The organism is Saccharopolyspora sp. NPDC049357, assembly GCF_040677225.1.
Classification (GTDB): Bacteria; Actinomycetota; Actinomycetes; order Mycobacteriales; family Pseudonocardiaceae; genus Saccharopolyspora.
Genome location: NZ_JBFAQJ010000002.1, coordinates 113678 through 229020 on the forward strand (window position 1 = coordinate 113678; position 115343 = coordinate 229020).

Below are 115343 nucleotides of genomic sequence, written 5' to 3' on the forward strand. Positions count from 1 at the left end.
CTGGAGTCGGCGGGAACGGGCGGCATCAGCGACCTCGTCGCGCAGGGCCTGAGCTGGCCCGGGGCACCGCGGGACTTCGGTGACGCGGCGCAGTCGGTGGAGCAGCGCGGAAGCCAGGTCCGGGTCGTGCAGGCCGTGTGGTCGCAACGGGCCTCCATCCCCGATGACCTGGAACTGCGCGCGATGGCCGAACGCGGCCTGCGGCTCGACGTCTAGGCAGCTGAGGAATTGCTTCGCTTGGCGGTGCGAGCTGAGTCCCGCACCTGAAACAACGGCCGCCTCATTCCTGAACGGGCTCAGGAGCGCTCCGGGTCCTGGACGCGCGATTCCTCGCGCCGCTGCGCGGGTACCGGACGCGGTCCCTTGGTGAGATACGGGTTTCCGAGCCTGGCCAGGAACAACGTCGGCGCGAACAGCGGCACCACCGCCGACAGGGCGGCGGCCGTGACACCTGCTCGCACCACGTCGTTCGGGAACAACGTGGTGCGGTCGAGGAAGCGGCGGGAGATCTGCGCGGTGATCCACAGCAGCACCACGAACCCGACCATGCTCGCCACCGCGACCAGCATCGCGGGCCGGTAACCGAGCCGCTCGGCGCCCAGCATCACCGCGACCCAGCCGAGCAGAGCCGGGAGCTGACCTCGCTCGGTGGTGGCCGCCCACAGCAGTCCGCCGAAGATCGCGAGTCCGCCGCCGCTGTGCTGCCAGGTCTCGGCGACCCGCTCCGCCCAGCCGCCACCGGTCATCCCGACGCGCGCGGCGAGCTCTCCGAGCACGCCCAGCGCGCTCGGTCCGTGCGCGGGAGAGATGAACTGACCGACGATCCACGCCAGCGCCCACAGCGACACGCAGCAGGCCACGAACTGCTGCCACCGAGGCCGGTCCAGAGCCACGAGCACCAACCGCCGCAATCCCCGCACAACCACCCCAACCGTCGGCCGATCTTCCGAGGATGAGCCACCCCCTCCTCGCCGACCAGCACATCGCCCATGTCTCGCCCGCTCGGGTGAAGCGCGGGGATGCGCGTCGGTCAGAACGTCGCGGGCAGAGCGGTGCAGGGCCCGGATGCCGCGCAGGGCAACGGGATCTGCAGGACTTCGGTGCCGTCGACCAGCCACTGGGCCCGGCCCGGGACGGAGACGAGGACCCGGCCCTGGGGGTCGGCGGAGAGGCCGAGGTGCGCCGGGTCGAGCGGCGGGGTCGCGAACGGCACTCCCGCGGCCAGCTTCTGGCCGGTGTCGGCGGCGTAGGTCGCGACCCGGGCGCGGCCCGGGGCGGTGCAGTCGGCGGGTTCGAGGGCCGCGATGTCCGGGCCGGTTCCGGCGATGGCCAGCGGCCCGCACGGGCCCGTCGAGACCGCGCGACCTGCGTCGACGGTGGTCGGATCCGGGCCGGTGATCAGGAGTTCGACCGCTCCGCCGCGTGCGGCGAGCAGCGCCAGCCGCCCGTCACCGGACAGCGCGAGGTCGATCACGCGCAGCCCGGGGATCGGAAGTTCCCGGCGGTCGCCACCGATCCACAGCACGATCCGGTCGCCGTCGGCGTAGGCGACCCGGCCGCCCGCCGCGGTCAGCGCACGGGCGTCGCCGGCCTCGTCGAGGTCCCGCTGCCCGCCGCCGGCGGTCACCTCGACGACCCGATGACCATCCGATGTGGACACCAGCGCGAACATCCGCCCCTGGTCCTCCGCCAGATCGGTCACCTCGCCACCGGACACCTGGGCGACGTCGTCCTGCCTGCGCCCGGACGCCACGTCGAACGACGCGATCGCCCCGGCTCCCACGGCGGCGACGTAGTTGCCCGGCCGCACGCTCACCGGCTGCGGGTCCGGCGTCTGGAATCCCAGTGCCACGCCGATGAAGACGGCCACCACCGCGGCTGCGGCGACGACCAGGAAAGTCGGCCGGCGGAAAGGCGCCCGACGGCGCCGGGCCGCGGCCAGCAGCCGCGGCAACGAGTCCGGCGCCGGTTCGACATCGGCGACGGCCCGGTGCATCCGGGCGCGCACCAGCTCGGTGTCGCGATCGAGTTCGTTCACACCCGCTCCCCCAGCAACTCCGACAGCCTGGCCACCCCGCGCGAGCAGTAGGACTTCACCGACCCCTGGCTGCATCCCATCACCTCGGCGGTGCGGAGTTCGCTCAGGTCGGCGTAGTAGCGCAGCACGATGGCCTCCCGCTGCCGCCGCGGCAACCGCGCGAGGGCTTGGGCGAGCACGGCGCGATCGAGTCCGCGCCCGGTGTCGTCGGGAAGGCTGTCGGCCACGGCCAGCTTCGGCAGGTACTTGCGGGCGACCAGCCGTCTGCGCAACGTCGATCTCGCCCGGTTGAGCACCGCCTGCCGCAGGAAGGCCAGCGCCTTGTCGGGATCGCGCAGCCTGGTCCGCGAATCGAAGACCCGCAGGTAGGCGTCCTGCACGATGTCCTCGGCGGAGGCTCGGTCGTCCACCAGCAGCACCGCGATCCGCAGCAGTTGCGCGTAGTGCTCCTGGTAGAGGTCGGTCAGCTTGCTCGTCAGCTCGTCCATTGCCGCCAGCCCGTCACCCGGCCGGACGGTCACAGGCATTGCGATCGACACCGTCACATCTGTGCACGACGCCCGAGACCCCCTTCTGGGTTGTGGCCGGAATCCGGTCGTTACCGAATCGGCTGTGATCAACGGCGGCGACTCTACCGACGCGGCGCGCCGTTGATCAGGCCATCCGGCGACTTCACGCCAGTGGACCAAGATCGGCCGCGGCGCCGGCTCCGGAGCGGAAGCCGCCATGCCGCTTTCCGCCGGAGGTCTCACCCGAGCAGGCTGCCCGCCGCTTCACATCCTGATTACTCTCGCGCAACAGGCTGGACATTCCAGACGCGCGAGCCGATGCTCTAGAACTGCTGTGCAACCGCATCTCGCGCAGCAGGATTGGAGTCCGAGACGGTGGCTACGACAACGGCCCCGAGCGGTGGATCGGCTCGGAAACGCAGAATGAGTCCCAAGGAAATCACCATCTGGGTGCTGGTCGCGTTGGTCGGCGCGGTCAGCTGGGGTGTGATCGCGCTGGTGCGCGGTGAGGAGATCTCGGCCGCCTGGCTGGTCTTCGCAGCCCTGGCGTCCTATGCCATCGCGTACCGGTTCTACGCCCGGTTCATCACCAACCGGGTCCTCAAGACCGACGACGAGCGGGCGACCCCGGCCGAGCGGCTCAACAACGGAGCCGACTTCCACCCGACCGACCGGCGGGTGCTGTTCGGCCACCACTTCGCCGCGATCGCGGGCGCCGGTCCGCTGGTGGGTCCGGTGCTGGCCGCGCAGATGGGTTATCTGCCCGGCACGATCTGGATCATCATCGGCGTCATCTTCGCCGGTGCCGTGCAGGACATGGTGGTCCTGTTCTTCTCCACCCGTCGCAACGGCCGCAGCCTCGGCCAGATGGCCCGCGAGGAGATCGGCCCGGTCGGCGGCGTGGCGGCGCTGATCGCCGTGCTCGCGATCATGATCATCCTGCTGGCGGTGCTGGCGCTGGTCGTGGTGGGTGCGCTCAAGGGCTCGCCGTGGGGCGCGTTCTCCATCGGCATGACGATCCCGATCGCCCTGTTCATGGGCTTCTACCTGCGATACCTGCGGCCCGGCAAGATCGTCGAGGTGTCGGTGATCGGCATCGCGCTGCTGCTGCTGAGCATCGCGGGCGGCAGCTGGGTCGCCGAGTCCGGCATGGCGGAGTTCTTCACCCTCTCCGGCAACGAGGTCACCTTCGCGCTGATCATCTACGGCTTCGTCGCCTCGGTGCTGCCGGTGTGGATGCTGCTGGCTCCGCGCGACTACCTGAGCACCTTCATGAAGGTCGGCGTGATCGTGCTGCTGGCAGTGTCGATCCTGGTCGCGATGCCGGGGATGAAGACCGCTGCGGTCACCGACTTCGCGCTCAACGGTGAGGGCCCGGTGTTCTCCGGTGCGCTGTTCCCGTTCGTGTTCATCACGATCGCCTGCGGTGCGCTGTCCGGGTTCCACGCGCTGATCTCCTCGGGCACCACGCCGAAGATGATCGAGAAGGAATCGCAGATCCGGGTCATCGGCTACGGCGGCATGCTCACCGAGTCGTTCGTGGCGATCATGGCGCTGGCCGCGGCCTGCATCATCGATCCGGGCATCTACTTCGCGATGAACATGCCCGACAGCGCGCTCGGCGACACCGTGCAGTCGGCGTCGCAGGCGGTGGCGGGCATCGGCTTCCAGGTCACCCCGGAGCAGCTAACGGCTGCCGCGGCGGCGGTCGAGGAGGAGACGCTGGTGGGCCGCAGCGGCGGCGCACCGACCCTGGCGCTGGGCCTGTCCGAGGTGTTCTCGCAGGTCATGGGCGGGGATGCGATGAAGGCGTTCTGGTACCACTTCGCGGTGATGTTCGAGGCGCTGTTCATCCTGACCACTGTGGACGCCGGTACCCGAGTGGGCCGGTTCATGCTGCAGGACACGGTCGGCAACGTCTGGAAGCGCTTCGGCGACGTCAGCTGGAAGCCGGGCAACTGGCTGGCCAGCGCGGTCATCGTCGGCGCGTGGGGCTACTTCCTGTGGGCCGGCGTGAACGACCCGCTGGGCGGCATCAACCAGCTGTTCCCGCTGTTCGGCATCGCCAACCAGCTGCTGGCTGCGGTGGCGCTCGCGGTGGCCACGACGCTGCTGATCAAGGCGGGCAAGGCCAAGTACGCCTGGGTGACGCTGATCCCGCTGGCCTGGGACGCGGCGGTGACGCTGACGGCGAGCTGGCAGAAGATCTTCTCGTCCGACGCCAAGATCGGGTTCTTCGCCCAGCGAGCGTCCTACCAGGCCGCGCTCGACGCCGGGCAGACCAGCAAGGGCACGGCCGACACCGTCGAGGAGATGCAGAAGGTGGTGGTCAACTCCACTGTGGACGGCGTGCTGAGCGTGCTGTTCGCGGTGCTGATCATCATCGTGCTGGTGGACGCGGTCCGGGTTTGGATCAAGGCCCTGCGCTCCACCGAGCCGCTGCCCAGCACCGAGGCCGAGTACGTGAAGTCGGAGCTGTGGGCGCCTTCCGGCCTCATCCCCACGGCCGAGGAACGCCAGAAGCAGAAGGAGCTCGCCTCCTCCGGGAGTGGCGGGAGTTGAGCGGCACGACGCTGACCAGGCTGCGCGGATCCGTCCGCGCGGCCTGGCAGATCGTGCGCGGTGTCGTGGGCGAGACGGCCTACGAGACCTACCTGGAGCACCACCGCGCTCACCACGGCACCGAGCAGCCGATGTCCGAGCGCGAGTTCTGGCGGGCCCACATCGACCGCAAGGAGATCGATCCCGGATCGCGCTGCTGCTGATCCGAGAGCGAGAGGGCGGGAGTTCCACCGGGAACTCCCGCCCTCCGTCGTTCGCGAGGACGTTCCCCGTCAGCGGGTTTCCGCTGAGCGGTAGCGAGGCATCCTCAGGGGCGGTCGCGGATCGGACAGTGATGCTTGTCCGTGGTCCCCGAAGAAGTGAGGCCCCACCTTGCGCACCCAGGTCGCGATCGTCGGCGGTGGTCCCGCCGGTCTGCTGCTGTCCCACCTGCTGCACCTGCAGGGCATCGACTCGGTCGTGCTGGAGCGGCGAAGCCAGGAGTACGTCCAGCAGCGGGTCCGCGCGGGCGTGCTGGAGCAGGGCACGGTCGACCTGCTGCGGGAGGTCGGCGTGGGCGAGCGGATGCTGCGTGAGGGCGACCGGCACGAGGGCGTGCACATGCAGTTCGACGACGAGCGGCTGCACATCCCGTTCACCGAGCTCACCGGTCGCGCGATCACCGTCTACGGCCAGCAGGAGGTCGTCAAGGACCTCAACGAGCGGCGGCGGGCCGACGGCGGTCAGGTGCTGTTCCAGGTCGACGACGTCGCGGTGCACGACGTGACCACCGAGAGCCCGAGCGTGACCTTCACCCACGACGGCCGCGCGCAGGTGCTGCACGCGGACTTCGTCGCCGGCTGCGACGGCTTCCACGGGGTGTGCCGGGACGTCATCCCGCCGGACGTGCGCCGCGTCTACGAGCGGGTCTACCCGTTCGGCTGGCTGGGCATCCTCGCCCAGGTCGCACCCTCCACCGATGAGCTGATCTACGCCAACCACGCGAGCGGGTTCGCGCTGCACAGCATGCGTTCGGCCGACATCAGCCGCTTCTACCTGCAGTGCGAGCCGGACGAGACGCTGGCGAACTGGCCCGACGCGCGCATCTGGGACGAGCTGCACGCGCGCCTGGCCGCTCCGGGCTGGGAGCTGCGGGAGGGCCCGATCATCGACCGGTCGGTCACCGCGATGCGCAGCTTCGTGGCCGAGCCGCTGCGCCACGGGAAGCTCTTCCTCGCGGGCGATTCGGCGCACATCGTGCCGCCGACCGGTGCGAAGGGCCTCAACCTGGCGGTGGCCGACGTGGACCGCCTCGCGGAGGCGCTCGTCGACCACTACCGCACGGGCAGCGACGCCGGGCTGGACGAGTACTCGGCGAAGTGCCTGGAACGGGTGTGGCGGGTGCAGCACTTCTCGTGGTGGATGACGTCGATGACGCACCGCTTCGAGGGCCCGGACCAGGACTTCGAGCGCCGCCTGCAGCGCTCCCAGTTCGACTACCTGCGCTCCTCGACGGCAGCGGCGACGACGCTGGCGGAGAACTACGTCGGCATGCCGCTGCGCTGAAAATCGGTTTCGCACCGTTCACCCGGGCGGAACAATTCGGCGAGTGGATTTCGAGAGCTTTGACGCGCGGGGATACCGGACGGTCGACGTCCGGACCGGGTACGGCGAGTGGGTCGCCGACTACGAGAACACCGTCGAGGACGTGATGGACCTGGCGCTGCTGGAGCGCCTGGTCGAGCCGAGGTGGTCGGCGGTGAGCAAGGCCGCCGACCTCGGCTGCGGCACCGGCCGCACCGGGCAGTGGCTTCGGGAGCACGGCGTCGAGCACATCGACGGCGTGGACGTCACCCCGGAGATGCTGGACCTGGCACGCCGCCGCGGCGCGCACGAGCGGCTGGAGGAGGCCGACGCCACGGCCACCGGACTTCCCGGCGGCGCCTACGACCTGGTGATCTGCTCGCTGATCGACGAGCACCTGGACGACCTGCGTCCGCTCTACTCGGAGGCGCACCGGCTGGCCGCGCCCGGGGCGGCGTTCGTGCTGGTCACGTTCCACCCGCACTTCATCATGACCTCGGGCATGCCCACCCACTACACCAACGCCGAAGGCGAACCGGTCGCGATCGCCACCAACGTGCACCTGATCAGCGACCACATCGCAGCAGGCCTCGGCGCGGGCTGGCGGCTGGCCGAGCTGCACGAGAACGTCATCGACGACGCCTGGCTGAAGATCAAGCCCAAGTGGGAGCGCTTCCGCAACCACCCCTTCTCGGCCGCCTACACCTGGCGCGAGGACGCCTAGCGGGCCAGGAGTGCGGCGGTGGTCGCGGTTCTCAGCCCTTCCAGTACCTGGCCGACTGTCCTGGGCGTGCCCGCAACGCCCGCCACCGCCGACCGCGCGGGCGCGGTGGTGGTGCGGGTGGTTCGGGCAGGGGCTCGTCGGGATCGGCGGGCGCCCAGGTGGCGAGGTCACCGGGGGTTCCGCGCCAGAAGACGGGCTCGCCGATGTCGAGGTCGTCGGTCAACCAGCAGGTCTGGTCGGGGTCCCATCCCGCGAGCATGGTGCGCGCGCCGCCGACGGGGAGGGCCCGCCCCGCCGTGGTGAGGTAGCCGGCGCAGGTGAGGTGCACGGCGTCGTGGTCGGCGGCCACGGCTTCCCAGTCGGGGATCAACCAGCGGCCGGCCCAGCCGGTGACCCGCCACCAGTCGTGCCTGCGGGACCAGGTGACCTCGAGCGGGTAGCGCTCCACGAGCTCGCACCACGCCTCCGGCCCGGTGATCTCGTGGACGCGGGGCCGCCGTGTCGAGCGGACTTCCCGGCACCACGCCCACTCCGAGCCGAGCCCGTCCTCCTGGAGGCGCAGACCGAGCGGGGCGGGCCGAGCACGGGTGCTGGTGATGAAGTCACCTGCCGGCGACGACCACCAGCAGCCGCTCAGGGGCGCGGTCACGTCCGACGGCCGCTCGCGACGTTCGTCCTCGACCACACCGGCCCGCCACTCGGCCAGCACCTCGGCCACCGGCCGGTCCGCGGGCGTCCCGCCCGGCCGCATCCGCACGTGAACCTGGGCGTCGAGATCGACCGCCGAGGACCACCACCGCGCCGCCGGAGCCGCAGCGATCGCACGCGCCGCGGGCAGCAGCAGCGGGGCGACGCGCGGCGACGCCAACGCCCGATCGACCTCGTACGGCTCCTGCCAGTACATCGCCCTGTCGGCCGAATCCGCGAGCCGCGCAAGCAGTTCCAGCTCGTTCAGGTCAGTCAGCGCCTCGATCTCACGCGGGTCCACCCGCTCGACGATCTCCTCCACGTCGACGTCGAGCGTCGGCAACCGCCCGCCCGAGGCCGCGCTGAAGCACAGCCACCGGCCCCGCGGTGCCGCCACCAACTCCTCGGCGAAGCCCATACCCGGGACGGTAGCGACCGCCGCGCCTCCACGACGCGGAATTTTCGCAGCCGCTCCAGCGCGCGGGAGAATTTCTTCAGTCTGCGCTGAAGCGGAAAAGCCTGTTCACGGCCTCCCGCGTTCCCCCAAAAGAGTGGACAGCCTGATGTCCGGTGAGGCCGCCGCGGGTGGTGTGTAAGCTTGGCGCTGGTCGTTGTTTTTCTGGGTTCGTGTTTGCGCACGCTCGCAGGATTTGATGCGAGCGAGCAGCTTGTCCGTGGTTGTAGCTGGAAAGCCGCCGTTCGAGATCCCCGGCCCGGGCTCCCACGAAGTGTGGGCTCCCGTCAAACGCTCCAGCTCCCAGGAGGAGACAGACATGGCACAGGGAACTGTGAAGTGGTTCAACGCTGAAAAGGGCTTCGGCTTCATCGCCCCCAACGACGGTGGCCCGGACGTCTTCGTCCACTACTCGGCCATCGACGCCAGCGGGTTCCGCAGCCTCGAAGAGGACCAGCAGGTCACCTACGAGGTCACCCAGGGCCCGAAGGGCCCGCAGGCCAGCTCGGTTCGCGTCTGAGCCTCGCACGCATGAACGCCGCCGGCTGCTCACCTTCGGGCGAGCAGCCGGCGCGCTGCTATCAGGAAGGTTTCTCATAACCACCGCAACACCCGTGTCCTCCGGGACACCGGCACCCAGGCAGCCCGCTCCGGACGAGATCGCCCCGGTCCAGTTCGTCGAGCCAGAACACGCCGCCGAAGCAGAACAACCTCAACCGGTCGCCGACCACAGCGAAGCCGGAATGCTCGATCTCCGCAGCCCTTTCACCGCGTAGAACGCACCGAAGCACCCTCGAGGTGCTCGATCGGGTGGTAGACGTGGTCCCGTGATCAACGGCAGCCCGGGGCGAGTGAACCGAGCCGAGCGCGCGGTGCTCCGAGCCGCCCGCTCCGAAGAACCGATCGACATCGTCCTCGACCGGCGGGACCCGCAGATCCGCGCGCACGTGGTCGCGGATCTGCTCACCAGGCGACGCGGGAACCACGCACTTCGCCTGACCGGCGCGACCATCACCGGCCCCTTCGACCTCAGCGGCTCCCGCCTCGACTTCCCCGTCGAACTGCGCGAGTGCCACTTCGACGAGCCCCTCCGCCTCGCGGAGGCCCAACTCGACTCACTGCGCCTCCCCGGTTGCCGTCTTCGACACCTCGACGCCAGGCAGTTGCGCACGAGCGGCAACGTCGAGCTGGACGAAGACTTCACCGCTCGGGTCGACTTGACGGGCGCTCGGATCGACGGACACCTGTCCCTCGACTCCGCCCACCTGACCGGCGACGCCGACCGCCCTGGCATCGATGCGGAGCGAGCACGGGTCGAGCAAGGGATCTTCAGTCGCGAGACCACGGTGGACGGAGAGTTGCGCCTGTCCCACGCGCGGATTTCCGGCCCGGTGATGTTGAACGGGTCGCGCCTGCGCAACCCGGGCCGACGCGCGCTGAACACCGAGTACAGCACGATCGATTCCCGGTTCTCGCTGAGAGACCTCGTCGCCGACGGCGAGGTCCACCTCGTGGGCTCGCGCATCAGCGGCGACCTGGGGTTGTCCCGCGCACGGCTGAACAACCCGAACGCTCTCGCCCTGTCCGCGGACAGCCTCACCGTCGATCGCAGCCTGCTGTGCTCCGGTCTCGTCGCCAACGGCGCGGTCAACCTCATCGGGGCTCAGATCGGCGGCGGGCTGGCCTTCGTGAACACGACGGTTCGTCAACCTCAAGGCTGGGCCCTGCTGCTGATCGAGACAGACGCGCTCCTGCTCACGCTGCGCTTGGCACAGGAGTCGGAGGGCGCGATCAGCCTGCGGGACGGCCGCTTCGGCAGGCTGACCGATGATCCGCTGCACTGGCCCGAGAACTGCACGATCGAACTCACCGGCACGCACTACCAACGAGTCACCCAGCGCAGCACCGACGTCGAGCCGTGCCCCATCGACACCCGCTTGCAGTGGATGCACCAGCACTCCATCACCACACCGACGGCGGTGACGGACCCCGCAGCCCCCACGACGTTCTCCCCCGCGCCGTACGCGCAGCTCGCCGCAGCCCTGCAGCGCGACGGCTTCGACCAGGACGCGCGGCGGGTGCAGCGGTTTAAGGAACGCCGCCGCCACCGGGCGATGGGCCCGCTCGGCGCGGCTTGGGGAACGCTGCAGGACATCACGGTCGGGTTCGGGCACCGCCCCGCCCTCGCGTTGGCCTGGCTCACCGGTCTCCTCGCGTCGGGAACCACCTACTTCTCGGTCGCCGGTCCGCTGACCGCGGTGAAGAAGGGCGAAAGCCCGACCTGGGATCCGTTCCTCTACAGCCTCGACCTGCTCATACCCCTGGTCGACCTCGGCCACGACAAGGCGTGGGATCCGACGGGGTGGAGCAAGGCGGTCGCGCTCGCGCTGATCATCAGCGGGTGGGTCCTCGCCACGACCGTCGTCGCGGGTGCCGGGCGCGTGCTCAACCGGAGCTGACTCGAAGGCGGCTAAAATGCGGTGCGGTGGCGAGGGCGGCGCCCGTAGCATTTGGCGATGTTCTCCTGGCTCGTCCGTCGAGGTGGAGGGCTCGTGACGGCTTCTCCGTCTCGACCGGTGCTGGCGACGTCGGTCGGAGCTCTCGGCGTGGCCACCTCCGGACTGTTCGTGGCGCTCTCCGCCACTTCCCCGGGGACGGCGTCGTTCTTCCGATGCGTCCTCGCGCTCCCGCTGCTGACGCCGCTCGCACTGGCCGAGCGCACCTCTGGCGGACGCATATCACCTGTTCAGACCGCGTGGGCTGCGACGGCCGGGGCCCTGTTCGCAGCCGACGCTCTGCTGTGGACGCAGGCGATCTACGAGGTCGGCGTGGGGCTGTCCGCCGTGCTGGTCAACACGCAGGTCGTGATGGTGCCCCTGCTGGCGGTCGTCATCGACCGCGAAACGCTCAGCCGCCGGTTCCTCGTGATCCTGCCGGTGATCATCGCGGGCACGCTCCTGACCGGCGGCGTCTTCGAGACCGGAGCGACCGGCTCGTCCCCGGTGGCAGGCACGGTGCACGCCGTTCTGGCCGCGCTGTGCTACTCGGGTTTCTTGTTCTTGCTGCGTCGCGGTGGACCCGACCGGCCGCTGGTTCAGTCCTACTCGATCATCATGGCCTCGGCCGCGGTGTTCTCGGCAGTGGTCGGCTCGATGTGGGGCGGCTTCGACGCGGCACCGGGCTGGGGACCGCTCGGCTGGCTCGCCCTGACCGCGGTCTGCGGCCAGGTGCTCGGATGGCTGCTCGTCGCCGTGGGAAGCCCCCGGTTGCGCGTCGAGGTGGGATCCGCCCTCCTGCTGCTCACTCCTGTCGGAGCGCTCCTGCTGGGCGCCGTTGCGCTCGGAGAAGTCCCCTCGGCCCTGCAGATCCTCGGATGTGCCCTCGTGCTCGGCAGCGCCTACCTGGTGGCCGCCAGCAGCAGGCGAGAACCCGGCCCCGACAGCGGCTGAAGGCGTCCGAGGACTGCGGCGCACCCGGAGCGATTTCCTGATTGAGCCCGGAGACCCGCGGACGATCTCCGCGACTGGTGGTTTTCCACCCGAGACATCGCGGATCAGCTTGGGCGCAGGAAGGTCTCGACCACGCAGGCCGCCGGATCAGAGATCAGGCGGTGAGGGAATTGAAGTGCGGGGAAAGTGTGGAGATGATCTCTCTGCCCTTTCCCCGCCACATGTTTCACCTGCGAATACGTGGGGCAGGTGGGACTTGAACCCACGACCTGACGGATTATGAGTCCGCTGCTCTGACCAGCTGAGCTACTGCCCCCGTGGGGTGCTCGGTATCGGCGATCGTATCGAGGGCGTCACTGAGCGAGGTCGCCGGGTGTTCCGGCCGGACGGCCCATCGTGATAATGGGCGGAACGGCGGAAAAGGCAGCGCATCGGGGTTGCGTCGGTTGGTCTACCGATCTTCGCGAGGCGGAGTCGGAATCAGCACTCCGCGGGATCGATCGAACCGCGTTCGCACAGGTGAGCGCGTTGTTGTTCGCCGCTGGTCGGTTCTTGGCCGCAGGCCGTGCCGCATTGCAGATATCCCGGCAGCTCGTCATATTCCTCGAAGGAGTGCGGGTATCCGGAATCTTGCTGGAATTGCTGGAATTCTTCGCCGGCGGTCCCTCGCTCCACGCGCGACTCGGTGGGCGCGGGTGGCGGGGTCATCTCGGTCGGGGCGCCCTCGCAGGCGAGCAGCGCCACCGCGAGAGCAGTGGTCGCGATCGGTCTGCTCATCACCGCTCCTCCGCCTCGGACGCTCCAGGGACGCACGAGTATCAGGGCAGCTGCGGCGGTCCGCGACCGCAGTGATCGGACCTGGCACGACGAAGGCCCGGCGCCTGTGGGGTGCGCCGGGCCTTCGAACGAGGTGCCGATCTCGTCAGCCGAGCAGGCGGAAGAGGTCGAACGCCCCGGAAAGTTGACCGATGACGGCGATCGTGGCCATGAGCGCCCCGAGCGCGGCCACCGTCAGCACGGACATGATGATCAAGTACACGACCGCCTTGATCGGCTTCGGCAGCTTGCTCACCGAATCCAGATCGGGCAGCGTGAAGTGCGGTTCCTTGCCGATCCCTGGTGCGGACATCTGACTCCCCCGTCCCTTGTCAGTTCCCTCGGACGACGACCTGCATTCGAGGGACGAAGCGCGAACGGAAAACCGTTGCGCCGAATCGCATCACGAATTCGTCTCGGTCAGAAATCGATCGAATCATCCACCGCGGTCGGCCCCTGCGGCTCCGCGCGCCGCGAGGGCTTGACACGAATCATCCGCACCAGAACCGTCGGCCGCGAGCCGAATCAGGACGACATCGCGCATTTCGACCCTGGATCGTTATCCGGCCGGCGGCCCGCGGCGTGCGGACCGGCGATGCTGGTGGATCGGGGTGCCGCCACGCTGGAACACCGCCGACCACACCATGATTCTCGCATCCGCCACCTTTGATCTTCGTCCGGGTGGCACTGCGCCGAAACCGCCGATCGGGCATCGAACAACGTTCGGGATCGCACCGCCCGATTCTCGTTCGGAATCGATCGACCTGGTTCGAATGCGAATTCGAGGCGAGAACTCCCGAGTCCGGGAACGGGCGACATCGACGCGATTCCGCGATTTCTCCGCGCCCGACGAGCGACCCCGCCGGATCGCCGGAGCAGGTCGACGGCCCTCCCGGGCATCCGCTAACCGGAAGGGAATCAACCTGATGGGTGCATGACCGGGCACCCGTTCGGTGGCAGACTACGCCCGCAAGTGAGCGTGACGTGATCGATACCATGCGTTACGACAGTACGCGTACCGCGAAGGGGTTGAACCGTGAGTCAGTCGAAGGCGGAGATGTTCGCGCCGGAAGGCGTGGACCTGGAACACCCCAACGTCGCGCGGGTCTACGACTACTACCTCGGTGGACGGGCCAACTACGCGGTGGACCGCGTCTTCGGCGAGAAGGCGCTGGAGCGCTACCCGTTCGTCGCGCCCGCCGCCAAGGCCAACCGCCTGTTCCTGCACCGCGTGGTGCGCTACCTCTGCAAGCAGGGGATCCGCCAGTTCATCGACATCGGCTCCGGTGTTCCGACGATGGGCAGCACCCACCAGGTCGCCGACGAGCTCGTGGACGACGCCAACTGCGTCTACGTCGACAACGAGCCGGTGGCCGTCGCGCACTCCCGCATCCTGCTCGAAGAGGAAGACGTCACCGACAGGCACCACGTGCTGCACGCCGACCTGCGCGAACCCGACCAGCTGTGGAAGGAGGTCGAGGAGAGCGGCGTCATCGACGTCGAGCAGCCGGTCGCGTTGCTCCTGATCGCCGTCCTGCACGTGACCCAGCCCGGCCCGAACGGCGAGGACATCGGTCCGGAGGCCGTCGCGCGCTTCCGCGAGCTGATGCCCGAGGGCTCCTACCTGGTGATCACCCACGGCACCGCCGACGACGTGCCGGACAAGCGCAAGCGGGAGATGGCCGAGTTCGGCAAGATGTACGACCAGTCGGCGACACCGGTGATCTGGCGTCCGCACGACGAGATCGAGTCCTTCTTCGGAGACTACGAGCTCGTGGAGCCTGGCTGCACCTGGACTCCGCTGTGGCACCCGGAGGAGACCGGTGAGAACGCGCCGGTGATCGAGTTCGACAGCCCGAACGATTCGGTCGTGTGGGCGGGAGTCGCCCGCAAACCCTGATCAGCACCGCTCGCAGCCGCCGCGACCCGCTGGTCGCGGCGGCTGCGACGTCTGCCCGGAACCAGCACGCACCTGGCGCCGCTGGGTACGCTCGAAGCGATCACCTCGCCCGACGACCTCGGGAGGCACCCGTGCCCGAATGGCGCCCCCGCCCGCTGCGCAGGCGCGGCAGGCACCCCGAGCCGGTGGTGCCCCATCGGGAATCCGCGCCCGAGCACTCGATGGAACCCCGATCCGCCGACGAGCGGCCGCTGGCCGACCGGCCGCTGATCGACACCGCCATCTACCGCCACGGCGTCCGCATCTCCACCCCGGAGAGCCTCGGCGAGACCTACCGGCAGCTGCCCGGCGCGGACGGGACCATGGCCTGGATCGGCCTGTACCGGCCTGCCGAAGAGGAGCTGCTGGCCGCCGCCGACGAGTTCGACCTGCACAAGCTCGCGGTCGAGGACGCGATCGTCGCTCACCAGCGGCCGAAGATCGAGCGGTACGGGGACACGTTGTTCGTCGTGCTGCGCGCCGCCACCTACCTCGACGAGGTCGAGGAGGTCAGCTTCGGCGAGCTGCACCTGTTCGTCGGCCAGAACTTCGTGCTCACCGTCCGCCACGGCCAGGCCCCCGACCTGTCGGTCGTGCGGCGGCGGATGGAAACCGACCAGGACCTGCTGCGGCGCGGCCCCGAAGCCGTGCTCTACGCGGTGCTCGACCACGTCGTGGACGGGTACGCGCCGGTCATCGCCGGGTTGCAGAACGACATCGACGAGATCGAGACCGAGGTCTTCGACTCCGAGCCGCACGTGTCGCGGCGCATCTACGAGCTGTCCCGCGAGGTCATCGAGTTCCAGCGCGCGACCCGGCCGCTGCTGGCGATCCTGCGCAGCCTGGAGGCCGGGTTCGAGAAGTACCAGATCGACGAGGAGCTGCAGCGCTACCTGCGCGACGTCGCCGACCACGCCACGACCGTCGCCGAGCGCGTCGACGGGTTCCGGCAGATGCTAGACAACATCCTCACCGTGAACGCCACGCTGGTCACCCAGGCGCAGAACGAGGAGATGAAGCGCATGACCGAGGCCAGCTACGCGCAGAACGAGGAGATCAAGCGGATCTCCTCGTGGGCGGCGATCCTGTTCGCCCCGACGCTGATCGGCACGGTCTACGGGATGAACTTCGACGTGATCCCGGAGCTGCACTGGACGCTGGGCTACCCGTTCGCGATCCTGCTGATGCTCATGGTCTGCATCAGCCTCTACACCATCTTCAAGCGCCGGAACTGGCTCTAGCTCAGACCTGGCGCTCGAAGGTCACCAGCAGTCCCTCGACGCCTCCCGGCCCCATGCGGCCCCTCACGTCGGCGCCGGTGATCGCCTTGAGCTGCCAGCCCTCGCCCGCGTGGTCGTTGAGCACCTTCTCCAACTTGTCACCGGACATCTTGCCGCCGAGCCACTTCTCGCGAAGCTCCACGACCTTGTACTCGTACGCCACGACGGCTCCCCCGTTCCCGAACGTCTTCCCCACCGGTCAACGCTGCGCGCTCCCGCGGAGTTCCGCGCGCCGGCGGCCTCCGGTCACTCGAACGTGCCGACCTTGCGCAGATAGCAAGTGCCGCACATGGATTCGTAGCCGACGTCGCCCTCGATGGCGACCTGGCTGCCGTCCTGGGTGAACTCGCCGTTGACGGTGCGCGCGTTGAGAGTCGCCTTGCGACCGCAGCGGCAGATCGTCTTGAGCTCCTCGATGGAGTGCGCCAGCTCCATCAGCCGCAGGCTCCCCGGGAAGCCGCGGGTGCGGAAGTCGTTGCGCAGCCCGTAGGCGATCACCGGGATCCCGTCGAGCACCGCCAACCGGAACAGGTCTTCGACCTGCTCGCCGGTGAGGAACTGCGCCTCGTCGACGAGCACGCAGTCCGGCACCCCCGCCGCCAGCACGACGTCCCGGACGGCGGTGCCGACGTCGCAGACGAGATCGACCTCCCGCGCCACGTTGATGCGCGACAGCACCACGGGACTCTTGGTGTCGATCTCGGGCTTGACCACGAAGACGCGCTGCCCGCGTTCGGCGTAGTTGTGCGCGACCTGGATCAACGCGGTCGACTTGCCGGAGTTCATCGCCCCGTATCGGAAGTAGAGCTTCGCCACGACCGAACACGGTAGCCACACCCGATCACCCGGCGTACCCAGGCCCGTGTCCTGGCGGGGAGGTGAAACGAAAAAGCCCAGACCGTTGGCCTGGGCTTTGCGCTCCTCCGACTGGACTCGAACCAGTAACCCTTCGGTTAACAGCCGAATGCTCTGCCGATTGAGCTACGGAGGAATGTTCTCTTGTCGTCGGCGCTCTCTCGCGCCGACGGGAACTACTTTAGCGGATACCCTAAAGGCGTTTCACGGCACCCCCCGATTTTCTTCAGCACGAACATCTGTGCAGGTCACGCGCAGTGAGCGACGACGAAGACCCTGCGGAACGGGAACCAGGTCACGCCATCGGGCCGTTTCGGATAAGCGACCGAGAGGCGATGGGACAACTCGGTTCGGAACTCCGCCCACTCATCGTCGTCCAATGCCGCTCGCACCGGACGCAGAGCGGTTCCGCTCACCCACTCCAGCACCGGGTCGTCCCCGCGCAGCGCGTGCACGTAGGTCGTCTCCCAGGCGTCGACCTCGACGTCCGGATCGGCGAGCTCGTCGGCGTACTCCAGCGGGCCGCGCACGACGTCGTCGTGGCGCAGGACCCCGTCGAGCTTGCCGCGCCAGCGCTGCTCCGCGGCCAGCTCGCGGATGGTGGCGTGCGACGGCGCGTCGAAGTTGCCGGGGACCTGGAAGGTGAACCAGGCACCGCTGGGCAGCTCGGACAGCCAGCGGTGCAGCAGTTCGACGTGATCCGGGATCCACTGCAGGACCGCGTTGCACAGCACGACGTCGGTGTCCGCCTGCGGCTTCCAGTCCCGGACGTCCTCGACCCGCGCGGGAACACCCCGCGAGCGGGCCTCGTCCACCATCTCCTCCGAGGAGTCCAGCGCCTCCACCTCGGCGCCCGGCCAGCGGCCGGTGAGCAGCGAGGTCAGGTTCCCCGCACCGCAACCGAGATCGACGACCCGCCTGGGGCTCTCGGCGCGCACTCTGGCGATCAGGTCGAAGGCCGGGCGGTCGCGCTGATCGCTGAAGGTCAGGTACTTGCCGGGATCCCACATTCCGCCACCTCCGCTAGCAGTACGCCCGTACCGTATACCGGGTGTCCGATCGCGTCGAGGACGTTTCGAGGTGGAACGAACTCAGGAAGGCAGGTCGCGGGACTGCCGCAGGCTCTCCACCAGCGCGCCGACCAGGCGGTCGAGCGCCGGTTCGTCCGTGCCCGGGTCGGGCCGGATCTGCAGCTCGATGCCGTTGCGGCCGGGGACCTTGCGCTGGATGAACCAGGCGCCGCCACCCGGCAGGTCCCGGTGATGGCGGGACCGGATCGAGCGGTTGACGCGCTCGTGGACCACGTCCGGCAGCCTGCTCTCCCCGGTCAGCGCCAGGCGCTGAGGCCGCAGGTCGCGCAGGTAGACCGCGCCGTCGACGTGCCGGGTCTCCTCGGCCTCGGTCACGGTGAGCACGTCACCGCCCCAGGCCGCCTTGCTGATCAGGTGCCAGCCGACCCTGCGCCCCTCCGGGAGCCAGAGGCCCAAGTGGGTGGCCACCACCGAGCCGTCCTCGCAGGGCGCGACGGACAGGACGTGCTCATCGGGGTCGAGGCTGCCTGGGAAGTCCACCGGGACCTCGGCGGTTCCGCTCAACTTCGCCAGCAGCCTCTTGATCACAGAGTCGTTCCCATCGCCTGGTCCAGCAGTGCCTTGCGGTAGCCCTCCAAGGCGACCATGTCGCCGAACAGGGCGTTGTACTCCTCGGCGTCCTCCAGCGGCGACATCCGCTGGACCTTCGACTTGATGTCCGCGATCTGCCTGCTGACCAGGCGTTCTTGCAGCCGGGCGATGATCGCGCTCACGTAGCGCGGGTCGTCCTCGGTCGTCCACTCCAGGGCCTCGACCGCCAGCTGCGTGCACAGCCGGGCGCCGATCTGGCTCTCGCACCGGTGCGAGACCGCGTCGACCAGGCCCGCCCCGCTCAGCCCCGAGGCCGTGCCGCCTGCGGCCAGCAACGCCTTCTGCACCTCGGCGTAGACCGGCTCGGTGAAGGCCTCGGCGGGAAGCGAGTCGTAGAGCGGACCGGCCAGGGCCGGGACCTGCAGGGCCGCCTTGATGGCCTCCCGCTGCAACCAGCGGGGATCGTGCCTCGGCGGGCGCTGCGGCAGCTCGACGTCCATGCCCAGCGACTGCTGGTTCTCCTCGCGGCGGGGGCGGCGCTGCTTGCGGACCGGAGCGCCCGAGCTCTCCCGAACCCGCCTGACCACCTGGTTCTCGTCGTTCCAGCCCGCCCACCAGGCGAGCCGGGCCGCGTATCCGTCGCGGCTGGCCGGGTCCTTGATCTGGGCGATCAGCGGAACCGTGCGCTTGAGCGCGGCGACGCGGCCGTCCACCGAGTCCAGGTCGTAGTCGGTGAGCAGGCTTCGGATGGCGAACTCGAACAGCGGCCTGCGCCGGGCCACCAGGTCGCGCACGGCGGCGTCGCCCTGGGCCTCGCGCAGCTCGCACGGGTCCATGTTGTCCGGGGTGATGGCCACGTAGGTCTGGCCGGCGAACTGCTGCTCGCCGTCGAACGCCTTCATCGCCGCCTTCTGCCCGGCCTCGTCGCCGTCGAAGGTGAAGATGACCTCGCCGCGGAAGGCGTCGTCGTCCATCATCAGCCGCCGCAGCACCGAGATGTGCTCGTCGCCGAACGCGGTTCCGCAGGAGGCGACCGCCGTGGGCACGCCCGCCAGGTGCATGGCCATCACGTCGGTGTAGCCCTCGACGACCACGGCCTGCCTGCGCTTGGCGATCTCCCGCTTGGCGAGGTCGATGCCGAACAGCACCTGCGACTTGTTGAAGATCGGGGTCGCCGAGGTGTTGACGTACTTGGCCTCGATCGGGTCGTCGTCGAAGATCCGGCGCGCGCCGAACCCCACGACGTCACCGCCGAGGTCCTTCAGCGGCCACAGCAGCCGCCGGTGGAAGCGGTCCATCGGACCGCGCCTGCCCTCGCGGGACAGGCCGCACTTGATCAGCTCGTCGACCTCGAAGCCCTTGGTCAGCAGCAGTTTCGTGAGCTTGTCCCAGCCGCTGGGCGCGAAGCCGCAGCCGAAGCGCTGGGCGGCGGCCTCGTCGAAACCGCGCGTGGTCAGGTACTCGCGGGCCGGTTGGGCCTCGGGCGAGCGCAGCTGCTCGGCGTAGAACTCGGCGGCGAGGCGGTGCGCCTCGACCATGCGCGAGCGGCTGCCGCGGTCGCGCTTCGGGCCCGGCGTGCCGCCCTCGTACTGCAGCTGGAGGCCGACCCGGTCGGCCAGCCGCTCCACGGACTCCACGAAGCCGAGGTGCTCGATCTTCATCATGAAGGCGATCACGTCGCCGCCCTCACCGCAGCCGAAGCAGTGGAAGGTTCCGTGGCTGGGGCGGACGTTGAACGACGGCGTCTTCTCGTCGTGGAACGGGCACAGGCCCTTCTGCGCGCCACCACCGGCGTTGCGCAGCGCGACGTACTCACCGACGACGTCGTCGATCCGGTTGCGATCGCGCACCTCGGCGATGTCGCTCTCCCGGATCCTGCCTGTCACGTCACCCAGTCTAGGGCCAAAGAGATCGGCCACGACCGGGTGTCCGCCCGGTGCGGCAGAATCGATCGCGTGAGGCCCGACACCAGCACGCTCGCCGCGGAGTTCGACCGGCACCGAAGCCGCCTGATCGGCCTCGGCTACCGGCTGACCGGACGGCTCGCCGACGCCGAGGACGCGGTGCAGGACGCCTGGCTGCGGCTGACCGACACCGACCACGACGAGATCCGCGATCTGGGCGGCTGGCTGACCACCGTGGTGAGCAGGCTGTGCCTGGACCGGATGCGCTCGGCCGCCGTGCGGCGCGAGAGCTACGTCGGCCCGTGGCTGCCGGAACCGCTGGTGAGCGCCGTGGATTCCGATCCGGGCGACATCGTGGCGGGTCAGGACGACCTGCGGATGGCGGCGATGCGGGTGCTCCACGAGCTGCCACCGGACCAACGGCTCGCGCTGGTGCTGCACGACGGCTTCGAAGTGCCCTTCGCCGAGATCGCCGAGGTGCTGGGGTGCAGCGTTCCCACCGCGCGCCAGCACGCGTCGCGGGCGCGTCGGACGATGGTCGACGCCGCCCCGCCGGAACGGGTCCCGCTGCCCGAGCAGCAGCGGGCGCTGGAGGACTTCCTGACCGCGGTGGCCGCCAAGGACCTCGCCGCGCTCACCCGGCTGCTGCACCCCTCGGCCACCGTCTACGGCGACAGCGGCGGCAAGGCCCGCACTGCGCGGCGCCCGGTCATCGGCGCCGACAAGGTGGCGCGCTTCGCCATCGGGCTCATCGACAGGTACGGCGCGGAGCTGCTCGGCGAGGCACGTCCGGTGCTGGTCAACGGCGACTTAGGCGTGATGCTGCCGGGCGACGGCGCCGGTGTGGCGCCTCGGGTGTTCGCGCTGGCCGTCCGCGACGGACGGCCAGCGGAGGTGTTCGACATCGTCAACCCGGACAAGCTGACCCGCGTGGAGTTCCACTAGGGACCGTTCGTGGTCGCTGTGCTCCAGGTGCGGGTGGCGGAACAGCTGAGTCCCGCACCCGGATCTAGGGCATCGGCACCCGGCAGGCCTCTCCGCTGGTGAAGCCCTGCGCGGTCAGGCCCAGCGCGTGGTTGACGCGGGTGCGCTGGTTCTCCACGGCGATCATGTAGGTCAGCTCGACCATCCCCTTGTGGCCGAGGCGCCGGTCGAGTTCGGTGACCTGCTCGTCGGTGACCTGCATGGGCTGCTCGGTCATCGCGTCGGCGTAGGCGATCACCAGCCGCTCCATCTCGGAGTACTTGTCCGAGGTGCGGTAGTCGTCGATCTCCTTGAGCCGGTCGATGTCCAGGCCCTCGTTGCGCTGCAGCATCGTGCCGAAGTCGACGCACCACGAGCAGCCGATCTTGGTGGCCACCCGGTAGACCGCCAGCTCGCGCAGGTTCGCCGGCAGCGCCTTGGCCGCCTTCTCCAGCGCCATCTCCGACACGCCGGCCGCCATCATCAGGCCCTGGTGGTGCGCGACCACGGTCAGCGGGTCCAGCACCGCGCCGTAGCGGCGCCGGGAGAACCGGTAGGTGAGCCTGGTCAGCAGGTTCGCTTCGCTGGTGGGCACGCCCGGAATGCGCGGCATGTGCTCGCTCCCTCCTCGCCACCCCGGTTTTCGGGGTTCGTCACCGGAGTGACGAGACAGGTCCCCGGAGCGTGACAGCTCAGCTCGGATCGGTGATGCGGGCCAGGAAGTAGAGCGCGCCGCTGTCGCGGTGGCGCACCAGGAACAGGAACGGGCGATCCACCTCGACGCGCACCGGTTCGGGTTCCCGGACGATGGCGGTCAGCCGCATCATCATCGCCGTCGCGGCCGCGCCTTCCAGGCCGGCCTCGTCGACGTCGAGCACCGACTCGTGCAGCACCTCCGAGACGCGCAGCGACCGGTCGGTCAGCGGGGTGAAGTCGGCGGCGGGGGTGAACAGGTCCCGCACGCCCAGCTCGCCGAGCGGTTCGGTGAGCTCCGCGCCGCCGGAGACCTTGAAGCGCGGCAGGAACAGCTCGACCTTGCGCTGCTCCAGGGCGCCGAGCAGGCCGGTCAGGCGCTCGGTGGTGAGCTCGGGTTCGGCGGTGGCCAGGTCGCCGTCGGGGAGCAGGACGACCGCTTCCACTCCCCCGGCCGCCGGGATCCCGACCGCCTGCCAGCCGTCGGTGGCGGCGTGGCCGAGGGTTCGCGCGGCCGTCATGGTGGGCGCGTCGCGGTCGCCGTCGGGGGCGTGGAACGAGCGCTGGGTGGTCTTGGTCTTCTCGAACGCCTCGCGCCAGGAGACCTTCAAGTAGAGGGCGTTGACCAGGGCCGCGACGGTCTGCGGGTGGACCGCGCCGGTCGGCAGCAGCTCCGGGATGAGGTCCCGGGTGGTCTCGGCGACGTCGGCGTTGATCAGTTCGCGGGCCGCTTCCGGATCGTCCTGGAACGGCGCGTTGCGCACCGCGCTGCCGGGCCAGTCCTTGAGCGCCAGCCGGTAGGACTCCTCGATCGGCAGGTCCGCGTGCGCCCAGAGGGTGTTGGCGACCGCCAGCACCGGCTGCTCACCCGAAGCCGCGGCGAGCTCCGCGGCCGAGCCCAGCAGCTCCAGCAGGTTCGCCGGCTCGTCGCGCAGCGCGGCGACGAGTTCTTCCCTGGTGTTGCCACCGGTCGCGGTGGCCGCCAGCCCGAGCGCGCTGCTCACCGAGTACGGCGACCAGCAGAAGGTCTTGGTCGGCGGCGGAGCCAGCTTCCCGTGCAGTGCCAGGGCGAAGTCGAGGTGGTGGTTCACGTCCGCAGGGCTCCGTTCCGCGTCGAGGAGACTCGGGCTTGATCCGAGTCTGCCAGAGCGCGGCGCAGGGACCCGTCCGCGAGCACTCCAGGCTTCTAGCCGGATTTCCCGTTCCCGCGCGCCGGCGGCGCAGCCACGAGCTGTGAAGACCACTCGCAGCTCGCACCGCCGCGGGTTCTGAAACGTCTTCTGGCGAGGACGCCGTGCACCTGAGTTGGCGACCGGAGCCAGAAGACGTGTCCGCTACCCGCCCCGCCCGGCAGGACGACCACCGAGAGGGGTCGTCAGCGGAGGGATTCCTCGATGTCGCTCAGACCCATGAGCCGGAGCTCCTGGGCGATGTACTCGGCGGCTCGCTGGCCCGCGGGGTCCTGCCAGCGAAGATCTTTGATCCAGTCGGCGAGGTTGTCCGCGTTGACGTACGGCTCGCCTCCGACGACGAGCTTCTGGATGTAGTGCCGGTTGCGCATTCGGGGTCTCCTCGCGGCCCGGCGTCGGGGGAACGACGGGCCGCCGCCGCTCGGCTCGGGATGCCGCGCGGTACGGGGATCAGGGCACATGCCGCCAACAGAACTGCCGGTCGACACTCTGGGTGAGGATTCTCCCCGACGACCCGAGATCCATTCACCCCCATTCGGATTAACGTCACATTGGTTTGGACACGCTATGTACATGGCGCTCATGCCAGATCACAGCCTGCGCATCCGTCAACGACGCGACCTGGTCCAGAACCACCCGATATCGGGACGAATCGTCCGAAGCTCGCATCCAGGCATCGTGCATCACTGGATCGAGTGAAGCCGGTGCGCTCTCGCTCAGCGCCTCGACGAGCTCGGCCAGCCGCTCCCGCTGCCTGGCCTGCATGCGCCGCCGGTCGCCGTCGTGCAGCACGTAGCGCACCGCCATCGCCTTGAGCACCGTCACCTCGGCGACGGCCTTCTCCGGCAGCACCAGGTCCGCGCGGTAGCGGGTCAATCCGGCCCCGAAGCGCGCCACAGTGCCACCGACCGCCGCGGCCACGAACCAGCCGACGAGCTCGCTGGTCAGCCGCTTCAACGCGACCTGCGCCGACAGCGTCCCGTCGTAGTCGAGGACCGCGGCCACCACCGGCCAGCGCACCAGCTCCTCGGCCGCCTGCTCCAGCAGCGCGGTCTCGCCGCTGCGCAGGAACCGGTCGTCCGCCAGCTTCGCGATCTGCGCGCGCTCCTGCGGATCGGTCAGCGCCCGCAACGAGATCCGCCCGGAGATCACCGCGTCCTCGACGTCGTGCACCGAGTAGGCCACGTCGTCGGCCCAGTCCATGATCTGCGCCTCCAGGCAGCGCCGGTGATCCGGCGAGCCGTCGCGCAGCCACTCGAAGACCTCCAGGTCGTCGTCGTAGACGCCGAACTTGATCTCACCCGGCCGCTTGCGCCACGGGTACTTCGTCGCCGCGTCCAGGCAGGCGCGGGTCAGGTTCAGGCCACGCCCGACCTCGCCGGAATCGGTGACCTTCGGCTCCAACCTGGTGAGGATCCGCAGCGTCTGCGCGTTGCCCTCGAACCCGCCGTGCCCGGCCGCCAGCTCGTTGAGCGCGCGCTCGCCGTTGTGCCCGAACGGCGGGTGCCCGATGTCGTGGGCGAGACCGGCGGTGTCCACCAGATCGGGGTCGGCGCCCAGCGCGGAGGCGATGCCCCGCCCGATCTGCGCGACCTCCAGCGAGTGCGTCAACCGGGTTCGCGGCACGTCGGCGCCCTCGTTCGGCCCCATCACCTGCGTCTTGCCCGCCAGCCTGCGCAGCGCGGCGGAGTGCAGCACGCGAGCGCGGTCGCGCGCGAACGGGGTGCGGTCGTCGGGGTGCGACGACGCGGCCTCCTTCGGCGCCTCGGGGTGCAGCCGCTGGAGGTCGTGCTCGCCGTACCCGGCCAGTTTCGAGCTCATCGCAGTGAGGCTAAGCCCCTAACACGACATCCCCACGCCACGACCCCGAAAACGGAGTCAACTGGAACCTCGTGCACGAGCGTGAGCCGCTGCTTCAAGTGCGGGACTCAGCCGGCACCGCCGCGGGTTCTGAGGCGGTTCTCCTGTGAGGACGTGTCGACGTGGTGTATTGGCATACATGAGTCGGCGCGCCCGGAGCAGGAGGACCGCCTCAGGTTCCGCCACCCGCGCCGCCACGCAAACCAAGCCCGAAACAGGCCTATCCGAGGCCGTCGCCGTTTAGTTCTGCTGGGGCGTGGGTCAGCCGGTAGAACAGCAGAGCGCCCGTCTCCCGGACGATGTACTTCATCTGGATCTCGCGGGTCTGGACCACCGGGCCCGAGCGGGCCGGGGAGGCCCACGCTTCGAGGCCCATGTCGTTGGCCATGGTCCGAGCCCGCAGCGAGTGCCACGGGTCGCTGACGATCAGCGCGCTGTCCCAGCGGCGCTGATCTGCCAGGTCCGACACCGCCTGCATGCTGCCGAGGGTGTCGCTGCCGACGTCGACCTCGACGATCTTGTCGCGCGGAACGCCGTTGTCCACCAGCCAGTTCTTGCCTGCCTGGGCCTCGGTGTAGGCGTCACCGGTCTTGCGGCCGCCGACGGTGACGATGTAGTCGGTGAGCCCGTCCTCGTAGAGGCCGAGGGCCTGCTTGAGCCTCGCTTCGAGGATGTCCGAGGGTTTGCCGTGGTACTGCGCGGCACCCAGCACCACCACGATGTCCACCGGCTGCCGGTCGTCCGCGCGGGCCACCTGCCACACGCGGACCGCCGTGCCGCCGACCACCAGGATCGTCACCAGCAGCGCGCCGACCAAGGCGCGCGAGACGATGCGACCGGTCCGCGACCGGTGGGCGGGATGATGTGCGCTCACCGGGGCATCTTCGCAGATCCACCACCGGCCGCGAGCGGGCCGGGCCCGCAGCGAAATCGACCTGGTGCTCCGGACTTCCGCATCGGGCTCAGCAACCGATCAGCCGGGCGCCCAGGTACTCCTCGAGCTTGTCGATGGCCACGCGCTCCTGGCTCATCGTGTCCCGTTCGCGCACCGTCACGGCGTGATCGGACAGGGTGTCGAAGTCGACCGTCACGCAGAACGGCGTGCCGATCTCGTCCTGCCGCCGGTAGCGGCGGCCGATCGCACCGGCGTCGTCGAAGTCGACGTTCCAGTTGCGGCGCAACGTCGCGGCCACGTCGCGGGCCTTCGGCGAGAGCTCGGCGTTGCGCGACAGCGGCAGCACCGCGGCCTTGACCGGGGCCAGGCGGCGGTCCAGCTTGAGCACGACGCGCTTGTCCACACCGCCCTTGGCGTTGGGCGCCTCGTCCTCGGTGTAGGCGTCGATCAGGAACGCCATCATCGGACGTCCCACGCCCGCCGCCGGCTCGATCACGTACGGCCGGTAGCGGGAGTTGCTGGCCTGGTCGAAGTAGGTCAGGTCGACGCCCGAGTGGTTGGAGTGCGTGGTGAGGTCGAAGTCTGTGCGGTTGGCGATGCCCTCCAGCTCGCCCCACTCCTGACCGCCGAAGCGGAACCGGTACTCGATGTCCACGGTCCGCTTGGCGTAGTGCGACAGCTTCTCCTTCGGGTGTTCGAACTCCCGGAGGTTGTTCGCGTCGATGCCCAGCTCCGTGTACCAGCGCATCCGCTGGTCGATCCAGTACTGGTGCCACTGCTCGTCCTCGCCGGGCTCGACGAAGAACTCCATCTCCATCTGCTCGAACTCGCGGGTCCGGAAGATGAAGTTGCCGGGCGTGATCTCGTTGCGGAAGCTCTTGCCGATCTGGCCGATGCCGAACGGCGGCTTCTTGCGCGCGGTGGTCATCACGTTGGCGAAGTTGACGAAGATGCCCTGGGCGGTCTCGGGCCGCAGGTAGTGCATGCCCTCCTCGGACTCCACCGGCCCCAGGAAGGTCTTGAGCATCATGTTGAACTCGCGCGGCTCGGTGTACTGGCCTCGGTTGCCGCAGTTCGGGCACGGGACGTCCGTGAGGTCGTCCTCGGTGACCTCCTTGCCGGTGCGCTCGGAGTACTCCTCGGCGAGCTGGTCGGCGCGGAAGCGGCGGTGGCAGGAGGTGCACTCCACCAGCGGGTCGTGGAAGGCGCCGACGTGGCCGGACGCCTCCCACACCTGGCGGGGCAGGACCACCGAGGAGTCCAGGCCGACGACGTCGTCGCGGCCCTGCACCATGTGCTTCCACCACTGGCGCTTGATGTTGTCCTTGAGCTCGACGCCGAGCGGTCCGTAGTCCCAGGCCGACCGGGTACCGCCGTAGATCTCGCCGGACGGGAAGACGAATCCGCGGCGTTTGCAGAGACTGACGATCGTGTCGATCTGGTCGGCGGGCACGTTCACTCCGGAATTTCACTGGAAAACACATCGGACCAGCCGGTCGAGCTGGAGTTTCCCAGCGTACCGATGGCGCGGGCTCCGCATCCCGGCCGGGCCGTGAGCGCTGAGGGACCGCCCGCTCGCGGCGGGTGACCGCACCCTGTATCGACCGATCGGGGCGCTCACCTGCTACCCGTAGGATGGTGCGCGTGGAACGTCATGGCGTGGCCCCCGGCCAGAGCAGCGCTCCGCGTCCGGACCGGCCGGAGGACCACGTCCACTCGCCGGACCGCGACGTGCGGCCGGTTCCGGTGCGCGACCAGCGGGTCCTGCACGACGCGGGTGAGCTGCTGCGCGCGCTGGCCGCGCCGGTGCGCATCGCGATCGTGCTGCAGCTGCGCACGTCGGAGCGCTGCGTGCACGAGCTGGTCGACGCGCTGGGCGTGGCGCAGCCGCTGATCAGCCAGCACCTGCGGGTGTTGAAGTCGGCGGGCGTGGTCTTCGGTGAGCGGCACGGCCGCGAGGTCATGTACCGGCTGGTCGACGAGCACTTGGCGCATATCGTGGTGGATGCGGCGACGCACGCCGAGGAGACCGCCCGCGCACGGACGGGCGACGACGCAGACGACGGCGGACAGGAGACGGAGACAGCGTGACCACCGGCCAGGAGCCCACCGTAGGCGTACCGGGACTGCGCGCCACCAAGCAGCGGGCTGCGGTGTCGCAGTTGCTCGACCACGTCAACGACTTCCGCTCGGCCCAGGAGCTGCACGAGGAGCTGCGGCGACAGGGCGAGGGGATCGGTCTGACGACCGTGTACCGAACGCTGCAGACGCTCGCCGACGCCGGCGAGGTCGACGTGCTGCGCACCGCCTCCGGCGAGGCCGTCTACCGGCGCTGTTCGAGCCACCACCACCATCACCTGCTGTGCCGGTACTGCGGTCGCACCGTCGAGGTCGCCGACCCACCGGTGGAGAACTGGGCCGAGCGCATCGGCCAGGAACACGGCTTCTCCGACGTCAGCCACACGGTGGAGATCGTCGGCACCTGCCCGGACTGCACCGCCAAGGGCCACTGAAGGACTGGTTGAAAGGCATGCGGCGGAGCCGCATCCTCTTTCACCACGCTGGCAACTGGCACCGCCGCGGGTTCTGAGCGGCTTCGTGGCGAGCACGCCGCGACGCCGATGTCCACCCCTGGGCAAGCGGAACACATCAGGAGTGGCGCACGGAGTCCACGAAGCCGCTGCGCTTTCCCCTTCGGGGGTTTCCGCCACCCGCACCGCCACGCAAAGCGAGCGCTCACCATCTCCTAGTACTCGTAGGTGTCCGGTGGGGCTGGGATCTGTTCGATCGTGAGCGGGTCGACCGTGGGGACGTAGTCGTTGGCTTCGGTGGCCGTGCCCGGGCGCAGGCGGCCGGTGATCTCGATCCAGGTGTCGGCGGGGAGCCCTTCGGCCCGCGGGCTGGCGAGGTCGATCTTGACCGCGGTGGCGTCGGCAGCGCAGCAGCTGATCCGCATCCTGGCCAGCTGGGTGGTCTCCGGCGTCGGGTGCACGACGAACCCCTGCAGGCGGACGGTTCGGTGGTTGAGCTCGCCGGTGTCGTCCCAGACCACGCGGGTCAGGAACTCCGACATGCTCAGCGTCGGCGCCTCGCCGGGTGGCAGCGGGGGGAACCGGGCCTGGCTGGGGGCCGCCGGGGCGCCTGCGGCGCGGTCGCGGGTGACCGAGTCCGAGCCCAGCGCGGGCGGGGCGATCAGGAAGATCGCGAACACCGGCAGCAGCAGCATCCAGGGGCTGCGGGTGCCGTGCTCGTGCTGGTCCACAGCCTGCCCGGCGCGGACGTCGCGGACGATGGCGAATCCGGCGAGCCCGATCATCACCAGCCCGGCGGCGATCAGCCACGGCTGCAGCGAGGGTTTGACGTAGCGCAGGAAGTCGCCGGTCAGCGAGATCTTCAGCAGCGCACCGCCGAGCAGCACCAGCAGGATGTTCTGGCTCTCCCGCCGCATCACGCACCTCCCAGCAGCACGGCGCCCACGGCGCACGCGCATCCGATCGCGACCAGGAACGTCGCCGGTGCGAAGCGGGCGGCGAAGCGGCGGCCGAAGGCGCCGGACTGCAACGCGATCAGCTTCAGGTCCACCGCCGGACCGACCACCAGGAACACCAGCTTCGGCAGCAGCGGCAGGCCGGGCATGGAGGCGACCACGAACGCGTCGGCCTCGCTGCACAGTGCCAGCACCACGGCCAGCACCGCCATGACCAGCACGCCGAGCACGATCTGACCGCCCAGCGTCTCCAACCACGCCGCGGGCACCAGGACGTTGAACACCGCCGAGGTCAGCCCGCCCAGGACCAGGAAGCCGCCGGCCTCCACCAGGTCGTGCCGCGCGGACTCGGCGAACACCGCCCACCGACCTCCTTGGGCCTGATGCGACTCGACGCGCCGCAGCGCGCGCTCGGCCAGCCACTCGGCGCGGCCGAGCTTGGCCCACAGCCAGCCCATCGCGCAGGCGGTCAGCAGCGAGCCGAGGAAGCGGGCGGGCACCATCCACGGGTCGGCGGGGAACGCCACCGCCGTGGAGACCAGGACGACCGGGTTCACCGCCGGTGCGGCCAGCAGGAACGCGAGCGCAGCGGCCGGGGCCACTCCCTGCTGCATCAGCCGCCGCGCCACCGGCACCGAGGCGCACTCGCAGCCGGGCAGCGCCACGCCGGCGAGCCCGGCGACCGGTACCGCCGCGCCCGTGCGCACCGGCAGGGCCCGGTGCAGCACGCGCGGTGGCACGAACGCCGCGATCAGGCCGCTGACCAGCACGCCGAACACCAGGAACGGCATCGCCTGCACGCACACGGCGACGAACACGGTCGATCCGGTGCGCAGCGCGGGCACGTCCAGGACCGCCGTCAGCTGCGGCTGGAAGATCACGGCGAGCACCAGCAGCCCGCACATCACCTCCAGCGAGGTGATCACGGGACGGCGCGTCCGCTGCGGCTCGACGATCTCGGTCACGGCAGCAATCGTGCCAGTGCTGCGAGGGCATCGTTGCGGGCTCGGCCCCCGGTGTGACGAAACCCCGGTTCACCCGGGGTTCCGACACACCACGGCATCACCCGCGCGGGTGCTCTCGGTTCGCGCGGAGAAGCGATCTCCGCTGGGTCAGACCGGGCCCTCGGACTCCGCGAGGAGCTCCGAGCGCAGCTGCGACGCCGTCGCGACGACCAGCATCAGCAGGGTGCCCAGCGGCGAGGGCTCCATGCCCTCCGCCGGGAACGCGTACCGCAGCGTCACGTCCACGCCCCGCTCGGTGCGCACCACGCCCAGCGTGCCGAACAGTCCCTGGCCCGCGCGTTCGGCGACGGACTGCGCCAGCTCGTCACCCGCCGGCAGGTCCCACGCGACGACGCAGGTCAGGCTCAGCACGGTCAGGCCCTCGGCCAGCTGCATCGCCTGAACCGCGCACGGCACCTCGGAGTGCCTGAACGTCAGCGCACCGTCGTCGTCGACGTGCACGTCGTGGTAGTTCTCGAGCGCTTCCTTGGCCGCGGTCATCAACCGCGCGGTGGTAGCGGCCTCTTGGGTCATCAATTAGCCCTCCTGGGCCGACGTGGCTGTCGCCGACCGATCGATTGCACCGCCGAAGCGGCGGTCCCGGCGCGCGTACTGCTCGCACGCCTGCCAGAAGTGCGTGCGATCGACGTCGGGGAACAGCGTGTCCTGGAAGACCATCTCGGCGTAGGCGGACTGCCAGAGCAGGAAGTTCGACGTCCGCTGCTCGCCCGACGGTCGGATGAACAGGTCCACGTCCGGCATCTCCGGCTGGTAGGTGTACTTGGCGATGGTGCGCTCGTCCACCTTCTCCGGGTTGATCTTCCCGGCGGCCGCCAGTCGCGCGATCTCCCGCGCGGCGTCGCCGACCTCCGCCCGACCACCGTAGTTCACGCACATCGTCAGGTTGAGGACTTCGTTCCCAGCGGTTCGAACCTCGGCCGCTTGCAGGGTGTTGACCACGCTGCGCCACAGCTTCGGCTTGCGCCCCGCCCAGCGCACCCGCACACCCATCTCGTCGAGCTCGTCGACGCGGCGAGCGATGACGTCCCGGTTGAAGCCCATCAGGAAGCGCACCTCTTCCGGGCTGCGCTTCCAGTTCTCCGTGGAGAACGCGTACAGCGAAAGCCACTTCACGCCGAGCTCGATGGCGCCCCTGGCCAGCTCCAGCACCACCGCCTCGCCGCGCTTGTGGCCCTCGACGCGCGGCAACCCGCGCTCGTTGGCCCAGCGACCGTTGCCGTCCATCACCACCGCGACGTGGTTGGGCACGAACTCCGGCGGCAACGCCGGCGGCTTGGCCCCCGAGGAGTGCGGCTCAGGTGCCCGAACGGTCGGGTCGTCCTTGCCTCGCCCACGGCGTCGCAACATATCCAGGTTCTCCTTCGGCGTGCTCGACGTGCGCGGCCATTGTCCCCGCCGAGCTCGATCATCAGTTCAGCGGCCGCCCGCTCTCCCCGTCCGCGGCTCCGACCAGCGCCGCTTCCGAAGCGCGTTCGCGGATCAGCTCGGGCACGGTCCGCTCCACCAACGGCAACGACCGCAACTGCCGCTCCATGTACCACTGCAGGTGCGCGGCGACCAGACCGCTGGCCTCCCGGCGAACCGGTCCGGTGGCGGCCTCGGCGGTGTCCCAGTCACCGTGCAGCAGCGCCTCCATCAGCGGCAAGGTCAGCGCCGAAGGCCTGACCGAACCGGCGGGCCTGCACGTCGCGCACACCGCGCCACCGGCCTGCACGTTGAACGCGGCGTGCGGACCGCCCTGCCCGCAGCGGGCGCACTCGGTCAGCGCGGGTGACCAGCCGGCGAAGGACATCGCGCGCAGCAGGAACGCGTCGAGCACCTGCGAGGAATCGCGGTCCCGCCCGGACAGGGCGCGCAGCGCCCCGACGGCCAGCAGGTACAGACGCAGCACCGGCTCGCCCTCCTCGGCGGCCAGCCGGTCGACGGTCTCCAGCACCGCGCAGGCGGCGGTGTAGCGCTGGTAGTCCTCGACGATCTGCACGCCGAAGGCGTCGACGGTCTGCACCTGGGTGATGACGTCGAGCGTGCGACCGGTGTAGAGCTGCACGTCGACGTGGCAGAACGGCTCGACCCTGGCGCCGAAGCGGGAGGTCGTCCGGCGCACGCCCTTGGCGACCGCGCGCACCTTGCCGTAGCGCCGGGTCAGCAGCGTGATGATCCGATCCGCCTCACCCAGCTTCTGCACCCGCAGCACGACCGCGGTATCCCGGTAGAGGCTCACCGGTCCATTTTCGCACTTCGGGGTGACGAGCAGGCGAGTTGTCCCTAGGTGCGCAGCGCGGGGACGGCGTTGCGGATTAGGACCCAGGCCACTACCACCGCCAGCAGGGCCTGCGGTGACCAGCGCCAACGAGTCCACGTCGGCAGGCGGCGGCCGAGACGACCGGCGACCCACGCCGTCCAGGACCAGGCGAGCAGCGGCAGGAGCAGCACGGCGAGGGCGTTGTAGTGCAGGGCCGCGGGGAAGTCGCCGTGCAGGAGGCTGAACAGCATCCGGGTGCCGCCGCAGCCCGGGCAGTCGAAGCCGGTCAGGAGCTTGATCGGGCACGGCGGCAGCGGGAAACCGGCGTCCGAGGTGGGATCGACGGCCAGCACGAGCGCGGCGCCCGCGCAGCCCGCGAGCAGCGCCGCGCCGGGCAAGCGCATCCGGTGGAGAAACAACGATGCCGGCGCGGGTCGTCCCGCACCGGCATCGACGTCAGTCAAGGGTCACCACTGCTGCGGCTGGCCGTAGCCCGGCTGCGGGGGCTGGCCGTAGCCGGGGGCCTGCAAGGCCTGCTGTCCCTCCGGGACCACGACCACGACGGTCTTGACGATCTTGTCCGCCCAGGTCTGCTTCTTCTCGTCCCACAGCGGGGAGAGCCAGCCGATGGGCAGACCGCAGATCGCCGAGTCCACGACGTGGCAGATCTGGCGCAGGAAGGCGTTGCCGAAGCCGATCGGCTGACCGGTGGCCTCACCGACCGTCTTGATCTTGGCGACCTTCTGGCCGAGCGTCTGCCCGGTCTTCCCGCGCCGGTAGCAGGTGTTCCAGATGGTGAACCCCAGCAGACCCAGGTAGAGCAGGCCCATGATGATCCCGACGACGATCAACGCCGTCATCGCCGCGTCCTCGTCACCACCGCTGGCGACGGCACCCATGATGAAACCGGAGATGATGTACAGCAGGAAGAACACGGCTCCGGGGATCGCGCCGTCGATCAGGTAACCCAGCACTCGGGTTCCCCACTCGGCGAGCTGACCGGCCGGGTGGGCGCCCGGCGCGCCGTAGGGCTGCGGCGGGTACTGCTGCGGGTAGCCCTGCTGCGGCGGGTAAGGCTGCTGCGGCTGGGGGCCCGACGGCGGACCGAAGGGCTGCTGCGGCTGCGGGCCCGAGGGCGGGCCGCCGTAGGGCTGCTGCGGACCGGACGGCGGGCCGCCGTAGGGGTAGTTCACGACAGAAGTCCTTTTTCCAGGTTTTTTCGGGACGTCTCCGGCCCGCTGCGAGGCCGATCGGAAACGTAGCTCAGACGCGCGTGCGTCGTGGGCGGTTCCGGAAAAGCCAGCTGGAAAAATGATCAGAACCCCAGTTTGCGGAGCTGCTTGGGATCGCGCTGCCAGTCCTTGGCGATCTTGACGTGCAGATCGAGGTAGATCTTGCTGCCCAGCAGCGCTTGGATCTGCCTGCGCGCCTGGGAGCCGACCGTGCGCAACCGCTCTCCGCCGCGGCCGATGACGATGGCCTTCTGGCTGGAGCGCTCGACGTAGATCAGCGCGTGCACGTCGATCAGGTCGTCGCGGCCCTCGCGCGGGTTCATCTCCTCGACGGTGACCGCCAACGAATGCGGCAGCTCGTCGCGCACGCCCTCCAGCGCGGCTTCGCGGATCAGCTCGGCGATCAGCGTCGTCTCCGGCTCATCGGTCAGCTCGCCGTCCGGGTACAGCTGCGGGCCTTCCGGCAGCTGCGAGACCAGCACGTTGGAGAGCTCGTCGACCTGGAAGGAGTCCTTCGCCGACACCGGGATGAGCTCGGCGAAGTCCATCACCTCCTGCAGCGCCAGGAGCTGCTCGGCGACCTGCTGCTTGGGCACCAGGTCGGTCTTGGTGACGACCCCGACGACGGGGGTGCGGCGGGAGACCTTCTTGAGCTGCTCGGCGATGAAGCGGTCGCCGGGACCGACCTTCTCGTCGGCGGGCACGCAGAAACCGACGACGTCCACTTCGGACCAGGTCTCGTAGACCAGGTCGTTGAGCCTGCGGCCGAGCAGGGTGCGCGGGCGGTGCAGGCCGGGGGTGTCGACGATGATCAGTTGGGCGTCGGGGCGGTGCACGATGCCGCGGATCGCGTGCCGGGTCGTCTGGGGCTTGCTGGAGGTGATCGCCACCTTCGTTCCGACCAGGCGATTCGTCAGCGTCGACTTGCCGGCGTTGGGTCGGCCGACGAAGCAGGCGAATCCGGAACGGTGGGCATCTTCGGAGGTCACCGCCCCATTGTGACGGTCCCCCGTCCCCACCTGCTCACCACCCACCGCACGACCCGGTCCCCACCCTCCCGCACCACGGGTGACCGGATTTCAGTGGAAATCGGTAACCGGACTTCAGTGGAACTCCGAGACCGGACTTCAGTGGAACTCCGGAACCGGACTTCAGTGGAACTCCGGAACCGGACTTCAGTGGAACTCCGGGACCGGACTTCAGTGGAACTCCGGGACCGGACTTCAGTGGATCCCCGGGACCGGACTTCAGTGGAAATCGGGACCCTGAGTTCCACTGAAATCGGGGTCCCGAGTTCCACTGAAATCTGGTCAGTCCGCGATGAGGGCTTGGGCCTCGCCCTTGGCGTTGGCTCGGAGGATGGGGGTGTTCTTGGTGAGGTCGTGGGCGGCCGCGACCGAGGCGTGGTCGAGGGTTTCCGCGTCGGTGACGACCGCGGCGGCCTCCAGGCCCTCGGCGCCGCTGGAGACGGCCGCGGCCACGGCGGCCTGCAAGGCCGTGAGCTTCAGGGACGACAGGTCCACCGTGGTGGCCGCGTAGGTGCGGCCGTCGGTGTCGCGGACCGCCGCGCCTTCGGCGGCGCCGTTGCGGGCGCGGGAGGAACGCGCGAGCGTGACGATCTTGGCGTCCTCCGGGTCGAGCTCCTGCGGTGCCGCCTTCTCGACGTGCTCAGCCACGGCTGTTGCTTCCCTCCTGGTCGGCACCGCGCAGCGGTGCTTGATCGGTGTTCACCCGGTGGACCAGCAACGCGTTGATGCGGATCCGGCCCCGGTGGTCCTTGCCGCCCTCGGCGCGCAGCCGAAGGCCGGCGATCTCGGTCTCGGCGCCCGGCAGCGGCACCCGGCCGAGCCGTTGCGCCAGCAGACCGCCGACGGTCTCCACGTCGGAGTCGTCGAGCTCGACGTCGAACAGCTCGCCCAGGTCCTCGACCGGGAGCCGGGAGCTCACCCGGACGGTGCCGTCCTCCATGCGCTCGACCGGGCGGTGCTCCTCCCGGTCGGACTCGTCGGTGATCTCGCCGACGATCTCCTCCACGATGTCCTCGATGGTCAGCAGACCGGCGGTGCCGCCGTACTCGTCGACGGCGATGGCGAGGTGACCGCGCGAGATCTGCATCTCGCGCAGCAGCTCGTCGAGCCGCTTGGTGTCGGGCACGAAGGTCGCGGGCCTCATCAGCTCCACCACCGCGGGCCCTGCGGCGTCGGTGGTCTCCAGCACGATGCGGGTGAGGTCCTTGAGCGTGACCAGGCCGACGATGTCGTCGACGCTGTCACCGATCACCGGGATCCGGGAGAAGCCCGAGCGCAGGCACAGCGCGAGCGCCTGCCGAGCCGATTTGGTCTGCTCGATCCAGATGATCTCGGTGCGCGGCACCATCACCTCGCGCGCGAGGGTGTCGCCGAGCTCGAAGACCGAGTGGATCATCTCCCGCTCGCCCGCGGCCACCACGCCGCGCTCACCGGCCAGGTCGACCAGCTCGCGCAGCTCCACCTCGGTGGAGAACGGTCCCTCGCGGAAGCCCTTGCCCGGCGTGATCATGTTGCCGATCAGGATCAGCAGCCGGGTCAGCGGGTTGAGCAATCGGGCCAGCACGCGGACCGGCACCGCGATCTTCAGGCCGATGCCGTACGGGTGCTGCCTGCCGAGCGTGCGCGGTCCGACGCCGACCAGCACGTACGAGGCGACCAGCATGATCAGCACCGCGACGACCAGCGCCCAGGCCTCCGACTCCGCGACGCGCAGCGCCACCACCGTGACCAGCACGGTCGCGCCCATCTCGCAGGCGAGGCGGAGCAGGAGCAGCAGGTTGACGTGCCTGGGCCGGTCGCCGAGCAGCAGGACGAGCTGCTTCGCGCCGGTGCGGCCCTGGCGGGCCAGGTCTTCGGCGCGCGCGTGGGAGGCCACGGTGATGGCCGCCTCGGAGGCGGCGAACACCCCGGCCGCGAGCACCAGCAGCACCGCGAGCACCAAGAACGCGGTGGAACCGGCCAACTCCACTCCTCTAGTTCACCGGAGCCGGGCCCGCGCCCGGCTCGTCGTCCAGACCGACCGCGCCCAGGACCTTGTCGTCCGCGCTGCGCTGGGCCTGCGCCCGCTCGGCCTCGTCACGCGCCTCGCGGTACTCGGCCAGGATGCGGTTCTGCAGCCCGAACATCTCGCGCTCCTCCTCCGGCTCGGCGTGGTCGTAGCCGAGCAGGTGCAGGACGCCGTGCACGGTCAGCAGGTGCAGCTCGTCGAGCGTGCTGTGACCGGCCTTCTTCGCCTGGTCCTTGGCGAAGGCGGGGCACAGCACGATGTCGCCGAGCAGCGCCGGACCGGAACCGGCCGAGTCCGGGCGGCGGGCCGAGTCGTACTCGTCCATCGGGAAGGACATCACGTCGGTGGGGCCGGGCAGGTCCATCCACCGCTCGTGCAGGTCGGCCATCACGTCGAGGTCCACCAGCACTATGGACAGCTCGGCGAGCTGGCTGACGCTCATCTTGTCGAGCGCGAAGCGGGCCACCGAGACGATCGTCTCCTCGGGCACCGCGACGCCGGATTCGTTGGCGATCTCGATGGTCATGCTCGTCCTCGTCGCTGGCCGTTGCGCCGTTCGTCGTGCTGGTCGGCGTCGTTGATCGCGTGCCAGCGGTCGTAGGCGTTGACGATGTCGGTGACCAGCCGGTGCCGCACCACGTCGTGGCTGTCCAGCTGGGAGAAGTGCACGTCGTCGACGTCGTCCAGGATGTTCTGCACCATCTTCAGGCCGCTGCGCTGGCCCCCGGGCAGGTCGATCTGGGTGACGTCACCGGTGACCACGATCTTGGAGCCGAAGCCCAAGCGGGTCAGGAACATCTTCATCTGCTCGGGCGTGGTGTTCTGCGCCTCGTCCAGGATGATGAAGGAATCGTTGAGCGTGCGCCCGCGCATGAAGGCCAGCGGGGCGATCTCGATCGTCCCCGCCTGGGTCAGGCGCGGCACGGATTCCGGATCGACCATGTCGTGCAGCGCGTCGTACAGCGGCCGCAGGTAGGGGTCGATCTTCTCGTAGAGGGTGCCGGGCAGGAACCCCAGCCGCTCGCCGGCCTCGACGGCCGGGCGGGTGAGGATGATCCGGTTGACCTGCTTGGCCTGCAACGCCTGCACGGCCTTGGCCATGGCCAGGTACGTCTTGCCGGTACCGGCGGGGCCGATGCCGAACACCACGGTGTGGTGGTCGATGGCGTCGACGTAGCGCTTCTGGTTGAGCGTCTTGGGGCGGATGGTCCGACCGCGCCGCGACACGATGTCCAGGCTGAGCACGTCGGCCGGCGACTCGTTGTGGTCGGCCGAGAGCATCCCCACGCTGCGGCGGACGATGTCGGGATTGAGCTGGCTGCCCTTGCCGATGAGGGCGATGAGCTCGGCGAACACCCGTTCCGCGAACGCGACCTCCGCAGGCTCCCCGGAGAGAGTCACCTCGTTGCCCCGGACATGGACGTCGGCGGTGAGCAGGTCCTCGACGACCCGCAGGTTCTCGTCCCGGCTACCCACCAGCGTCAGCACGACGTCGTCGGGGATGTTCACCTTGGACTGAGCCGTTGCGGTCTGCGGCTGCTCTCCGGACTGGGCGGCGGCGCCACCCGCTGCGATACCGGCCACGTAGTTCGGGCCTACCTTCTGCGCGTTGCGCGCGGGTCGTTCGGTCAGTTCTCCCTGCACCGATGGTAGTCCACAGGAGCAACCGAGTTGCCGACATGCTCCCCCGGAACGCGCCGGTCAGCCCTTGAGCGGACCGCCGGTCATGCCACCGAGCCATTCCCCGCCGAGCAGGTGCAGGTGCACGTGGAAGATGGTCTGGCCCGCGTCGGCGTTGGTGTTGAACAACAACCGGTAACCGGGCTCGGAGATTCCCTCCGCCTTCGCGATCTCGTGCGCGGTGGTGATCAGCTCGCCCAGCAGCTCCGGGTCGGCGGCGGCCAGTTCGGCGACGTTGCGGTACCGCTCCTTGGGAATGACCAGCACGTGCGTCGGGGCCTGCGGGTTGATGTCGCGGATCGCGATGACCCGCTCGTTCTCCCGCACGATGTCGGCCGGGATCTCCCGCGCGATGATGCGCAGGAACAGCTCCTTCTCCTCGCTCATGCCCCGAAGGCTAGCCGAAGTCGATGTCCGAGCCGCGGGCGGAAGTGGCGCCGTCTTTGAGGTGCTGCGCCGCAACCGGGGCTGGGGGGAGTGCTCCACTTGCGGCGCAGCTCTCGCCGGACCAAGGGGGGAGGAGTCCGGCGAGTGCGGAGAACCCGATGCCCGTGGGACACCGGTGACGACGTTGCTCGTCGCACTCTCGCCGCCACCGAGCGTATCTCCGCGTCAGTCGATCGCGCTACGCAAACGGGGAAGTTCTGGATCTTGGTGACCCGAGGTGTCAGGACCAGCGGGTGGTGACAGCCCCCAGCGCCCCCAGCGCCACGGCCGCGGCGGTCGAGGCCCGCAGAACCGTGTGCCCCAGGCGGGTGACCTGCGCTCCGGCGTCACCCAAGGCAGTGAGCTCGTCGTCGGTGATGCCGCCCTCCGGGCCCACCACCAGCAGCACCTCGCCGGAGTCCGGCAGATCGGCGGAGGTCAGCGGGCCGGTGGCCGACTCGTGCAGGACCAGCGCGGCGTCGGCCTCGGCGATGAGCGCGGCGAGCTGCCTGGTGCTGACCGGCTCGGTGACCTCGGGCGTCCAGGCCCGGCGCGCCTGCTTCGCCGCTGCCGCCGCAGTGCTGCGCCAGCGCGCCAGGGCCTTGGCACCGCGCGGCCCGTCGTCCCACTTGGCCACGCAGCGGGACGCGCGCCACGGCACGACGGCGTCGACCCCCGCCTCGGTCGCCAGTTCGACGGCGAGCTCGCCGCGATCGCCCTTGACCAGCGCCTGGACCACCCGGACGCGCAGCTCCGGCTGCGGCTCGTGCCAGGTCTCCGACACGGCCAACCGCAGCGAATCGCGTTCGGCGGCCTCGACGACGCAGCGCGCCATGCCGCCCTGCGCGTCGGAGAGCAGCAGCTCTTCGCCGACGCGCAGGCGGCGCACGGTGGCGGCGTGCTTGCCCTCGGGGCCGTCCAGCGTGGTGGATCCGGCCGCGGGCAACCGCTCCACCGAGAAGACCGGCAGCGACACGGGCTGCCTCAGCGGTGCCCGAAGGAGCGGAACCGGGAGAACAGTCCCTGCCTGCCGTTGCCGTTGGCGGTCACCGTCGGCTCGGGCTGCTCCTCGCCGCGCAGCTTGGCCAGGTCGCGCAGCATCTCCGACTGGGTTTCGTCGAGGTTCGTCGGAACCACGACGTCCAGGTGGATGTGCAGGTCGCCGTGGCCGCTGACCTTGCCGTTGGAGCGCAGCTTGGGCAGCCCGCGTCCGGTGATCACGTGCTCGGTGCCGGGCTGGGTGCCCGCCTCGACCGCGATCTCCTCGCGCGAACCGTCCAGCGTCTCCAGCAGCAGCACCGTGCCCAGCGCCGCCGCGGTCATCGGCAGTTCGACGTTGCAGTGCAGGTCGGCGCCGTCGCGGGTGAACCGCTCGTGCGGCAGTTCCTCGACCTCGACGAACAGGTCGCCCGCCGGGCCACCGCCGGGGCCGACCTCGCCCTCGCCGGCGAGCCGGACGCGCATGCCGTCGCCGACGCCCGCCGGGATCTTGACGGTGATGGTGCGCCGCGCGCGGACCCGGCCGTCACCGGAGCACTGCTGGCAGGGATCGGTGATGACCTCGCCGAAGCCGCGGCAGACCGGGCAGGGGCGGGACGTCATGACCTGGCCCAGGAAGGAGCGCTGCACCGACTGCACCTCGCCGCGACCACCGCAGGTGTCGCAGGTCGATGGCGCGCTGCCTGCCTTCGAACCGCCGCCGTCGCAGACGTCGCAGAGCACCGCGGTGTCCACGGTGATGTCGCGGTTGACGCCGCTGGCGCACTCCTCCAGCGTCAGCTCCAGGCGCAGCAGGGCGTCGGAACCGGGCTGCACGCGGCTGCGCGGGCCTCGGCCACCGCCGCCGCCTGCGCCGCCCCCGAAGAAGGCGTCCATGATGTCGCCGAGGCCGCCGAAGCCGGCGAACGGATCGCCGCCCGTGCCGCCACCGGCGCCGCCGTTGCCCAGCGGGTCCCCGCCGAGGTCCACGACCTGGCGCTTCTTCGGGTCGGAGAGCACCTCGTAGGCGGTGGTCACCTCCGCGAACCGCTCTTGAGCCGCCTCGTCCGGATTGACGTCGGGATGCAGTTCCCGGGCGAGTTTGCGGTATGCGCGCTTGATCTGCTCGGGTGTCGCGTCCTGGGAAATCCCGAGGGTCGCGTAGTAGTCCCTGGCCACCTTCTCCGTACTTCCTCTGCTCGATTAAGTCGAGTGAATGCCGGTCATGCCGGTGCGAACCTCACCGGCCGTCCAGGATCTCACCCACGTACGCGGCCACGGCACGGACCGCCGCCATCGTTCCGGGGTAGTCCATGCGGGTCGGGCCGACAACGCCCAGACCGCCCAAGACCATGCCATCCGAACCGTATCCGGTGGAAATCACCGAGGTCGTCTGCATCTCCAACGCCTCGTTCTCCGCCCCGATGCTGACCCGGACGGTACTCGAATCGCGGGCGGCGGCGAGCAGCTTGAGCACCACCACCTGCTCCTCCAGGGCTTCGAGGACCTGGCGCAGCGAGTTCGGGAAGTCAGCGACGTTGCGGGTGAGGTTGGGCGTGCCGCCGAGCACCATCCGCTCCTCCGGGTGCTCCACGAGCGACTCGATGAGCACGCCGCAGACCCGGATGAGCACGTCCCGCAGTTCCGGCGGGGCCTGGTCGGGCAGTTCGGCCACCGCGGCGGAGGCGTCGGCGAGCCGCTTCTCGGTCATCGCCGAGTTGAGCACGGTCCGCAGCCGGGCCACGTCGTCGTCGGTGATGACGTCGCCGAGATCGACCATGCGCTGGTCGACGCGGCCGGTGTTGGTGATCAGCACCAGCATCAGCCTCGCCGGGGTGATCGTGACCACCTCGACGTGCCGGACGGTGGACCGGGTCAGCGTCGGGTACTGGACGACGGCGACCTGCTGGGTGAGCTGCGCGAGCAACCGCACGCTGCGGCGCATCACGTCGTCGAGGTCCAGAGCGCCGTCCAGGAAGTTGCGGATGGCGCGGCGTTCGGGACCGGTCAGCGGCTTGACCTCGTGCAACCGGTCGACGAACAACCGGTAGCCCTTGTCGGTGGGCACCCGTCCGGCGCTGGTGTGCGGCTGGACGATGAAGCCGTCCTCCTCCAGGGCCGCCATGTCGTTGCGCACGGTGGCGCTGGACACACCGAGGTTGTGGCGGTCGACCAACGCCTTCGAACCGACCGGCTCCTTGGACGACACGAAGTCGGCCACGATCGCCCGCAGGACCTCGAAGCGGCGTTCATCCGCGTTCACCCGCGCACCTCCTCAACAGCCTGCCCAGCGGATTTCGCGGTAATCCTTGCCCACACCGATCCGCGCACCCGAAGCTCGGGGCTCTGGGCGCCCACATCGAGTTTACGGTGTTCGTCCCCCAGAACCGAGAGCCGCAGCTCGCACCCGCGCAGGCGTGCGGCAGCGCTGCTACTGACGGAGCCGTGGAGCCGTCCAAGCGCGCAACGTCCCGGCGATTTCCGGAACATCGAGCTCGCCGGAGGCGATGGCCACCACGAACTTCTCACCGTCATCAACCGTCGGAGCGGTCAGGAGAACACCGTTGATCCAGTAGAAACCGAAGGTGCCGACCCACCCGAGCCGCTCGTTGCCGTCCACCAACGCGTGGTTGCGGACGAGCGAATGCAACAAGGCCGCCGCTTTGTCGTGCACCGTCGGATAGGCGTCCTTCCCGAAAACGGTTGCCTGTGCGCGTGCGAGCGCGCCCTGCAGCAAACCCCAGTCTCGAACCTCCGGTTGATGCCCCAGAGCGCGTGTCGCGGCGAGGACCAGGTCATCGATGGAGGGAAACCTGGTCACCTACTGACCCAACCTCTCGATGAGCTCGGCGTCTCGCTGCACCACGAAGTCGACGGCCTCCGCGAACGAGACCTCACGCCGGGCCGTGTACTCGCGAATGGCCTGGCGCGCAACGTCCTGCATCGACCGGTGCTCGTCTTCCGCCGCTTGACGGAGAGCCTCGGTTTCCTCGTCTGTCAGCCGCAGAGTCATCGCCATGACCGCATGATACCGCGCGATACCAACCGATGTCAGGCGAGGAGGTCTTGGACGACCGCGTCGGCGAGGAGGCGGCCGCGGTCGGTGAGGACGCAGCGGCCGTCGGCGAGGGCGTCGGGCTCCAGCAGGCCGTCAGCTGCGGCCTGGTCGGCGGCTCGGCGGCCCGCGTCGTCGAGAGTCCGCACCGACAGGCCGCTGCGAACGCGGAGTTCGAGCATGACGCGCTCGATGCGCTGGTCCTCGGCGGTGAGCAGTTCGCGGGCCTGCGCCGGGGAATCGCCTTCGGCGAGGGCTGCGGCGTAGCGGGCGGGGTGCTTGACGTTCCACCAGCGGACGCCACCGACGTGGCTGTGCGCGCCCGGACCGGCGCCCCACCAGTCACCGCCCTGCCAGTAGCCGAGGTTGTGGCGGCACTCGGCGTCGGCGTCGCGCGCCCAGTTGGAGACCTCGTACCAGTGCAGACCGGCCTCGGCCAGCTTGGCGTCGATGAGCTCGTAGCGGTCGGCGAGGACGTCCTCGTCGGGCATCGGCAGTTCGCCGCGGCGGACCTTGCGGGCCATGGCCGTGCCGTCCTCCACGATCAGCGAGTACGCCGAGACGTGGTCCACGCCCGCTTCCAGCACCGCGTCCAGCGAGTCGCGCAGGTCCTGCTCGCGCTCCCCCGGCGTGCCGTAGATCAGGTCCAGGTTGACGTGCTCGAACCCGGCGGCGCGAGCCTCGCGGGCGGCGGCCACGGCACGCCCCGGCGTGTGGGTGCGCTCCAGCACGCGCAGCACGTGCTCGGCGGCCGATTGCATGCCGAGGGACACACGCGTGAAACCGGATTTTCGAATGCGTTCGAAGAACTCCGGGGAGGTCGACTCCGGGTTGGACTCAGTGGTCACCTCGGCCCCCGCTGCCAGGCCGAATGTGTCCCGAATCGCATCGACGACCGAGCCGAGCCGCTCAGCGCCCAGCAGGGAGGGCGTTCCGCCTCCCACGAAGACGGTCTCAGCGGCCGGCGCGGGGCCTCCGGAGAGGGCCTTCGCACCGAGCTCCAACTCGGCTCGCAGACCGTCCAGCCAACTGCCGAAACTCGCCGAAGACCCCAGCTCATCGGCGGTGTAGGTGTTGAAGTCGCAGTACCCGCAGCGGGTGGCGCAGAACGGCACGTGGACGTAGACGCCGAAGGGGCGCGAACCCAGCCCGGTCAGGGCCGATTCGGGGAGGCTCCCGTCGGCCGGGGCCGGTTCGCCGGTAGGGGGTTGAGCAGGCACGCTTCCACTGTCTCACCATGCGGATGGGGTTGGTCCCGCCGGTTCACGCGTGGCACGCTGCGCGACGTGGGTGCGACTCTGCCAAAGCTTCTCCTGGTCGCCCGCAGGTACGTTGACCTGCGGCGGGTGGCCAGCGCGCTCTGCCTCGGCAAGGTCTGATCCCCCGCCGTCTTTTTGTCTTGTTCAGTCGGCGCCGGGCCTCCGAGGAGTGAGAGCCGTCACGCCGACGGTACTTCCACGCGGAGGCTTCGCGCCTGGAAGTCCCGGAGGTCGCGGACATGGCTCCCCCCACGGAATCGCCTGCTCGTCCTGCCCGCAAGCGCAAGACCCGCGGCGAGGGCCAGTGGGCGCTCGGTTACCGCGAACCGCTCAACGCAAACGAGCGCTCCAAGAAGGACGACAACCCGCTCAACGTGCGCGAGCGGATCGAGAACATCTACGCCCACCGGGGTTTCGACGCGATCGACCCGGGTGACCTGCGAGGCCGCTTCCGCTGGTGGGGCCTGTACACCCAGCGCGCGCCGGGCATCCCCGGAGCGCGCACCGGCACGATCGAGCCCGAAGACCTCGACGACCGCTACTTCATGATGCGGGTGCGCATCGACGGCGGTGCGCTGACCACCGAGCAGCTGCGGGTCATCGGCGAGGTGTCGCAGACCTACGCCCGCGACACCGCCGACATCACCGACCGGCAGAACGTCCAGCTGCACTGGGTCCGCGTCGAGGACGTGCCGACGATCTGGGAGAAGCTGGAGAGCGTCGGGCTGTCCACCACCGAAGCCTGCGGCGACTGCCCGCGCGTGGTGCTCGGTTCACCGGTTGCCGGCATCGCCGCCGACGAGATCATCGACGCGACCCCGGCGATCGCCGAGATCACCGAGCGCTACATCGGCGACCGGTCGCTGTCGAACCTGCCGCGCAAGTTCAAGACCGCGATCTCGGGTTCGCCGCGCTGGGACACGGTCCCGGAGATCAACGACATCTCGCTGGTCGGCGTGGTCCACCCGGAGCACGGTCCGGGCTACGACCTGTGGGTCGGCGGCGGTCTGTCGACCAACCCGAAGCTGGCCGTGCGGCTGGGCGCCTGGGTTCCGCAGGAGGACGCCGCCGAGGTCTGGCACGGGGTCGTGCAGATCTTCCGCGACTACGGCTACCGCCGCCTGCGCAACCGAGCCCGCCTGAAGTACCTGCTCGCCGACTGGGGCGCGGAGAAGTTCCGGCAGGTGCTGGAGGACGAGTACCTGGGCCGCAAGCTGATCGACGGGCCCGCGCCGGAGACGCCCTCGGGTCACCGCGACCACCTCGGCGTGCACCGGCAGGTCGACGGCAACCACTACGTGGGCGTCAAGAGCGCCGCCGGCCGGGTGAGCGGTTCGACGCTGATGGAGGTCGCCAAGGCCGCCGAGCGCGTCGGTTCCAAGCGGGTGCGCACCACCGTCGAGCAGAACCTGCTGGTGCTCGACGTGGCCGAGTCCGACGTGGAGGGTCTGACCGCGGACCTCGCCGAGCTGGGCCTGCACGCCGACCCGTCGCCGTGGCGGCGCGGCGTGATGGCCTGCACCGGCATCGAGTTCTGCAAGCTCGCCATCGTCGAGACCAAGCAGCGGGCGATCGACCTGGTCTCCGAGCTGGAGAAGCGGCTCGCCGACGTGCAGGCCGGTGTCACCGACCCGGTGACGATCAACCTCAACGGCTGCCCGAACGCCTGCGCCCGGACCCAGGTCGCCGACATCGGGCTGAAGGGCCAGATGGTCCCGGACGGCGACGGGAACCAGGTCGAGGGCTTCCAGGTGCACCTGGGCGGTGGCCTGGCCATCGACACCGGGTTCGGCCGGAAGATCCGCGGCCACAAGGTCATCTCCTCCGAGGTCGGCCCCTACGTGGAGCGGCTCGTGCGCAACTACCTCGACCAGCGCGAAGAGGGCGAGCGGTTCGCGCAGTGGGTCGCCCGCGCCGAGGAAGACGACCTCAAATGAGCGAGCGGGCGGTGCCGCAGTGCTGCCCGTACTGCGGCGACGAGGACCTCACCCCGGAGGAAGAGCCCTCCGGGGCCTGGAAGTGCCACGCCTGCCGACGGGTCTTCACCGTGCGGCTGGTCGGGTTGGCGCTGGGAGGGAACGGAGACTGATGACCGCCGAAACCACCACACAGATCGGATCGCGACGCAGCGACGAGGAGCTCAAGGCGCTGGTCGACAAGGCCGCGCCGGAGCTGGCCGACGCCACCGCGGAGGAAGCGCTGCGCTGGGCGGCGGAGCACTTCGGCGACGGCAGGCTGATCGTGGCCTCCAACATGCAGGACGCGGTGCTGGTCGACCTGGCCGCCAAGGCCATGCCCGGCGTGGAGATCCTGTTCCTGGAGACCGGCTACCACTTCGCCGAGACCATCGGCACGCGCGACGCCGTCGAGCAGGTCTACGACGTGAAGATGGTCAACGCGCTTCCCGAGCAGACCGTCGCCGAGCAGGACCAGGCCGAGGGCCCGCGCCTGTACGAGCGCGACGCGCAGCGCTGCTGCTTCCTGCGCAAGGTCGTCCCGCTGCGCAACACGCTGTCCCGCTACGAGGCGTGGGTGACCGGCGTGCGCCGGGTGGAGGCGCCGACCCGCGCCAACACCCCGATCCTCACCTGGGACGACCGCAACGGGTTGGTGAAGGTCAACCCGCTGGCGGCGTGGTCCGACGAGGAGATGCAGCGCTACATCGACGACAACGGCGTGCTGGTCAACCCGCTGGTTCCCGCGGGGTATCCGTCCATCGGATGCCAGCCCTGCACCGCCAAGCCGCAGCCGGGCGCGGATCCGCGCAGCGGGCGCTGGGCGGGCAGCTCCAAGACCGAATGCGGATTGCACGGCTGAGTTCTCAGCGCACACGAGCACGACTTCGACCCGGGTGCGGGTGTCCGGGAGACGACGGAGGGGAAATGACCACAGCAGACACCGAGGTGTCCGCGCCGCCGCAGGTGGACAACCTGGCCGCGCTGGAGTCCGAGGCGATCCACATCTTCCGCGAGGTGGCCGGTGAGTTCGACCGGCCGGTGATCCTGTTCTCCGGTGGCAAGGACTCCACGGTGCTGGTGCACCTGGCGATCAAGGCGTTCTGGCCCGCTCCGGTGCCGTTCTCGCTGCTGCACGTCGACACCGGGCACAACTTCCCGGAGGTGCTGGACTTCCGCGACGACATCGTCGAGAAGCACCAGCTGCGCCTGGTCGTGGCCGAGGTGCAGGACTACATCGACGACGGCCGGCTGCAGGAGCGCGCCGACGGCACCCGCAACCCGCTGCAGACCCAGCCGCTGCTGGACGCCATCGGCGACAACAAGTTCGACGCCGTCTTCGGCGGCGGTCGCCGCGACGAGGAGCGGGCCCGCGCCAAGGAGCGCATCTTCAGCCTGCGCAACGCCTTCGGGCAGTGGGACCCGCGCCGGCAGCGCCCGGAGCTGTGGAACCTCTACAACGGGCGGCACCGCCCGGGTGAGCACGTGCGCGTGTTCCCGCTGTCGAACTGGACCGAGCTGGACATCTGGCGCTACATCCAGCGGGAGAAGATCGAGCTGCCGGAGATCTACTACGCGCACCGCCGCGAGGTCTACCTGCGCGACGGCATGTGGCTGACCTCCGGCCCGTGGGGCGGTCCGCGCGACGGGGAGAACCCGGAGTCCAAGACGGTGCGCTACCGCACGGTCGGCGACGGTTCCTGCACCGGCGCTGTCGAGTCCGAGGCGTACACCGTGGACGACGTCATCGCCGAGGTCGCGGCCAGCCGCCTCACCGAGCGAGGCGCGACCCGCGCAGACGACCGGATCAGCGAAGCCGCCATGGAAGACCGCAAGCGCGAGGGTTACTTCTGATCCCGCCCGTCCTCCGTTCTCCCTCCCACTGCCACCAGGAATGGGTTTCCAGACGATGACCGAGACCACGACTCGCACCGCCCCGGACAGCGGCACCGAGGTGACGCTGCCGGTGCACACCGATCTGCTGCGACTGGCCACCGCGGGCTCCGTCGACGACGGCAAGTCCACGCTGGTGGGTCGGCTGCTGCACGACACCAAGTCGGTGCTGGCCGACCAGCTCGACGCGGTGCACCGGGCCAGCGCGGACCGCGGCCTGGCCACCCCTGACCTGTCGCTGCTGGTCGACGGCCTGCGCGCGGAGCGCGAGCAGGGCATCACCATCGACGTGGCCTACCGCTACTTCGCCACGCCGAAGCGCACCTTCGTGCTGGCCGACACCCCCGGCCACGTGCAGTACACCCGCAACACCGTGACCGGTGCCTCGACCGCCCAGCTGGCGGTGCTGCTGGTCGACGCCCGCAACGGCGTCGTCGAGCAGACCCGGCGGCACGCGGCGGTGCTGGCGCTGCTGGGCGTGCCGCAGCTGGTGCTGGCCGTGAACAAGATCGACATGGTGGACTTCGACGAAGCGACCTTCACCCGCATCGCCGAGGAGTTCGCCCTCCACGCCAGGGCTCTCGGCTACGCCGACGACGCCGTGGTGACCATCCCGGTGTCGGCGCTGCTCGGCGACAACGTGGTGGAGCGCTCCGAGAACACGCCCTGGTACTCCGGCCCGTCGCTGCTGGAGCACCTGGAGAGCGTGCCGGTCGCGCCGGACCCGCACGACGTGCCGTTCCGGATGCCGGTGCAGTACGTGATCCGGCCGCGCACCGCCGAGCACCCGGACTACCGCGGCTACGCGGGCCAGGTCGGCGCCGGTGTGGTGCGGGCCGGGGACGACGTCGTCGTGCTGCCCGCCGGGGTGCGCACCAAGGTGTCCAAGGTGGACACCGCCGACGGCGAGCGGGCGGAGGCCGCGGCGGGTCACTCGGTGACGCTGCTGCTGGAGGACGACGTCGACATCTCGCGCGGCGACCTGATCGCCGCGGCGGAGACCGCTCCCCGGCTGACCGACGAGCTCGACGCCACCGTGTGCTGGCTGGCGGAGAAGACGCTGAACCCGGGCGCGAAGGTGCTCGTCAAGCACGGCGCCCGCACCGTGCAGGCGATGGTCACCGAGCTGTCGGCGCGCTTCGACGAGCAGCAGCTGACCAGCGTCGCCGCCCCGGACTCGTTGCAGCTCAACGAGATCGGCCGGGTGCAGCTGCGCACCGCCGAGCCGCTGCCGGTCGACGACTACGCCGACAGCCGCCGCAACGGCTCCTTCCTGGTCATCGACCCGGCCGACGGCACCACCCTGGCCGCGGGCCTGATCGGTGTGCCGCTGGCTCCGTTCGCCGAAGCGTCGCGATGACCACCGCGCCGCTGGTCGCCGTCGCGCACGGCAGCCGGGATCCGCGCTCCGCCGCGACGATCCACCGGCTGCTGGACGTGGTGCGCGCGCTGCGGCCGGAGCTGGACGTGCGCGTGGCGTTCCTGGACCTGTCCCAGCCGCTGCTGGGCGACGTCCTGGACGCCGTGCGCGCCGACGGGCACCGGGAGGCCGTGGTCGTGCCGCTGCTGCTCGGCCACGCCTTCCACGCCCGCGTCGACGTGCCCGCAGCCGTCGCCGACGCGCAGCAGCGGCATCCGGACCTCCGGGTGCGCATCGGCGACGTGCTGGGTCCGGACCCGCGGCTGGACGCCGCGGCGTGGCGCCGCTTGCTGGCAGCGGGTGCCGACCCCGACGATCCGGAGCTCGGTGTTCTGCTGGCGGGCGCGGGATCGTCGCACGCACCGGCCAACCGCCTGGTCGCCGACGTCGCGGCCCGCTGGCAGTCGCGCACCTCCTGGGCCGGAACGGTCGCGACCTTCGCGGCTGCGGCGGACCCGGACGTCCCGGCGGCCATCGAGCTGCTGCGGGCCCGCGGTGCGCGGCGGTTCGCGGTCGGGTCCTGGTTCCTGGCGCCGGGGCTGCTCCCGGACCGCATCGTCGAGCTGGCCCAGGCCCGCTCGGACGCTCCGCTGATCGCGGGTCCCATGGCCGATGATCCGGGCGTGGCCGATCTCGTCCTGCACCGCTACGACCTGGCCACCGTCGACGCACCGCTGCCCGTCCCGGCGTGAGAATGGGCAGCTCGTCTCGCGCGCAACGGTTTGGCGAGAATTCGCCAAGTGGGTTCGCCGTCGCACCTGCATCTGCATGATGTGATCTGTGCCGTTCACGCCAGGGTTGCGCGCGCAGGAGGTCGCTCCGCGATGACGTCGATCCCGCACCTGATCGCGCGGGTGCGCCCTGAGTTCGCGCGCAGCGAGCAGGACAAGTCCTGTCACTTCTTCCCGCTCCCGAACGGTGACCCGCTGCCCGATACCCTGCGCGCCTACTGCGGTTTCAGCATCGCCCCCGGCCAGGCCGAGGCTCTGGACGGGCCCGCGGGGATGCCGTGCCTGGGCTGCTTGATGGCCGCGGCGCTGTCCGACTGAACCCCCGGATCCGTCCGGGTGAACCATTGCCGTCCCGATCTACGTGTGATCCACCGGACCGCACCGCCGAGTTTCACTCAGAGTTGTTCTCTCAAAGACTACGATTCATCCCATGAGGTCATGAGAGAGTGCATGGCGGCGCTTGAACGGGGAACCGGCAGCTCACCGTGCATCGCTACCCCGTCAGGCCCACGCGATCGAGTGACCGTCGCTGTGGGGGCGATCAATGCAAGGCTGGACAGGGAGTCAGGGACAACAGGTCGAGATGAACACGCAGCAGCCGAGTCGACCGGTCATCACACCGGCTATGCGGGAACAGGCCAAGAAGCAGCCCAACACCTGGCTGTACGTGGTCGACCCGATCTTCACCGACCCCAACGCCGAAGTGCCGCCGTGGGGTTTCATCGGCGGTTACCGCGTCGACGAGCAAGGTGAGATCACCGACGACTTCTCCCCCAACCCGAACTACCGGCCCTCGCCCGTGGCGCTGCGGCTGCCCGCGCCGACCAACGACGTCGAGCGCGCGCTGCAGCTGACCACCACCGGGTACGCGCAGGGCCACTCCCTGCTCGCCGCGATGCTCGACTCCGAGCTGATCCTGTTCGCCCAGCCGCAGGGCAGCGGGCTGTTCACGATGGAGCACGAGTCGGGCCGCCGCCAGCTGCAGGTGTTCACCTCCGAGGGCTTCCTGCCGCCGAACTGGACGACCTGGCAGCGCATGACCGGGCGGCAGCTGGCGACCAACCAGCTGACCGGCGTCGACCTGCAGATCAACCCCACCAGTCCGGTCAAGGCCCGGATGCCCGGTGAGGACCTGGTCAAGATCGCCGCGTCGGTCCCGCCGAAGCCGGCGGGCGTTCCGATGTCGCCGCCCGCGGGCACGCTCATGCCTCCGGTCCCCGCGGCAAGCCCGGTCTCGCCACCCGCAGGCACCCCGATGTCACCGCCCGCGGGAACACCGGTCTCGCCGCCCGCCGGGATGCCGGCGCCCACCGCCACTCCCGCGGTCCCGGTCGGTCCCGCGACCCCGATCGTTCCCCAGCCCCCGGCCGCTCCGGCGGACCCGGCCGAGACCGAGTTCGGCCGCCGGTTCCTGGGCTCGATGCTGGCCGGGGCGATCGGTGACGCGCTGGGCGCGCCGGTGGAGTTCTACCCGATCGACCAGATCCGCAGCCGCTTCGGCGAGGACGGCGTCACCGAGTACGACCGCAGCGGCGAGCACCCGGGCGAGTTCACCGACGACACCCAGCTGACGCTGTTCACGCTGGAAGGGCTGATCCGCGCGCACAGCCTGGCCCGCAGCGGCGACTCCGCCGGTCCGCTGCCCGCCGTCCAGCTGGCCTACCAGCGCTGGCTGCACACCCAGGGCTACGCGTGGATGCGGTCGGCCGGGCCGTTCGCGGCCAAGCACCCCAAGGCCAACGGCTGGCTGATCGAGCAGTCCGACCTGTTCGCCGTGCGCGCGCCGAACAGCGGATCCATCAGCGCGCTCCGCGAGTTCGCCTCGGTGGGAGCTCCCGGCACGTTCGAGCGGCCGATCAACGACTCCGACGACTGCGGTGGCGTGGTCCGCGCCGCCCCGGTCGCGCTGTGGTCGGACGACCCGCGCTCGGTCTTCGAGCTCGCGGCCGCCACCGCCGCGCTGACCCACTCCCAGCCCAACGCCTACCTGCCCGCCGGTGTGCTGGCGGTGCTGGTGCACCGGCTGCTGCGCGAGGAGTCGCTGCCCTCGGCGCTGAAGCAGGCCCGCGAACTGCTGGCCGCCTACCGCGATCACGAGGACACCGAACGCGCGCTGCAGGCCGCCGAAGACCTCGCCGAGAAGGGCAAACCCACTCCCGAGCAGCTCAAGGACACCCTCGGCAGCGGCTGGGCCGGGCACGAGGCGCTGGCCATCGCGGTGTGCGCGGCGCTGTGCACCGACACCGTCGCCGACGCTCTGATGCTCGCGATCAACCACTCCGGCGACAGCGACTCGACGGCCTCGATCTGCGGCAACATCGTCGGCGCCCGCAACGGGGCCGCCGCGCTGCCCGGCGTGTGGCTGCGCGACCTGCGGCAGCGCGAGGTCGTCGAGTCGCTGGTCAAGGACGGACTGCTGGAGTTCCGGGGCACCCCGCCCACCGGGGACGCGTGGGCCAAGCGCTACCCCGCCTCCGGCGACGTCTCCGACCTTGACTTCGCCTCGTCGCTTCCCCGCGCCGAGAGCCCGGCTGAGAGCGCGGAGGCGCCGGCGGAGACCGACGAGGCGGAGGACGCCGCGCCCGAGGTGGAGTCCGAACCGGAAGTGGCCGCCCCGCAGGTCGAATCCGTCGTCTCCCCACCGGAATCGGCCGCACCGCCACCGCCGTCCTCCCCGGAAGACCTGCGCACGCAGCGGATCCTCGGGATGCTGCTGGGCGCCGCCGCCGGTGACGCGCTCGGCTTCCCCATCGAGGCCGACTCGCTGGCCGAGATCCGCGCGAAGTACGGCGACTCCGGACTCATCGACTACGTCGACGGACACCACCCGGCCGGGTCGATCAGCGACGAGACCCAGCTGACCGCGTTCACCGCCGAAGGACTCATCCGCGCCTCGACCGCGCGCCGCGAGAACGGGTCCGCCGACCCGGCGGCCCACGTGCAGCAGGCGTACCAGCGCTGGCTGCACACCCAGGGCGTCGAGTGGGCCGAGGCCGGGGGCAGCGCGGAGGAACCGGACGGCTGGCTGGTCGGCCAGCGCGAGCTGTTCGACCGCCGCGTCCGCGGCATGACCACGATGCAGGCGCTGCGCGGCTTCGCGGGCGGCAACGAGCCGGGTTCGCTGGACAAGCCGCCGAACGACGCGGCCGACTGGGGCGCGGTGATGCGCGCGGCTCCGGCGGCCCTGTGGTCGGACGACCCGTCCGAGGCGTTCCGCACCGGGGCCCGCACCGCGCTGCTCACCCACGGCCACGTCAGCGCCTACCTGCCCGCCGGTTCTCTCGCCGTGCTGGTGCACCAGCTGCTGGCCGACCGCTCGCTGCCGCAGGCGGTGGACCGCACGCTCCTCGAACTGTCCGAATGGGACGGTCACGAGGAGACGATCATCGCGCTGCGCAAGGCCGTCGAGCTGGCCGCGACCGGCACGCCGACGCCGGAGCAGATCGAGGAGGCCTTCGGCACCGCGCATTCGGGCGCCCAGGTGCTGGCGATCGCGGTGTGCGCGGCGCTGACCCACCCGGAGTCGTTCCCGGAGGCGTTGGTGCTGGCCGCCAACCACTCCGGCGCCAGCGACTCCACCGCGTCGATCTGCGGCGGGATCATGGGCGCGGCGCACACCGCCTCCGCGATCCCGCAGCACTGGCAGGACAAGCTGGAACTGCGCGAGACCCTGGAGTTCCTGGCCGCCGACGCGGACCTGGAGTTCGGCCCCAACCCGCCGTCCGGTCAGCTGTGGGCGGCGCGCTACCCGGTGCCCGAGGAGCAGCCGGTCGAGGCGGAACCCGAGGAAGTGGTCGCGGCCGAGGAGGAACCCGAACCGGAAGCGGCCGAGCCGGAAGCGACCACGCCAGAACCCGGCGAGCCGGAACCTTCCACGCCGGAAGCGGCGGAGGAAGCGACGGCCGCGGCCGAGGAAGCCCCCGCCGACAAGGACGACTCCGACGACGGGTTGTCCGACGAGGAACTGCGGTTGCTGCTGGCGTGGCGCAAGTTCCGCGACAACGACGACGGCAACGGCAACGCCGACCTCACCCACGGCCTGCACAAGCTCCTGGTGGAGGCGTTCGGCGAGGAGCGCGCGGCGCAGCTCATCGGCGAGTCCGCCGCCGAGGAAGTCGAGGTCGAGGACGAGGTCGAAGCCGTCGAGGAGGAGCAGGTCCGGCCCAGCCGCCGCGACCGGCTCGCCGGCTGCGTGCTCGGCAGCGCCGCGGGTGATGCCCTCGGCGCGCCCTGGATGTTCAGCGACCTGCTCACCACGCTGCGCGAGAACCCCGACGGGGTGCGCGCGCACGCCGAGCTGTTCGGCCGCCTCGGCGCCGCCACCGCCTACACGCAGCAGACCGCGTTCGTGCTGGCCGCGCTGAGCGGGGAGAACCCCGACCGGCCGTCGTTGGTGCGGGCCTCGCTGCGGGACTGGGTGCGCACCCAAGGCGGTCGGCCGACCCCGGACGGCGGCGGCAAGCTCAGCGACGTGGAACCCCTTCGCGCGCAGCGATTCCCGGACGAGGCGACGCTGACCGCGGTGGCCCGCTGGGGCGACCGGGCTGAGAACCCGACGCCGGGCAACCCGCCGAACGACGCCCGCAACGCCGCCGCCACCGTGCGCGGGGCCGTGGTCGGTTTCGAAGCCACCGATCCGGCCGAGGCGATCACGCTGGGCGCCGGCATCGGCGTGCTCACCCACGGCCACCCGGACGGTTACCTGCCGGCGGCCGCGCTCGCGGGCCTGGTGTGCGCGTTGGACGGCGGCCGGACGCTGATCGAGGCCGTGCAGTCGGTGCTGGCCGAACTCGACCGGATGGAGGGCGCCGAGAACACCGCGCGCGGCCTGCGCGCCGCGGTGGAGATCGCCACCGGCGGTCCCGTGTCGCCGACGGTGCTGGAGTCGCTGGGCCTGGGCTGGCACGCACCGGAAGCACTGGCCATCGCGGTCGTCGCGGCGCTGTCGCACCCGAACTCGGTGGCCGACGCGATCTCGCTCGCGGCCACGCACGCGGGCAACAGCGCGGCGACGGCGGCGATCTGCGGCGCCCTGATGGGCACCGCGCGCGGCGTCGAGGAGCTGCCCGAGGAGTGGGTCGACGGGCTGGAACTGCGGGAGGTCCTGGATCGTCTGCTGGCCGAGATGGATGTCTCCGAGGTCGAGGCGCCCGAGCCCCAACCCGCCGCCAACAGCGCCGGATAAGCCGCAGTGGACGAACGCGGGCTCGACGAGGACGAACGCGCGCTGCTGGCCGCATGTCGGCGGGACCCGGTGGAACGCCGGCTGCTGACGGTCTGGCGGCACTGGGAGAGCCATCCCGCGACCCGTCCGCTGTGGGCCGCTGAGCTGCAGCAGCGGATCGCGGCGGCTTCGGACGAGACGGCCCCGGCGACCGGGCTGGCCGACCGCGCCGGTGCCCTGCCCGGTTCCTCGGCCCGCGTGCTGGGCATGCTGCTCGGGGGCGCGGTCGGCGAGTTCGCCGCGCTCGGCCGCGTCGGTCAGCGCACCGGTGCACTGCTGTTCGTGCTGGAAGGGCTGATCCGCGCGCACACGCAGCTGCGGTCGACGGTTTCCGGCGAACCGACCTCGGCGGCGCTGGCGGCGTTGCGCCGCTGGCTGCACACCCGGGGTGTGCCGTGGCGGGACTGCGGCGGCGACTCACCCCGGCCGAGCGGTTTCCTGGTCGCCGAGCGAGGTCTGCACGATCCGGCGACCGATGAGCCGACGCTGCTGACCTCGGCGGCGAAGCTCGTCGCCGGGCATCCGCAGGGCACCCGGCAGCAGCCGATCAACAGCGCGGACACGGCCACCGCCGTCCCGTTCGGGGCGCTGGCCGCGCTGTGGTCGGGCGACCCGGGCGCGGTGTTCGCGCTCGGCGGTGATCTGGCCGCGCTCACCCACGGGCATCCGCACGGGCACAGCCCCGCCAGCGTGCTGGGCACGACGACGCTGTGGCTGCTGCGCGGGCACGACCTGGAAACCTCGCTGCGCCAGGGCATTTCCGGGTGGCAGTCGGGCCGCACCGCGCTCGGTGACGCCCTGCGGCTGGGACTGCTCAGCCCGGCGGGCTTCCGCCCCGGACCCGCGCACCTGGGCGCGAACCGCAGCGGGCTCGGTGCACTCGCCGTCGCCGCGCGCGTGGCGCTGGCCTGCGAGGACGACTTCGCTGCCGCCATCGCATCAGCGGCCGAGCACGACGGGGACACCGCGACCACAGCGATGCTGTGCGGGCAGCTGCTCGGCGCGCTGCGCGGCCCCACCGCGATCCCCGCGGAACTGCTGGAGACGTTGCCGATCCTCGGCGTGATCGAGCGCCTGGGCCGGGACGCGGCGACCGAGTTCGGCCCCGAGCCCGACGAGTCCGCCGCGTGGGAGAACCGCTACCCCGCCGACGATTCCACGCCGACCGCCGCTGCCGGGACGTCGGACTACCGGACCGGGCTGACCGGGGTGCCGCGACTGGCCGTATCGCGGGACCGGTTCCTCGGCGCGGTGCTGGGCTGCGCGGTCGGCGAGGCGTTGGGGATGCCGGTCGCCTCCGACAGCTGGGACGAGATCCGCGCGCGTCACGGCGCCGACGGGCTCACCGAGTACGTGCCCGCCGGGCATCCGTCAGGACGGCTCGGCAGCGACACCCAGCTGCTGCTGTTCTCGGTCGAGGGCGTGCTGCGGGCCAACGTCGCTCGCCGCGCGGGCGAGACCGACGACCCGATCCGGCATCTGCAGCACGCCTACCAGCGCTGGCTGCACACCCAGCACCTGAGCTGGCCGCGGGCGGCGGGCGATTTCCTCCGCGAGGCACCGGAACCGGACGGCTGGCTGGTCCAGCAGCGAGCGCTGTTCCAGACCCGCAACCCGGGCCGGACCATGATGCGCACGCTGATCGCCTTCGCCAAGGGCCAGCAGCCGATGGGCACCCCCGAGAAGCCGGCCAGCGACTCGGCGGGCAGCGGCGCGATCATGCGCGCGGTACCGGCGGCCCTGTGGTCCGACGACCCGTCGCAGGTGTTCGCGCTGGGCATGCGCAGCGCCGCGCTCACCCACGGCCACCCCACCGCCCTGCTCAGCGCGGGCGCGCTCGGGTTCATGACGTCCAAGCTGCTGGTCGGAGAGCCGCTCGCCGAGGCGGTCACCGGCGCTCTGGCGGAACTCGCCCCGCACACCGGCCACGAGGAGGTCACCCGCCGCCTCACCGCCGCCAAGGACCTCTCCGGCGGCGCCCGCCTGACCCCGGACGAGCTGGAACGCGAACTCGGCACGGCGGGCACGGCCGCCGAAGCCCTCGCCATCGGCACCTACGCGGCGCTGGCCGCCGACGGCGACTTCGACACCGCCCTGCCGATCGCCGCCAACCACTCCGGCAACAGCTCCACCACCACGGCCGTCGCCGGAGCCCTCACCGCGGCCACCACCGGCGCCGCGAAGATCCCCCAGCGCTGGACCGCGGAGCTCGAACTCCACGACGTCATCACCCGGATCACCCAGGACGCCACCCAGGAGTTCGGTCCTCGCCCGCCCACCTGGGACGCCCGCTACCCACCCACCTGATCCGGGGCTGGGGCGTGGGTCTCCGGGTGTGGCGCAAGAGGTGCGGGGCTGGTTAACGTCTCCGGCATGGATGAGCTCGTGCACTTCGAGGTGGCCGACGGGGTCGGAACGATCACCCTGGATTCGCCGCACAACCGCAACGCCCTGTCCGCCCAGCTCCGCCGGGAGCTCAAGGGACACCTGGACGCCGCGACGAACGACGACGCGGTGCGCGTGATCGTCCTGGCGCACACCGGCAAGGTGTTCTGCGCCGGCATGGATCTCAAGGAGTCCCGCTCGGCGGATTCCGATCAGCAGGGCGTCAACGAGTTCCCGGCGCTGCTGGAGCAGATCTGGACCAGTCCGAAGCCGGTCGTGGCCAAGGTCGCCGGACCCGCTCGCGCGGGGGGTGTGGGGCTCGTCGCGGCCTGCGACATCGCGGTGGCGGCCGAGAGCGCCACGTTCGCCTTCACCGAGGTCCGCATCGGCGTGGTCCCGGCGGTCATCTCGGTGACGGTGCTCCCCCGGCTCAACGCCCGCCAGGCGCACGAGCTCTTCCTCACCGGCGAGACCTTCGACGGCCGGCGCGCCGCGGAGATCGGCCTGCTCAACTCCGCCGTCCCGGCCGACGATCTGGACTCGGAGGTCAAGCGCTACACCGACATGCTGGCGCTCGGCGGACCCACCGCCTTGGCCGCCACGAAGAACATGCTCACCAGCCAGCGGCCGGAATCGATGACCGACGACTTCGCCGAGATGCTGCAGCTGTCGGCCCGGCACTTCGCGGGCGAGGAGGGCCAGGAGGGCATCACGGCGTTCGCGGAGAAGCGCAAGCCCGGCTGGGTCCCGGAAGCGCTGAGGTGAACGGTGGTCAGTGGCGCCGCTGCGGCGCCACTGACCATCCGCATCCAGTATTACGAGCGACTGCTGCTCAAGATCGGGTCAGCACCGCGGTGAAGCGGCGCCCGCACATGGGGCGCTCCGCCGCGTCGCGCAGGACCGAGTTGATGCCGTTGAACGCCTTGGGGTCGTGGTCGGCGAGGTCCTGGAACCCGGACCAGATCAGGACGTGCTCGCCTTCGGGCAGCCAGGACAGGTCGGTCAGGCAGTCGAAGAGGGAGTCCAGGTTCCGCCCGGCCCACTCGGGGAAGTCGAGGACGGCGGCGATGCCGTCGAGGGTGGTGCGCTTGCTGGTCAGGTCGACGCCGTCGAGGACGTGGGCGGTCGCACCTCGCTCCTCGGCCGTGATGACGGCCTCGCGAGCCGTGATGTCGGCGCCCGGCTGATCACTCACCGGCTGCTCCTTCCGCAACCTGCTGGCCAGTTTCGCTCCGAACATGGCACTCAACCCGCCGTATCCACAACCACGAACGATTCGTAGTGATCACCGGTGTAGTACACCTCGTCCTGACCACCCGTGACCAGTCGGCGCGCGCCGCGATCCTTCGAGCCCGGGGTCGGCACGGTGTACTCGTGGTAGTAGCCGGACTTCTGCTGGGGCAGCTCGCCTTCGCGGTTGCCGAACACCGAGCCGTCCTTGCCCGGGTACGGGAACGGCCCGCCCTTGACGATGAGCTGGTAGGTCTTGCCCGTCTCGGGCGGCAGCTTCGACAGCTGCTCGACCTGCAGTCCGGACTGGGCGGCACCGGGCACCTCGGTGCTCGGCGAGTCGGCGACGACGTCCTTGCCGAACCACCCGAGCACGACCAGGGCGATCAGCCCGACCAACGCGGACGAAATGCGCTTGCGCGAGCTCACGCCGTCTTTCCCCTCCGCCCGGTCTCACCGTCGTGGCCGACCTGCGGTTCGGCGCCGCGCACGCGGGTGAACTTGGCGCCGAGCCCGTCCACCGCGCGGTCGACGACTCGCGCCACCCCCCAGCACAACGGCACCAGTACCGCAAGGACCAGGGCGACCTGCAGCGGATAGACGAGCTGCACCAACCACAGCTCGACGCCGTCGTACCACTCGACCAGCAACTCCAACACAACGCGCAGCGTACGCGCGCCACCACCGCGCTGCGCGCACCCCCGGCGCGCACGCGTGGCACCTTCCTGAGCCAGATCGGTTGCACCGTGTGCCACAGTGGTGCCATGATGGCATCATGGACCTCACGACGTACGTCGACAACCTGCGCCGCGACCTCGCCGTGGCCGCCGAAGCCGGTGGTGACGAGGCGCGGGAGCTCGCCGAACGGCTCACCGCCCCGCTGGAATCGGCCGTCCGGCTGACGCTGTTCAACGCGCTGTCGGCCGCTGCCGACGAGATCACCAGCGATCTCGCCCCCGGCTCGGTCGAGGTGCGGCTGCGCGGCGGCGAGCCCGGCTTCGTCGTGACACCGCCGGCCCACACCGAGGACGCCGAAGACGAGGCCACCCCGGCACCACCGGCCCCGGAGACCGACGAGGGCGCGATGTCGCGGATCAACCTGCGACTGCCGGAATCCCTCAAGAACCGCGTCGAGGAAGCCGCCGCCGCGCAGCACCTGTCGGTCAACGCCTGGCTGGTGCGCGCCGCCGCAGCAGCGCTCGACGGCGACCGACCACGCGCCCGGCCGCACGGCAAGGTCGGCCAGCGCTTCACCGGCTGGGTGCGCTGAGGCGCTTCCCCACCTGACTCACCACACGTCTCCGACCAGCGGAGACGCTCATCCACCACCCTTGGAGGGCACCGCCATGCCTGAATTCGACACTCCCGAGCCGATCGCGGCGACCATTGAACTCGCGTGGGGCACCGCGCGGATCCTCGCCACCGACGCCGCGCGCACCACCGTCGACGTCCGGCCCACCGACGCGGCGACCAAGGCCGACGTGACGACCGCGGAGAACACCGACGTCTCCTTCGCCGCCGGAACCCTGCAGGTCAAGGGGCCGAAATCACGCGGCCTGTTCACCAAGCCGGGATCGGTCGAGATCACCGTCGAACTGCCCGCGGGCTCCAGCCTGAACGGGCAGGCCGGCGCCGGCTCCTTCGCGACCGAAGGCCGGCTCGGCGACACCCGGATCAAGACGGCGATGGGCAGCATCGACGTCGACGAGACCGGGGCGCTGAAGGCCGACACCGCAGGTGGGCGCGTCACCGCCCGGCACATCGCGGGCAACGCGGAGGTGAGCACCGGGACCGGCGAGGTCGAGCTGCACCGCATCGACGGCACCGCCGTGGTGAAGAACTCCAACGGCGCGACGCGGCTCGGCGAGGTCGGCGGTGCCCTGCGGCTCAAGGCCGCCAACGGCGACATCACCGTGCAGCGCTCGCTGGCCGACGTCGAGGCGCGGACCGCCAACGGCAGCGTCCGCATCGACGAGATCGTGCGCGGTTCGGTGCAGCTGGCGACCTCGCTCGGCGACCTGCGCATCGGCATCCGGCCCGGCACCACCGCGTGGCTGGACCTCGACGCCAAGCACGGCCGCGTCCACAACAACATGGACCACGCGGACGAACCCGATCCCGACGCGGAGACCGCCGAGGTGCACGCCCGCACCGGCTTCGGCGACGTAACCGTCCGACGAACGGAGATGGTGCGATGACCTGCCCGGCCGAGAAGTGGGAAATCGACCCCGGCAAGTTCTGGATGCGCGGCGCAGCACCGGAATCTCCGGTGCGCTTCGACGACGAGACCGGGGTGTGGAACGTCTACGGCCACGCCGAGGCCGTGCAGGCGCTCGGCGACCCGGGCGCGTTCTCCTCCGACATCGCCCGAGTGCTGCGGATGGAGGGCGAGAACCCCTTGCAGGAGGGCAATCTCCTCCAGCTCGACCCGCCCCGGCACCGCGAGCTGCGCAACCTCGTCAGCCGCGCGTTCACGCCGAAGGTCGTCAACGACCTGGAACCTCGGATCGCGGAGCTGACGGCGGAACTCCTCGAACCCCTCGGTGACGAGTTCGACCTGATCTCCGCGCTCGCCCACCCACTGCCGGTGATCGTCATCGCCGAACTGCTCGGCGTGCCGGCCGGTGATCGCGCGCAGTTCCGGACCTGGGCCGACGGCCTGCTGACGACCGAGGCCGAGTTCAACGCGCGGGAGATCGACACCGAGAGCGACGAGGCCGCCAGGCAGCTGCGGATGGTCACCGAGATGCGCGACTACCTGCTCGGCCACGCCGCCGAACGACGACGCCGACCCCGCCGGGACCTGCTGACCGACCTGGTCCAGGCCGAGGTCGACGGCGAGCGGCTCAGCGACGACGAGATCGTCAACTTCGCCAGCGTTCTGCTGCTGGCCGGCCACATCACCACGACCCTGCTGCTCGGCAACACCGTGCTGTGCCTGGACGAGCACCCGGACCAGCTCGCGGCGGTGCGCGACGACCGTGCGCTGCTGCCGAGCGCGATCGAGGAATCGCTGCGCTACCTCAGCCCGTTCGCCGTCGTCTACCGCGCGACCACGCGGGCCACCGAGATCGGCGAGCTAGAGGTGCCCGCCGACCAGGTGATCGCCGTGCGGCTCAGCGCCGCCAACTGGGACGCGCGCCGCTTCGACTCCCCTGCGACCTTCGACGTCCGCCGGGACCCCAACCCGCACCTGGGGTTCGGCCGGGGCATCCACTTCTGCCTCGGCGCACCCCTGGCGAGGCTGGAGGGCAGGATCGCCCTCGGCCTGCTCCTGGACCACTTCCCGCAGTTGAGCACGGATCCGCGACGTCCGCCGACGTTCATGCGGTCGTACGACATCAACGGCGTGAACGAGCTCCCGCTGCTGAGCGGTGTCAGGAGCCGGAGTGCTCGCGGATGGACTTGATGATGGCGCCGAAGTCCTGGCCGCCTCCGCCCTCCTCGTTGAAGCGGCGGTAGAGGTCCGTGGCGAGACGGCCGATGGACGCGTCGGTGCCCGACTGCTCCGCCGCGGAGAGCGCGAGGTTGAGGTCCTTGAGCATCAGGGCCGCCGCGAAACCGGGCTCGTAGTCGTGGTTCGCGCGGCTGGTCTCCACCAGGTCGGGAACCGGGCAGTTCGTGGTCAGCGCCCAGCACTGGCCGGTGGAGACCGCAGCGACGTCGTAGAGCGCCTCGTGCGAGAGGCCGAGGCGCTCACCGAGCACGAACGCCTCGCTGACCGCGATCATCGAAGCGCCCAGGATGAGGTTGTTGCACATCTTGGTGACCTGGCCGTTGCCGGGACCACCGCAGTGGATCACCTTGCGCGCCATCGGCTCCAAGACGCTCTCGGCGCGCTGGAAGTCGGCTTCGGACCCGCCGACCATGAACGTCAGGGTTCCCGCCTCGGCACCGGCCGTACCACCGGAGACGGGTGCGTCGATGCTGCCGAAACCGGCTTCCTGCGCGCGCTGGTGCGCGGCGCGCGCGTCAGCGACGTCCACAGTGGAGGAATCGACCAGCAGCGCACCGGAGGCCGCGTTGGGCAGCACCTCGTCGTAGGCGTCCAGCAGGTGCTTGCCGCTGGGCAGCATGGTGATCACCGCGTCCGCCCCGCGGACCGCGTCCGCGATCGAGGACACCGTGGTCACGCCGTTGTCCGCGGCGGCGGCCAGGGCGGCCGGGACGAGGTCGTAGCCCTGCACGGTGTGGCCGGCCTTGACGAGGTTCGCCGACATCGGACCGCCCATGTGACCGAGTCCGATGAAACCGATGACAGCCATTGTCACTACCTTTCTGCTCGAACTTCCGCCAAGACCGGCGACTCCGCGCTCAGCCGAACAGCTTCGGCTCGTCGGAGGCCGGTTCGAAGAACTTCTGCACCCGGGATTCGTCCACTTCGGACAGAGTCGTGGGAGACCACTGCGGGTTGCGGTCCTTGTCGACCAGCGCGGCGCGCACGCCCTCGACGAAGTCGCCGATCCGCACGCACGCCATGGCCAGCCGGTACTCCAGGGTCAGCGCCTGCTCCAGCGAGTCGTACCCGCTGCGCATCGCGCGCAGGGTGACCTTGAGCGCCGTGGGCGACTTGGTCTCGATGGTCGTCGCGGCGTCCTGCGCGGCCTGCTCGGGACGGTCCCGCAGCCGGGCGAGAACGGACTCGACGTCGGAGCCCGCGTAGGCCGCGTCGATCCACTCCCGGTGCTCGGCCAGCGCCGGTTCGGGCACCGGCGCGGCGAAGGCCGCCAGCACCTCGTCCACGTCACCGCTGCTCAGGGCCTCGACGAGCTCCGGGAGCCGGGCGCTGTCGACGTAGTGGTCGGCCAGGTCGCAGTACAACGCGTCCGCGCCGCCCACCGCCCCACCGGTCAGCGCGAGGTGCGTGCCGAGCTCGCCGGGGGTGCGCGACATCAGGTAGGTGCCGCCGACGTCGGGGATGAAGCCGATGCCGGTCTCGGGCATCCCGACCTTGGATCGCTCGGTGACCACCCGGTGCGATCCGTGCGCGGTGATGCCGACACCCCCGCCCATGCAGATGCCGTCCATGATCCCCACGACCGGCTTGGGGTAGTTGGCCAGCGCGGAGTTGAGCCGGTACTCCTCGGTCCAGAACGCCGCGGGCAGCGACTCGTCACCGGCCTTGGCCGCGTCGTGCAGGGCGCGCACGTCGCCGCCGGCGCACAGACCGCGCTCGCCGGCGCCGTCGATCAGGATCGCCCTGATGTGCTCGGCGTCGCGCCACCGCTCGACCGCCTCGGTCATCTCCCGGACCATGCCGAGGGTCAGCGAGTTGAGGGCTTTCGGGCGGTTGAGCGTGATCCGCCCGAGCGAGCCGTTCTCACTCACCAGGATCTCGGACTCCGTCATGGTGCGAAACTCCATCGTTGTGCGAAGGCGCTGCCCCCGGGGCGGCGGTCAGGCCGCCAGCAGACCACGGGAGATGATCAGCCGCATGATTTCGTTGGTGCCTTCCAGGATCTGATGCACCCGCAGGTCGCGGACGATCTTCTCCAGGCCGTACTCGGCAAGGTATCCGTATCCACCGTGGATCTGAAGTGCCTCGTTGGCCACGGTGAACCCGGCGTCGGTGGCCAGTCGCTTGGCCATCGCGCACAACCGGGTGGCCGCCGGGTCCTTGGTGTCCAGCGCCCACGCCGCCCGCCACAGCAGCAGGCGTGCGGCCTCCAGCTCGGTGGCCATGTCGGCGAGCTTGAACTGCAAGGCCTCGAACTCGCTGAGCTTGGAGCCGAACGCGCTGCGCTCGCGCACGTATCCCAGCGACTTGTCCAGCGCGGCCTGCGCGCCGCCGAGCGAGCAGGCGCCGACGCTGAGCCGACCGCCGTCGAGCCCGGCCATGGCGATGCGGAACCCGATGCCCTCGTCGCCGAGCCGCTGATCAGCGGAGACGCGGACGCCGTCGAAGATAACCTGGCGCGTGGGCTGGGCGTTCCAGCCCATCTTCTTCTCGTTGGCCCCGAAGGACAGCCCCTCGGCTCCGGCCTCCACGACGAAGGTGGAGATGCCCTTGTGCCCCGGTTCTCCGGTGCGGGCCATCACCACGTAGACGTCGGAGCTGCCGCCACCGGAGATGAACTGCTTGACCCCGGTGAGCACGTAGTCGTCGCCGTCGCGGACCGCCCGGGTCTGCAGCGCGGCGGCGTCCGATCCCGCGCCGGGCTCGGTCAGGCAGTAGCTCGCGAGGCGTTCCATCGAGCACAGCCCCGGCAGCCAGCGCGCCCGCTGGGCGTCGCCGCCGAAGCGGTCGATCATGCCCGCGCACATGTTGTGGATGGAGATGTAGGCGGCGATCGACGGATCTCCGCTGGCCAGCGCCTCGAAGATCAGAACCGAGTCGAACCTGCTCAGGCCGCTGCCACCGAAGGCCTCGTCGACGTAGACGCCGCCGATACCGAGTTCCCCTGCTGCGCGCAGCGTCTCGACCGGGAAGTACTTGTCCTGGTCCCACTCCACGGCGTGCGGGGCGAGCTGGTCTTGGGCGAATTCCAGCGCGGCGTCACGGATGGCGCGCTGGTCGTCGGCGAGCTCGAAAGGCGAGCTCACCACTGCTGCGACGGACACGTCGACTCCCTCCTCGCGCTCGGACGGGGACCGGGATCACCGGCCCCCGCCCGCGCGATCAGTGCATCGTCGGGATGGTGAAGCTGGCGCCTTCCTTGAGTCCGGAGGGCCAGCGCGAAGTGACCGTCTTGGTCTTGGTGTAGAAGCGGATCGAGTCCGGACCGTGCTGGTTGAGGTCGCCGAATCCGGACCGCTTCCAGCCGCCGAAGGTGTGGTAGGCGATCGGCACCGGGATCGGCACGTTCACGCCGACCATGCCGGTGTTGACCCGGTTGACGAACTCGCGCGCGGCGTCGCCGTCGCGGGTGAAGATCGCGACGCCGTTGCCGTACTCGTTCTCGTTGGGCAGCCGCAGCGCTTCCTCGTAGTCGGCAGCCCGCACGATCGACAGCACCGGGCCGAAGATCTCCTCGCGGTAGATGCGCATCTCCGGCGTGACGTGGTCGAACAGCGAGGCGCCCATGAAGAAGCCGTCCTCGTTGCCTGCCAGCGAGAAGTCGCGCCCGTCGACCACCAGCTGCGCGCCCTCGTCGACGCCGGCGCCCACGAGGTCGTGCACCTTCTGCCACGCCTGCTTGGTCACCAGCGGGCCGAAGTCGGCGTCGGCGTCGAAGCTGGTGCCGACCTTGAGCCCCTGGATCTTCTCGACGAGCTTGTCGACCAGCGCGTTCGCGGTGGCCTCGCCGACCGGCACGGCCACCGAGATCGCCATGCAGCGCTCCCCCGCCGAGCCGTAGCCGGCGCCGATCAGCGCGTCGGCGACCTGGTCGAGGTCCGCGTCCGGCATGACGATCAGGTGGTTCTTGGCACCGCCGAAGCACTGCGCGCGCTTGCCGTGCGCCGCGGCGGTGGAATAGATGTACTCGGCGATGTCGGAGGACCCGACGAAGCCGATGGCCTCGACGCGCGGTTCGGTCAGCAGCGCGTCGACGGCGGTCTTGTCACCGTTGACGACGTTGAAGATCCCGGGCGGGCCTCCGGCCTCGATGAACAGCTCTGCCAGTCGCAGCGGTACCGAGGGGTCGCGCTCGGAGGGCTTGAGCACGAAGGCGTTGCCGCAGGCGATCGCCGGTGCCGCCTTCCAGAGCGGGATCATCGCCGGGAAGTTGAACGGCGTGATGCCCGCGACCACGCCCAGCGGCTGGCGCAGCGAGTAGACGTCGATGCCGGAGCCGACGCTGTCGCTGTACTCGCCCTTGAGCAGGTGCGGGACGCCGATCGCGAACTCGACGACCTCCAGGCCGCGCTGGATGTCGCCCTTGGCGTCGGCGACGGTCTTGCCGTGCTCGGAGGACAGCACGCGTGCCAGGTCCTCCATCTCGTCGTTGATCAGCTGCACGAACCGCATGAGCACGCGAGCCCGCTTCTGCGGGTTCATCGCGGCCCACGCCGGCTGCGCCGCAGCCGCGTTGTCGACAGCCGCCGTGACCTCGTCGGTCGAGGCCAGCGGCACCCTGGCCTGAACCAGGCCCGTGTTGGGGTCGAACACATCACCGAAGGAACCGGAGTTGCCCGGCACCCGCTTTCCACCGATGAAGTGCTCCAGCTCGCGTGTCATCTCGCACCGCACCTCCGCCGAACCGGCCATCGAAATACTAGGAAGCCAAACTGTTTGTAGCCCAATCTTTCCCACAAGGAACGCACGCACAACAGGGTGTGCCGCGTCACAGTATCGATTCTGCGCACTTCACGCCGTTTTATCCAGGCGCGAGGAGCACCACTTGAGGGACGTCTCGCGAGGACGAGCCGAGCCGAAGCGTCCCGGTCCGCGGGCACTGCGCGGAGCGCGAGGGCTGCCGCCGGCCGACGGCGGCGACGGAGCCGCGCGGATGCACGGCGCGAGGACTCAGGCCGTCGAGCCGTCTTCTCAGCGCCGGGCGCGCTCAGGCGGGGGTGCGGTGCGCGCGGGCGGTGTCGATCTTCGCCGCGACGGTGGCCCGCCACTTCTCCGGCAGGTGGGGCAGGCAGCCGGCGACGTGGTCGGCGAGGTCGTCGCGGCCGTGCATGGTCAGCGCGAAGACCTCCGCGACCTGGACGCCGTGATCGGGCTGGGACAGCACGCGGACCTCGTCGCCCGCGCTGATCTCGCCCGGCTGCTCGACGGCCAGGTAGGCGCCGGTGCGCCCGTGCTGGGTGAACCTCTTGACCAGGCCGGGGACGTCCCAGAAGCCGGCGAAGACGCGGCAGGGCTGCCGCGGTCCGGTCACCCGCAGCACTGCATCGCCGATCGCCCAGCGCTCGCCGATCAGCGCCGAGGTGCTGTCCACGCCGGTCAGCGTCAGGTTCTCGCCCGCGTTGCCCGCCACGAGGTCCTTGCCGAGCTCGGCCGACCAGTGCGCCAGCTCCTCGCCGTCGAAGGCGTAGGCGGCCTGGTACCAGGCGCCGTGGTGCTTGGTGTCGCACACCGCATCGCCCTGGACGCCGGTTTCGGTGAACAGCACCGGCGCGTCGGCGGGACGCTTGTCGATGCCGCTCTCGCCGAGGCGCCCGGCCCACTCCCCGGACCGCACGACTGCCAGGTTCACCGACGACACGACGCTCATGGCGATCAACCTACGTGACCTCTCCGAGCCGCCCCAACGGGTTTGAAGACCGCGAAGGTCACAGTCGTCCGGTGACCGCCTGCAGCGCTTCGCGCGCCTCGCGGCGCAGCAATCCGACCAGGTCGGCGGCGGGCATCGGGCGGGCGTGGGCGTAGCTCTGGCCCGCCCACATCGAGATCGCCTCGGCGTCGCCCGCCTTGCCCGCGGCGCCGCGCATCGGCTTGGTCAGGTTGTTCACCTGCGGATACGCCGCCGGGGCGTCCTGGTTGTCGAGCATGAAGCGGTTCACCAGACCGCGCGCGGGGCGACCGCTGAACGCCCGCGTGATGTCGGTCTGCCGCTGACCTTCGGCCATCTGGGCCCGTTGCGCCTGCGCGGTGCCCGCCTCGTCGCAGACCAGGAACGCGGTCCCCAGTTGCGCGGCGGTTGCTCCGGCCGTCAGCACGGCCGCGACGTCCGCGCCGTGCACCAGCCCGCCTGCGGCGATGACCGGCAGGTCCACCGCCGCGCGCACCGAGCGGATGGCCGGCAGCAGGCCGAGCAGCGGCCCGCCACCGGGCAGCTCGGGGTCGTCGTGGAACACGCCGCGGTGCCCGCCGGCCTCCATGCCCTGCACGCACACCGCGTCGGCGCCCACGCGTGCCGCCTGCCGGGCCTCGTCGGCGGTGGTCACGGTGACCACGACCTCCGATCCCACCGCGTGCAGCTGGTCCACGGTGGACGCTTCGGGAAGTCCGAAGGTGAACGACACCACCGGGATCCGCTCGTCGACGAGCCGCTGCACCTTGGCCGGGTACGAGTCGTCGTCCCAGTCGACCGAGCCCGGTTCCGCCCCGTACCTCCCGGCGGCCTCCGCGACCCGCGACCGGTAGTCGTCGAGGTCGACGTCCCTGCGCTCGCTGGGCACGAAGAGGTTCACGCCGAAGGGCTCGTCGGTGAGCGAGCGGATTCGCGCGATCTGCTCGACGAGCTTGTCCTCGGTCAGCATCGCGCCCGCCAGGAACCCCAGCGCCCCGGCTCCGCTCACCGCGGCGGCCAGCTCCGGCGTGCTGGGACCTCCGGCCATCGGCGCGGCCACCAGCGGAACCCTCGACTCGACGATCATGTTGAAAACGCTACCTCCGAACACTCCACCGCAGCACCCGCGTTCAACGATCCCGAACAGCGTCCGCGGACCCACCGTCAGGCAAGCACCGAAGGTGCTTCTCAGTACCCACCCGAGCAACTTGCACCGCCGGGGGTTCTGAGCCGTGCTGTGGCGAGCACGCCGCGACGCCGCGTATTCACACACTCAAGGAGTGGCGCGCGGAGTCCACAGCGCGGCACAGGTTCCCCACCCGCACCGCCAAGCAAAGGCGCCACGATCAAAAGACAAAAAAGTGAGCGGGAACCCGACGCCATGGGTTCCCGCTCACTCGCACCATTGCGATTTTTCCGACACCCCGCCACAGGGCCGCTGGTGCGTTCAGGGGGTGGCCGGCGCAGCAGGCGCGCCGGCCACCATCAACCACACGATCAGTGGAACTGCGAGGTCTCGGTCGAACCGGCCAGCGCGGTGGTCGACGAGTCCGGGTTGATTGCAGTGCTGATCGTGTCGAAGTAACCGGTACCGGCCTCGCGCTGGTGGCGAGTCGCGGTGTAACCGCGGTCTTCCGAGCCGAACTCCTTCTCCTGCAGCTCGACGTAGGCGGTCATGCCGTCGCTGGCGTAGCCCTTGGCCAGGTCGAACATGCTGTAGTTCAGGGCGTGGAAGCCCGCCAGGGTGATGAACTGGAACTTGAAGCCCATGTGGCCGAGCTCGCGCTGGAACTTGGCGATGGTGGCGTCGTCCAGGTTCTTCTTCCAGTTGAACGACGGCGAGCAGTTGTAGGCCAGCATCTGGTCCGGGTACTCGGACTTGACGGCCTCGGCGAACTTGCGGGCCATCTCCAGGTCCGGAGTACCGGTCTCCATCCAGATCAGGTCCGAGTACGGCGCGTACGCCTTGGCGCGGGCGATGCAGGGCTCGATGCCGTTGTTGACCTTGTAGAAGCCCTCGGCGGTGCGCTCACCGGTGAGGAACGGCTTGTCGCGGTCGTCGATGTCGCTGGTCAGCAGCGTCGCGGCCTCGGCGTCGGTACGCGCGATGACCAGGGACGGCACACCGGCGACGTCGGCGGCCAGACGGGCGGCGTTCAGCGTCTTGACGTGCTGGCTGGTGGGGATGAGCACCTTGCCACCCAGGTGACCGCACTTCTTCTCGGAAGCGAGCTGGTCCTCCCAGTGCACACCCGCGGCGCCGGCGCCGATCATGCCGCGCATCAGCTCGTAGGCGTTGAGGACACCACCGAAGCCGGCCTCGGCGTCGGCGACGATCGGGGCGAGCCAGTGGGTGTCCTCACCCTCGATGGCGCCACCCTCCGGGTCGAGCGCCTCGGCCCAGTTGATCTGGTCGGCGCGCTTGAGGGCGTTGTTGATGCGGCGGACGACCTGCGGGACCGAGTTGGCCGGGTACAGCGACTGGTCCGGGTAGGTCTCGCCCGCCAGGTTGGCGTCGGCGGCGACCTGCCAGCCGGACAGGTAGATGGCCTTGAGGCCCGCGCGGACCTGCTGGACCGCCTGGTTACCGGTCAGCGCGCCCAGCGAGTTGACGTAGTCGAGCTCGTGCAGCAGCTTCCACAGCCGCTCCGAGCCCTGGCGGGCCAGGGTGTGCTCTTCCTGCACCGAGCCGCGGAGGCGGACGACGGTCTCAGCCGAGTGCGTACGCTCGACGCCCTTCCAGCGCGGGTTGGTGTCCCAATCGCGCTGCAGCTCCTCAGCGGCCTTCTTCGCCTGCTCGCGGATGCTCATGATTTTTTCCCCTTCCGGGATCGCTGGCGACCTGCTGCAATCAATATTGCGCGCTGCCAAGCGAAACTGGGCCAGATTTTCCAGGTAAATTTCGGGGTTTTTCTGTTAGCATCAACGCCATGACGGAGTTCGCCAGCGAAGAAGACCGTAGTTTTTCTACGGAACACGACCTTCTGGTCTTTGGACAGCGGCTCAGGCACTTGCGCCGAGCCGCTGGATTGACTCTTGTTGAGCTCGGCGACCGCGTGGGGAGAGCGCCGTCACAGCTGTCGCTGCTGGAGAACGGCCACCGCGAGCCCAAGCTGTCGCTGCTGCGATCCCTGGCCGACGCGCTGGGCACCTCCGTCGACGAACTGCTGTCGAAGAAGGCCCCGAACCGGCGTGCCGAGCTCGAGATCGCGGTGGAGAAGGCCCAGCTCGACCCGATCTACCAGCGGCTCTCGCTGCCGCCGCTGAAGGTCGGGAAGCGACTGCCCACCGAAGCACTCGAACACGTGCTCGCCCTCTACGAGGAGCTCAAGCGCCGCGAGACGCAGAAGGTCGCCACGCCGGAAGAGGCCCGCAAGGCCAACGCCGAGCTGCGCGGCATGATGCGGAAGCACAACAACTACTTCCCGGAGATCGAGAAGGCCGCCAGCGACCTGCTCAAGCGCTCCGGGTACCACGGTGGGCCGCTGTCGGAAGGCATGATCCAGTCCATCGCCACGCACATGGGCTTCGGGCTGAAGTTCGTCACCGACCTGCCGCGTTCGGTGCGGTCGGTGACCGACATGAAGAACCGCCGGATCTTCCTGCGCCGGGAGTCGCTGGGCATGCACAGCCCGCGCACGATCCTGCTGCAGACGCTGGGGCACCTGACGCTGGGCCACAGCCAGCCCCGCGACTTCGCCGACTTCCTGCGGCAGCGCGTCGAGGCCAACTACTTCGCCGCCGCCGTGCTGGTGCCGGAGCAGTCCGCGGTGCCGTTCCTGCAGGACGCCAAGTCCGAGCGCGACCTGGCCGTGGAGGACCTGCGCGACGTGTTCTCGGTGTCCTACGAGATGGCCGCGCACCGGTTCACCAACCTCGCCACCCAGTACCTCGACCTGGTGTGCCACTTCGTCCGCAACGACGAGACCGGCATCATCCACAAGGCCTACGAGAACGACGGGCTGGTCTTCCCCACCGACCCGACGGGCGCGATCGAAGGCCAGCGGATGTGCCGGTACTGGTCGGGGCGCCAGGTCTTCTCCTCACCGGACCGGTACTCGACGTACTACCAGTACACCGACAAGCCGGGAGCCACGCACTGGTGCGTCGCGCACGTCGACCCGAGCCGCGGCCGGGACTTCGCGATCACCCTCGGCGTGCCCTACGCCGAGTCGCGCTGGTTCCGCGGGCGCGACACCAACAACCACTCCAAGTCCGGCTGCCCGAACGGCGAGTGCTGCCAGCGCCCGCCGGCCGAGCTCGCCAGCCGCTGGGAGGGCATGGTGTGGCCGTCGGCCCGAGCCCACTCCCACGTCCTGGCGGCGCTGCCCGCCGACACCTTCCCCGGTGTCGACGAAGCCGACGTCTACGCCTTCGTGGAGGCCCACCAGGCCTGAGAACCGGTGCGGGACTCAGCCCGCAACCGCCGAGCACTTCACCAATCGAACAACACCGAACGATCTCAGCGGCGCAGTTCGGCGATGGTCTCGGCCATCGCGACGAACTGCGCCGCTGCTGGTGAGAGGGGGCCTCGGCGCCAGAACAGGACACCCCGGCGGACCACCTTCGGTCGCAGCGGCAGCACGACCGCGCCACTCGCGGCGGCGTCGCGGGCCATCGCGCGCGGCAGCAGCGTCGCACCCGCTCCGGCCAGCACCAGCGGCACGATCATCGCCTGGTGCGCGGTCTCCACCGCGAAAGTCGGCTCGCCACCGCGGGCCCCCACGGTGTCCTCGATGACCGCCCGCGTCGCGGTGCCGGGCGGGGTGGCGATCCAGTCCAGGGTGGACATCTCCGGCACGCTCAACCGCTTCTGACCGGGCGCGGCACCCGGCGGCAGCACGGCGAAGATCTCCCGGCCGCGCAGCACCATGCTCCCCAGGTCCCCGATGGGGTGTTCGGAGTCGACCAAGCCCAGCTCGCACTCACCGGCCCGCACCGCCGAGGTCACGTCCGTCCCCAGCTCGGGGTCGGCGATGTTGACCGCGACCTTCGGGTTCTCGCGCAGGAAAACCCCGATGAGCTCGGCGAGCGGATCCACGGCCAGCGTCGTCTGCGCCACGACGTCCAGCCGACCGCTGGAGAGCCCGAGCACCTCGCGGACGGAGGCCGACGCGGTGCTCAGGTCGCGCATCACCTGACGGGCGGGTTCGACCAGCGCGTCCCCGGCCGGGGTGAGCGAGACGCCGTGCGGCAGTCGGTGGAAGACCTTGCCGCCGAGCTGCTTCTCCAGGTTGCGGATGGCGTGCGACAGGGACGGCTGGGCGACGTGCATCGCCTGCGCGGCGGCGGTGAAGCTGCCGTGCTCGACGATCGCCAGGAAGTACTCCAACTCCCGCCGGTCCATGCCACCTCCACGCGAAGATCCCGCCTGCCCGGCATTACACCAGCCAGGCGGGACATCGCCAGGCCAGTACCTCCTACTCGTGGGCGGTGCGGAACGCGGACGCCGCTTCCACGTCGGCCCACTGGTCGTCGTCGAGGTCGACGCGCAGCCGCCGCAGCCCTCCGGTGAAGGCGTTGTCGACCGGCGCGTAGTCGTCGGTGACCGGGCTGGCCCGGTCCACGCCGATGTCGAAGGTCTCGTCGAAGGCGAAGTAGTACGGGATCGTCGCGTCGACCCGGCCCGAAGCGACCTCGGTGCCGTCCACGCGCAGCGTCACCGCGCCACCCTTGCCGACACCGCCGCCGTCGTAGTCGAACCGCAGGCTGACCTCGTGCTCACCCGCGGGCACCGGCTCCGGAGCGCGGACGTGCTGAACGACCGAGCCGAAGTAGTTGTAGGCGTAGCTGGGCCTGCCGTCGTGGAAGTAGAAGGACCACCCACCGGTGTGACCGCCCTGGGCGACCAGCACGCCTGCGGCGCCGTTCTCGGGCACCTCGACCGTCGCGGTCAGGGTGTGCGAGCGGTTCTTGACGTTCGGCGCGGTCTCCTCGGTCAGCCGCTTGGCGCCGGCGTGGAAGGTGACCGATCGCCGGTCGCCCATCAGGTCCAGCCGACCGGCTTCGAGGGGGTTCTCCCGCTCGGTCATCCGGTCGTCCAGCGGCAGCACGTTGTGCTTGGCGGCCTCCACCAGGAACAGCTGCTGGAGCTCGCGCAGCTTCTCCGGGTGCTGCTCGGCGAGGTCGTGGGACTGCGTCCAGTCCACGTTGGTGTCGTAGAGCTCCCACTTGTCGTCGTCGAAGGAGCGGCGGACACCGTCCTGGACCATCACCCACGGCGTGCCGTGGCGGGTGACGGCCATCCATCCGTCCTGGTAGATGCCCCTGTTGCCGACCATCTCGAAGTACTGCACGCGGTGCCGGTCGGGCGCGTCGGCGTCGTTGAAGCTGTAGAGCATGCTGGTGCCCTCGATGGGCTGCTGCGCGACGCCGTTGACCTCGGTCGGGTGCGGCAGGCCCGCGGCCTCCAGAATCGTCGGCACCACGTCGATGACGTGGTGGAACTGGTCGCGCAGCCCGCCGCGCTCGGCGATGCCGTCGGGCCAGTGCACGATCATGCCGTCCCGGATGCCGCCGAGGTGCGAGGCGACCTGCTTGGTCCACTGGTAGGGCGTGTTCATCGCCAGCGCCCAGCCGACCGGGTAGTGGGCGTGCGTGCTCGCATCGCCCAGCGCACCGTCGTTGGCGTTGATGAACTCGGCGCTGTCGGGGATGCCGCTGGCGAAGCGGTGCTCGTTGAGCGTGCCGCCCAGACCGCCTTCAGCGGAGGCGCCGTTGTCACCGAGGATGTAGACGAACAGCGTGTTGTCGAGCTCGCCCAGCTCGTCGAGGGCGTCGACGAAGCGTCCGACCTGGTCGTCGGTGTGCTCGGCGAACCCGGCGTAGAGCTCCATCAGCGACGCCGCGGCCCGCTGCTCCTCGGCGGAGAGCTCGTCCCAGTGCGGCACGCCTTCCGACCACGGCGCCAGTTCCGCGTCCTGCGGGACGACGCCGAGCTCCTTCTGCCGCTCCAGGGTGATCTCGCGCTGCCGGTCCCAGCCGTGGTCGAACTCGCCCCGGTAGCGCTCCCGGTACTCCTGCGGAACGTGGTATGGCGCGTGGGTGGCACCGAAGGGCAGGTAGGCGAAGAACGGGTTGTCGGGCTTGAGCGAGGTCTGGTCGCGCACCCAGTCGATCGCGTTGTCCACCAGGTCCTCGGACAGGTGGTAGCCGTCCTCGGGTTTGCGGGTGGGCTCAACGGGTTTCGTGCCGTCGAACAGCACCGGGTACCAGTGGTTCATCTCCGCGCACAGGAACCCGTAGAACTTCTCGAAGCCCTCACCGGTGGGCCACCGGTCGAACGGCCCGGCGGCGCTGACGTCGCGGGCCGGGGTCTGGTGCCACTTGCCGAAGGCCGCGGTGTTGTAGCCGTTGCCCTGCAGCATCTGGCCGATCGTGGCGGCGCTGAGCGGGCGGATCCCGCAGTAGCCGGGCGCGGCGCTGGCCATCTCGGTGGTGACGCCCATGCCGACGGAGTGGTGGTTGCGACCGGTCAGCAGCGCCTGCCGGGTCGGCGAGCAGATCGCGGTGACGTGGAATCGGTTGTAGCGCAGGCCACCATCGGCCAAGCGCTCAGCGGTGGGCATGTTGCAGGGCCCGCCGAACGCGCTCGGGGCGCCGAAGCCCATGTCGTCGATGAGCACCACGACGACGTTCGGCGCGCCCTGCGGCGGGCGCAACGGCTGGCGGGGCTGGAAGGCCGGGTCCTGGTCGCGGGCGTCGAGGGATGTGGCGGCGGGGGGCTGAGGGTCGGGGATCGGCAAGCGTTCGCGGGAGAAGTCCACCAGCAACCTCCAGGCAGCGTCGAGCCCGCCACTTTTGGTGGCGCACCAGGGGAAAACATCGATGTGCTCGGCGGAAACCGAAACACCGCAAGACCTTTGCGATCGAATGCTATCCACAGGTCCGAACCGCACAACCCCGATCCACCGGCTGGGACCATGACCCGGGTCACGATTCACACGGGTTTTCCCAGATCATCAGCAGAGCAGACCAATGCTCGATACGCGCCATAGAGGACTTCTATCCCACCGGGCACCCACTCCCGCGCGCCACGCCCGTCACCGGACACGAGCGCGACGAGAGCTCCGAACACGCCGGTGCCCTCCTTCGACGAAAACCGAAGGAGGGCACCGACAGTCGATCATCGGAGTTGCACTGCGGGTTACTTCTTGCCGCCCTTGGACTTGTCGTCCTTGCCCTCGTCCGTGGACAGGGCTGCGACGAAGGCTTCTTGCGGGACCTCGACACGGCCGATGGTCTTCATCCGCTTCTTGCCCTCCTTCTGCTTCTCCAGCAGCTTGCGCTTCCGGCTGATGTCACCGCCGTAGCACTTGGCGAGCACGTCCTTGCGGATCGCGCGGATCGTTTCGCGGGCGATGATGCGCGAGCCGATGGCCGCCTGGATCGGCACCTCGAACTGCTGGCGCGGGATGAGTTCGCGCAGTTTGGTGGCCATCTTGGTGCCGTAGGCGTAGGCGCCGTCGCGGTGCACGATCGCGCTGAACGCGTCGACCGGCTCGCCCTGCAGCAGGATGTCGACCTTGACCAGGTTCGACGCCTGCATCCCGGATTCCTCGTAGTCCATCGAGGCGTAGCCGCGGGTGCGGGACTTGAGCTGGTCGAAGAAGTCGAAGACGATCTCACCCAGCGGCAGCGTGTAGCGCAGCTCGACGCGGCTCTCCGACAGGTAGTCCATGCCCTCGAGCTGACCGCGGCGGCTCTGGCACAGCTCCATGATCGTGCCCACGAACTCGGACGGGGCGATCACCGTGCACTTCGCGATCGGCTCGGAGACCTCCTTGATCTTGCCCTCGGGCCAGTCGGAGGGGTTGGTCACCACGAGCTCGGTGTCGTCCTCCATCTCGACCTCGTAGACCACGTTCGGGGCGGTGGAGATCAGGTTCAGGTTGAACTCCCGCTCCAGCCGGTCCCGGGTGATCTCCAGGTGCAGCAGACCGAGGAAACCGCAGCGGAAGCCGAAGCCCAGCGCGCCCGACGTCTCCGGCTCGTAGGTCAGAGCGGCGTCGTTGAGCTGCAGCTTCTCCAGCGCTTCGCGCAGGATCGGGTAGTCGGAGCCGTCGATCGGGTAGAGCCCGGAGTAGACCATCGGCTTGGGCTCGCGGTAACCGGCCAGCGGCTCGGTGGCCCCCTTGCGCTCGGCGGTGATGGTGTCGCCGACCTTGGACTGGCGGACGTCCTTCACACCGGTGATCAGGTAGCCGACCTCGCCGACGCTCAAGCCCTTCGACGGTTTGGGGTCGGGCGAGATGATGCCGACTTCCAGCAGCTCGTGGTGGGCGTTGGTGGACATCATCTTGATCCGCTGGCGCGGGGTGATCTTGCCGTCGACGACCCGGATGTAGGTGACCACGCCCCGGTAGGTGTCGTAGACCGAGTCGAAGATCATCGCGCGCGGCGGGGAGTCGGCCTCGCCCTGCGGCGCCGGCACCTGCTTCACGACCTCGTCGAGGACCGCGTCCACGCCCTCACCGGTCTTGGCCGACACGCGCAGCACGTCCTCGGGCTCGCAACCGATGATGTGCGCGAGCTCCGCGGCGTACTTGTCCGGCTCGGCGGCCGGCAGGTCGATCTTGTTGAGCACCGGGATGATCTGCAGCTCGTGCTCCATGGCGAGGTAGAGGTTCGCCAGGGTCTGCGCCTCGATGCCCTGCGCGGCGTCGACCAGCAGGATCGCGCCTTCGCAGGCGGCCAGCGAACGGCTGACCTCGTAGGTGAAGTCGACGTGACCGGGGGTGTCGATCATGTGCAGCACGTGCTCGTCGCCGTCGAGGACCCACGGCAGGCGCACGTTCTGCGCCTTGATCGTGATGCCGCGCTCGCGCTCGATGTCCATCCGGTCGAGGTACTGGGCCCGGTAGGCGCGTTCCTCCAGCACACCGGTCAGCTGCAGCATGCGGTCGGCCAGCGTCGACTTGCCGTGGTCGATGTGCGCGATGATGCAGAAGTTCCGGATCCGCTCCGGCGGCGTGAACGTGGTGTCGGCGAAACTGCTCACTCAGGTTCCTCGGATGTCGGCGGCGTTCCTACGGCTGTCGGCGTTCGTCGGCAGACGTCGGCCCGGTCTCCCCCGGGCGGATGACGCGCACGGGGTCACCCCATCGTCCCACGCCACGCCCACTACCCAACGCCCAACTCCCGGTCCTCCCGCCCGAGCCCAGGTTGCCGGGGCGGCAAGCCCCACCGCCTCGGGGGGAAGCTGCGGGGTGTTCGAGCACAGCCCCGTCATCCACCCGGGGACGCGGACCTCGAACCTGCTCCTCGAAGGCCGCCCCGATGTCGATGCCCGCACGGAGGCGCTGCGGGCGTTTTCGGCTGCCGCTCTCGAGGAACGAGAAATCAGCGATGTTGATCGCCGCGATCTAGTCGCCGCGGGTGTCGCGGCGGATGGGGTGGTCGGCGGGGACCTCGACGAGGACGATGCGCATGCCGTCGGGATCGGCGATCCAGCCTTCGTGCAGGCCCCAGGGCTTGTGCTCGGGCTCGGCGAGGACCGCGACGGCCTGCTCGCGCAGCTCGTCGAAGGTCGCGCGGAGGTCCCGGACCTGGAGCCACAACACCTGGTCCGGGCTCGGACCCTGATCCCCCTGACCGGAGACCTCCAGGTACCCCTGTCCCAGGAAGAACACCGTGCCACCGGGGAACTCGCGACAGACCGCCAGCCCCAGCACGTCGCGGTAGAACCGCACCGACCGATCGTGGTCACCGGGCCGCAGGATCATCCGGCTGTTCAAGACCTCCATGCCCGCATTTCTACCGGCAAACACCCCGAAACACCGAACACGGGCAGATCAGCGCGCTCCGCGACAGCGACCAAGCCTGGACCTCGGCACCGCGGGCGCGGGGATTCAAACTTCGCGCGAAATTCGAGCCGCGAAGATCCCGGTCCAATTTCGCGCGAAATTGGAATGCGTCGCCCGATCGAGGCACCCCAAGGGTGCTGATCAAATCGTCACCGGAGGACGGTGATGCTGCGCCTGACCGGGCGTTCGTCGGTGCTGTCGACGAAGAGTTCGGGGGACTCCGCTCGGATCCTCTCGACGTCCTCGAACACGGCGCGCAGGTGACCGCGGAGCGCCGCGAGGGCCGATTCGAGGTCGCGGGATTCCAAGCCGTCGACGATCGCGGTGTGCTGGTCGATCAGGGCCGAGACCGGGCTGACCGTGCGCAGGCCGAGGCGGCGGGCGCGGTCGAGGTGGGCCTTGGCCTGCTCGACCGTGCGCCAGGCGTTGGTGTGACCGCCCGCGGTGAGCAGGCGCTGGTGGAACGCCTCGTCGAGCTCGAAGAACCTGCCCACGTCATCGGCGGCCGCGCGCTGCTGCCGCAGCAGGTCGCGCAGGGCTTCGACGTCCTCGTCGGTGCGGTGCTCGACGGCGTCGGCCAGCGAAGCGACCTCGACGGCTTCGCGGACGAACTGGGCGTCGGCGATGCGCTGGGGGTCCACCCTGGCGACGAACGAACCGAGCTTCGGGAAGACCCGGACCAGGTCCTCCTCGGCGAGCAGCAGCAGGCTCTCGCGCACCGGGGTCCGGGAGACCTCCAGCTCACCGGCCAGCTCGTTCTCCGACAGCGGATGCCCCGGCGGCAGCTGCAGGGTGATGATGCGCTGCCGGATCTCGCGGTGCACCGTCACCCGAGCCGAGGTCTTGCCCGCCGTAGTCGCCATGGTCACCACCTTATCGACCACCCTTGACCAGTGGCATCCCAGCGCTTGTATGGTACCGCTGGTATTCATGAACTGAGGAGGGTCAATGCCGACGGACCTCGAACCCCGCACCGGCGGGACCAGATCGCTGCGCCGCACGGTCGCCGCCTCGGTGATCGGCACGATCGCCGAGTACTACGACTTCTTCATCTACGGCACCGCATCGGCGCTGGTGTTCAACAAGGTCTTCTTCCCCGAGGTCGACCCGCTCGTGGGCACCCTCGCCGCGTTCTCCACCTACGCGGTCGGGTTCTTCGCCCGTCCCCTCGGCGGCCTGGTGTGGGGCCACGTCGGTGACCGGCTCGGCCGCAAGAAGACGCTGGTCTACACGCTGCTGCTCACCGGCCTCGGCACCTTCGTGGTCGGCCTGATGCCCACCTACGAGCAGATCGGGCTGTGGGCGGCGATCATCCTGGTCCTGGTCCGGTTGCTGCAGGGCTTCGGAGTCGGCGGCGAGCAGGGCGGAGCGCTGCTGCTCACGGCCGAAGCCGCGCCACCGGACAAGCGCGGCTTCTACGCCAGCTTCGTGCAGATGGGCTCGCCCGCGGCCTACCTGATCCCGACCGTGCTGTTCGCGGTGCTGGAGGCGCAGCTGCCCGAGGAGGCGTTCCTCTCCTGGGGCTGGCGCATCCCGTTCCTGCTCAGCGCATTCGTGGTGATCATCGGCCTGTACATCCGGATGCGGGTGCCCGAATCGGAGACCTTCGAGGCCGTCAAGGAGCAGGAACCGCAGCGCGCACCCGTGAAGGTGCTGCTGTCGGACCACCGCCGCGAGGTCTTCGGCGGCATGCTCGCCAAGTTCGTCGAGGCCGCCGTCTTCCCGCTCTACACCGTCTTCCTCGTCTCCTACGCCAAGGCGCACGACATCGACAGCGGGATCGTGCTGGACGCGGTGATCATCGCGATCGTCGCCGAGCTGATCCTGCTGCCGTTCTGGGGAAAGCTCACCGACCGCATCGGCCGCCGCACCACGTTCATCGGGGCCGCCGTGCTCAACCTGGTGCTGGTGGTGCCCGCGTTCCTCGCAGTGGAGAGCGGCAACGTCGTGCTCATCACGCTGCTGATGATCGCCGGGCTGGCCTTCGGTCACGCCGGGACCTACGCGCCGCAGGCGTCCTACTTCCCCGAGCTGTTCCCCTCCAGCGCCCGCTACAGCGGCGTGTCGGTGGTGTGGCAGTTCGGCGCGATGATCGCCAGCGGCCCGTTCACCGTCGTGGCCTCCGCGCTGCTGGTGCTCGCCGGCGGCGGCTTCACCTGGGTCGCGGTGTACGTGGCGGCGCTGATCGTGCTGAGCCTCATCGGCCTGCGCTTCCTCCCCGAAACCGCGCCGAACCGCCGCGGCGGCACCGAGTACGCCGACTGGCCCCGCACCGAATCGAACTAGCCGATCGCAGAGAGGACCGAGTTGTCCAAGATCGTTGATGCCAAGGTCATCGTCACCGCTCCCGGCCGCAACTACGTGACGCTCAAGCTCACCACCGCCGACGGCGTGGTGGGCTGGGGTGACGCCACGCTCAACGGGCGTGAGCTCGCCGTGGCGTCCTACCTGCGCGACCACGTCTGCCCGCTGCTGATCGGCCGCGACTCCCAGCGCATCGAGGACACCTGGCAGTACCTGTACAAGGGCGCCTACTGGCGGCGCGGCCCGGTGACGATGACGGCGATCGCCGCGGTCGACATCGCGCTGTGGGACATCAAGGGCAAGGTCGCCGGGATGCCCGTCTACCAGCTGCTCGGCGGCCCCGCCCGAGACGGCGTGCTGACCTACTGCCACGCCACAGGCGAGGACGTCCCCGCGCTGCTCGACGACGTCGCAGCGCACCTGGACCAGGGGTTCCTGGCGATCCGGGCGCAGGCGTCGGTGCCCGGCGTGGACAAGGCCTACGGGGTTCCTGCCAAGGGCGAGTTCTACGAGCCCGCGTCCTCAGCGGTCCCGGAGGAAGGCCACTGGGACACCGAGTCCTACCTGCGGCACGCACCGCAGGTGCTGGGCGCGGTGCGGGAGCGGTTCGGCTTCGACTTCCACCTGCTGCACGACGTGCACCACCGGCTCACCCCCATCGAGGCCGGACGACTCGGCAAGGACCTCGAAGAGCACCGCATGTTCTGGATCGAGGACCCGACCCCGGCCGAGGACCAGAGCGCGTTCCGGCTCATCCGGGAGCACACCACGACCCCGATCGCGGTCGGCGAGGTGTTCAACTCCATCTGGGACTGCCAGCAGCTGATCACCGAGCGGCTGATCGACTACATCCGCACCTCGGTCTCGCACGCAGGCGGCATCACGCACCTGCGGCGGATCTTCTCGCTCGCCGAGCTCTACGGCGTGCGCACCGGCTGCCACGGGGCCGGCGACCTGTCACCGATCTCGCTGTCGGCCGCGCTCAACGTCGACCTGGCCGTGCCGAACTTCGGCATCCAGGAGTACATGGGCCACACGGAGCAGACCGCGGAGGTGTTCCACTCCGGCTACACCTTCGCCAACGGCTACCTGCACCCCAGCGATGAACCCGGACTCGGCGTGTGGGTCGACGAGGAGGCCGCGGAGCGGTTCCCGTACGAGCCCCGGTACCTGCCGGTCAACCGCCGCCGCGACGGCTCGATGCACGACTGGTGAAACGCGGAACGGCCCCTTTCCCGCCACGGGAAAGGGGCCGTTTCTTCGACTGAGAAAACTCAGATCTTGTTCACGCGGGCGGCCATCGCCGACTTCTTGTTGGCGGCCTGGTTCTTGTGGATGACGCCCTTGCTCGCGGCCTTGTCCAGCAGACGACCGGCGGTCTGCTGCAGCTCGACGGCCTTGTCCTTCTCGCCGGCGTCAGCAGCCGTGCGGAACTTGCGGATGGCGGACTTCAGCGTGGTCTTCACGGCCTTGTTGCGCTGGCGGTTCGCCTCGTTGGTCTTGATCCGCTTCATCTGGGACTTGATGTTGGCCACTGGTGCGCCTCTTCCTCGTCAGTCGAATCGCGTGCCGCACTCGATCGGCCCGGCCCGAAGACCGGTTTTCCTCCACGGCGGAATGCCGTACGACACGGTCGTCCATGTTAACAAGGCTCACCTGCGCGTTCGCCGGGTGGTCCGCGCGCCGCGAGGACGCTCACAACCGCTCGGAATCCGCTGTGCGCAGGCCATACGGTGATCCCTCGTGCTGACCGCGTTGAACTGGCCCGGATTCGCCGATCTCACCCTCGCCGGGCTGCTGTTCCTCTGCGCGGCGGCGTTCCTCGCCGGAGCCGTGGACGCGATCGTCGGAGGCGGTGGCCTCATCCAGCTGCCCGCGATGCTGATGCTGCTGCCGGGCGGCGAGGTCATCTACTCGCTGGCCACCAGCAAGGTCGCCGCGATCGCCGGGACCTCGGCCGCGGCCCGCACCTACGCCAAGCGCACCCCGATGGACTGGCGGGCCGCGCTGCCGATGGCCCTGGTGGCGCTGGTCGGATCGCTGGGCGGAGCGGCACTGGCCGATGCGCTGCCCTCCTCGGTCCTCAACGTCGTGGTGCTGGTCGCGCTTGTCGTGGTCGGCATCTACACGTGGCGCAAGCCCGATCTCGGCTCGGTGGACGCTCCCCGGTTCACGCGTCGGCTCCAGCTGGTGCTGATGCTGCTCGGCGGTGCGGTGATCGGGTTCTGGGACGGCATCGCCGGGCCCGGAACCGGCTCGTTCCTCGTCTTCTGGCTGGTCATCCTGGTCGGCTTCGCCTTCGTCACCGCATCGGCGACCGCGAAGGTCGTCAACGTGGCCACCAACCTGGGCGCGCTGTTCTTCTTCATCCCGGCCGGAAAGGTCCTGTGGGGTCTGGGGCTGGTGATGGCCGCCAGCAACATCGCGGGCAGCGTGCTGGGCGCGACGCTGGCCGCCGGTCGCGGATCGGCGTTCGTGCGACGGGTGTTCCTGACGGTCGTGGTCGGACTCGTGGTCAGCCTCGGCTGGAAGATCGCGCTCAGCAGCTGATCGGAACTAAGCTCCCCGGACTCATGGGGGCTGCCGCAGTCGTTCTCGTCGTCCTGGCCGCTTTCGCGCACGCCGGTTGGAACTTCTTCGCCAAGCGCGCAGGCTCGTCCGGGGCGGGTTTCGTGTGGCTGACCGCGACCTGCTCGGCGGTGCTGTACCTGCCGGTGGCCGCGGGCGCGCTGCTGGTGACCGGCGCTCCCCCGCTGGGCGCGTGGCTGGTGGGCGTGCTGGTCAGCGCCGTCATCCACCTCGGTTACTTCCTGCTGCTGCAGCACGGCTACGCCGTCGGCGACATGTCCGTGGTGTACCCGCTGGCCAGGGGCACCGGGCCGATGCTGTCGATGCTGGTGGCGGTGCTGGTGCTGCACGAGCGGCCTGGATGGCTCGGGGTGTGCGGCGGTCTTCTGGTGGTCGCCGGAGTCTTCGTGATCGGCCTGTCCGACGGGGTGCCGCGCGCCGGGGCGAACCTCGCCGGAGTCGGGTTCGGACTGCTCACCGGAGCACTGATCGCGACTTACACGGTGTGGGACGCGCACGCGGTGACCGGGCTGGCGCTGTCACCGCTGCTGTTCGACTGGGCCAACAACCTCTCCCGCAGCGCCATGCTCGCGCCCTACGCCGCACGGCGGCGCGATGCGCTCGTCCGGACATGGACCGAACACCGGCGGGAGATCCTCGCCGTCGGGCTGCTGTCTCCCCTGGCCTACATCCTGGTGCTGTTCGCGATGCAGATGGCGCCGGTGAGCCTGGTGGCCCCGGCGCGCGAGCTGAGCATCGTCATCGCCGGGCTGCTGGCCTGGCGGCTGCTCGGCGAGGCGCAACCGGTGCGGCGGATGACCGGTGCGGTCGTGGTGCTCGCCGGAGTGGTGCTGCTCGGCGTGGCGTGATCAGTTGCGCTGGTTGCGCAGCGAGACCAGGCGCAGAACTGTCTTCTCCAGGGCGTAGTCGGCGTCGGCGGCCATGCCCTTCACACCCGCGTTGACCTCGGCGACGACCTGCAGCGCCGCGGCCAGGCTCGTCGGCGTCCAGCCGCGCGACTGCGACTGGGCCTTCTTGACCTTCCAGGCGGGCATGCCGAGATCGCCTGCCAGGCGGTAGGGATCGTTGCGCCCTCCCGCCGCCGCGACGCGGCCGATGGTGCGGACCGAGTCCGCGAGGGCGTCGGCGATGAGCACGTGCGGCACGCCGAGCTGGATCGCCCAGCGCAGCGCCTCCAACGCTCCCGCCCGGTCACCGACCACGGCCTTCTCCGCGACCGCGAACCCCGTCACCTCGGCGCGGCCCCTGTAGTAGCGGCCGACCGCGTCCGCGTCGATCTTGCCGCCCGTGTCGGCCACCAGCTGCGAGGCCGCGGCCGACAGTTCCCGCAGGTCCGAGCCGACCGCCTCGATCAGCGCGCTGACCCCGCCGGAGTCGGATTTGCCGCCCGCGCGGCGGATCTCGTCGCGGACGAACGCCTCGCGGTCGGCGGGCTTGGTGAGCTTCTTGCACTCGGTGACCCGGGCGCCGACCTTCTTCAGCGCGTTGGGCAGTTCCTTGGCGTGCTTGGCCCGCCCGCCACCGTTGTGCAGGACGATCAGGGTCACGCCCTCGGCCGGTTGCTTGGCGTGCAGGAGTAAGGCCTCGGCGATCTCCTTCCCGGCGTCCTGCGCCGATTCGATCGCGAGCACGCGAGCCTCTGCGAACAGCGAGGGACTCAGCATTTCGGCCAGCTCCGGAGGGGTGAGCTCACTCACCTTCACCCGGCTGAAATCGGCCTCCGGATCGGCCGCGCGAGCTGCCCCGACCGCAGCCCACATCGCGCGCTCCACCAGCAGCTCTTCGTCTCCGAGAACCAGGTGCAGCGGGTCCGCGACAACGGTCGGTGAGCTCATGGAGGAATGGTCCCACGGGCCCGCGACAGTCTCGCCATCTGGATGCGCACTGGCCAGAAATGCATTGGTTCAACTAACGTTGCCCTCACAACCGAATAGCTCATCCAGAGGGGCAGAGGGAACGGCCCGTTGAAGCCCCGGCAACCGTTCGTCCGATGCATCGTGCAAAAACCCGCGCGAGGTCACGGACGGAACAGGTGCCAATTCCGACCCGTCCGCGGGACAGATGAGGAGAGGACCTCGCGCGATGACTGCTGCTGCCCCCGCCAACACGACCGCCGGCAAGAAGTTCGATCTCGGCAACGCCGTCGAACTGGTGTCCAAGGAAGAGGGACACCGGCAGCCGCTGGCCCCCGAGTTCGTCTCCCTCGAAGACTTCTCGCCCCTTGAGGTCGCCTACGACTTCGGCAAGATCCGCCGCGAGGAGATCGAGGCCGGTCCGCGTTCGATCTGGCGCTACAAGCAGTTCCTGCCGGTCCCGGGCAACGTCGACCAGATCCCGAACACCGAGCCCGGCTGTACCCGCTTGATCCAGGCGGACAACCTCGCCAAGGCCCTCGGCGTGAAGAAGATCTGGATCAAGGACGACACCGGCAACCCGACGCACTCCTTCAAGGACCGCGTCGTCGCCGTCGCACTGGCCGCCGCCCGCGAGTTCGGGTTCAAGGTGCTGGCCTGCCCGTCGACCGGCAACCTCGCCAACGCCGTGGCCGCCGCCGCTGCCCGCGCCGGCTGGGACTCGGTCGTGCTGGTGCCCAAGACCCTCGAACGCGCCAAGATCCTGATGAGCGCGGTCTACGACGGTTCGCTGCTGGCCGTCGACGGCAACTACGACGACGTCAACCGGCTCGCGACCGAGCTCGCCGGGGAGCACGAGGACTGGGCGTTCGTCAACGTCAACGTCCGGCCCTACTACTCCGAGGGCTCCAAGACCCTGGCCTTCGAGGTCGCCGAGCAGCTGGGTTGGCGCATCCCCGAGCAGATCGTGGTGCCGATCGCCTCCGGCTCGCAGCTGACCAAGGTCTACAAGGGCTTCAACGAGTTCGCCCAGGTCGGCCTGGTCGACGAGAGCCCGGTGAAGATCTTCGGCGCGCAGGCGTCCGGCTGCTCCCCGGTCTCCACCGCCTTCCGCAACGGCCACGACGTGGTGCAGCCGGTCAAGCCGGACACCATCGCCCGCTCGCTGGCCATCGGCGCCCCCGCCGACGGTCCGTACGTGCTCGACATCGTCCGCAAGACCGGCGGTGCCATCGAGGACGTCACCGACGACGAGGTCCGCGCCGGCATTCGCCTGCTGGCCCGCACCGAGGGCATCTTCGCCGAGACCGCCGGTGGCGTGACCGTGGCGACCGCCAAGAAGCTCATCGAGGCCGGCAAGATCGACCCGGACGCCGAGACGGTCCTGCTGATCACCGGTGACGGCCTCAAGACCCTGGACGCCGTCGAAGGCCAGCTCGGCCCGAAGGCCACCGTCGCCCCGAACACCGAGTCGGTGAACCAGGCTCTGGGCCTCTGATTCAGTTGTAGGCGAATCCTCCTCTCTCACAGGTGGGTGGTTGTCCCGGCGGGACGACCACCCACCTTTTTGTCCACTTCGGGCGCTCAGTTGTCGGTGGCGCGCAGCGGGTCTCCACGTGCGACGAAGCGAGGTCCCCGCGGTCCGGGGAGGACCGCGATGTCTCCTTCCTGGTCGGTGCGCAACACCCGGGTGCCCGCGCGGGCCAGCGTGTCGATCACGAACGGGTTCGGGTGCCCGTAGTCGTTGCCCGCGCCGACGCTGATCAGCGCGAGCCTCGGCCGCACCGCGCGCAGGAAGCGCGGTGTCGTGTAGCGGGATCCGTGGTGCGGCACCTTGAGCACGTCCGCACGCAGATCCGCGCCGGAGGACACCAGACGTCCCTGCCCCGGCAGCTCCACGTCACCGGTGAGCAGCACGCGTCCCGCCGGCGTGGTCGCGCGGATCACCAGCGACGAATCGTTGGCGTCGTCGGCGGTCTGCGTGCGGGTCACGCCGGGGTCGGGGGCCAGGACGTCGAGCACGAGGCCGGGCCACGCCAACCGCTGCCCGGCCTGCAGCGTGACGATCGGCGTGCGGTGCGCGCGGGTGTCGCGCACCAGGTCGTCGAAGGCCCACTTCGGTTCGCGCAACGGCCCGATCGCCACCGCGCCGACCGATGCCTCACCCAGCACCGTGCGCAGCCCGCTGACGTGGTCGGCGTGCAGGTGCGTGAGCACCGCCATCGATACCCGGCGAATCCCCAGGCGCCGCAGGCAGTTCGCCGCCCGGCGCGGGTCCGGGCCGGTGTCGACCACGACGGCCTCCTCCGGCCTCCCGGTCGCCAGCACCAGTCCGTCGCCCTGCCCCACGTCGCAGGCCACCACGCTCCAGCCCTGCGCGGGCCAGCCCGGCAGCATGGTGCGCACCGGCAGCACGACCAACGCGCTGAGCAGCACCGCGACCACCGCGAGCAGCCGAATCCTCCTCCCTCGCAACGCGATCAAGCCCACCAGCAGCAGAACCGCCAGCAGCAGTCCACCACCGGTGCCCGTCGGCCAGTCGAACACCGCGCCCGGCACCGCCGAGGCGCGACCGGCGACCAGCAGCACCCACTCCAACTCCGGTCCGGCCAGCACGACGCCGACCGCCGCCGCCCACGCCGACACCGGTGCGAGGACGGTGGCCAGCACGCCGAACACCGTCGCCGGGGCGATCACCGGGGCCGCCAGCAAGTTGGCCGGCACCGCCACCAGGCTCACGCCTCCGGAGATCGCGGCGATCAGCGGCGCGGTGACCACGTGCGCGGCCACCGGAACCGCGATCGCCTCGGCCAGTCCGACCGGCACGCCCCGCGCCCGCAACGCCGCCGCCCACACCGGCGCCAGCAGCACCAAACCCGCCGTGGCCGCGACCGACAGGGCGAACCCCGCGCTGACCGCCAGCTCCGGCAACAGGAGCAGCAGCCCGATCACGCTCGCCGCCAGCGCCGGCAGCGCCGATCGGCGGCGGCCCAGCACCAGCGCGAGCAGCGTGATGGCTCCCATCACCGCGGCGCGCAGCACGCTCGGTTCGGGCCCGGTCAAAGCGACGAACCCGACCAGCGCCGCACCAGCACCCAGCGCGCAGACCACCGGACCCATGCCCAGCAGGCGCAGCAGCACCAGGACCGCGCCGCACACGATCGCCAGGTTCGCCCCTGAGACGGCCGTGAGATGGCTCAGGCCCGCCGTCTCGAACTCCTGCTCCACCTCCGGGTCCAGCCCGCTGGTGTCGCCGACGACCAGTCCGGGCAGCAGCCCGGCCGCTTCCGGCCCCAGGTGCCGTCCGGCGACCTCGCGCAGCCCCGCACGCATGCCCGCGGCCACGCGCTGCCACTCCGGCGGCGCCGCGACCTCACCCGGTGCCCGGTAGACCGGTACCACCGCCACGACGAGCTGTCCGTCGTGCGGCGCTGCCGCCTTGCCTCGGACGGTGAGCCGCTGCCCGGCGATCAGTCCGCGCCACGACTCGGTCGGCACCAGCAGCACCACCGAACCGCCTGCCGCATGACGACGTCCGGCGATCTCGGCTGTCAGCACCTCCGCTCTGGCGAGCGAGCGGTCCTGCGCCCGGCTGGCGCCGAAAGCAGCCCCTCGCAGCGGAGTTGGCGCGGCCGTCAGCTCCACCCGCAAGGCCACCTGCTCACCGGAACCCGTCGCGCGGCGGAGCGGATGTTCCTCGACGTCGTGGGCCCGGATCGCGATGGCGGTCGCCGAGACCGCGGCGAGCAGCAGAACCACCAGCACCGCCTTGGACCCCGTCCGCCGCGCGATCATCAGGACCACCGGGAGCGCCGCCACCAGCGCCGTCACCGCGGCCGGCACCCAGCCCGCCAGCAGACCGAGCAGCGTCACCGCCCAGACCGCCGCTGCCGCCGGGACCAACCGCAGGTCCAGCCGCCGGATCACACCCGCACCAGATCGCGCAGCTTGGACAGCCGAGCCTCGCCGATCCCCCCGACCTCCCGGAGCTGGTCCACCGAGTCGAAGCGGCCGTGTTCGGTGCGCCACTGCAGGATTCGCTCGGCGGTGACCTCGCCGACCCCTGGTAGTCCATCGAGCTGCTCCTTCGTCGCGGTGTTGAGGTTGACCTCGCCGTCGCCGCCCCCACCGGCTCCGGGCTGCCCTGGCTGGGCCTCCGGTGGCACCGGGATGGCGACGTAGAGCTGCTCGCCGTCGGCCAGACGACGGGCGAGGTTGAGTCCGGTCAGGTCGGTGTCGGGAAGCGGCCCGCCCGCAGCCGACACCGCATCGGCGACCCGCGCGCCGGCGTCGACCGTGACCAGGCCGGGGCGCTGGACTCGGCCGACGACGCTGACCACCAGCTCAGCGGGAGCGGCGGCGCTGGTCGACACCGGTGGTGGCGGTGCGGGAAGCGGTGGCGGAGCGGACTCGGCCGTCGGGCGGCCGGACCAGGCGATGACGAGAACGCCGAGCAGCACGAGGGCCGCGACCAACGACAGCGCGAGCACGCCGGCGCGACCGGGGTCCACTCTCGACCTCAGCAGGGGTTCGGGAAGCCAGCGCTCGGCGAATCGCGTCAGCGGCGAACTTCGGCCGCCGCCGGGCGGTTTCACCGAGTAGTGGGGCTCGAGTCGTCGCGTCGGCTCGTCGTGCTCGGCCTCGCGGCGCAGCGTCTGCAGCCGGGACCGGGTGTCGAGGTGCTCGTAGGAGTCGTCGTCAGTGGCGCGGAAGAGCTTGGTGTCGAACATGCAGACGACGTTAGCTCGCGCGAAACCGGCTGCGCACCTTTATTTTTCATGTATCTGACCACTGTGGACCAGCAGTCGACGAGATTCAGCTCGATGGTGTGGAATCCGCACCCCGAAGGGTTTTCACGCGCCGAAACGCCACCCGTTCGGGAGAACCACCACACCCACAGATCCGGGCCCGATGTGCGCCCCGATGACCGCGCCGACCTCCGAGACGACGCATTCCGCCGACTCCCCCAGCTCTGCGGTGAATCGCGCCGCCAGCTCCTCGGCGTGCTCGGCGGCGGCGAGGTGGTGCACCGCGATCGCCGCCGAACCGGAACCGGCCGCGTCCAGCGAGAGGTCGCGAAGCCGCGCCATCGCGCGAGTCGTTGTGCGCACCTTCTCCAGCGCGTCGATGCGCCCGTCGTCGACGTGCAGCAGAGGCTTGATCGACAGCGCCGTGCCCAGCACCGCCGCCGCGGTGCCGATGCGTCCTCCGCGTCGCAGGTACTCCAGCGTCTGCACGGAGAACACGGTGGTCGTGCGCGCGGCCGTCACCGCAGCGGTGTGCTCCACCTCGTCCAGGTCGGCGCCCGCCTGAGCGGCGTCGGCGGCGCCGAGAACGGAGAACCCCAGTCCCATCGCCGCCGACCGCGAGTCCACCACCCGAACCCGGTCCGGGTCGGTTTCGCGCGCGGCCAGCCGAGCGGCGTCCCACGTCCCCGACAGCTGCCGGGACAGGTGCACCGCCACGACCCCCTCGGCGCCGTCGTCCAGCGCCTGCCGATAGGCGCGGGCCAGCTCTCCCGAGGTGGCGCTCGCGGTGGTCACCCGATGCTTGTTCGCCAACGCCTCGGCGAGGTCGCGAGGCGAGAACTCGGTCTCGTAGACGTGCTTGCCACCGTTCACGCTGACGTGCAGCGGAACGACCCGAACCCCGTACCGCGCGGCGTATCCGGACGGCAGGTACGCCGTGGAATCGGTGACGACGGCAATGGACACGGACGCAACCCTACGACGTCAGACGGCAGATGCGATCACACGTGGGCTTGCGCCCCGGCGTTGTAGACCATCAGGCGCCAACGGTGATCGCTGGGGCTGCGACGGCTGAGGACCACCCAGTGGCAGTTGCGCACCCCGCCCAGACCCGGCCACAGCTCCACCGGCAGGGCCAGCAGCTTCGCGGTGAGCGCGGTGATCAGTCCGCCGTGCGCGCACAGCAGAGCGGTGCCCTCGTACTGGTCGTCGAGCTCGGTGACGACCTCGACGGCACGGGTGGCGACCTCGATGCGGGACTCCCCACCGGGCGGCGCCCAGTCCGGGTTCGCCCGCCAGGTGTTCAGCGCACCGGGCCAGCCGTGCTCGACCTCAGCTCCGCTGAGCCCCTGCCACTCCCCGACGTGGGTTTCCCGCAGCCGCTTGTCCAGCTTCACCGGCTCGCCGCTGACCTTGGCGTAGGCGGCGGCGGTGGTGCGCGCGCGGTTCAGGTCGGAGCTGAGGGCCACCGTCGGTTCGAAGGCCGCGATGGAGGGAGCCGCCTGCTCGGCCTGCTCGACGCCGTTGGCGGTCAACGAGCTGTCGAGGTGACCCTGGATGCGGCCGGCGAGGTTGTAGTCGGTCTCGCCGTGCCTCCACAGCACGAGCCGGGCGAGGCTCACTCGTCTTCCTCGGAGGAGACGCCCTGATCGACGAACTCGATGCGCGGGCAGTCCTTCCACAGCTTCTCCAGCTGGTAGAAGGAGCGCTCCTCGGCGTGCTGGACGTGCACCACGACGTCGACGAAGTCCAGCAGGACCCACCGGCCCTCGCGGGCTCCCTCGCGCCGGACCGGCTTGATGCCCGCCGCTCGCAGCTTCTCCTCGACCGAGTCGACGATCGATTCGACCTGCCGCTCGTTCGAGGCCGATGCGATCATGAAGCAGTCGGTGATGACCAGCTGCTCGGAGACATCCAGCAGGACCACGTCGGTGGCCTTCTTGTCAGCCGCGGCTTGGGCGGCGATCAGGGCCAGCTCGCGGGCGTTCTCGGTGGCTGCCACGTCACTCCTCTCGGCCGGGCTCGGTGTGCCCACGCCGGGTAGCAGGATAGGCCGCCAGTCCCGACCAGGACCCGCCCGGCCTTCGCATACAAGTCCTTTATGCCCGAGCGGTGCGCTCGGGTTCAATCACCCCTGCGGGCCCCACCCCACCGGAGCCTCGCGGCAGAGGCCGCGCTCGATGATGAAGTGCACCACGAAACCCCCACGACCAGCGACAACACCCCAGAGAAGCATCCTCGGCCAGCTGAATGATATCTGCCGCCGCCGTCGGGTCAGTCCGCCGTGGTGGCGATTCGGCGCGGGCGCGGATCCCCTCCGCCCCCGCCGAGGGACACGTCGAACGGACGAACGCCGAGCGTTTCCCCTGCTACGGGCCCCACTCGGCCGGGGTTTCGCGGTAGAGGCCGCGCTTGGTGATGTACTGCACGATGCCGTCGGGCACGAGGTACCAGACAGGCAGGCCCGCCCGGACCCGGTCGCGGCAGCCGGTGGAGGAGATCGCCATCGCCGGGATCTCGACCAGCGACACCGACCCGTCGGGCAGGTGCGCGCTGTTGAGCGAGTAGCCGGGCCTGGTCACGCCGATGAAGTGGGCGAGCTCGAACATCTCCTCGACCCGGTGCCAGGACAGGATCTGCTCCAGGGCGTCGGCCCCGGTGATGAAGTACAGATCAGCGTCCGGGAACTGCTCGTGGAGGTCGGTGAGCGTGTCGGCGGTGTAGGTCGGGCCCTTGCGGTCCACGTCCACCCGGCTCACCAGGAACCGCGGGTTGGAGGCGGTGGCGATCACGGTCATCAGGTAGCGGTCCTCGGCCGGCGAGACGACCTCGTGGCTCTTCTGCCACGGCTGCCCGGTGGGCACGAAGATCACCTGTTCGAGGCCGAACTGCGCCTGCACTTCGCTGGCGGCCACGAGGTGTCCGTGATGAATGGGATCGAAGGTGCCACCCATGACCCCGATCCGGCGACGAGACATAGCTGACAAGCCTAGATAAGCGTCACGACCAGGCACGTCAGCGGGGCACCCCGAGGTGTCGGACGCCACGGTCCCAGCGCGGATCCCCTCAACCCCACGCCGGGACCGCGGCCGGCTGCGAAGTCCGGCCCAGGCTCCCCCCTCGACCGGACCTCGCCGCCCTGCGCGATCCTCCGCGGCTGGGGGCCCACTTCGGATCGCGGGCGCTGCCTCGTGGGCGCGCACAGGTGGGACCCGCGCGCACCGGGGATCATGACGGTGCTTGTGCTGTGATGCCGATCACTCCTCGGGCGCGACGACCTTCCCGGTCGCGACCTCCTTGACCAGGATCGCCTCCACCGGGCAGGACTCGGCGGCGTCCACGACCTCCTCGGACGGCTCGGACTGGTCCTGCAGGGTCTTCGAATAGCCCTCGACCAGCTCGAAGTGGTCCGGGGCGACCCCGGCGCACATCCCCGACCCGATGCAGGTGTTCGTGTCGATCTCGATCGACCAACTCATCAGCTCACCTCTTCTGTCCGCATGAGCGAGATCACTCGACACCTTGCCACGACACCAGCATCCGCTGGGGACCCCGAACCAGAAGTCCCGACTTCCACGTCACGTCCTGCTCGGGCGAGTTCGGGAACTCCAGGCCCGGCAATCGGGTGAGCAGGGTGCGCAGCGCGACCTGCAGCTCCATCCGGGCCAGCTGGGCGCCGAGGCAGTGGTGCGGGCCGTGACCGAAGCCGACGTGCGATGCCTCCGCACGCGCCAGGTCCAACGTCTCCGGGTCGTCGAAGACCGCGTCGTCCCGGTTGGCCGAGCCGACGCTCGACAGCACCGGTTCGCCCGCGCGCACCAGCACGCCGCCGAGCTCGACGTCCTCGGTGGCGTACCGGGCGAAACCGGCGCCGACGCCCAGCGGCACGAAGCGCAGCAGCTCCTCGACGGCGGACGGGATCAGGTCCAGGTCCGCGCGCAACCGCCGCAGCTGCTCGGGGTGGGTCAGCAGGACGTAGTGGAAGTTGGGGATCTGCGAGGCGGTCGTCTCGTGCCCGGCGACGAGGATCCCAGCGGCCAGCAGGACCATCTCGTCCTCGCTGAGCTTGTCGTGCTCGTCGCGGGCGGCGATGAGCCCGGTGATCAGGTCGTCAGCGGGCTCGGCCCGGCGCTGCGCGATCAGACCTGCGATGTAGTCCATCATCCGGTCCGTGTAGTCGGTGACCTGCTCCGCGGTGAGCTTGTTGGTCGACAGGAACGCGTCCGACCAGACCCGGAAGTCCGCGCGGTCCTCGACGGGCACGCCCAGCAGTTCGCAGATCACCGTGATCGGCAGCGGCAGAGCGAAGCCCTCGACCAGGTCCACCGGGCCGCCGCGCTCGATCATCGAGCTCACCAGGTCGTCGGCGATGTCCTGGGTGCGCGGGCGCAGCTTCTCGACGCGGCGCTGGGTGAACGCCTTGGCCACCAGCCGACGCAGCCGGGTGTGGTCGGGCGGGTCCATGCTCAGGATCCCGCCGACCTGCTGGCGCGGTCGCAGTCGCGGTTCGTCGCGCTCCATCGTTTCGGCGCGGCTGAACCTCGGGTCGCCGAGGACGACCTTGACGTCCTCGTAGCGGGTGGCCAGCCATGCTTCTTCGCCGTAGGGCAGCTTCACGCGGCTCAGCGGTTCCTGCTCGCGCAACCGGGCGTAGATCGGGTCGAGATCGAGCGTCTCGGCGACGTTGAACGGATACGTCCTCGGCTCCGTGGCGGTCATGCGCAGCTCCCGATCTTGTAAGCAGTCGCTTACAATCCCACGCTACGCTTGGGAAAGACGCTGCGCACGCCGCGATCAGCGATCGTCCGAAAGGTCCGTTCGCTCCAGCAGGACGGACGCCGCACGGGTGACGTAACGGACGATGACCTCGGGGTCGGCCTCCGCCAACGGGCTCTTCCCGAGCACCGAGCGCACCATCCCGATGCCGAACAACCACGCCAGCACGAGATCGGCGCGCAGCTGCGCGTCCTCGGCGTCCGAGAGCTCCGAGAGCCGCTCGGTGTAGCGGGCGCCCAACTCGCCGCGCAGCATCTCCGCCGCCCGTTCATCGCTCCACGAGCGCAGCATCGCCACCAGCGGGTGCTCCCCGTTGGGTTCGGCGCTGTCGAGCAGGTTGATCAGCAGCTGCCGGGGCAGCTCCTCCGCGGAGAGCTCCGCGATCACCTGCTCGCTGTTGCGGGTCAGAACCGCCGCGAACAGCTCCTGCTTCGAACCGAAGTAGCGGAACAGCAGCGCCTGGTTGGCCCCGGCGCGGGCCGCGACGTCGCGCACCGTCGTCGCGCTGAAGCCGCGCTCGGTGAACAGCTCCGAGGCGGCCTGCAGCAGGGCTTCCTTGGTGGCGGCGGAGTCGCGCTTGCGTCGCGGCGCCTGCGTCAAGTTCAGCTCCCCGGCTTGGCCGGGGCGGAACCCGGCCGCACGTGGCCGTCGCCGAACGCGAGCCACTTGGTGGAGGTCAGCTCCGGCAGTCCCATCGGACCCCGCGAGTGCAGCTTCTGGGTGGAGATGCCGATCTCGGCACCCATCCCGAACTCGCCGCCATCGGTGAAGGCGGTGCTGGCGTTGACCATCACCGCGGCCGCGTCGACCTGCGCGGTGAAGCGCTGAGAAGCGCCGAAATCGCTGGTCACGATGGCCTCGGTGTGCCCGGAGCCGTGCTCGCGGATGTGCTCGACGGCAGCGGGCAGCGACTCGACGACGGCAGCGGCGATGTCCAGCGACAGGTACTCGGTGCCCCAGTCCTCGTCGGTGGCCGGCACGACGTTCGGGCCGCCGACCGCCACCACCTGCTCGTCGCCGTGCACCGTCACGCCCGCTTCGCTCAGCTCGGCGATCGCGCGGGGCACGAACTCCTCGGCGATGTCGGCGTGCACCAGGAAGGTCTCCGCGGAGTTGCAGACGCTCGGGCGGCGAGCCTTGGAGTTCAGCAGGATCCGCAGCGCCATGTCGAGGTCGGCGCTGGAGTCGACGTAGACGTGGCAGTTGCCGACACCCGTCTCGATGGCCGGAACCGTGGACTGGTCGACGACCGCCGAGATCAGACCCGCGCCACCGCGCGGGATGACCACGTCAACCAGACCGCGAGCGGTGATCAGGTGGTGCACCGAGGCACGGTCGTGGCAGGGCAGCAGCTGGACGGCGTCCATCGGCAGGCCGTGCCGGGCGACGACGTCGCGCAGGATCCACACCAAGGCGGTGTTGGAGCTCTCCGCCGACGACGAGCCGCGCAGCAGCACCGCGTTGCCCGACTTCAACGTCAGACCGGCGGCGTCGACCGTCACGTTCGGGCGTCCCTCGTAGACGATGCCGACCACGCCGAGCGGCACCCGCACCTGACGCAGCTGGACGCCGTTGGGCAGCACCTGGCCGCGCAGCACCTCCCCCACCGGGTCCGGCAGTCCGGCGACCGTGCGCAGACCGTCGGCCATCGCCTCGACGCGGCCGGTGCTCAGGATCAACCGGTCGATCAGCGCCTCGGTCATCCCGGACTCGCGGGCCGCGGCCACGTCGCGCTCGTTGGCCTCCAAGATCTCCGGCGCGCGCTTGACCAGCTCGTCGGCCATGTCCTGCAGCAGCGCGTCCTTGGCAGCGCGGGTGGCCTGCGCCAGCTCGGCGGAGGCCTCGCGGGCGCGGCGGGCGGCCTCGCGCACCTGGTCGCGCAGGTCGTCGCCGGTCGCCTTGTCAGAGGTGGGGAACTCGATGACGGTCACCCCACCAGACTAATCCGTGCCCGCGCACGCCCGGCAACGCATTTCCCGCCCCTCAGGACAGCTGGGGTCGAACGGCTGCGCGAAGCGCTGCGGGTCCGAGCAAGGCCCCGACACGCCCGCGCCGCCCCGGACGCGTGGCGTCAACGGCGTCCGGTAGGAATTCGGGACGTGGACGAAGAAGCGCTGCGGGAACTCGCCGAAGAACGACTCCGAGCACTGGCCGGCCCCGAGGCCGCGCTGCGCGAGGACCAGTGGGCGGCGATCCGCGCGCTGGTGCTCGAACGCCGTCGCGCGCTGGTCGTGCAGCGCACCGGCTGGGGCAAGTCGGCGGTCTACTTCATCGCCACCGCGCTGCTGCGCGAGCTCGGCGAGGGGCCGACCGTGATCGTCTCGCCGCTGCTGGCGCTGATGCGCAACCAGGTCGCCGCCGCGGCCAACGCCGAGGTGCACGCCGCCACCATCAACTCGGCCAACCCCGAGGAGTGGACCGACATCGAGGAGCGCGTCGCCGCCGGCGAGATCGACGTGCTCCTGGTCAGCCCGGAGCGGCTCAACAACCCCGACTTCCGGGACACGATCCTGCCCGAGCTCACCCAGAACGCCGGGCTGCTGGTGGTCGACGAGGCGCACTGCATCTCCGACTGGGGCCACGACTTCCGCCCCGACTACCGGCGGCTGCGCACGCTGCTGACCGAACTGCCCGAGGGCGTTCCGGTGCTGGCCACCACTGCCACCGCCAACGACCGCGTGGTCGCCGACGTCTCCGATCAGCTCGGCGTCGGCGGCGAGTTCACCGATCCGCAGGAAACGCTGGTGCTGCGCGGCACGCTGGACCGCGAGAGCCTGCGGCTCGGCGTGGTTCGGCTGCCCACCGCGCAGGCCCGGCTGGGCTGGCTGGCAGGGCGGCTCGACGAACTGCCCGGCTCGGGCATCATCTACACCCTCACCGTCGCCGCGGCCCACGAGATCACCTCCTACCTGCGGGAGCAGGGTTACGAGGTCGCGGCCTACTCGGGCCGCACCGACCCGGCCGAGCGGGAGCAGGCCGAAGCCGACCTGCTGGAGAACAAGGTCAAGGCGCTGGTGGCCACCTCCGCCCTAGGCATGGGTTTCGACAAGCCCGACCTCGGTTTCGTGGTGCACGTGGGCGCGCCGTCCTCGCCGATCGCCTACTACCAGCAGATCGGTCGTGCCGGTCGTGGTGTGCAGCGAGCCGAGGTGCTGCTGCTGCCCGGCCCGGAGGACCGCGAGATCTGGAGCTACTTCGCCTCGCTGGCGTTCCCGCCGGAGCACACCGTGCGCGCCGTCCTCGACACCCTCGCCGAGCAGGGCAAGCTCTCCACCGCCGCCCTGGAACCGCACGTGGAGCTGGGCCGCAACCGGTTGGAGATGGTCCTCAAGGTCCTCGACGTCGACGGCGCGGTCCAGCGGGTCAAGGGCGGCTGGGAGGCCACCGGCGAGCCGTGGCACTACGACGCCGACCGCTACCGGCGGATCGAGGCCGAACGCCAGGCCGAGCAGCAGGCGATGATCGACTACCAGACCACGTCGTCCTGCCGGATGGAGTTCCTGCGCCGCCAGCTCGACGACCCGCACGCCGAACCCTGCGGGCGCTGCGACAACTGCACCGGGTCGGGCTACTCCGCCGAGGTCGACGAGCAGGCCGTGCAGCAGGCGCAGGAGCGGTTGCAGCGGCCGGGCGTGGACATCGCGCCGCGCAAGATGTGGCCGAGCGGCATGTCCGCGCTGGGCGTGGACGCCTCCGGCAAGCTGCCCGCCGACGAGCAGGCCACCACGGGTCGCGCGATCGGCAGGCTCACCGACATCGGCTGGGGCAACCGGCTGCGGGAGCTGCTGGCCACCGGGGCTCCCGACCAGGAGCTGCCGGACGACCTGTTCCAGGCCGCGATCAAGGTGCTGGCCGCCTGGGAGTGGGAGCAGCGTCCGGTCGGTGTCGTGGCCCTGGGCTCGCGGACTCGGCCGAAGCTGGTGGGCAGCCTGGCCGAGCGCATCGCCGGGATCGGCCGGTTGCCGCTGCTCGGTGAGGTCCTGACCAACCCGAACACGACGCCGAACCGCGCCACCAACAGCGCGCAGCGGGTGGCCTCGCTGTGGCGCCAGTTCAAGATCGACGAGGAGCTGGCGGGCAAGTTGGCGGCCCTGGACGGTCCGGTGCTGCTGATGGACGACTACGCCGACACCGGTTGGACCGCAACGGTCGTCGGCCGCATGATCCGCCGAGCCGGTGCGCCCGCGGTGCTGCCGTTCACCCTCGCCTCGACCAGCTAGGGCGCGGACCTGGCGACCACCTCGGCCAGCACCGACATCGGCAGCGGGCCGTTGGCCAGCAGCAGGTCGTGGAAGGCGTGAAGGTCGAACGCCCGGTGGCGTTCGACCTGCTCGCGCAGCCGCTGGATCTCCAGCCGTCCGACCATGTAGGACAGCGCCTGGCCCGGAGCTTCGACTTGACTTCCTCACCGCTGTGAAAACCGGTGATTCCTACCGCGCCCGACGGCACGGTCTTCCGTGCGCATCGGGTCGCCTCGGTGGGTTCCTGCTTCCTCGCGCTGTGCCCGAACGGGTTCGGGTCTTACCTGCGCTCCACAGGCTGTCACCGCCAGCCCGGCGGCCTTCGCGACGTTGACCGCCGCGTTGATATCCCGATCCAGCCACACACCACAGGCCAGGCACTGCCAGGTGCGGACGTGCAGCGGTTTCGGGCCGTCCTGCACATCGCACTTCGAGCACACCTGAGATGTGGGTTCAAACCTCCCTATCTTCACCAGCTTGCGCCCATACAGTGCGGCTTTGTACTCCAACATCGCCACAAACGACGACCATCCAGCATCGTGCACCGACTTCGCCAGACGGGTACGCGCAAGTCCTGATACCGCCAGATCTTCGACCGCGATCGCTTGGTTCTCGCGAATCAACCGAGTGGAAAGCTGGTGATGGAACTCCCGACGCGCATCAGCCACCCGCGCGTGCGCACGAGCCACCTTGGTCCTGGCCTTATCCCGATTCTTGCTTCCCATCTCCTTTCGGGAAAGGTCTCGTTGTGCCCGCTTGAGCTTCCTCTCCGCTCTGCGTAGAAACCTCGGAGACTTGATCTTCATGCCGTCCGAGAGCACCGCGAAGTGTTCCAAGCCCAGATCCACACCGATCTCCGGAGCCTCATCGACAAGGGACTCGGGGTTGGTGTCGACCACGAACGACGCGAAGTACCGCCCAGCGGCGTCCTTGATCACGGTCACGCTCGACGGCTTCGACGGCAAAGTGCGGGACCAGCGCACCGGCACCTCACCGACCTTCGGCAACCGCAGCTTGCCGCCCGGCGTGATCGACCAGCGTGCATTGGCGGTAAACCTCACCGACTGACGACGATCACGGCGAGTCTCAAATCGGGGCGCACCCACCTTACGGCCTTTGCGTTTCCCGCTCAGTGAGCCGAAAAAGTTCTCATACGCCCGCTGAGCATCCCGAAGCGCCTGTTGCAGGACAACAGCCGATACCTCGCCTAGCCAAGCCCGCTCCGGGGTGTTCTTGGCGTCGGTGATCAGCTTCTTGGACAGCTCCGATGCCGTCGGGGTCTTGCCGCCTGCTTCATAGACGTCTCGCCGGGCCGCCATGGCGTCGTTGAACACCACACGCGCACACCCGAACGCCCGGGCCAGCACGGATTGCTGGCCCGGTGTCGGGTACAGACGGAAACGGTATCGAAGCTGCACGCAGTGACCATACAGTTACCCACCGTCGACAGGGTCGGTCCGTGCAGCACGAGACACCTTCCCGGCTACCCCAAGACCTGCGTGGTTCTCATCCGGATTTCGGTGATTCCAAATTGGATTCGGATCTTTCGTGCGGACCCACGAGCGCTTACCGTGTCGGCACCTCATTCCCTGGCGCGGCACGGAGGTTGCAATGTCCCAGGACGAAGCGGTGGCCCACAAGCTCCCGGTCCGAACGCTGGTCGCGGCGAGCATCGGGAACGCCATCGAGTGGTACGACTGGACCATCTACACCGCGTTCAGCGTGTACTTCGCGTCCGCGTTCTTCCCCGGCGAATGGGCGCTGATCAACACGCTGGCGACCTTCGCGCTCGCGTTCTTCTTCCGCCCGCTCGGCGGCTGGATGCTCGGCCGCTTCGCCGACCTGCGCGGCCGCAAGACCGCGATGCTGGTGACGATCTCGCTGATGGCAGGCGGATCGCTGATCATCGGCATCCTGCCGACCTTCGAGTCCATCGGGTGGCTGGCGTCGATCCTGCTCATCCTCGCCCGCATCGGGCAGGGCCTCTCGCTCGGTGGCGAGGTCTCCAACGCCTCCGCCTACCTCGCCGAGATCGCGCCACCGTCGCGGCGCGGCCGGTACTCGTCGTTCTTCTACATCTCCACCGGTGCCGCGCTGCTCATCGCCTCGCTGCTGGGGTTCCTGCTGACCTCCGTGCTCAGCGAGGACCAGCTCACCTCCTACGGCTGGCGGATCCCGTTCATCGTCGGCGGCGTGCTCGGGCTCGTCGGCATGTGGTTGCGGCGCACGCTGACCGAGACCGAGCAGTACGAGGAGAACAAGACCAAGGCCAAGGCCCTGAAGAACCCGCTGATGATGACGCTGCGGGATCACCCCAAGGCCGTCGGGCAGCTCATCGGGTTCTCGATGCTCTCGACGCTGTGCTACTACACGTTCTTCAGCGCGCTCACCCCGTTCGCGGTGAAGAACCGCGACGCGGACGCCACCGACGTGTTCCTCGCGCTGTCCATCGCGACGGCGCTGTTCATCGCGCTGCAGTACCCGATGGGCTTGGTGTCCGACCGCTACGGCCGCAAACCGCAGCTGCTGGTGTGGTCGGCGGCCATCGCGATCCTCATCGTGCCGCTGTCCAGCCTGGTGCGGCCGGGCCTGGGCAGCCTGCTCGTCGTGTTCTGCGTCGGTGTCGGGCTCTACACCGCGATGACCTCGATCGCGCCGGCGATCATGTCGGAGCTGTTCCCGACCGAGCTGCGCGGGCTGGGCATCGGTGCCTGGTACAACCTCACCGTCGCCGTCTTCGGCGGCACGGCACCGCTGGTCATCCAGGCCTTCGCCGAGTTCGGCATCGCCACGGGCTTCTTCTGGTACATCGCGGTGGGCGCGGTGATCGCGTTCTTCGTCATCCGCACGCTGCCCGAGACCCGGGCCACCGAACTGCGCTGAACCTCCCGGATCAGCGCAGCGGCACGAGGTCGTCGGCGTGGACGACCTCCCGGCGCTGCTCGGGCGGGAGGTCGTGGGTGGAGCGACCGATGAGGGTCGGGAGCTCTTCGGCGTCGTAGGCGACCACACCGCGGGCCACGACCTTGCCGGTCGGGTTGAGGAGTTCGACGACGTCGCCGCCGTCGAAAGCGCCCTCGACCGCGGTGATCCCGGCGGCCAGCAGGGAGCGGCGGCGCTTGACGACCGCGGTGACCGCGCCCTCGTCCAGCCAGAGGCGGCCGTTGGCCCCGGCCGCGTGGGCGAGCCAGAAGCGCCGGGCCGACAGGCGGTTCCCGGTCGCGGCGAAGGCCGTTCCCACGTCCGCCGCGCCCAGCGCGCTCTCGGCGTTGGCCGAAGACGTGAGCAGGACCGGAATTCCGGAGGTGCAGGCGACTTTCGCCGCCGCGACCTTCGAGGCCATGCCGCCGGTGCCCAACCCGGACGCACCCGAGCTGCCCGCGTCGACGCCGGCCATGTCGGCGGCACCGGCGACCTCGCGGATCACCTTCGCGCCGCCCTTGCGCGGATCACCGTCGTAGAGCGCGTCCACATCGGACAGCAGGATCAGCGCGTCGGCTCCGATCAGGTGCGAGACCAGCGCGGCCAGCCGGTCGTTGTCGCCGAAGCGGATCTCGGTGGTGGCCACCGTGTCGTTCTCGTTGACCACCGGCACCACGCCCAGCCCGAGCAGCCGGTTGAGGGTGCGCTGCGCGTTGCGGTAGTTGCTGCGGCGCACCACGTCATCGGCGGTGAGCAGCACCTGGCCGACGGTGAGGTCGAAGCGGGCGAACGACTCGGCGTAGGCGTGCGCGAGCGCCAGCTGCCCCACCGACGCCGCGGCCTGCTGCGTCGCCAGGTCCTTCGGCCTGCGACGCAGGCCCATCGGCGCGATCCCGGCGGCGATGGCGCCCGAGGAGACCAGCACGACCTGTCCCCCGGCGGCGACCCGCTTCGCGACCGTGTCGACCAGGATCGCCAGCCGCTCGGAGTCCAAGCCGCCCTCGGTGGTCGTCAACGAGGACGAACCGACCTTCACCACGATCCGCTGCGCGGCCGCGACGGCCTGCCGAGTCGCCGAGAGGCTCACTCGTCGTCCTCCTCCTCGCCCCCGACGTAGCGGCCGAACTCGTCCAGCCCGCTGCCGCGGCGCGCCTGCTTGGCGATCTTGCGGTCGTGCGCCGAAACCCGGTCGTCGGACTCCAGCCGCAGGTCGTAACCGCGCCGACCGAGCAGGTTGGCCATCCCGGCCGGGGTGGAGGGCTCCCAGTCGAAGGTCATGGTGCCGATGGTGACCTGGCTGCCGGGCTCGGCGCCCTGCTTGGCCAGCGCGTCCTCCACGCCCAGCTTCGCGAGCCGGTCGGCGAGGAAGCCCACGGCCTCGCTGTTGTTGAAGTCGGTCTGCCGGATCCAGCGCTCCGGCTTCTCGCCGCGAACGATGAAGGCGTCCTCGTCCTCCGGGTCGGGTTCGACGGTGAAACCACCGTCGTCGACCGCGGTCGGCCGGACCACGACGCGCGCCGGTTCCGGCTCGGGCAGCGTCTCGCGATAGCGCTCGACCTCGGCGCCCATCGCGAAGCTCAGCTCGCGCAGGCCTTCGCGAGAGGCGGTGGAGATCTCGAAGACCGGCCAGCCCCGCTCCTCGACCTCCGCGCGCACGAAGTCGGCGAGCTCGCGGGCCTCCGGCACGTCGATCTTGTTCAGCACCACCATGCGCGGGCGGTCGGCCAGGTCGGCGCCGCCCTGCTCGGCGGCCAGCGCCGGGGTGTACTCGGCGAGCTCGTTCTCCAGCGCGTCGATGTCGGAGATCGGGTCGCGGCCCGGCTCCAGCGTCGCGCAGTCGACCACGTGGACCAGCACCGCGCAGCGCTCGATGTGCCGCAGGAAGTCCAGGCCCAGACCGCGTCCCTGGCTGGCGCCGGGGATCAGGCCGGGCACGTCGGCGACGGTGAACACCGTTTCGCCCGCGGTCACCACGCCCAGGTTGGGGACCAGGGTGGTGAACGGGTAGTCGGCGATCTTCGGCTTCGCGGCCGAGACCACCGAGATCAGCGAGGACTTGCCCGCCGACGGGAAACCGAGCAGGCCGACGTCGGCGACCGACTTCAGCTCCAGCACCAGTTCCAGCTCTTCGCCGGGCTCGCCCAGCAGCGCGAAGCCCGGCGCCTTGCGGGCCTTGGATGCCAGCGCGGCGTTGCCGAGGCCGCCGCGACCGCCGGCCGCCGCGATGAACGTGGTGCCCGTGCCGACCAGGTCGACCAGCACCTCACCGTCGGGAGTCAGCACGACGGTGCCGTCCGGGACCGGCAGCACCAGGTCCTCGCCCTGGGCGCCGTTGCGGTGGCCGCCCTTGCCGGGCTGACCCTTCACCGCGCGGGCGTTGGGCCGGTAGTGGAAGTCGAGCAGGGTGTGCACGCCGGAGTCGACGACGAGGCGGACGTCGCCGCCCTTGCCGCCGTTGCCGCCGTCCGGACCGCCCAGCGGCTTGAACTTCTCCCTGTGCACCGAGGCGCAGCCATTTCCACCGTCGCCCGCGGCGACGCTGATGGTCACGCGGTCAACGAACCGCGACACGAATGCCTCCAGGAAGATCAAGCCGAGCGGCAGCCCGGCGGGTAGAGCTCTTGGTCTCGATTGCAACAACGGCGCGACCGGCGCGCTTCCCGGCCGCGACGCGGGTCACCCCGGACAACACAAAGCGAGGGGCGGCCCGGTCATGCCGGTTCCGCCCCTCGCCGGGAAGTTGCTGGCCTGCGTCGAGAGCCGGATCAGGCCTCGACGGGCTGCACGCTGACGGCCTTGCGGCCGCGGTAACGTCCGAACTCGACGGTACCGGCGGACAGCGCGAACAGGGTGTCGTCGTTGCCCCGACCCACGTTCAGACCCGGGTGGAACTTGGTCCCACGCTGACGGATCAGGATCTCACCGGCCTTGACGACCTGGCCGCCGTAGCGCTTCACCCCGAGGTACTTGGGGTTCGAGTCGCGGCCGTTCCGAGAGCTGGATGCGCCCTTCTTGTGTGCCATGACTACTCAGGTCCTCACTTGTTGATGCCGGTGACCTTCACCCGGGTCAGCTTCTGACGGTGACCCTGGCGCTTGTGGTAGCCGGTCTTGTTCTTGAACTTGTGGATGCGGATCTTGGGGCCCTTGGTCTGCTCGACCAGCTCGCCGGTCACCGACACCTTGGTCAGCGCGTCGGCGTCGGTCGTGACCTCGGAGCCATCGACGACCAGAACCGCCGGGAGCGCGACCTCGGAGCCCAGCTCGCCATCGAGCTTCTCGACCTCGACGACGTCCCCGACAGCCACCTTGTACTGCTTGCCGCCGGTCTTGACGATCGCGTACATGAGTCGGAAGTCTCCTGCTGCTCGGTTTCGCTAATTCACCAGGTTGCGGCGGACGTCCGCCACGATCACGAGGACCGGGGCTTCCTACCACGCCGCTGGTGCAGCGTCTCGGTGGGTTCCTGTCTCAGCAGCGAGGACCGCGCGAGCGACCGCACTCGAAACAGGCGTTTAATCTCTCCGCCCGTCCGGCGGCGAGAAGTTCTCACCCATCATACAGACCAGGTTTCCGTCCCCGATCGACCGGGGCGGTACCACCAGTGCGGATCCGCGGATCACGCGCTGACGGGCGAGCCGGAACAGCATAAGCGAGCTCGCCGCGCACCGGCGAACCGCCCCCGCGGTCATGGCGCATCCCGGCCAGATTCCCCCGTTCCGCGACCATCGTGACCTGCCCTTGCTACCGTCAGTGGCTGCTCGTGATGATCTAGGGAAACGCAGAGTGACTGACACCGCTTCGGAGACCGACCGCCGGGCCGCCGCACCCACGACACCAGCCGCCCCCGGCCCGGTGCGCCGCTTGGGTCCGCTGCTGCTGGGGTTGTCGGCCGTCGTGCCGCCGCTGATGATGCTGCGCGAGATCCTGCGCTACCCGCAGATGCACTTCTACGACTACTGGTGGGTCCTGCTCGACATCACCGACGTCGACGGCTCGCTGCGCCCCGAAGCGCTGCTGGGATTCCGCAACGAGCACCCGTTCGTGCTACCGAGCCTGCTGTTCTGGCTCAGCGCCCGCTTCGGGCACGGCCTCAACCAACCGCTGGGCCTGGCCGTGCTCGCGATGGGCGTGGGCTGCGTCCTGCTGGTGCAGGCGATGCTGCCGAAGCACCTCGACCCCTGGCAGCGGGCGGGACTCCTCGCGGCGACCTCGACGCTGGTGTTCAACCCGCACGGCATCCACAACTACGTGCGCTCGATGAGCGGCGCCTCGTGGATCCTGGCGATGCTGCTGGTCCTGGGGGCGCTGCTGGCGATGCACCGGGAGCACCGCGCGATCGCCGTGGTGCTGGGCCTGCTGGCCTCGATCAGCTACGGCACCTCGTTCGCGGTGTGGCCGGCGCTGGCCCTGGTGGCCTGGCTGCGCGGCGACCGGCGGAAGTGGATCGCGACCCCGATGGTGGTCGGGTTCGTGGTGGTCGCGACCTGGTTGGTGCTGCGCGGCCCGCAGGGCGGTGGCGGGAGCTCGCCGACCGATGATCCGGCGCAGGCGATGCTGGCCGGGCTGAGCATGCTCGGCATGGTGTGGACCGGCACCGAACCCTCGGTCGCGCTGCTGGCGGGTGTGGCCGGGCTCGGCGTGCTGGTGCTGCACGCGAACCAGACCACCGCCGAGCGGCGGATCGCCGCGCCGTGGTGGGGGCTGGCGCTGTACGCGCTGGGCTGCGCGGTGATGATCTCCGGCTCGCGCGCGGCGTTCGGCGAGTCGGCCGGGCTGCAGAGCCGCTACAACAGCATGACCGCCGCGCTGTGGATCGCGGTGCTGGTCATCGTGGTCGCCTGGGCGCGCTGGCCGCGGTTCCGCGCGGTCGCGGTAGGCGCCACCGCGCTGGCCACGGTCGCGCTCGGGGCGCCGATGGCGCAGAGCGTGCGGGCCGACGCGCCCAACCAGCAGCTGCTGGCGGTGGCCGCGCGGATCGGGCACCCCGACGCATTCACCGACCGCTTCCCCTCGCCGGGTCAGCTGCTGCCCCGCCTCCAGGCGCTCGGGCACTACCCCTTCTCCCCCGAGTTCTCCCTCGGCTGCCCGGACGGGCTCGACGTCGGCGACCGGGTCAGCACCGCGACCTGGCGCACGCCCAGCGTCGACTCGCTGCGCGAACCGCGACCGGACGGCCGCGACGTCGTGCTCAACGCCGAGACCGACCAGGTCCAGGGCGGCGCGCGGATGCTCAAGGGCTGGGCGATCTCCGGCATCGAACGCGCGCGCTGCGTGGCCGTGCTCGACCAGACCGGCACGGTCGTCGGCGGCGGCGTGGTCGACCTCCCGCGCCCGGACGCCGAGGCCGCCACACCCGGCATCGAGAGCGGGCTCGGTTTCCAAGCCGTCGCCCCCGCCCGGTCCGGTCCGCTGCGCGTGGCGTTCCAGTTCCCCGACGGCTGGTGGATCCGGCCGCTCACCGAGAATCCGCAGGTGGCGCGATGAAGGTCCCGGAAGTCTCGCTGCTGGCTCCCGCCAAGGACGAGCGCGACAGCTTGCCGAAGCTCTTCGCCGAGATCAGCGAGGCCATGGCGGGACAGCACCGCGAGTGGGAGCTGCTGATCGTCGACGACGGCAGCACCGACGACAGCTGGCAGGTCATCACCGAGCACGCCGCGCTGAACCCGCGCATCCGGGGGATCCGGCTGCGCCGCAACTTCGGCAAGGCCGCTGCGCTGGCCGCCGGGGTCGCCGAGCTGCGCGGCGAGCTCATGGTCACCCTCGACGCCGACCTGCAGGACGATCCCTCCGAGATCCCCCGGCTGCTGGCCGAGCTGGACTCCGGGGCGGATCTGGTCAGCGGCCACAAGGCGCAGCGCAAGGATCCGCTGGGCAAGCGGCTGCCGTCGAAGGTGTTCAACTGGTTCACCGGGCTGATCACCGGGCTGCGGCTGTCGGACCACAACTGCGGGCTGAAGGCGGCGCGCACCGAGGTGTACCGGCGAGTTCCGCTGTACGGGGAGCTGCACCGCTACATCCCGGCGCTGGCGCACCAGCTCGGCTACCGGGTCGTGGAGCGGACGGTCAACCACCGGCCGCGGCAGCACGGGGTGTCCAAGTACGGGCTGGAGCGCTACGCGCGGGGCGCGCTGGACCTGCTCACGGTGATGGCGCTGACCCGCTACGGACGTCGTCCGGCGCACCTGTTCGGCGGGCTCGGGATGCTGGCGGGAACGCTGGGAACTCTGGTGCTGCTGTACTTGACCGGGGTGTGGTTGTTCACCGAGGAATCGATCGGAACTCGTCCACTTCTGACGCTCGGGATTCTGCTGGAGATCTTCGGAGTTCAGATGATCTCGCTGGGTCTTCTGGCCGAACTCGTGCTGCACCGAACCGGACGTGAACACGACGTGACGGTGCTGGTCGCGGAGCAGACCACGCGAACCGCGAATTCAGATCAACACGCTTCGTGACCGAACGTTTCAACGCGGAACACAGCGCGGTAACGAGCTCCTGACAAAGCGATTGCGCATTACCTGACGCAAATGCGAAATAGGCCGGGGGGCGGCAGAACACACCCTGTCATCGCCCGTAGGGTCTCCCCCGTGCAGCAAGAGTCGGCGAAGAAATTGCGGTTGCTCGCCACGCTTCTCGGGCTGGTGGGCACCGTCCTGGCGCTACTGGTCCCGTTCCTCCCCGTCAACCACAAGGTGGGGACGTTGCGGTGGCCGACAGCGGAGGGGACCAAGTCGGTTTCGGCCCCGCTGGTGACCTACGCACCGGTGTGGCTGGACGCGAAGGTCCCGTGCGCCTCGGCGCGGAGCCTGGACGCGAGAACCGAGGGCCCGGGGTTGTTGCTGAGCACCAACTCGCCCGATTCGGACTCCGGTCAGCTCACCGGTCTCGTCCTGCAGGTCGACAACGGGCAGGCGCTGCTCTACTCCAAGGGCCAGCAGATCGGCACCACGCCGCTGCCCGCCGGTGACTGCACCCTGAAGGTGCACGCCGACGCAGCAGGCACCACCGCCAGCATCGGCAAGGAGCGCTGGGTCAACCTGACCGGCGACCAGCGTCCCCAACTGACCGGCATCTACTCCACTTTGGACAACACTCGCGACGACGTTCGCGGGCTGGACTTCCAGGCCAGGGTGGACAACCGGTTCAGCTCGTGGGCGACGCCGCTGAAGACGACCGTCATCGTGCTGACCCTGGCCTCGTTCATCGGCTCCGTGCTGTGCCTGCGACGGCTGGACGTCCTCGCCGGCCGGCGCGCTCCACGCCTCGCGCCGAAGCGATGGTGGAAGCCGACGCTGCGCGACATCTCGGTGTTCGCCGCGCTGGGGATCTGGTGGCTGATCGGGGCGATGACCTCCGATGACGGCTACGTGCTGAGCATGGTGCGCTCGGAGCAGAGCGCCGGCTACGTCAGCAACTACTACCGCTGGTTCGCCAACCCGGAATCGCCGTTCGGCTGGTTCTACGAGGTCTACTCGTTGTGGGTGAGGGTGTCGACCGCGACCCCGTGGGTCCGGTTGCCCGCGCTGCTGATGGGCATCATCAGCTGGCTGCTGATCTCCCGCGAGGTGCTCCCCCGGCTGGGCCAGCAGGTCCGGCGCAGCAACGCCGCCGGCTGGGCCGCGGCCGCGGTGTTCCTCGCCTTCTGGCTGCCCTACAACAACGGTCTGCGCGCCGAGCCGGTCGTGGTGCTGTTCTCGCTGCTCGCGCTGTGCGCCGTCGAGCGCGCGGTGAGCACCGAGCGGCTCACGCCCGCCGCGCTGGGCCTGGTCGCCGCCGCGCTGTCGGTCGGCGTCAACCCGCACGGCCTGATCGCCGTGCTCCCCTACATCGCCGGTTTCAAGCCGCTGCACCGGATGGTGCGCAAGCGAGCGCAGCAGTTCGGCTGGCTGCCGGTGCTGGCGCCGCTGGCCGCGTCCGGGTTCGTGATCCTCACGCTGGTGTTCTACGACCAGACGTGGCGTTCGGTGATGGACGCCATGGAGCTCAAGACGACCTTCGGCCCCAACGGGCACTGGTACGAGGAGCTCAGCCGCTACCTGCTCCTGTTCAGCGAGAGCCCGGACGGTTCGCTGAGCCGCCGGTTCCCGGTGCTGCTGGTGATCCTGTGCGTGGCGACCTGCGGCGTGGTGCTGCTGCGCCGCGGCCGGATCCGCGGTGCGGCGCTCGGCCCGAGCCGGCGACTGCTGGCGGTGGCCGCGATGTCCTTCGCGGTGCTGGCGCTGACGCCCACCAAGCACACCCACCACTTCGGCATCTTCGCCGCGGTCGGCGGCGCGCTGGCAGCGCTCACGGCGCTGGCCACCAGCACCACGGTGCTGCGCTCGCGGCGCAACCGGATGGCGTTCGTGACCGGTCTGCTGGTGCTGCTGGCCTTCGCGGCCACCGGCCCGAACGCCTGGTGGTACGTGTCCGGCTGGGGCGTCCCGTGGTTCGACAAGCCGCCGTCGATCAAGGGCTACCGGGCCAGCACGATGATCCTGGTCGTGGCCGCGATCACCGGCATCATCGCCGTGGTCGAGCACCTGCGGATCGACGAGAGAAACCCGAAGATCGTCGACGAGAGCTGGGAGAGCAAGGAGAAGCGCAACCTCGCGTTGCGCTGGGGCACGGCGCCGCTGTCGGTGCTGTGCGCGCTGATGGTGCTCGGTGAGCTCGCCGCGTTCGGCAAGGGCATCGTCGAGCAGGGGCGGAGTTACACCCTGGCCACCGACAACATCAAGCAGCTCACCCAGCAGAGCTGCGGTCTGTCCGACTCGGTCGGGGTGGAGACCAATCCGCGCGAGGGCGTGCTGAAGGCGTCCGCGCAGCAGCCGACGGTTCCGGCCCCGGCCAAGCAGCCCGATCTGAAGCTGCCGCCGCAGCGCCTGGCCAACCAGGAGAACGCCCAGCAGTACCTGCAGCCCAAGGAGGTCGGTTTCACCGACCCGGGCGTGCCGCCGACCGACGAGTCCTCCCCGGACGCGCCGAGCTGGCGCCCGCCGAACCAGTTCGGCGGACCCGAGGCCCCGGTGTGGGGCAGCTACGACGAAGAGGGCCAAGGCACCGGCGAGCTGCGCACTCCGTGGTTCGACATCCCGGAGGAGGCCCGGTCGGGCAAGCTGCCGGTGGCGATCAGCATCGCGGGTTCGGAGACGGGCGCGAACCAGGTCTACTTCGAACTGGGCAAGGACACGCCGCAGGGCTTCCAGCTGACCAACCGGTACCCGGTCCAGCAGGGCCCGCCGCCGGGATGGCGCGAGCACCGCTACATGCTCGGCGGGGAGGCCGAGGGCGCGACGAAGCTGCGGATGGTGCTGGTCGACCAGTCCCTGGGTCAGTCGGGCTGGCTGGCCGTGTCGGCACCGCGCGTGCCGAAGCTGACCCAGCTCACGCAGTTCGTCGGCAACGACCCGACGTTCGTGGAGTGGCCGGCCGGGCTGGTGCACCCCTGCCTGGAGATCTCGGGGTTGTACAACGGCATCGCGGAGATGCCGAAGTTCCGGGTCAGCGCGGGCGAGCAGGTCCGGGGCACCGGTGAGGGATGGTCCTCGCCGGACGCCGGTGGGACCTTCGGCTGGATGACGGTGGCCTCGAGCGTGCGCAACCTGCCGACCTACCTCACCAACGACCCGCAGAAGGACTGGGGCTCCCTGTACCAGGTGCACCCCTACACGCCGGACGCGTTGCCCGCCTCGGCGGCGCTGGAGCTGCACACCGAGACGCACTCCGGCCTGTGGTCCCCCGGGCCGCCCGCGCAGGGTTTGGACCTGCCTGGCGACATGCCCAGTTCCGATGACAGGACCGACATCCCGGCCTTCGACTCGGACGAGAACTGATCCACCCAGGCGAAGCCCCGGTCCCGAGGGACCGGGGCTTCGCGCGTTCCTGGCCGGCGGGTGGTCCTGTCCGGGTGGCATCGCATACTGCTGGATGTGCGGTACTGGGAGTCCTCGTCTTCAGCGGAGCTGCGGAGCTTCGTGTCGTGCCTGTGGGGGCACGGCGCCGCTCCGGTCGAAGGCTCGCAGCTGGTCGTGCCCGACGGGTGCGTCGACCTGATCTGGCGAGCGGGACGCGTCGAGGCCGTCGGTCCCGACACCGGGGCGTGGGTCTCCGGGCTGGACGCCGGGGTGCCGATGTACGGCATCCGCGCCCGACCGGGGATGGCCCGGCTGCTGCTCGGCGTCCCCGCGGCTGAGCTGCAGGACCTGAGGGTCGACGCCACCGAGCTCTGGGGGTCCCGGGGACGCGACCTCGCCGACGCCGTCGACGAGCATCCCGAGCTGGCCCCCGCACTGCTGGAGCGCTTCGCGCGGGAGCGCCTGGCCGAGTGGGAACCCGACCCCGCCGTGGCGGTCGCGGTCGCCGCCCTGGACGATCCACGACCGCCGTCGGTGCGCGCGCTGGCCGGGCGGATCGGGGTGTCCGAACGTCAGCTGCGACGCCGGATCGGCGATGCCGTCGGGTACGGGCCGCGGACGCTGGTGAGCGTGCTGCGGTTCCAGCGGACCGTGCGCAGCGGTGGCGAGCACCGGCTCGCCGAGCTCGCCCACCGCTGCGGCTACGCCGACCAAGCCCACCTGACCAGGGAATTCCGCCGACTGTCCGGCCTGACCCCGAAGCAGTACTTCGCGCGGGATCAGGCCGCGTCGTAGGCGCTCAGGACGCGCAGCGCGTCGAGCGTGACCCGGGGCCTGCCTTCCAGCGCGGTGCTCGGCGACCACTCCAGCCAGTGGATCGGCCAGCCGCCGTCCTCGCGCTGCTGCTCCGCCAGGTGATCCAGTCCCCGCTCGATCTCGGTGTCGCTGAACCACCGCCGGGCCAGGCTCGCCGGGCTCGGCGCGTAGTCGCAGACCCCCGGGATCTCACCGGACGCGTAGCCGGGAGCCACCCGCGCCAGCTCCGGGCGTTCGGGATCGAGCAGCACGTAACCGGCCTCGCGGATCAACCCGCCGACGCGCTCGGCCGCTCGCTCGGCCCGCTCCCGATCGGGCACCTGGTCGAGGAACGCGACCGAGGCGATGGCCTCGTAGGGGTGGGTCTCGGTGAGCGCGTCGACGCGCTTCCAGCAGAATTCGGTCGCGCCCGACAGCCACGGGTGCTCGACGGCGTTCTTGTGCAGCACCCCGGCCAGCAGCGCGGTCGACAGCAACGACCCCTCGGGTTCCTCGACCACCGGGATCCACGGGGCGTGCGGGTAGTCGCCGAGCCGCACGTCACCGCCGGGCACGCCGCCGTCCGGGCGGGTGATGGTGGCGAGGTGGTCGCAGATGGCCGGAGCGGCCTCGGCGCAGCGGCCGATCTCGTCCAGGATCGTCAGCGCCGTCCAGGTCTGCAGCGGCTGGCTGATGGGGCCGCGCGCGTCCGGTTCCAGGCCGTAGCCGTACCCGCCGTCGGAGCAGCGGTAGGCCTCCAGCGCGGTGTGGACCGCCGCTGCCGAGCCGTCGGCGTGGAGGTGTTCGAAGCGGCGTTGTTCCAGCACGCGGGCCGTGAGCCAGATGAAGCGCTCGGCGTCCGCCAGGCGCTGCGGTGTGCAACGAGTCATGCCACCGACGTTAAGCGGAAATGGCCGACCCGTTCTTGAACGGATCGGCCATTTCCGGTGTTGATCGGGTCAGCCCTCGACCGGCGGACCGGACGGGCGCGAGACCGCGCGGCGGCGGGCCCTGCGGACCGGGGCGGCCGGCTCGATGTTGGCCAGGCCGTCGTCGGTCGACTGCTTCGGCTCCGGCTTGGACACCACCAGCGGCTGGGCCGGGGCGCCGGCGCTACCGGCGGACCGGACGGCCTTGCGGCGCGGACGGGCCCCGTTGGACTCCGCCTGCGACTCGGCCGGCTCCGGCTGCTTCTGCTCGACCGGAGCGGCCGGGGCAGCCGGGGGCTCGGCGACCTGCGGCTTCGGCTCGGCGACCGGCTCGACGGGCTTGGTGGCCTCGACGGGCTCGGGCTCCGGCTTCGGCTCGACGGCCTTCGGCTCCTCGGCCTTCGGCTCGACCGGCTTCGACTCGACCGGGGCCGGTTCGGGCTTGCGTTCCTCGGCCTTCGCCTCGACCTTCGGCTCCGGCTTCGGCTCGGGCTTGGTGTCGGGCTTGGACTCCGGCTTGGCGTCCGCCTTGACCTCGGCCTTCGGCTCCGGCTTGGACTCGGTCTTCTGCTCGGCCTTGGGCTCAGGGGCCTGCTGGTCGGTGTCCTGCTGCTTGCCGCGGTTGCGGTTGCGGCGGCCACCGTTGCCACCACCGCTCTGGGCGTTGCCACCGCCGTTGCCGCCACCGCCGTGCTGGTGGTTGATCGGCTCGGTGGACACCATCAGCCCGCGCCCGCGGCAGTGCTCGCAGGTGCTGCTGTACGCCTCCAGCAGACCGGTGCCGACCCGCTTGCGGGTCATCTGCACCAGACCCAGCGAGGTCACCTCGGCGACCTGGTGGCGGGTGCGGTCCCGGCCAAGGCACTCGGTGAGGCGGCGCAGCACCAGGTCCCGGTTGGACTCCAGCACCATGTCGATGAAGTCGATGACGATGATGCCGCCGATGTCGCGCAACCGGAGCTGGCGGACGATCTCCTCCGCGGCCTCCAGGTTGTTGCGGGTGACCGTCTCCTCCAGGTTGCCACCGGAACCGGTGAACTTGCCGGTGTTGACGTCGATCACCGTCATGGCCTCGGTGCGGTCGATGACCAGGTAACCACCGGAGGGCAGCCAGACCTTGCGGTCCAGCGCCTTGGAGATCTGCTCGTTGATCCGCTTCTCGT

General features: G+C 70.1%; 109 protein-coding genes, 2 tRNA genes, 1 pseudogene and 1 riboswitch (2 of these 113 running past the window's edge). Of the genes and pseudogenes, 39 read left to right on the forward strand and 73 right to left on the reverse strand.

Going from position 1 to position 115343, the window contains the following annotated elements; translation table 11 throughout:
• Positions 1-216, forward strand: the final stretch of a protein-coding gene (locus AB0J91_RS02200) for a hypothetical protein (RefSeq protein WP_363863230.1). It extends 1029 nt beyond the left edge of the window; 216 of the gene's 1245 nt are visible here — the last part of the coding sequence; the start codon falls outside the window, past its left edge; the stop codon is at positions 214-216.
• 80 nt (positions 217-296) lie between these two features.
• Here the strand turns inward: AB0J91_RS02200 and AB0J91_RS02205 are convergent, their stop codons facing one another.
• From AB0J91_RS02205 to AB0J91_RS02215, 3 genes are all read right to left on the reverse strand, one after another.
• Entirely contained in the window at positions 297-899 is a 603-nt protein-coding gene (locus AB0J91_RS02205; RefSeq protein ID WP_363863660.1) for a hypothetical protein, read from the reverse strand.
• A gap of 131 nt (positions 900-1030) precedes the next feature.
• Positions 1031-2038, reverse strand: coding sequence for a hypothetical protein (locus AB0J91_RS02210; RefSeq protein ID WP_363863233.1), 1008 nt, complete (start codon positions 2036-2038; stop codon positions 1031-1033).
• Complete coding sequence (locus AB0J91_RS02215; RefSeq protein WP_363792624.1) at positions 2035-2565, reverse strand: SigE family RNA polymerase sigma factor; 531 nt, start codon at positions 2563-2565, stop codon at positions 2035-2037. Before AB0J91_RS02215 ends, AB0J91_RS02210 begins: the two co-directional genes overlap by 4 nt.
• A gap of 405 nt (positions 2566-2970) precedes the next feature.
• Between AB0J91_RS02215 and AB0J91_RS02220 the strand changes: the two genes are divergently transcribed.
• From AB0J91_RS02220 to AB0J91_RS02235, 4 genes are all read left to right on the forward strand, one after another.
• Positions 2971-5109, forward strand: a complete 2139-nt coding sequence (locus tag AB0J91_RS02220; RefSeq protein ID WP_363863236.1) for a carbon starvation CstA family protein — start codon at positions 2971-2973, stop codon at positions 5107-5109.
• Positions 5106-5312, forward strand: coding sequence for a YbdD/YjiX family protein (locus AB0J91_RS02225; RefSeq protein ID WP_132621189.1), 207 nt, complete (start codon positions 5106-5108; stop codon positions 5310-5312). The genes AB0J91_RS02220 and AB0J91_RS02225 overlap by 4 nt, the downstream gene beginning before the upstream one ends.
• A gap of 169 nt (positions 5313-5481) precedes the next feature.
• On the forward strand, positions 5482-6654 hold the full coding sequence (gene pobA / locus AB0J91_RS02230) for a 4-hydroxybenzoate 3-monooxygenase (RefSeq protein ID WP_363863239.1): 1173 nt from the start codon (positions 5482-5484) through the stop codon (positions 6652-6654).
• A 43-nt stretch (positions 6655-6697) separates the two neighbouring features.
• Positions 6698-7396, forward strand: coding sequence for a class I SAM-dependent methyltransferase (locus AB0J91_RS02235; protein ID WP_363863242.1), 699 nt, complete (start codon positions 6698-6700; stop codon positions 7394-7396).
• Positions 7397-7427: 31 nt separating this feature from the next.
• On the opposite strand, the gene AB0J91_RS02240 is transcribed toward AB0J91_RS02235, so the two are convergent.
• On the reverse strand, positions 7428-8501 hold the full coding sequence (locus AB0J91_RS02240; protein ID WP_363863245.1) for a hypothetical protein: 1074 nt from the start codon (positions 8499-8501) through the stop codon (positions 7428-7430).
• Between the two features lie 355 nt (positions 8502-8856).
• Between AB0J91_RS02240 and AB0J91_RS02245 the strand changes: the two genes are divergently transcribed.
• The 3 genes from AB0J91_RS02245 to AB0J91_RS02255 all read left to right on the forward strand — a co-directional run bounded on the left by AB0J91_RS02245 (position 8857) and on the right by AB0J91_RS02255 (position 11986).
• Entirely contained in the window at positions 8857-9057 is a 201-nt protein-coding gene (locus tag AB0J91_RS02245) for a cold-shock protein (protein ID WP_132621185.1), read from the forward strand.
• 331 nt (positions 9058-9388) lie between these two features.
• Positions 9389-10996: a hypothetical protein gene (locus AB0J91_RS02250; protein ID WP_363863248.1), complete on the forward strand. Its 1608-nt coding sequence runs from the start codon at positions 9389-9391 to the stop codon at positions 10994-10996.
• Positions 10997-11089: 93 nt separating this feature from the next.
• Positions 11090-11986, forward strand: coding sequence for a DMT family transporter (locus AB0J91_RS02255; protein WP_363863251.1), 897 nt, complete (start codon positions 11090-11092; stop codon positions 11984-11986).
• Positions 11987-12227: 241 nt separating this feature from the next.
• On the opposite strand, the gene AB0J91_RS02260 is transcribed toward AB0J91_RS02255, so the two are convergent.
• The 3 genes from AB0J91_RS02260 to AB0J91_RS02270 all read right to left on the reverse strand — a co-directional run bounded on the left by AB0J91_RS02260 (position 12228) and on the right by AB0J91_RS02270 (position 13115).
• Positions 12228-12302, reverse strand: a tRNA-Ile gene (locus AB0J91_RS02260).
• 164 nt (positions 12303-12466) lie between these two features.
• Complete coding sequence (locus AB0J91_RS02265) at positions 12467-12763, reverse strand: hypothetical protein (RefSeq protein WP_363863254.1); 297 nt, start codon at positions 12761-12763, stop codon at positions 12467-12469.
• 145 nt (positions 12764-12908) lie between these two features.
• Positions 12909-13115, reverse strand: a complete 207-nt coding sequence (locus AB0J91_RS02270; protein ID WP_363792676.1) for a hypothetical protein — start codon at positions 13113-13115, stop codon at positions 12909-12911.
• 723 nt (positions 13116-13838) lie between these two features.
• Between AB0J91_RS02270 and AB0J91_RS02275 the strand changes: the two genes are divergently transcribed.
• On the forward strand, positions 13839-14702 hold the full coding sequence (locus tag AB0J91_RS02275; RefSeq protein ID WP_363863257.1) for an SAM-dependent methyltransferase: 864 nt from the start codon (positions 13839-13841) through the stop codon (positions 14700-14702).
• Between the two features lie 131 nt (positions 14703-14833).
• The gene (locus AB0J91_RS02280; RefSeq protein ID WP_363863260.1) at positions 14834-15982 is read left to right on the forward strand and encodes a magnesium and cobalt transport protein CorA; all 1149 of its coding nucleotides are present in this window, start codon (positions 14834-14836) and stop codon (positions 15980-15982) included.
• Position 15983: 1 nt separating this feature from the next.
• On the opposite strand, the gene AB0J91_RS02285 is transcribed toward AB0J91_RS02280, so the two are convergent.
• The 6 genes from AB0J91_RS02285 to dnaG form a co-directional block, all read right to left on the reverse strand.
• Positions 15984-16217, reverse strand: a complete 234-nt coding sequence (locus tag AB0J91_RS02285) for a DUF4177 domain-containing protein (RefSeq protein ID WP_363863263.1) — start codon at positions 16215-16217, stop codon at positions 15984-15986.
• A gap of 50 nt (positions 16218-16267) precedes the next feature.
• Entirely contained in the window at positions 16268-16837 is a 570-nt protein-coding gene (locus AB0J91_RS02290) for a thymidine kinase (RefSeq protein ID WP_363863266.1), read from the reverse strand.
• Between the two features lie 102 nt (positions 16838-16939).
• Positions 16940-17012: transfer RNA gene (locus AB0J91_RS02295), tRNA-Asn, on the reverse strand.
• Between the two features lie 112 nt (positions 17013-17124).
• Positions 17125-17886 carry a trans-aconitate 2-methyltransferase gene (locus AB0J91_RS02300; RefSeq protein ID WP_363863269.1) on the reverse strand — a complete coding sequence of 254 codons (762 nt, stop codon included), beginning with the start codon at positions 17884-17886 and terminating at the stop codon, positions 17125-17127.
• A gap of 81 nt (positions 17887-17967) precedes the next feature.
• Positions 17968-18495 carry a hypothetical protein gene (locus tag AB0J91_RS02305; RefSeq protein ID WP_363792686.1) on the reverse strand — a complete coding sequence of 176 codons (528 nt, stop codon included), beginning with the start codon at positions 18493-18495 and terminating at the stop codon, positions 17968-17970.
• Positions 18492-20384, reverse strand: a complete 1893-nt coding sequence (gene dnaG, locus AB0J91_RS02310) for a DNA primase (protein ID WP_363792688.1) — start codon at positions 20382-20384, stop codon at positions 18492-18494. Before dnaG ends, AB0J91_RS02305 begins: the two co-directional genes overlap by 4 nt.
• Positions 20385-20453: 69 nt before the next feature.
• On the opposite strand from dnaG, the gene AB0J91_RS02315 reads away from it, so the two are divergent.
• The gene (locus AB0J91_RS02315; RefSeq protein ID WP_363792690.1) at positions 20454-21347 is read left to right on the forward strand and encodes a sigma-70 family RNA polymerase sigma factor; all 894 of its coding nucleotides are present in this window, start codon (positions 20454-20456) and stop codon (positions 21345-21347) included.
• A gap of 64 nt (positions 21348-21411) precedes the next feature.
• Here the strand turns inward: AB0J91_RS02315 and AB0J91_RS02320 are convergent, their stop codons facing one another.
• The 6 genes from AB0J91_RS02320 to AB0J91_RS02345 form a co-directional block, all read right to left on the reverse strand.
• Positions 21412-21978 (reverse strand): carboxymuconolactone decarboxylase family protein, encoded by a 567-nt coding sequence (locus tag AB0J91_RS02320; RefSeq protein ID WP_363863272.1) that lies wholly within the window; start codon positions 21976-21978, stop codon positions 21412-21414.
• A gap of 79 nt (positions 21979-22057) precedes the next feature.
• Positions 22058-23149 carry a serpin family protein gene (locus tag AB0J91_RS02325; protein ID WP_363863275.1) on the reverse strand — a complete coding sequence of 364 codons (1092 nt, stop codon included), beginning with the start codon at positions 23147-23149 and terminating at the stop codon, positions 22058-22060.
• A 284-nt stretch (positions 23150-23433) separates the two neighbouring features.
• Complete coding sequence (locus AB0J91_RS02330; RefSeq protein ID WP_093420954.1) at positions 23434-23619, reverse strand: hypothetical protein; 186 nt, start codon at positions 23617-23619, stop codon at positions 23434-23436.
• A 175-nt stretch (positions 23620-23794) separates the two neighbouring features.
• The gene (locus tag AB0J91_RS02335; RefSeq protein ID WP_363863278.1) at positions 23795-25069 is read right to left on the reverse strand and encodes a deoxyguanosinetriphosphate triphosphohydrolase; all 1275 of its coding nucleotides are present in this window, start codon (positions 25067-25069) and stop codon (positions 23795-23797) included.
• A 259-nt stretch (positions 25070-25328) separates the two neighbouring features.
• Complete coding sequence (locus AB0J91_RS02340; RefSeq protein WP_363863281.1) at positions 25329-25982, reverse strand: YdcF family protein; 654 nt, start codon at positions 25980-25982, stop codon at positions 25329-25331.
• Between the two features lie 88 nt (positions 25983-26070).
• Entirely contained in the window at positions 26071-27456 is a 1386-nt protein-coding gene (locus tag AB0J91_RS02345; protein WP_363792700.1) for a glycine--tRNA ligase, read from the reverse strand.
• Positions 27457-27734: 278 nt separating this feature from the next.
• Here AB0J91_RS02345 and AB0J91_RS02350 point away from each other — a divergent pair, with 278 nt between their 5' ends.
• Together AB0J91_RS02350 and AB0J91_RS02355 are read left to right on the forward strand one after the other, a co-directional pair.
• Positions 27735-28094: a metalloregulator ArsR/SmtB family transcription factor gene (locus AB0J91_RS02350; protein WP_363863663.1), complete on the forward strand. Its 360-nt coding sequence runs from the start codon at positions 27735-27737 to the stop codon at positions 28092-28094.
• Complete coding sequence (locus AB0J91_RS02355; RefSeq protein WP_363863284.1) at positions 28091-28516, forward strand: Fur family transcriptional regulator; 426 nt, start codon at positions 28091-28093, stop codon at positions 28514-28516. The genes AB0J91_RS02350 and AB0J91_RS02355 overlap by 4 nt, the downstream gene beginning before the upstream one ends.
• A gap of 233 nt (positions 28517-28749) precedes the next feature.
• Here AB0J91_RS02355 and AB0J91_RS02360 read toward each other — a convergent pair whose 3' ends face one another.
• The 19 genes from AB0J91_RS02360 to hemW all read right to left on the reverse strand — a co-directional run bounded on the left by AB0J91_RS02360 (position 28750) and on the right by hemW (position 44384).
• A complete protein-coding gene (locus AB0J91_RS02360) occupies positions 28750-29451 on the reverse strand; it encodes a TIGR03943 family protein (protein WP_363792704.1) in 702 nt (233 codons plus the stop codon).
• The gene (locus AB0J91_RS02365; RefSeq protein WP_363863666.1) at positions 29451-30395 is read right to left on the reverse strand and encodes a permease; all 945 of its coding nucleotides are present in this window, start codon (positions 30393-30395) and stop codon (positions 29451-29453) included. The genes AB0J91_RS02360 and AB0J91_RS02365 overlap by 1 nt, the downstream gene beginning before the upstream one ends.
• Before the next feature lie 207 nt (positions 30396-30602).
• The gene (locus AB0J91_RS02370; protein ID WP_363863287.1) at positions 30603-31028 is read right to left on the reverse strand and encodes a hypothetical protein; all 426 of its coding nucleotides are present in this window, start codon (positions 31026-31028) and stop codon (positions 30603-30605) included.
• A gap of 3 nt (positions 31029-31031) precedes the next feature.
• Positions 31032-31862, reverse strand: coding sequence for an isoprenyl transferase (locus tag AB0J91_RS02375; protein ID WP_363863290.1), 831 nt, complete (start codon positions 31860-31862; stop codon positions 31032-31034).
• Between the two features lie 61 nt (positions 31863-31923).
• A complete protein-coding gene (gene recO / locus AB0J91_RS02380; RefSeq protein ID WP_363792710.1) occupies positions 31924-32736 on the reverse strand; it encodes a DNA repair protein RecO in 813 nt (270 codons plus the stop codon).
• Positions 32737-32780: 44 nt separating this feature from the next.
• Positions 32781-33221 carry a DUF2752 domain-containing protein gene (locus AB0J91_RS02385; protein ID WP_363863293.1) on the reverse strand — a complete coding sequence of 147 codons (441 nt, stop codon included), beginning with the start codon at positions 33219-33221 and terminating at the stop codon, positions 32781-32783.
• Between the two features lie 3 nt (positions 33222-33224).
• On the reverse strand, positions 33225-33950 hold the full coding sequence (locus AB0J91_RS02390) for an RDD family protein (RefSeq protein WP_363863296.1): 726 nt from the start codon (positions 33948-33950) through the stop codon (positions 33225-33227).
• Between the two features lie 122 nt (positions 33951-34072).
• Positions 34073-34978 carry a GTPase Era gene (era, locus tag AB0J91_RS02395; protein WP_363863298.1) on the reverse strand — a complete coding sequence of 302 codons (906 nt, stop codon included), beginning with the start codon at positions 34976-34978 and terminating at the stop codon, positions 34073-34075.
• A gap of 321 nt (positions 34979-35299) precedes the next feature.
• Positions 35300-35665, reverse strand: a complete 366-nt coding sequence (locus AB0J91_RS02400; RefSeq protein ID WP_363792716.1) for a cytidine deaminase — start codon at positions 35663-35665, stop codon at positions 35300-35302.
• A complete protein-coding gene (locus AB0J91_RS02405; RefSeq protein ID WP_363863301.1) occupies positions 35658-36980 on the reverse strand; it encodes a hemolysin family protein in 1323 nt (440 codons plus the stop codon). The genes AB0J91_RS02400 and AB0J91_RS02405 overlap by 8 nt, the downstream gene beginning before the upstream one ends.
• Before the next feature lie 10 nt (positions 36981-36990).
• Complete coding sequence (gene ybeY / locus AB0J91_RS02410) at positions 36991-37551, reverse strand: rRNA maturation RNase YbeY (protein WP_363792720.1); 561 nt, start codon at positions 37549-37551, stop codon at positions 36991-36993.
• Positions 37548-38600 carry a PhoH family protein gene (locus AB0J91_RS02415; RefSeq protein WP_363863669.1) on the reverse strand — a complete coding sequence of 351 codons (1053 nt, stop codon included), beginning with the start codon at positions 38598-38600 and terminating at the stop codon, positions 37548-37550. Before AB0J91_RS02415 ends, ybeY begins: the two co-directional genes overlap by 4 nt.
• A gap of 126 nt (positions 38601-38726) precedes the next feature.
• Positions 38727-39092 carry a histidine triad nucleotide-binding protein gene (locus tag AB0J91_RS02420; RefSeq protein WP_363792722.1) on the reverse strand — a complete coding sequence of 122 codons (366 nt, stop codon included), beginning with the start codon at positions 39090-39092 and terminating at the stop codon, positions 38727-38729.
• A gap of 280 nt (positions 39093-39372) precedes the next feature.
• On the reverse strand, positions 39373-40107 hold the full coding sequence (locus AB0J91_RS02425; RefSeq protein WP_363863304.1) for a 16S rRNA (uracil(1498)-N(3))-methyltransferase: 735 nt from the start codon (positions 40105-40107) through the stop codon (positions 39373-39375).
• 8 nt (positions 40108-40115) lie between these two features.
• On the reverse strand, positions 40116-41288 hold the full coding sequence (gene dnaJ / locus AB0J91_RS02430) for a molecular chaperone DnaJ (protein ID WP_363792726.1): 1173 nt from the start codon (positions 41286-41288) through the stop codon (positions 40116-40118).
• A gap of 61 nt (positions 41289-41349) precedes the next feature.
• On the reverse strand, positions 41350-42372 hold the full coding sequence (gene hrcA, locus AB0J91_RS02435; RefSeq protein ID WP_363792727.1) for a heat-inducible transcriptional repressor HrcA: 1023 nt from the start codon (positions 42370-42372) through the stop codon (positions 41350-41352).
• Between the two features lie 168 nt (positions 42373-42540).
• Positions 42541-42930, reverse strand: a complete 390-nt coding sequence (locus AB0J91_RS02440) for a Fic family protein (RefSeq protein ID WP_363792729.1) — start codon at positions 42928-42930, stop codon at positions 42541-42543.
• Positions 42931-43128, reverse strand: coding sequence for a ribbon-helix-helix protein, CopG family (locus tag AB0J91_RS02445; RefSeq protein ID WP_363792731.1), 198 nt, complete (start codon positions 43126-43128; stop codon positions 42931-42933). It lies immediately after the preceding gene.
• Positions 43129-43160: 32 nt separating this feature from the next.
• Complete coding sequence (gene hemW / locus AB0J91_RS02450) at positions 43161-44384, reverse strand: radical SAM family heme chaperone HemW (protein WP_363863307.1); 1224 nt, start codon at positions 44382-44384, stop codon at positions 43161-43163.
• A gap of 66 nt (positions 44385-44450) precedes the next feature.
• Between hemW and AB0J91_RS02455 the strand changes: the two genes are divergently transcribed.
• The 11 genes from AB0J91_RS02455 to AB0J91_RS02505 all read left to right on the forward strand — a co-directional run bounded on the left by AB0J91_RS02455 (position 44451) and on the right by AB0J91_RS02505 (position 58796).
• On the forward strand, positions 44451-44543 hold the full coding sequence (locus tag AB0J91_RS02455) for a putative leader peptide (protein ID WP_363863310.1): 93 nt from the start codon (positions 44451-44453) through the stop codon (positions 44541-44543).
• Between the two features lie 119 nt (positions 44544-44662).
• Entirely contained in the window at positions 44663-46360 is a 1698-nt protein-coding gene (locus AB0J91_RS02460) for a nitrite/sulfite reductase (RefSeq protein ID WP_363863313.1), read from the forward strand.
• Positions 46357-46512 carry an Insertion element protein gene (locus tag AB0J91_RS02465; protein ID WP_132679448.1) on the forward strand — a complete coding sequence of 52 codons (156 nt, stop codon included), beginning with the start codon at positions 46357-46359 and terminating at the stop codon, positions 46510-46512. Before AB0J91_RS02460 ends, AB0J91_RS02465 begins: the two co-directional genes overlap by 4 nt.
• The gene (locus AB0J91_RS02470) at positions 46512-47240 is read left to right on the forward strand and encodes a phosphoadenylyl-sulfate reductase (RefSeq protein ID WP_363863316.1); all 729 of its coding nucleotides are present in this window, start codon (positions 46512-46514) and stop codon (positions 47238-47240) included. The genes AB0J91_RS02465 and AB0J91_RS02470 overlap by 1 nt, the downstream gene beginning before the upstream one ends.
• Before the next feature lie 65 nt (positions 47241-47305).
• Entirely contained in the window at positions 47306-48232 is a 927-nt protein-coding gene (gene cysD, locus AB0J91_RS02475; protein ID WP_363792740.1) for a sulfate adenylyltransferase subunit CysD, read from the forward strand.
• A 55-nt stretch (positions 48233-48287) separates the two neighbouring features.
• Entirely contained in the window at positions 48288-49631 is a 1344-nt protein-coding gene (locus AB0J91_RS02480) for a GTP-binding protein (protein ID WP_363792742.1), read from the forward strand.
• On the forward strand, positions 49628-50383 hold the full coding sequence (locus AB0J91_RS02485; RefSeq protein ID WP_363863319.1) for a sirohydrochlorin chelatase: 756 nt from the start codon (positions 49628-49630) through the stop codon (positions 50381-50383). The genes AB0J91_RS02480 and AB0J91_RS02485 overlap by 4 nt, the downstream gene beginning before the upstream one ends.
• Positions 50384-50515: 132 nt before the next feature.
• A complete protein-coding gene (locus AB0J91_RS02490; protein WP_363792745.1) occupies positions 50516-50740 on the forward strand; it encodes a hypothetical protein in 225 nt (74 codons plus the stop codon).
• A 307-nt stretch (positions 50741-51047) separates the two neighbouring features.
• Positions 51048-55607, forward strand: a complete 4560-nt coding sequence (locus tag AB0J91_RS02495) for a type VII secretion system-associated protein (protein WP_363863322.1) — start codon at positions 51048-51050, stop codon at positions 55605-55607.
• A 6-nt stretch (positions 55608-55613) separates the two neighbouring features.
• Positions 55614-57953, forward strand: coding sequence for an ADP-ribosylglycohydrolase family protein (locus tag AB0J91_RS02500; RefSeq protein ID WP_363863325.1), 2340 nt, complete (start codon positions 55614-55616; stop codon positions 57951-57953).
• 66 nt (positions 57954-58019) lie between these two features.
• Positions 58020-58796: an enoyl-CoA hydratase family protein gene (locus AB0J91_RS02505; protein WP_363792751.1), complete on the forward strand. Its 777-nt coding sequence runs from the start codon at positions 58020-58022 to the stop codon at positions 58794-58796.
• Positions 58797-58863: 67 nt separating this feature from the next.
• On the opposite strand, the gene AB0J91_RS02510 is transcribed toward AB0J91_RS02505, so the two are convergent.
• From AB0J91_RS02510 to AB0J91_RS02520, 3 genes are read right to left on the reverse strand one after another with little or no spacing between them, the layout of a single operon-like run.
• Positions 58864-59271 carry a barstar family protein gene (locus tag AB0J91_RS02510; protein WP_363792753.1) on the reverse strand — a complete coding sequence of 136 codons (408 nt, stop codon included), beginning with the start codon at positions 59269-59271 and terminating at the stop codon, positions 58864-58866.
• 5 nt (positions 59272-59276) lie between these two features.
• Entirely contained in the window at positions 59277-59690 is a 414-nt protein-coding gene (locus tag AB0J91_RS02515; protein WP_363863328.1) for a ribonuclease domain-containing protein, read from the reverse strand.
• On the reverse strand, positions 59687-59920 hold the full coding sequence (locus AB0J91_RS02520; protein ID WP_363863331.1) for a hypothetical protein: 234 nt from the start codon (positions 59918-59920) through the stop codon (positions 59687-59689). The genes AB0J91_RS02515 and AB0J91_RS02520 overlap by 4 nt, the downstream gene beginning before the upstream one ends.
• 116 nt (positions 59921-60036) lie before the next feature.
• On the opposite strand from AB0J91_RS02520, the gene AB0J91_RS02525 reads away from it, so the two are divergent.
• From AB0J91_RS02525 to AB0J91_RS02535, 3 genes are all read left to right on the forward strand, one after another.
• Positions 60037-60531 (forward strand): toxin-antitoxin system HicB family antitoxin, encoded by a 495-nt coding sequence (locus tag AB0J91_RS02525; RefSeq protein ID WP_363863334.1) that lies wholly within the window; start codon positions 60037-60039, stop codon positions 60529-60531.
• Positions 60532-60607: 76 nt separating this feature from the next.
• Positions 60608-61459, forward strand: a complete 852-nt coding sequence (locus AB0J91_RS02530; protein ID WP_363863337.1) for a DUF4097 family beta strand repeat-containing protein — start codon at positions 60608-60610, stop codon at positions 61457-61459.
• Positions 61456-62670 (forward strand): cytochrome P450, encoded by a 1215-nt coding sequence (locus AB0J91_RS02535; protein WP_363863340.1) that lies wholly within the window; start codon positions 61456-61458, stop codon positions 62668-62670. The genes AB0J91_RS02530 and AB0J91_RS02535 overlap by 4 nt, the downstream gene beginning before the upstream one ends.
• Here the strand turns inward: AB0J91_RS02535 and mmsB are convergent.
• The 7 genes from mmsB to aceA form a co-directional block, all read right to left on the reverse strand.
• On the reverse strand, positions 62639-63526 hold the full coding sequence (gene mmsB / locus AB0J91_RS02540) for a 3-hydroxyisobutyrate dehydrogenase (RefSeq protein ID WP_363863343.1): 888 nt from the start codon (positions 63524-63526) through the stop codon (positions 62639-62641). The two genes, AB0J91_RS02535 and mmsB, sit on opposite strands and share 32 nt — an antisense overlap.
• A gap of 49 nt (positions 63527-63575) precedes the next feature.
• On the reverse strand, positions 63576-64610 hold the full coding sequence (locus AB0J91_RS02545; RefSeq protein ID WP_363863346.1) for an enoyl-CoA hydratase/isomerase family protein: 1035 nt from the start codon (positions 64608-64610) through the stop codon (positions 63576-63578).
• A 48-nt stretch (positions 64611-64658) separates the two neighbouring features.
• Complete coding sequence (locus AB0J91_RS02550; RefSeq protein WP_363863349.1) at positions 64659-65822, reverse strand: acyl-CoA dehydrogenase family protein; 1164 nt, start codon at positions 65820-65822, stop codon at positions 64659-64661.
• Positions 65823-65880: 58 nt separating this feature from the next.
• Positions 65881-67380: a CoA-acylating methylmalonate-semialdehyde dehydrogenase gene (locus tag AB0J91_RS02555; protein ID WP_363863352.1), complete on the reverse strand. Its 1500-nt coding sequence runs from the start codon at positions 67378-67380 to the stop codon at positions 65881-65883.
• Positions 67381-67705: 325 nt separating this feature from the next.
• Entirely contained in the window at positions 67706-68365 is a 660-nt protein-coding gene (locus AB0J91_RS02560; protein WP_363863355.1) for an MOSC domain-containing protein, read from the reverse strand.
• A gap of 58 nt (positions 68366-68423) precedes the next feature.
• Complete coding sequence (locus AB0J91_RS02565; RefSeq protein ID WP_363863358.1) at positions 68424-69470, reverse strand: nitronate monooxygenase; 1047 nt, start codon at positions 69468-69470, stop codon at positions 68424-68426.
• A gap of 410 nt (positions 69471-69880) precedes the next feature.
• Positions 69881-71194: an isocitrate lyase gene (gene aceA / locus AB0J91_RS02570; RefSeq protein WP_363863361.1), complete on the reverse strand. Its 1314-nt coding sequence runs from the start codon at positions 71192-71194 to the stop codon at positions 69881-69883.
• A gap of 119 nt (positions 71195-71313) precedes the next feature.
• On the opposite strand from aceA, the gene AB0J91_RS02575 reads away from it, so the two are divergent.
• Entirely contained in the window at positions 71314-72780 is a 1467-nt protein-coding gene (locus tag AB0J91_RS02575) for a helix-turn-helix domain-containing protein (RefSeq protein WP_363792776.1), read from the forward strand.
• 65 nt (positions 72781-72845) lie between these two features.
• Here AB0J91_RS02575 and AB0J91_RS02580 read toward each other — a convergent pair whose 3' ends face one another.
• The 5 genes from AB0J91_RS02580 to AB0J91_RS02600 all read right to left on the reverse strand — a co-directional run bounded on the left by AB0J91_RS02580 (position 72846) and on the right by AB0J91_RS02600 (position 80051).
• A complete protein-coding gene (locus AB0J91_RS02580) occupies positions 72846-73730 on the reverse strand; it encodes a LysR family transcriptional regulator (protein ID WP_363863364.1) in 885 nt (294 codons plus the stop codon).
• A gap of 73 nt (positions 73731-73803) precedes the next feature.
• Complete coding sequence (locus AB0J91_RS02585; protein WP_363863367.1) at positions 73804-76149, reverse strand: arylsulfatase; 2346 nt, start codon at positions 76147-76149, stop codon at positions 73804-73806.
• A 380-nt stretch (positions 76150-76529) separates the two neighbouring features.
• Positions 76530-78383 carry a translation elongation factor 4 gene (gene lepA, locus AB0J91_RS02590; RefSeq protein WP_363792781.1) on the reverse strand — a complete coding sequence of 618 codons (1854 nt, stop codon included), beginning with the start codon at positions 78381-78383 and terminating at the stop codon, positions 76530-76532.
• Between the two features lie 364 nt (positions 78384-78747).
• Positions 78748-79128, reverse strand: a complete 381-nt coding sequence (locus tag AB0J91_RS02595) for a VOC family protein (RefSeq protein ID WP_363863370.1) — start codon at positions 79126-79128, stop codon at positions 78748-78750.
• A gap of 209 nt (positions 79129-79337) precedes the next feature.
• Positions 79338-80051, reverse strand: a complete 714-nt coding sequence (locus AB0J91_RS02600) for a GntR family transcriptional regulator (protein WP_363863373.1) — start codon at positions 80049-80051, stop codon at positions 79338-79340.
• Between the two features lie 85 nt (positions 80052-80136).
• Between AB0J91_RS02600 and AB0J91_RS02605 the strand changes: the two genes are divergently transcribed.
• On the forward strand, positions 80137-81474 hold the full coding sequence (locus AB0J91_RS02605; RefSeq protein WP_363863376.1) for an MFS transporter: 1338 nt from the start codon (positions 80137-80139) through the stop codon (positions 81472-81474).
• A gap of 21 nt (positions 81475-81495) precedes the next feature.
• Complete coding sequence (gene manD / locus AB0J91_RS02610) at positions 81496-82707, forward strand: D-mannonate dehydratase ManD (RefSeq protein WP_363863378.1); 1212 nt, start codon at positions 81496-81498, stop codon at positions 82705-82707.
• A 59-nt stretch (positions 82708-82766) separates the two neighbouring features.
• Here manD and rpsT read toward each other — a convergent pair whose 3' ends face one another.
• Complete coding sequence (gene rpsT, locus AB0J91_RS02615; RefSeq protein WP_363792790.1) at positions 82767-83027, reverse strand: 30S ribosomal protein S20; 261 nt, start codon at positions 83025-83027, stop codon at positions 82767-82769.
• A 208-nt stretch (positions 83028-83235) separates the two neighbouring features.
• On the opposite strand from rpsT, the gene AB0J91_RS02620 reads away from it, so the two are divergent.
• Together AB0J91_RS02620 and AB0J91_RS02625 are read left to right on the forward strand one after the other, a co-directional pair.
• On the forward strand, positions 83236-84042 hold the full coding sequence (locus AB0J91_RS02620; protein WP_363863381.1) for a TSUP family transporter: 807 nt from the start codon (positions 83236-83238) through the stop codon (positions 84040-84042).
• A gap of 23 nt (positions 84043-84065) precedes the next feature.
• Complete coding sequence (locus AB0J91_RS02625) at positions 84066-84929, forward strand: EamA family transporter (protein ID WP_363792793.1); 864 nt, start codon at positions 84066-84068, stop codon at positions 84927-84929.
• Here AB0J91_RS02625 and holA read toward each other — a convergent pair whose 3' ends face one another.
• Positions 84930-85916 carry a DNA polymerase III subunit delta gene (gene holA / locus AB0J91_RS02630; protein WP_132676079.1) on the reverse strand — a complete coding sequence of 329 codons (987 nt, stop codon included), beginning with the start codon at positions 85914-85916 and terminating at the stop codon, positions 84930-84932.
• Between the two features lie 97 nt (positions 85917-86013).
• Positions 86014-86149: riboswitch (SAM riboswitch) on the forward strand.
• A gap of 14 nt (positions 86150-86163) precedes the next feature.
• Between holA and thrC the strand changes: the two genes are divergently transcribed.
• Complete coding sequence (gene thrC / locus AB0J91_RS02635; protein WP_363792797.1) at positions 86164-87432, forward strand: threonine synthase; 1269 nt, start codon at positions 86164-86166, stop codon at positions 87430-87432.
• Positions 87433-87518: 86 nt separating this feature from the next.
• Here thrC and AB0J91_RS02640 read toward each other — a convergent pair whose 3' ends face one another.
• The 10 genes from AB0J91_RS02640 to AB0J91_RS02685 form a co-directional block, all read right to left on the reverse strand.
• Positions 87519-89861 (reverse strand): DNA internalization-related competence protein ComEC/Rec2, encoded by a 2343-nt coding sequence (locus tag AB0J91_RS02640; protein ID WP_363863385.1) that lies wholly within the window; start codon positions 89859-89861, stop codon positions 87519-87521.
• Positions 89858-90664, reverse strand: coding sequence for a ComEA family DNA-binding protein (locus tag AB0J91_RS02645; protein WP_363863388.1), 807 nt, complete (start codon positions 90662-90664; stop codon positions 89858-89860). The genes AB0J91_RS02640 and AB0J91_RS02645 overlap by 4 nt, the downstream gene beginning before the upstream one ends.
• A 123-nt stretch (positions 90665-90787) precedes the next feature.
• Positions 90788-91648 carry a DegV family protein gene (locus AB0J91_RS02650; protein ID WP_363863391.1) on the reverse strand — a complete coding sequence of 287 codons (861 nt, stop codon included), beginning with the start codon at positions 91646-91648 and terminating at the stop codon, positions 90788-90790.
• Between the two features lie 35 nt (positions 91649-91683).
• The gene (locus tag AB0J91_RS02655; RefSeq protein ID WP_363792804.1) at positions 91684-92304 is read right to left on the reverse strand and encodes a histidine phosphatase family protein; all 621 of its coding nucleotides are present in this window, start codon (positions 92302-92304) and stop codon (positions 91684-91686) included.
• Positions 92301-92684, reverse strand: coding sequence for a ribosome silencing factor (rsfS, locus tag AB0J91_RS02660; protein ID WP_363863394.1), 384 nt, complete (start codon positions 92682-92684; stop codon positions 92301-92303). Before rsfS ends, AB0J91_RS02655 begins: the two co-directional genes overlap by 4 nt.
• 367 nt (positions 92685-93051) lie before the next feature.
• Positions 93052-93660: a nicotinate-nucleotide adenylyltransferase gene (nadD, locus tag AB0J91_RS02665; protein WP_132621055.1), complete on the reverse strand. Its 609-nt coding sequence runs from the start codon at positions 93658-93660 to the stop codon at positions 93052-93054.
• Positions 93661-93939: 279 nt separating this feature from the next.
• Positions 93940-94161 (reverse strand): ferredoxin, encoded by a 222-nt coding sequence (locus AB0J91_RS02670; protein WP_363792808.1) that lies wholly within the window; start codon positions 94159-94161, stop codon positions 93940-93942.
• Between the two features lie 31 nt (positions 94162-94192).
• Positions 94193-95401 (reverse strand): cytochrome P450, encoded by a 1209-nt coding sequence (locus tag AB0J91_RS02675; RefSeq protein WP_363863397.1) that lies wholly within the window; start codon positions 95399-95401, stop codon positions 94193-94195.
• Between the two features lie 75 nt (positions 95402-95476).
• Entirely contained in the window at positions 95477-96058 is a 582-nt protein-coding gene (locus AB0J91_RS02680) for a TetR family transcriptional regulator (protein WP_363863400.1), read from the reverse strand.
• 2 nt (positions 96059-96060) lie between these two features.
• Positions 96061-97389, reverse strand: coding sequence for a glutamate-5-semialdehyde dehydrogenase (locus tag AB0J91_RS02685; protein ID WP_363863403.1), 1329 nt, complete (start codon positions 97387-97389; stop codon positions 96061-96063).
• 168 nt (positions 97390-97557) lie between these two features.
• On the opposite strand from AB0J91_RS02685, the gene AB0J91_RS02690 reads away from it, so the two are divergent.
• Positions 97558-99678, forward strand: a complete 2121-nt coding sequence (locus AB0J91_RS02690; RefSeq protein ID WP_363863406.1) for a RecQ family ATP-dependent DNA helicase — start codon at positions 97558-97560, stop codon at positions 99676-99678.
• Here the strand turns inward: AB0J91_RS02690 and AB0J91_RS02695 are convergent.
• A pseudogene (locus AB0J91_RS02695) lies at positions 99675-99851 on the reverse strand (DUF885 family protein); the annotation flags it as partial. The gene AB0J91_RS02690 and the pseudogene AB0J91_RS02695 overlap by 4 nt on opposite strands.
• A 12-nt stretch (positions 99852-99863) precedes the next feature.
• Complete coding sequence (locus tag AB0J91_RS02700; RefSeq protein WP_363863409.1) at positions 99864-101117, reverse strand: RNA-guided endonuclease TnpB family protein; 1254 nt, start codon at positions 101115-101117, stop codon at positions 99864-99866.
• Between the two features lie 193 nt (positions 101118-101310).
• Between AB0J91_RS02700 and AB0J91_RS02705 the strand changes: the two genes are divergently transcribed.
• Positions 101311-102582: an MFS transporter gene (locus AB0J91_RS02705; protein ID WP_363863412.1), complete on the forward strand. Its 1272-nt coding sequence runs from the start codon at positions 101311-101313 to the stop codon at positions 102580-102582.
• A 10-nt stretch (positions 102583-102592) separates the two neighbouring features.
• On the opposite strand, the gene proB is transcribed toward AB0J91_RS02705, so the two are convergent.
• From proB to rplU, 4 genes are all read right to left on the reverse strand, one after another.
• Complete coding sequence (proB, locus tag AB0J91_RS02710; protein ID WP_363863415.1) at positions 102593-103708, reverse strand: glutamate 5-kinase; 1116 nt, start codon at positions 103706-103708, stop codon at positions 102593-102595.
• The gene (obgE, locus tag AB0J91_RS02715) at positions 103705-105204 is read right to left on the reverse strand and encodes a GTPase ObgE (RefSeq protein ID WP_363863671.1); all 1500 of its coding nucleotides are present in this window, start codon (positions 105202-105204) and stop codon (positions 103705-103707) included. Before obgE ends, proB begins: the two co-directional genes overlap by 4 nt.
• Positions 105205-105386: 182 nt before the next feature.
• The gene (rpmA, locus tag AB0J91_RS02720) at positions 105387-105644 is read right to left on the reverse strand and encodes a 50S ribosomal protein L27 (RefSeq protein WP_093421130.1); all 258 of its coding nucleotides are present in this window, start codon (positions 105642-105644) and stop codon (positions 105387-105389) included.
• Between the two features lie 14 nt (positions 105645-105658).
• The gene (rplU, locus tag AB0J91_RS02725; RefSeq protein WP_363863418.1) at positions 105659-105967 is read right to left on the reverse strand and encodes a 50S ribosomal protein L21; all 309 of its coding nucleotides are present in this window, start codon (positions 105965-105967) and stop codon (positions 105659-105661) included.
• A 439-nt stretch (positions 105968-106406) separates the two neighbouring features.
• Here rplU and AB0J91_RS02730 point away from each other — a divergent pair, with 439 nt between their 5' ends.
• The 4 genes from AB0J91_RS02730 (at position 106407) to AB0J91_RS02745 (ending at position 113251) form a co-directional block, all read left to right on the forward strand.
• Positions 106407-108107 carry a hypothetical protein gene (locus AB0J91_RS02730; protein ID WP_363863421.1) on the forward strand — a complete coding sequence of 567 codons (1701 nt, stop codon included), beginning with the start codon at positions 106407-106409 and terminating at the stop codon, positions 108105-108107.
• Positions 108104-109075: a glycosyltransferase family 2 protein gene (locus AB0J91_RS02735; protein ID WP_363863424.1), complete on the forward strand. Its 972-nt coding sequence runs from the start codon at positions 108104-108106 to the stop codon at positions 109073-109075. Before AB0J91_RS02730 ends, AB0J91_RS02735 begins: the two co-directional genes overlap by 4 nt.
• 132 nt (positions 109076-109207) lie before the next feature.
• Positions 109208-112435, forward strand: coding sequence for an arabinosyltransferase domain-containing protein (locus AB0J91_RS02740; RefSeq protein WP_363863427.1), 3228 nt, complete (start codon positions 109208-109210; stop codon positions 112433-112435).
• A gap of 96 nt (positions 112436-112531) precedes the next feature.
• Positions 112532-113251 carry a helix-turn-helix transcriptional regulator gene (locus AB0J91_RS02745; RefSeq protein ID WP_363863430.1) on the forward strand — a complete coding sequence of 240 codons (720 nt, stop codon included), beginning with the start codon at positions 112532-112534 and terminating at the stop codon, positions 113249-113251.
• On the opposite strand, the gene AB0J91_RS02750 is transcribed toward AB0J91_RS02745, so the two are convergent.
• Entirely contained in the window at positions 113236-114141 is a 906-nt protein-coding gene (locus AB0J91_RS02750) for a hypothetical protein (protein WP_363863433.1), read from the reverse strand. The two genes, AB0J91_RS02745 and AB0J91_RS02750, sit on opposite strands and share 16 nt — an antisense overlap.
• Positions 114142-114210: 69 nt before the next feature.
• Positions 114211-115343, reverse strand: the 3' portion of a protein-coding gene (locus AB0J91_RS02755; protein ID WP_363863436.1) for a translation initiation factor IF-2 N-terminal domain-containing protein. 1858 nt of this gene lie beyond the right edge of the window; only the last 1133 of its 2991 coding nucleotides appear in the window; its start codon lies off the right edge, out of view; its stop codon occupies positions 114211-114213.

Bases quoted from the DNA above. Each gene is read 5' to 3' on its own strand.
- AB0J91_RS02215 (WP_363792624.1), bottom strand. From the start codon at position 2,565: ATGCCTGTGACCGTCCGGCCGGGTGACGGGCTGGCGGCAATGGACGAG.
- AB0J91_RS02220 (WP_363863236.1), top strand. From the start codon at position 2,971: ATGAGTCCCAAGGAAATCACCATCTGGGTGCTGGTCGCGTTGGTCGGC.
- AB0J91_RS02240 (WP_363863245.1), bottom strand. From the start codon at position 8,501: ATGGGCTTCGCCGAGGAGTTGGTGGCGGCACCGCGGGGCCGGTGGCTG.
- AB0J91_RS02245 (WP_132621185.1), top strand. From the start codon at position 8,857: ATGGCACAGGGAACTGTGAAGTGGTTCAACGCTGAAAAGGGCTTCGGC.
- AB0J91_RS02265 (WP_363863254.1), bottom strand. From the start codon at position 12,763: ATGAGCAGACCGATCGCGACCACTGCTCTCGCGGTGGCGCTGCTCGCC.
- AB0J91_RS02270 (WP_363792676.1), bottom strand. From the start codon at position 13,115: ATGTCCGCACCAGGGATCGGCAAGGAACCGCACTTCACGCTGCCCGAT.
- AB0J91_RS02300 (WP_363863269.1), bottom strand. From the start codon at position 17,886: ATGTGGGATCCCGGCAAGTACCTGACCTTCAGCGATCAGCGCGACCGC.
- AB0J91_RS02320 (WP_363863272.1), bottom strand. From the start codon at position 21,978: ATGCCGCGCATTCCGGGCGTGCCCACCAGCGAAGCGAACCTGCTGACC.
- AB0J91_RS02330 (WP_093420954.1), bottom strand. From the start codon at position 23,619: ATGCGCAACCGGCACTACATCCAGAAGCTCGTCGTCGGAGGCGAGCCG.
- AB0J91_RS02335 (WP_363863278.1), bottom strand. From the start codon at position 25,069: ATGAGCTCGAAACTGGCCGGGTACGGCGAGCACGACCTCCAGCGGCTG.
- AB0J91_RS02360 (WP_363792704.1), bottom strand. From the start codon at position 29,451: ATGCGGCGGGAGAGCCAGAACATCCTGCTGGTGCTGCTCGGCGGTGCG.
- AB0J91_RS02365 (WP_363863666.1), bottom strand. From the start codon at position 30,395: ATGTGCGGGCTGCTGGTGCTCGCCGTGATCTTCCAGCCGCAGCTGACG.
- AB0J91_RS02370 (WP_363863287.1), bottom strand. From the start codon at position 31,028: ATGACCCAAGAGGCCGCTACCACCGCGCGGTTGATGACCGCGGCCAAG.
- AB0J91_RS02375 (WP_363863290.1), bottom strand. From the start codon at position 31,862: ATGTTGCGACGCCGTGGGCGAGGCAAGGACGACCCGACCGTTCGGGCA.
- ybeY (WP_363792720.1), bottom strand. From the start codon at position 37,551: ATGACCATCGAGATCGCCAACGAATCCGGCGTCGCGGTGCCCGAGGAG.
- AB0J91_RS02420 (WP_363792722.1), bottom strand. From the start codon at position 39,092: ATGAGCGAGGAGAAGGAGCTGTTCCTGCGCATCATCGCGCGGGAGATC.
- AB0J91_RS02445 (WP_363792731.1), bottom strand. From the start codon at position 43,128: ATGGCGATGACTCTGCGGCTGACAGACGAGGAAACCGAGGCTCTCCGT.
- AB0J91_RS02460 (WP_363863313.1), top strand. From the start codon at position 44,663: ATGGCTCCCCCCACGGAATCGCCTGCTCGTCCTGCCCGCAAGCGCAAG.
- AB0J91_RS02465 (WP_132679448.1), top strand. From the start codon at position 46,357: ATGAGCGAGCGGGCGGTGCCGCAGTGCTGCCCGTACTGCGGCGACGAG.
- AB0J91_RS02470 (WP_363863316.1), top strand. From the start codon at position 46,512: ATGACCGCCGAAACCACCACACAGATCGGATCGCGACGCAGCGACGAG.
- cysD (WP_363792740.1), top strand. From the start codon at position 47,306: ATGACCACAGCAGACACCGAGGTGTCCGCGCCGCCGCAGGTGGACAAC.
- AB0J91_RS02480 (WP_363792742.1), top strand. From the start codon at position 48,288: ATGACCGAGACCACGACTCGCACCGCCCCGGACAGCGGCACCGAGGTG.
- AB0J91_RS02485 (WP_363863319.1), top strand. From the start codon at position 49,628: ATGACCACCGCGCCGCTGGTCGCCGTCGCGCACGGCAGCCGGGATCCG.
- AB0J91_RS02490 (WP_363792745.1), top strand. From the start codon at position 50,516: ATGACGTCGATCCCGCACCTGATCGCGCGGGTGCGCCCTGAGTTCGCG.
- AB0J91_RS02495 (WP_363863322.1), top strand. From the start codon at position 51,048: ATGCGGGAACAGGCCAAGAAGCAGCCCAACACCTGGCTGTACGTGGTC.
- AB0J91_RS02505 (WP_363792751.1), top strand. From the start codon at position 58,020: ATGGATGAGCTCGTGCACTTCGAGGTGGCCGACGGGGTCGGAACGATC.
- AB0J91_RS02510 (WP_363792753.1), bottom strand. From the start codon at position 59,271: ATGTTCGGAGCGAAACTGGCCAGCAGGTTGCGGAAGGAGCAGCCGGTG.
- AB0J91_RS02525 (WP_363863334.1), top strand. From the start codon at position 60,037: ATGGACCTCACGACGTACGTCGACAACCTGCGCCGCGACCTCGCCGTG.
- AB0J91_RS02530 (WP_363863337.1), top strand. From the start codon at position 60,608: ATGCCTGAATTCGACACTCCCGAGCCGATCGCGGCGACCATTGAACTC.
- AB0J91_RS02535 (WP_363863340.1), top strand. From the start codon at position 61,456: ATGACCTGCCCGGCCGAGAAGTGGGAAATCGACCCCGGCAAGTTCTGG.
- mmsB (WP_363863343.1), bottom strand. From the start codon at position 63,526: ATGGCTGTCATCGGTTTCATCGGACTCGGTCACATGGGCGGTCCGATG.
- AB0J91_RS02545 (WP_363863346.1), bottom strand. From the start codon at position 64,610: ATGACGGAGTCCGAGATCCTGGTGAGTGAGAACGGCTCGCTCGGGCGG.
- AB0J91_RS02555 (WP_363863352.1), bottom strand. From the start codon at position 67,380: ATGACACGCGAGCTGGAGCACTTCATCGGTGGAAAGCGGGTGCCGGGC.
- AB0J91_RS02560 (WP_363863355.1), bottom strand. From the start codon at position 68,365: ATGAGCGTCGTGTCGTCGGTGAACCTGGCAGTCGTGCGGTCCGGGGAG.
- AB0J91_RS02565 (WP_363863358.1), bottom strand. From the start codon at position 69,470: ATGATCGTCGAGTCGAGGGTTCCGCTGGTGGCCGCGCCGATGGCCGGA.
- aceA (WP_363863361.1), bottom strand. From the start codon at position 71,194: ATGAGCATCCGCGAGCAGGCGAAGAAGGCCGCTGAGGAGCTGCAGCGC.
- AB0J91_RS02575 (WP_363792776.1), top strand. From the start codon at position 71,314: ATGACGGAGTTCGCCAGCGAAGAAGACCGTAGTTTTTCTACGGAACAC.
- AB0J91_RS02580 (WP_363863364.1), bottom strand. From the start codon at position 73,730: ATGGACCGGCGGGAGTTGGAGTACTTCCTGGCGATCGTCGAGCACGGC.
- AB0J91_RS02595 (WP_363863370.1), bottom strand. From the start codon at position 79,128: ATGGAGGTCTTGAACAGCCGGATGATCCTGCGGCCCGGTGACCACGAT.
- AB0J91_RS02600 (WP_363863373.1), bottom strand. From the start codon at position 80,051: ATGGCGACTACGGCGGGCAAGACCTCGGCTCGGGTGACGGTGCACCGC.
- AB0J91_RS02605 (WP_363863376.1), top strand. From the start codon at position 80,137: ATGCCGACGGACCTCGAACCCCGCACCGGCGGGACCAGATCGCTGCGC.
- AB0J91_RS02625 (WP_363792793.1), top strand. From the start codon at position 84,066: ATGGGGGCTGCCGCAGTCGTTCTCGTCGTCCTGGCCGCTTTCGCGCAC.
- holA (WP_132676079.1), bottom strand. From the start codon at position 85,916: ATGAGCTCACCGACCGTTGTCGCGGACCCGCTGCACCTGGTTCTCGGA.
- thrC (WP_363792797.1), top strand. From the start codon at position 86,164: ATGACTGCTGCTGCCCCCGCCAACACGACCGCCGGCAAGAAGTTCGAT.
- AB0J91_RS02645 (WP_363863388.1), bottom strand. From the start codon at position 90,664: ATGTTCGACACCAAGCTCTTCCGCGCCACTGACGACGACTCCTACGAG.
- nadD (WP_132621055.1), bottom strand. From the start codon at position 93,660: ATGTCTCGTCGCCGGATCGGGGTCATGGGTGGCACCTTCGATCCCATT.
- AB0J91_RS02670 (WP_363792808.1), bottom strand. From the start codon at position 94,161: ATGAGTTGGTCGATCGAGATCGACACGAACACCTGCATCGGGTCGGGG.
- AB0J91_RS02675 (WP_363863397.1), bottom strand. From the start codon at position 95,401: ATGACCGCCACGGAGCCGAGGACGTATCCGTTCAACGTCGCCGAGACG.
- AB0J91_RS02705 (WP_363863412.1), top strand. From the start codon at position 101,311: ATGTCCCAGGACGAAGCGGTGGCCCACAAGCTCCCGGTCCGAACGCTG.
- rpmA (WP_093421130.1), bottom strand. From the start codon at position 105,644: ATGGCACACAAGAAGGGCGCATCCAGCTCTCGGAACGGCCGCGACTCG.
- rplU (WP_363863418.1), bottom strand. From the start codon at position 105,967: ATGTACGCGATCGTCAAGACCGGCGGCAAGCAGTACAAGGTGGCTGTC.
- AB0J91_RS02735 (WP_363863424.1), top strand. From the start codon at position 108,104: ATGAAGGTCCCGGAAGTCTCGCTGCTGGCTCCCGCCAAGGACGAGCGC.
- AB0J91_RS02750 (WP_363863433.1), bottom strand. From the start codon at position 114,141: ATGACTCGTTGCACACCGCAGCGCCTGGCGGACGCCGAGCGCTTCATC.